Here is a 115,343-nt window from a genome sequence, read left to right on the forward strand (position 1 = left end):
TGTGTTATCCAGTTTTGTAGGTTAGTCAACCAACTCTGTGCAGACAACCGAAAGGGAGGAACTGTGAACAGAGACAAGGAAGGAGCAAACAGACAAGATGAGGTCGTATGAAATCTCCTTTGTACACTGGACGAAGATCCGCTGTAAGCTTAAGAACAAAGACCCGCTGAACGCTGTGAAGAGCCGTCCTTAGTCCTTCGTCCCAGATCATGAACCCGTCCTTGGGAAGAGCCTGAGGTCAGAGGCAAGAGGTCGGAAGAGCAAAAATGTCACAACGCGTCATCTGAACTTGATTCAGAGTCTTACCCTTCTTTTTTCGTCTCATGTAGCTTTTCTGGTTTGACCAAGAACGAAGAACAGATCCTCGCTCTGGAACGAAGCACTGGTTTTTCCCTCGGCTAAAGGAGAACCGTTTAACGGCCAACTGATATCGCTTTGCTCTTTCCAATCCCTACCGCAACCCCCGACCCGGGCCTTTTGCTTTTTCTTACTATGCAGGATCTGCTTTCTCTCCTTGCTCTTAATACTCTCGAATATGGTTTTTCTAGAAGCAAAGCTCTCGGTTGGTCTCTCTCGTTTCTTTTCATTTGATCGTCATCAGTTAGTCTTTTCTCTTTCGTACTTGACGATTATCTCTTCAAGCACTTTCGCGGCCATTCTTACGGTTGGCTCACATCCGATAACTTCATCCCTGTACTTTTCTTTAAGTACTTTGCAATCAAGATGACCGTATCTCTTCTCGAATTCCTCAAGGAATTCTTCGGCGATACGTTTCATTTTCTCTTGTTTCTCGAATTCTTCACTGTTGAAAAGAATGCCAATCACCGCGAGGGAACCCATTACTGCACCGCAAACGCTTCCAACTCTCATTCCTCCCCCGAAGGCACCCATGGTGTCGAACGCTTCTTTGGGAAGATTTAGATTGAATTCCTCGTTTGCTCCGTAAACCATCGCCTCTGCACAGTTTCTCTCTAGATCGTTTCTTGAATACTCCCTTCCTACAGCATCTTCAAGCATAATATACTCCTTCCTGACAGTCGGCTCCAGAACAAGATGGCATATCGATAAGTGTGCATTACGTATCACTTCTGATAGAATCTAAATATACTACTGAACTAAGGAGGTCTTTCATGTCAATACTACTAAAGAATGGTACAGTTTACCCTATCACATCCGATCCATTCAAAGGCGATGTCCTGATCGGTAATGGAAAGATTGAGCGGATAGGCCAGGGAATAGAGGAACCTGATGCAGAGGTAATTGATGCTTCGGGAAAGTATATTTTCCCCGGTTTCATTGATGCCCACTCTCATATTGGAATCTATGAAGAGGGTGTAGGCGGCTATTACGGAGATGGAAACGAAGCGACAGATCCTCTTACTCCCGATGTTTCAGTCGTTGACGCGTTTAATCCTCAGGATGCCGCAATAAAGCGCGCGTTATCAGGAGGAGTCACTACTGTCATGGTTGTTCCCGGTAGTGCAAACCCGGTCGGGGGTCAGGGCGCTATCTTCAAGTTCAAGAAAACCCTGATAGTCGACGACATGGTTGTTCGCGCTCCAGCAGGTTTGAAGATGGCGACAGGAGAGAACCCCAAGAGAGTCTACGGAGAAGGTTTCAAGAAAACGCCTTCCACTAGACTGGGAACGGCAGCTGTTATCCGTGGTTACTTCACAAAAGTCAGGGCCTACATTGAGAAGAAGAAGGCTGCTGAGAAAGAGGGGAAGCCCTTCACGGATATAGACCCGAAACTTGAGGTAGGAGAAAAAGTGCTCAAGAAGGAAATTCCCGCAAGAATTCACGCTCACAGACAGGATGATATTCTGACTGCAGTAAGGCTATCAAAGGAGTTTGATTTTGATCTTGTTGTGGAGCACGCAACTGAAGGCTACAAGATAGTAGATTTTCTCAAGAGTAACAATGTTCCGGTTGTTCTTGGACCTATTTTCGGTTTTCGAACGAAACTCGAGCTTAAGGACATGAGTTACGATGCGCCAAGAATACTCAACGAAAAAGGCGTCCTGGCAGCTTTCATGTGTGATCATCCAGTCATTCCTCTCGAAAATACGAACGTTCAACTCGGTGTGGCTTTACGTTACGGCTCCAAAGAGGACGATCTATTCAAGATGGTGACGATAAATGCTGCGAAGATTTTGAAGATAGATGAGAGAGTTGGATCACTTGAAGTTGGAAAAGACGCAGATATTGCTATCTGGACTGATCATCCATTTAACCTTTCGGCGAAGACAGAGAGAGTATTCATTGAAGGTGAAGAAGTATATAGCGATCTTTGATAAACGCTTTCTGTAAATATATCGAATTATTTGATGCGATTTAGGATCAAGCTTTGCCCGCGCTCTTCGTTGCGAGAGAAGAGTTCGTGGATTTAATTTGAGTGGAGACCTTTTCAGGGGATAGGCTTCTCGTTTGAACCGGGAGCGCGAATCCAAGAAACTCAATGTAAGTGAAGCATTTGCCGAGAATTTCGCGAGGCGGGAATGGTCTGATGCACCATTTAAGAAACAAAAACTAGGCAATTGGACAAGCCTCTCTTGACAATTCGGCTTTGTGCGAGGTCTTGGAAAACCGAAACCTTTAAGTCTCTTGTAGCCAGGTTGGGTGACTCTCACGAAATAGTAAGGGGTGGGTTCTATGAGTCGTTCTTGTTGAACAGAGAGAGATGCCGAGATAAACTGGTCCTTATTGATTGCGCAATTCTCGCCGTCATGCAGCAGCTCCTGAGGATTTTAACCATTCGACCAGGACGATGTCAAAGAAGCCGCATCTCGTCATGACCCAAGGATTCTCGTCATGAATTCGCTGAGATCAAAGTGCTTCATGTCTGCTCGCGAGTTCTCTTGACTAGCCTGCGTGATAAAATTGATATTACAGCGGGATAAGTAATCGAGTCCATGTTTTCAATGAGAATACTCTTTCGTTATAACAACTACGGCAAAGTGGCTTAGACCGACAGCTGAACAAATGATGCCAAATCAACTCTAGGTAATGTCACGGCAGTTTTCGCAGTCTCTTATCCCGCAGATTGAACTGTTTCGCGCGAACGTTCTATTACGGAAACAGAGTCATGGGTATCTTAAGAAAAAAGGAAGTGAGATCTTGAGAGTTCTGTTGGTTTACCCTGAATACCCGGAGACATTCTGGAGTTTCAAGCATGCTTTGAAGTTTGTTTCTAAAAAAGCGGCGTATCCCCCACTTGGTCTCATGACCGTTGCTGCCATGTTGCCCGAAGAATGGGAGAAGAAGCTCATCGATATGAACACGGACACTCTGCGTGATGAAGATATCACAGAATCCGACTACGTAATGATTAGCTCGATGGACATTCAGCTTGACTCGGCAAAGAAGGTCATTCAAAGGTGCAGAGAGCTTGGTGTCAAAACTGTAGCGGGCGGGCCGCTTTTCACAACCAGACCCGAGGAGTTCAGTGAAGTCGATCATCTTGTTCTTGGCGAGGCAGAAATGACTCTGGCGCCGTTTCTTCATGATTTAGAGAAAGGCCAGGCTAAGCACATTTACAGATCTGACGGCTTTCCAGATATCGGAACCAGCCCCATTCCAAACTGGGCGCTTCTTGACATGAGAAAGTACTCTTCAATGAACATTCAATATTCCAGAGGTTGTCCTTATAATTGTGAGTTCTGTGACATTGTTCTGCTAAACGGACGAATTCCCAGGACGAAGAGCGCGGAAAAACTCACTGCCGAAATGGAAGCATTATATGAGGCTGGTTGGCGCGGGGGAGTCTTCATTGTGGACGACAATTTCATCGGCAACAAGACGAAGCTGAAGAGAGAGATTCTTCCGGCAGTAGCCGAATGGATGAAAGAGAGGAATTATCCTTTTGTACTGAATACAGAAGTCTCAATTGATCTTTCGGATGACGATGAACTCATGAAACTCATGGTCGACGCAAATTTCGGAACCGTCTTCGTCGGCATAGAGACTACCGAGGAGGAAAGCCTTCTTGAATGCGGTAAGTATCAGAATCGAAACAGAGATTTACTCTCATCTGTAAAGAAGATGCAGCAGTTTGGGCTGCAGGTTCAGGGCGGATTCATTGTGGGCTTCGATCACGATAAGCCTTCGGTATTCAGAAACATGATCGATTTCATTCAGAAGAGCGGTATAGTGACGGCAATGGTTGGTGTCCTCACTGCGCCTACAGGTACAAGACTCTTCATGAGGTTGAAAGAAGAGAACAGGATCGCATCGGAGTTCTCTGGAAATAACACAAGCATTCTGACTAACATAGTTCCTAAGATGGGACTCAAGAACCTTGAAGACGGTTACTATGAGATACTTAAGAGCATCTACGCTCCTAAACCTTACCGTCAGAGAGTCATTACCTTTCTTAAGAACTATAAACCTAATACACCTAGACATGTAAGACCCCTTTCCGATAGTCTTAAGGCTTTTCTGAAGTCCCTATGGGTACTTGGAATCCGTGAAAGAGGCAGAATACACTACTGGCTACTGTTACTGTGGACGGCCTTCTTTAAGCCGTCGCTTTTCCCACTGTCGGTGGAATTTGCGATATACGGCTATCACTTTCGGAAATCCCTTTCCTTTGCCCTGTTTGGAGAGAGCGGGTCAATATCGCCCAGTCATGCAGAAAGAGATTCAGAGTGATCAAGCATATCGCGGGCGCGAAGTAGCTGACCGGTGAACTATCAGACTCTTTGTTCGTAAGAGGTTATAATTGAGTTCAGTCAAATATCCCGACTCAAAGGGACAATGGGTTGATAACAGCAATTCATTGTGGCAGGAGCGAGAGTATAGTAGATGTCGCGAAAGAGTGTGAAATTCGGAAGCTTTCTAAGAAATTACATAGATGATACCGAAAAGTTCAAGAAATGGCTTCAGTTAGGCATGGAATTTGAGAACCTCAGAAGAAGGCATTTTCCAGACAGGGGTCGACCTCGATTTGTCAATACGGTCAATCATCTAGCGCTTGAGGAAGTCTATTTTGCAATAAAGGGTATCAGTACCGTGTGGGTGAATCTCATGGCCCCTTCTGAGCTTCTTCTTTCTGCGGGTCTTAACCCCGTCTCTGCCGAAGGCATTTCTGGAGCGCTTTCGTCGATGCATCTTGAGGACACGGCGATAGCATATTCTTCACAGGCGGGAATAAGCGACTCCCTCTGTACGTTTCATAGAGCTTCTGTTGGAGTATCTATGAGAAAGCTTCTCCCCCCGCCAAAGTTGGTGATGACGACAAGCATTCTCTGCGATGGAAATCTTCCAACCTTCAAAAGAATAGCCAAGGAATACGATGTTCCTTTCATTTTGATAGATGTGCCAAGAGGTCGAAAGAGTGAGGCTGTAGGATACGTTCTCTCGCAACTGAAAGAAGTTGTCGGTACGATCGAAGAAATCACAGGGGCCCCCTTCAAAATGGATGAGTTGTCGTTGAGATTGTCTTATGAAAGAGAACTCATGGAAAACCTCGAGGAGTCGAAAGCCAGAACGGAAGACTCGTATCTGCCTCAGCACTTGTATGAACACATGAACTCGTTGTATGTACTTCATACTCTGGCCGGGGATGGGAGAATTGCGGCGGCCTCCAGAGGTATCCACGAAAGGCTTGAAGCGATTCCCGAAAACGCGAGGAAGATCCTCTGGCTTCACATTCCTCCCTATTACGATAATGAGCTTTTCAATCTCTTCGTTCCGGGATCGAAAAACCTCGTGGTTGCCAGTGAGCTCATGTGGGACTGGATGTATCCGGTTGATCCACAGCGACCACTTGAGAGTCTCGCAGAGAAACTTGTCTATAATCCTCTTTGTGGAAGCGTGGTCGATCGTGGAAACTTCTGCCTGGATCTTGCACGCAGCTTTAGGGTAGATGGAGTGATCCACTTTTCTCACTGGGGATGCAGACAGTCGGCCGGAGGAGTGAGTTACTTGAAGAGTATATTCGAAGAGGAGAGAATTTCCTTTCTTGAGTTGACGGGTGACTGTGTTGACCATTCATCTCAGGGAGCCGGGCAGCTGCGGACTAGGACAGAAGCATTCCTGGAAATTGTGGAGAAGAGAAGATGATCTATTATTCATGCAGCTACATACCAATGGAAGTGATGCTCGGAAGCGCCTGTGAATTCCACAGAATCACCTCCTCTGCTCCGACCTCTTGCCACGAACTTGGATGCAATTTGTGCGGTTATGCAAAGACCGTCTACAAAAAAGGGATGGAACTGAATTCAGATGATTGTCTCTTGATAGCCGACTCTTGTGATGCTATGCGCAGAGTCGGAGATCTTCTCTCAGAGCTTTCGTCAGCCAAGGTTTTCATCCTCAGACTTCCGTGGAAGAGAGACGCTGACGCGGTGAAATTCCTTTGCCGCGAGCTTGTTGCTCTGACAGCTTTCCTCCAGAGCTCCGGTATTACAGTTGACCTGCATACTGGAATAAACCGATTCAACGATATTGTGGAGTATGTGCAGGCAAATGAAATGCTGGTTGAAGGGACGGAGTTATCAAGGCTTTATCTTTCGGCGCTAGATGGCAGGAAAGCCGAAGTAAGCTCTTCTAATGCCAAGAGCGATGGATCGGGAAAACGGATTGCACTTAGCGGCGGAGTGACTGATCTGAAAAGCTTCGATAATGCAGTGGAGAAGGCCGGCGCAATAACAGTATCAAATGAGACCTGCCTGGGAAGAAGACCGTTTTCTAGCAAGACTGCCGATAACATCGAACCACTTGTTGCGATTGCCGAACGTCTGCTGAGGTGGAGATCTCCTTGTGGTCGCTTCTCCGAGCCATTTCCAGCTTCAGATGACAGAGCAGATGCGACTGTCTTTGTGGTTCCTAAGTTTTGCGACTTCTTCGACTTTGTTCGTGCCGGCGACAACGGAAAGAGTTACAGAGTTGAACTCGATTTTCCTCTAAATTCAGATGGACAACTGACCACAAGAATCGGGGCTTTGATGGAGAAGAGCGACTTCAGATCAGTATCGCATGCTGAGGAGGGAAGTACGGTGATTTACGCAGGAGTTGATTCAGGTTCTACGACTACCAATGGCGTTCTGGTTGACGGGAACGGCAGGATACTCTTCTCGAAGACTTTGAAAACGGGAATTAGGGCCTCGAATACAGCAGAAGTTCTTATACAGGAGATGACCGAATTCTCCCGCAAGAATGGAAATCAAATTGGAAAGTGCATTTCTACGGGCTATGGAAGGCTGCTCGTATCATCTGCAAGTGATAAGATCACAGAAATCTCATGTCACGCCAGAGGCGTTTTCGAACTCTACCCCGAAGCCCGAGGAATCATCGACATAGGCGGTCAGGATAGCAAAGTTATCCGATTGAATTCCGGGGGAAGTGTAGAAGACTTTGCAATGAATGATAAGTGCGCCGCCGGAACGGGAAGGTTTCTTGAAGTGATGGCTTCTGCTCTTGAGCTTGGCACCGAAGAGATGTCGTCGCTTGCCCGAAAATCAAAGAAGGACATTTCGATCAGTTCGGTTTGCACTGTATTTGCCGAGTCTGAAGTTGTTTCGCTGATAGGATTGGGAGAAAGAATTGAGGATATTTCGGCCGGTCTATTCAAGGCGATAGCAAGAAGAGTGGGAGCGATGTATTCAAGATTGGGATCTCCAGAACCTCTTGTCTTCACCGGAGGGGTTGCGAGAAACCCCGGGGTAGTGGAGGCTTTGAATAAGTTGTTTGGAACGGAGATCCTCATCCCCGAAATACCCGATATAATGGGAGCTTACGGCGCCGCTTTGTTCGCAAGAGAGTCGAGTTCCGAGAGTGACATTGGATGAGCTTTTGAACTTCGCGGTTCTATGATTTGTCAGTGATGTGTAGGAGGTGCATTTCATGGATCACCATGAAGAACTACGCAAGATTCCGAGTATTAGTGAAGAGATTATTGAAAACATCTACCATGTGAGACCCCACGAAGGATCCTGGATAGTCGATCACGAAAGTGAAGAGAGAATCATTCATCGGTTTGACGAAAAGGACGATACAATTACCGCTGCTTCGGAGTTAGCCGGCAGCAGTCCTGAAGGCAAGTTAGTGATTCATGATTCCAAGGGAAATGTCGATAGAGACGAGACCGTAAGAATTAGGTAAGTCACTTCAGGAAAAATTCGGAGGCACGCGAGTTTTCATTCCAGTCGCAGTCCACACTCGTTTAAGCAGACACTGAAAATGAAGAGTCGTTGACCGTCCAAAAGCAAGGACGCGTTTACCGATAAGATCGAGAGGAGACGAGAGAAATCCTTTCGAGAAGTTCGCTTCGCCCACGGGACGGCCAGAATATTGAAGTCAGCCACTATTGAAACAAAACGAATTGCACTGACTAGTATATTTGTGTGCAATGCTGTCGGGCAAAGCCCGACTGGTCTGCATAAGCAGAGTCGTGCGCCCCGATCCTTCAGATCCGATCTTCATAACTCGTTCCTGGTGACGCAAAGTCGAAACCCTTCCCTAACCTCATCCCGTTATTCTGACATGCTGGTCAGAATCTCGATTCTTGGATCGTTCTCAAGACCAGATCCCGTGCAAATTCATCACGGGATGACAAAGGAAGGAGCTTGTATGAGTAACTTGGGATGACAGCCATGATTATTTTACATGAATCTACTTTCCTCGTAATCCTCGTGCTCCTGGTAAGGATCTCCACGTTACTGAGTTATGGTTTTGACCAAGAACGAAGAACAAATCCTAGCTCTGGAGCGAAGAACAAATCTTCCTCTTACTACACCCGATCTTCATAACCCGGTTTTGATAACCCGCTCTTAGCAACCCGAATTTCTTAACCCGCCCCTATCAACCCGATCTCTTGGCAAGCGACCAGCGGGTCTAAGGGCGCCAGCGCAGGCTCAACGGCTCTTCTCGGTGGACGGCGGCCCGTTGACGGAGAACGTTGTTTTGAGCAGCGATCAGCGGGTCCTCGCTCTTAAGCGCACAGCGGATCTTCGGTGGACGGTGGACCGTTGACGGTTGACCTGAGAGGCTTCCTTCGCAGCAGCATCACTTCCCGACGAAGTCGGCCTCGCCTCCTGCCGAAGGCAGCCTTGCGTCCCCGGATGCTCTTCCGGGCATAGCGACCTGGCAAGATCTTCGCCAGCCTTGCGTCCCGCCGAAGGCGGCATTGCGTCTTACTTCAGCAGTGACTGGCTTTTCTCTCGCCTTCTCGTCAGCATAGCGAACGTCTCGACAACGCCCTTTCTCGGTTGATCTCATCGGTGAACGGGTCCATGCTTTTGGACAGCTGAAGGAGGACGATTGATCAGCAAGATCACTTCTTATCAATCTTGAAGACCCACTGCGAATAGGTCCCGGATTCGACGATTAGCGAGTGGCCTACCCCGGTAGGAATCAGCAGTGAATCTCCTATTTGGAGAATGTGTTCTTCTTCGACAATCATTTCTTCACTCCTGAACTCGCCATCGGAGATTTCTTTTATGTCACCGTTGAGCACTCCAGTTTTGACCTTCGCAGTTCCCGAAATCACTACATATAGGTCATGCTGATACTTGTGAGCCTCGGGTCTTCCTGAGAACGGGGAGTTGATCTCTACTGCCTTCGCAGAGAATCCCGCTATTCCCGGTGCGAAGTCTATGCCTTTTGCCGAATATTTTACCGCTTTGTCTGCCATTCCGATTCCTCCTATTTTGAATTTCTCTAATGACTGAATAATGATTTCATCTTATAAGAGATAGGAGATCTCTATAAGCCGGGCGCTTTTCATAAGGCGCCATTGATTCCTTGAGATCTATCACATTGGCTCACTGAGCAATCAGCCCTCTAGATCGCCCTTCAGGAAACTTTGGAGCTTAAGTACTTGCTCATGCCCTCCGAGGACCATAAGGCTGTCACCGGGCTTAACTACTGTCGAAGCACTTGGATTGAACTTGCTAACTCCGCCCGTAACTGTTGCAATTATAATCAAGCCTATCTTCTGTGGTATTCTAAGCGCTTCCAATGTCTGCCCTTTTTCGGGGAAGCTTTCCGGCACTCTGACTTCTTCAAAACGCAACTGCAGTGAACCTGATTGCGAGATACTATCCAGAAAGCCAGTGATCGTTGGGTTTAGCATCATTGCGACCATTCTGTGCGCTCCAATCTCCTGGATGGGAATTACTTTGTCTGCTCCCGCATAACTCAACTTGTTGATGTTCTCACCATGGGTTACCTTGGAAATTATCTTCATGTTTTTGTTCATTCCTCTAGCCGTTAGAACTACGAAGATGTTGTCTACGTCGTCCGGAAGACATGCGAGCAAACCTTGTGCCTTGTCAACGCCTGCGCTTTTCAAGGTCTCTTCCTCTGTGGCATCTCCGGAGATGAATATTAGCTTTCCTCCCTCTTTCTTAGTCAGATCACGGAGCCTTTCTTCTCTCTTCTCAACAATCACCACGTCATAGTTTCTCTTAGATATCTCATTTGCAATTGTTGATCCCAGGTCGCCAGCTCCGATTACAATAAAATGGTTTTCCAGTTTTTGTATTGTTTTCAATATCCTTCTCCTCCTGATAAGCTTATTGACTCTTCCTTCTACAAGAAAAGCCGTTATGTTTGAAACTGCGTAAACAACGATGGTGATGCTCGCAAGTATAATTATACTGGTGAACACCTTCCCGGCTTCAGTCAGGTCAGTAGGGGTGCTGTAACCAACTGTTGAGATCGTGATCATTACCATGAAAAAGGAATCGATAGGATGGTATCCTTCGATTATTGAGTATCCAAAGATTCCTATCAGAAACACACAGAGCAACAGCAAGAGAGAGACAACTATCTGCTTCATTCCACCGCTTTCTTCATTCATTGTTACCTCCAGGGTATCGAAAGAGTCTCAGTGAAGCGATTTCATCGTTATGGTAAAATCTTAGCAGAAGGGGGCCGCTGTGGTCGATGAAGAAATATACTCTCAAAAGTTCAGAGATTCCCGAATTTCTTAGCGAAGGACTAGACGAGGAACAGCTGAAAGCTGTCGTCCAATCAAACGGCCGTTCACTGATAGTGGCGGGGCCGGGTTCAGGAAAGACCCGTGTGATTACGTATAAGATCGCGCATCTAGTATCGAATTCGGTGAGCCCGCAGAATATTCTTCTCGTCACATTCACAAGGGCCGCTTCCAGAGAGATGATCGATAGGGCCAGGCGAACCAGCGGATCAAGCCTCCAGGGAATGCTTTCAGGAACATTCCACCACGTGTGCAATTACTTCTTGAGAAAATACTCGAAGGCAGCCGAGTTGAAAGAGAATTTCACTATCCTTGACAGAGAGGATTCGAAAGATCTCATTAAGCATTGTAGGGCGGAGTTGCTTGAAGAAAGAGAAGGTATCAACAGTTCGACTCTACCTTCAGCAGGAGTTCTTCAAAGCATCTATTCTTATTCGGTAAACGTACTTTCATCTTTGAGAGAGTCGATTGCGAGGCAGAATCGGAAGTTTCTCGGTTCATATGACGAGATTGAAGAGATCTGGAAGAGGTATGCTCAAGAAAAGGCACTTCAGAACTGTGTTGACTATGACGATCTGCTGTTGAAGGCTCTCAAGATGTTCAATGAGAATCCCGTGATTCTTCGAAAAGAGGCCGAGCGCTTCAGATGGGTTCTTGTTGACGAGTTTCAGGATACCAATGTTTTGCAGTTCAGGCTCGTCGAAATGTTGTCTTCCATTCACGGAAACCTGATAGTTGTCGGAGACGATGCCCAGTCGATATATTCATTCAGGGGAGCAAGGTTCGAAAACGTCTATGATTTTCTTGCTACCAAAGATGCAAAGATCTTTAAGATTCAGACTAATTACCGATCAACCCCACAGATTGTCGATTTAGTTAACTCCATTGTTCCCGAAGACTCCATTGAAAAGCAACTTCGGGCGGTTAGAATGAACGGACCGATTCCGGTCGTTGCAGAGACCTGGGACAATCTGGAAGAAGCTTCTTTTGTCGCTCAGAAGATCCAGGAACACGTAGACGATGGTATAAACCCCGATAAGATAGCCGTTCTATACCGTTCACACTATCATTCTCTCGAGCTCCAGATGGAGATGGACAAGAGAAAGATGAATTTCACCCTTTACTCGGGTCCCAGATTCACCGAAACCGCTCACGTTAAAGATATACTTGCAATACTGAAGGTTATCGAAAACCCGCTGGATCAAATATCCTGGGGAAGAACTTTGAGGCTGTTTCCCGGTGTAGGAAGCGCAACGTCTCTTAGAATAATTCAGGGAATAACCGCAGCAGTTAATGACGGTCACAAACCGGTTGATGTAATTGGGTCGCATGTAAGCAACAGGGTGAAACTTGACAAGTTGGCTGCCCTTTTCAGTGATCTCGATGAAAAAGAACCTCCTTCGGAGATTGTAAGGCGTTTTTATGAGGTTTTCTACGGTGCCTATCTAGATGACAAATTCCCGGACGCGAGAGAAAGAAGGATGGATGTTGAGAGGCTTATTGAGATTGCCGGTCGCTACAGGTCGATTTCCGATCTTCTTGAGGATCTTGCCGTTAGCGAGAAGATCGATATTGAACGGGAGTCTGCTGAAAAACAACCGGCGGTTGTGCTTTCAACTGTGCATCAGGCGAAGGGGTTGGAGTGGGACGTAGTTTTCATTTTGGCCGTGAATCCGGGTGATCTGCCGAATTCAATGGCGATACTAGAAGGTTCTCTGAGCGAAGAAGAAAGAATTTTTTATGTGGCCGTTACAAGAGCAAAGGATTACCTTTACATTCTCAAACAGAAGGGTGGTAGATCAAGGCCTATGATAGGAAACAGATACGTCTTCAGAAGCGGACATGATTTCGTGGAAAAGTTGCCTAAAGACTGTTTCGAGCGTTGGGATGTAAGTTGGGATTTCTAAGTCAAATGTGTTCCAATAAAGTAGCAACTAGGAGGGAGAACGAATGAACTCATTGTACTTTCCACTTGTAGCAGGGATTATCTCAACCGTTTTTGCCTTCATTATGTTGCGAAAGACTCTGAGCTTTTCGCAAGGTAATGATAGGATGAAAGAGCTTTCTAAGTATGTTCAGGAAGGTGCCTCTGCATTCCTTGAAGAAGAAGCAAGAAAGATATTCCTTGTGGCTATTGTACTGGCCGCAGTTCTAGGGATTATCTTCCAGTCGTTCAAGTATCCAGTTGTGCTGCTCTTTGGCGCGCTCGTCTCTGAGCTGGCCGGAGTTATTGGGATGTACGCTGCAACAAGAGCAAATGCGAGAGTTGCAGCGGGAGCGGAGCATGGTCTAGCGAACGCTTTCAAAGTTGCCTTCTCAAGCGGGTCTGTTATGGGGCTTGCTGTGGCCGGTTTCTCACTTACCGGTCTGGCACTTGTTATGCTTGTTTTCAAGAGCTCGTTTGTTTTTGAGAACATCACGGATATCTCCAGAGCTTTCGGCAGGATATCCTATATTGATGGAATCATGATCATTAGCTCTTACTCTCTAGGAGCCAGTCTCATAGCTTTGTTCGATAGGGTCGGCGGAGGAATGTATACGAAAGCCGCCGACATGAGTGCCGATCTCGTGGGGAAAATCGAAGAGCAGATAGAAGAAGACGATCCAAGAAATCCGGCTACCATTGCCGATAACGTTGGAGACAACGTGGGAGATGTCGCCGGTCTCGGTGCGGATATTCTTGAGTCCTATGTTGCTTCGATAGTCTCAGCGATCGTTCTGGCGATCTTCATGAAGTTCGCGGATCACGGGACGATGACCGAAGCACAGTATTACGGCCTGATAATCTTGCCTGTTCTAATAGCCGCCGCGGGCGTACTATCCTCTTTGATAGGCGTGCTTGTGGTCGCGAATATGAAGACCAAAGATGCTCAGAAGAGCTTGAGCTTTGGAAACCTCTTTACAGGGGCTCTTGTTCTGGGCTCCGTGGCCATAGTGATTGGAGTAGCGGCGCCGGACTATGCCTTTAAGGACAGCTTCATCATCAATCCTGAGTTTGTTTCCAGATGGAGACTCTTTTTTGCAATAGCAGCCGGACTCATCGCGGGAATAATCATTTCGAAGCTGAGTGAATACTATACATCGGATGAATATAAGCCGACTAGAAAGCTTGCAAAGGATACCCAGAGCGGAGTGGCCATAAATATCACTGGCGGTCTTGCTCTTGGAATGGGAAGTACCATTTGGCCGGTAATAACACTTGCAATTGCAATTCTTGCCGCTTACTGGTCTGCAGGAGTTTACGGAATAGCTATCGCAGCCCTTGGGATGCTTTCTTTTGTTGGATACATCGTCTCTGTCGACTCTTATGGTCCTGTTGCAGACAACGCAGGTGGAATAGCTCAGATGGCCAAACTCGATCCTAAGGTAAGAAAGCTCACCGACAGGCTCGACTCTGTCGGAAATACGACAGCGGCAATCGGAAAGGGATTCGCCATTGGTTCAGCGGCTTTTGCCGCCCTTGCCCTCATAGTCTCGTATATTTGGGGTACGGCGGGAACTGCCGACGAGATTGTGAACAATCCGGTGATCAACCTGGTTGAGCCATACACTCTAATTGGGATTTTGATTGGAGGTATGTTGCCCTTCTTCTTCACATCTCTATTGATCAAGGGTGTGGCCGATACCGCAAACCTTATGATTGTTGAGATCAGGAGACAGTTCAAAGAAATTCCTGGCATCAGAACGGGCGAGGCGGTGCCTGACTATAAGAGATGCATTGAGATAACAACCAAAGGTGCCGTAAGCAGAATGCTTACCCCAGGAATAGTTGCAATCGCTTCTCCATTCATTGTCGGCTTTCTCTTTGGCCGATCTGCCGTGGCAGGGCTGTTGATGGGAGGACTGTCAAGCGCTATCATGATCGCAATATTTAGCGCAAACGCCGGCGGAGCCTGGGACAACGCAAAGAAGTACATTGAAACGGGAGAGTTCGGCGGAAAAGGTACTCCAACACACGAAGCGGCTGTCGTTGGCGATACGGTGGGAGATCCTCTCAAGGATACAGTTGGCCCGTCGATGGATATTCTTATCAAGCTGATGTCTGTTGTTTCTCTGGTGTTTGGTTCACTCTTCCCGGTAACTCCGTTCTTCATGTGAAGAAAAAACCTCAAAAGCGCAGCTTACGGGCTGCGCTTTTTTTGAGTTTCCCTTTAGTTCAAACAATCCGTTCATCGTGATAGAATTCTCTCATGGACACGAAGAAAGCTTTCAGCCTTATTTCGTCATGTGGTTTTTTTCTCTTTGGATTTACATCGATAATACTGGGTAGTGCGCTGCCGGCAATCGAGAAGAGTTTTGGGATTGATCATCAGATAGCAGGAGTACTTCTTTCACTTCCTACTCTTGCTTTCATGTTGTCGGCGGTATTTGTGAGCGCTTTTTCGAACAAGTTCGGTCCATTCAAGTTGCTTGCCGGCGGGATAGTAATCATTACAGGTGGCTTGACAGTTCTCTCGATCGGGAGGTCATTCTGGCTGCTGCTTCTGGGGAGTATGGCTCTAAGCTTCGGAACAGGAACGATGGAGACGTCGATTGGAATTGGCGTTTCCGGAATGAACTACAGAAAACCGGGCGGAGCATTGAATCTGATGCACTCGCTATTTGCGCTAGGTTCGATCATATCGCCATTGATTGTTGCAGCTTTTCTTGTTGATTATAATTCTTGGTGGAAGCCATTCTTCGTTGCTCTTTTCGGTGGCGCATTTCTTGTAGCTTTTGCTCCGTTACTCTTCAGAATTCCTTTTGTCGGCAGTAATCAGAAGGCAACCCACTTCAAGAAGGAAGTGTTCTCCAAGAAGGTCTTCTGGCTAATACTCGCCGGAGTGCTCCTGTATGTAGGTTATGAAATTGGTTTTACGTCGTGGCTTTCAAGTTTTGTTTTTGAGACGAAGGGCATTGAGATGAGATATGCCAGTGTCTTTCCCGCACTGCTCTGGACGGGGATATTCATTGGTAGATTGCTTGCAGGCTTTTTCGTTGATCGACTGGGTTACGAGTTATCGCTCTTGTTTATGGTGAGCATTGCATTTGTCTCCTTTGGAGCAGCATTACTGCTTAGTTCTCCAGTTACCATCGGTATTGCCGTGGTCTTCGCCGGGTTTGGTTTTTCGGGAACATTCCCTACGCTTCAGGCGATTCTCATATCCACCATGAAAGACGGGATAGGTTTTGCCATTGGGATGTTTACTGTTGCAGCTTCAATAGGTGGAGCTATCTCCAATTTCTTCGTCGGTTTTCTCGGGCATCAATTCGGCATGATGGCAGGCGTTCTCTTCATCATGTTTCTAATCTTCCTCGAGATCGTTGTGGTGCTACTCATCATTAGACTCAAGGCGGTGGTAAAGGATGCATAGCAAGGTTGTTGTCATTGGAGCTGGTCCTGCGGGCTTGGCCGCATCAAGAGTTTTGCTGAGAGAGGGCGTTGATTTCGTCCTTGTGGACTCCCGGACTTTTCCGAGGGAAAAGGGTTGTGGTGGCGGGCTGACGCCAAGAGCACTAAAAATCCTTAGGCAGGTATTTCCGGATGTGGAGATCCAGGGTTTTGAAACCCGCGAGTTATCGGTCAATGCTCTGTCGGAAGGAAGTTTCAAATACATAGTGTCCTTGGTTTCGAAGAGGCCTATCTTTAATAAGGTCGATAGGAAGGAGTTTGACCAGTCCCTTCTAAAATCTATTCTAGAGAGAGACGGACGGCTCGTTGTCTCGAGAGTGCTAGAAGTCAAGAGAGTCAAAGAAGCCTTTGCGATAATGACAGACGGCAGAGAGTTGAGTTCGGATTACGTGATAATCTCCGCAGGTGTTTTCGGGGCAAAGTTAGTCGGTCAGGAACCTCCTTGTTACAGTGTCATATATCACGGATACAGCTCTCCAACGGGTAATGCCTCCATAACGTTTGTCCCCAACGGTTATCTTTGGAGTTTTCCTGGCGAGTCGTATGATTCAGTAGGCGGGGGAATTTATCCTGATTGTGAAAATGTCTCTTCCTATGAAGAAATGAGCACACTGATTAAGAGAGTCTTTGATGAGGAAATTGAACTTTCGGGAACTCCTATTCCTACATTCGACAGTGAGGTAGTGCTGAAACTGAACAACCTGGAAAGAGGTCTGTTATTTGCGGGCGATAGCGCAGGCCTTATCGATAACTGGATAGGTGCCGGGATTGACTTTGCACTTGATTCAGGAAGGCAGGCGGCCCTATCTATTGTTGAAGATGGTTACAAGGGAAAGACCGCAAACGAAAGATACCTGGAAAGGCTTTTCCCTATCGCGAGGCATCTGCAGATCGCAGACGCCTTCAGGAAGAGGTTCAACGCGAATCTTGATGAGAAACTAGATCTTCTTAAGGGAAAAACGGCTGGTAAACTGTTGATCAATTATTTGAGCGGTTATGTGAAAGGTCCGTACTGGCTCACCTTGAAGAGTCTCTTCACAGGTGGAGTCGAGAGCCGCTCAACACATAACTGAAGTCGCTCTGGACATTATCTCTCTTATTCCATCGTTTGCAACTTCACCATCGATCAATCTCATCAACCTTTCTCCGTAAGAGTTGGCGATTTCCATGTTGTGAGTTATCATGATTATAGTTATGTCGTACTCTCTGTTGATTCTGGCTGTCAGTTCCATTACTCTTGAGGCGCTATCTGGATCAAGCGCAGCCGTGTGTTCGTCAAGAAGCAGCAGCCTGGGCTTCGACAAGATGGCCATTACCATAGCCAGAGACTGTTTTTGCCCTCCGGAGAGCTCTCCCGCTTTCGTTCTCATCCTGTCTTCCAGTCCAAGCCCGAGATCCCTAAGAAGAGTTATCGCCTCTTCTTTGACAGAACTGAACCTGAAGGGCCTGTTGCCTTTCTTCGATGCAATTATCAGGTTCTCGGCTATTGTAAGAGCCGGAAATATTCCCGTATTTGGGTCTTGATAGACTCTTCCGATGAACTCAGCAAGTCTGTGAGGCTTCATGCAATTCATCGTCTTATCGTCGATTATATATAAACCCGATGTGGGCTGAACTTCACCAAGAATTACTTTGAGAAGTGTTGACTTGCCTGCTCCATTGGGTCCGACTATGGTGACAAATTGCCCTTCGGGGATTGTCAGACTCACATTTCTTAGGGCAACTCTTTCGTTTTCCATCCCCTGATTGTATACGACCGTCAGATCTTTGAATTCGACCATAACCTCTTCACCTCCTGTTTAACCTTTCGTTTTCCTCCGCTCGAGGAGAGCTGTCGTAATCCAATTACCGTGATAATAAAGACTGCTGTGAGTAGTTTCATGTCGCTTGCAAGAAAACCGATTCTGTACCCATACCTCATTGCCAGAGAGAGAAGCGTCTGATAAATAACACCTCCCACTATCGGTGAGAGAAGACCATAGAAGAGCTTAACTCTTCCCAGAAGTATCTCGCCCATTATTACCGATGCCAGTCCTGTTACGACCATTCCTTGACCGATTGTGGCATCAGAGAAACCGCTGTAAAGCGCGAATAGACCGCCGCTCAGCCCAATAATGCAGTTCGCAACGGTAAGCCCCGCAATAGCGAGAAGATTCTGAGAGATACCGAAAGAAACCACCCCCGAGGGATTACTTCCAAAAGCTCTTAGTGTCATCCCAGGATCAGATTTCAGCACAATCGAAAGAACTACAACCACAGCAGAAATTATGAGAACTATGAGCAATAAGTCGGATCCGTCGAGATCGTTGTTGAAGATGTTCTTTGCAACAACAGTAGTCTTTGTTGTGCGTTTTTCAGTATTGATCTCGAGCTCTCCAAAAAGGCCATCAAGACCAGTTCCGCCGCTCATCTCTTCAAAACTTTGAGTGCTCCTTTCAGGAACGACTCGAGGAACAGGGAGATTCGGCCCGCCCATTACCCTGAGATTTACTGAGTAAAGCATTGTCATGACTAAAATTCCGGCTAATAGAACGTTGATCTTGAGCTTTCTATGGATTGTTCCAGTTATGCTGCCAGCAAGAGCACCCGTGGCGGCCGCAAGCATTATCGCCAACCAGGCAGGAAATCCGGAAACCAGAGCCCTTACCGCAACCGCTGCTCCCAGGGCAAAGGATCCATCTGTCGTAAGGTCAGGAAGATCAACTATTCTGAAAGATATATAAACTCCCAGGGCCATTAGGCCTATTATCAATCCCTGTTCCAGAATCGCCATAGACTTACCTTTCCGTCTCTACACCATTAGTTACAACGATGTTTGCGAGATCAAGAACAGACTGTGGTATCTCAATACCGATTTCTTCTGCAATGTCAGTGTTTACGAAAAGAATCAGGGAATCCTGTCCAAGTATCTTTGTCTCAAGTTCCGATGGAGGAGTACCCTTAAGAATCTCAACGACAAGCTCTCCAGTAGCTCTACCGACCTGATAGTAGTTGAATCCAAAGCCGATGAGGCCGCCCGATCTTGCGATGTCAATGTCAGCCGCGACTATCGCTATCTTCTCTCTTAGAGCGACTTTGGAAATCGACTGGATGCTCGAGGCTGCGGTGTTGTCGGTACCGATGTAGATAGCATCAACATCTTTGATCTGAGCGTTAAGAGAGGTGACCATTTCAACTGTTGTGGAACCGGTAATATCGACTAACCTCATTCCCAGAGCGTCACAAGCCTCTTTGGCAAACTCCCTTATCGTTACAGAGTTTGCCTCTCCTGAATTGTAGATAATCCCTACCGTCTCAACTTGTGGCAGAGTCAGTTTGAGAAGCTGGAGCTGAGTCTTGACTGGCGTCATATCGCTGATTCCAACTACATTTCCCGGGTTTTTGCCAAATGAAGGAACTAGACTGGCACTAACTGGGTCGGTGACGGCACTGAAGACTATTGGAATTGTCTTCGAGGCGTTCACCAGCGCCTGTGCCGAAGGAGTGGCAATTCCAATCATCACTGCAGGGTTCAGAGAAACGAACTGTTTTGCTATTGTTACTGCGGTTGATACCGATCCCTGGGCGTTCTGAAAATCGATTACGATATTCTCTCCATCCTTGAAACCATTCTCTTCAAGTACATCGATAATTCCGTCTCTAACTGCATCTAGCGCTGGGTGTTCGACGATCGAAGTAATTCCGACTGTCTGCGTTGAGAAACCAAGAACTCCAATAAGTAGTAATACACATACAAGAACCCGCTTCATTCTACATCCCTCCTAAAATAAAAAGAGAGGACGCTTCTCAACGTCCTCTCTTTTTATACTCTCTAGTGTATTTTAACTCAAGCACACACCGGAGGAGTCCGAAGAAAGGACGTTCCTCCTAAACCAATAAGCGTATGCAAAACTTATGAATGCTGCTCGAGTCATCACTTTGAACCTCCGAATATCTTTGATAGGAAATTTATACCACAAAACAATGTTACGGATCAACAGTAAAAACGAACGTATTGTTTCCTTTAGGTTCTCTCTTCTCTTGAATATGGTACTCCCAGTGATGTCGGCGCACCTACCTTTCTCTTCAGCGTATCTGTCGAAGTGAAAAAGAGAACGACAATTGTGAGCAAATATGGAAGCATCTTGAGAAAGTCGGGTGAGACGTGAGCTCCTACTGCTTGTAATCTCAATCCAAGGGCAGTTATTCCTCCGAAGAGATATGCACCTATCAAGGCCTTCACAGGATCCCAGGTTGCGAATAGCACAAGAGCTATGGCTATCCACCCCCTGCCGGCCGTCATGTTTTCGATCCACATCGAGTTATAGGCCAACGAGAGATAAGCTCCGCCTATTGCTGTAATTGAACCTCCCAGAATAGTGTAGATGTATCTGACTGCGAATACATTTATACCCTTAGCATCTGCGGCATCGGGAGATTCGCCTACTGCTCTTAGGGTCAGTCCGGGTCGTGTCTTGTAAATGAAGAACCACATGACGGGAACAAGCAGAAAACTTATGTAGACGAGAAGGTCGTGACTGAAAAGAATCTGACCCAAATATGGAATATCCGATAATACAGGAATTCTTATAGGCTGAAAACGCTTTGCGATTACCCCGATGTAGTCTCTTCCCCACAAACCGCTTAGACCGGTTCCGAGCATAGTTATGGCGAGCCCGCTGACGATCTGGTTCACTCTGAGAGTTACTGTGAAGAAGGCATGAACAAGGCCGAGAACGGCTCCTGCAAGCATTGCGACGAGTATAGCAAGTAGAAGGTTTGAAGTCTGATATGAGGCGACGAAGCCTCCAATAGCTCCGACCAGCATGAGACCCTCTAATCCGAGATTCATCACTCCCGATCTTTCAGTGAAGATCGTGCCGAGAACCGCGAACAGCAGAGGAGTTCCCGCTCTGACTGTAGCGCTGAGTGTCGAGAGAATGAAAGACTCGATATTATTCATTCGTGACTGCCTCCTCTCTCGATACCCTCAATCTATATTTGGCAATAGCCTCTCCTCCGAGAAGGCTGAAAAGTACCAGCCCCTGAAATACAGATATCAGAGCCATCGGCAGCTTATAGAACATCTGAAGCTGATCATTTCCTACGAGTAGTCCTCCGAAGAGAAATGCGACAAGCAGAATTGCAATCGGGTTCAGCTTGGCCAGCCAGGCTACAATGATCGCAGTGTATCCGTATCCTGGAGAGAAGCCGTGTTGCAGTCTGTGTTGCACTCCCATCATTTGTACGGCCCCTCCCAAGCCCGCTATTGCTCCGCTAACAACGAGCGCAATGATCGTGTACTTTATTATGCTGATTCCCGAGTATCTGGCTGCTTGCGCATTGTCCCCTACGATTCTCGAGTTCATTCCCCACCTTGTCCTTCTGTACACATAGAAGAGAATGAACGCCAACACGACTGCCAGGAAAAAGCCAATGTGAAATTCGCCTCCGAAGAGAGTCGGAAATCTTGCCTGCTGAGGAAAAGGCGCGGTCCCCGGGAATCCATAACCTTTCGGGTCTTTCCACGGTCCGTATACAAGATAATCTACCCAGAATATTGCGACATAGTTGAGCATAAGAGTTACCACTATCTCGTCGGTCTTTGCAAATGCCTTCATTAATGCAGGAATTAAGGCCCAAATGCCACCCGCTGCCGCTCCTAGAACTGAAATTAGGAGAATCATAAGTACTGGCGAAGTGACATCTTTGAATAAGTAAAGAGCTCCCCAGGTAGCGGCCAATGCTCCCATATAGAGCTGGCCTTCACCTCCTATGTTCCATATCTTCATTCTGTATGCAAATGAAAGGCCGAGCCCAACGAAAGCCAGCGGGACCATCCTCATTAGTGTACTGAATATCCCGTATCTGTTCGCAAAGGGCCAAGTCAACATTTCCTTGTATGCTTCAAACGTCTCTTTGAATGCAAGAGACAGGGTTCCAAGTCGGCCGTAGAAGAAGATCAACAGAATGATTCCCATCAGCAGCAACGCAGCGGCCACTGAGAGTATCGGTACAAGGATAGAGGAGTATCTGGGGACGGCTAGCCTCTTTTCTATTCTCAACTTCACGCGATCTCCTCCTGTTTTGAACCGGCCATCATGAAACCAATTTCCTCTGTATACTTTGGATCAGGAGGTGTGTACCCCATTATCTGACCCTCATACATCACAGCAACCCTATCTGAAAGCCTGAATATCTCGTAGAGTTCCCCGGCTAGAAGCAGGATAGCCGCTCCTCGATCCTTATGAGCAAGAAGGGATTTATAGACAAACTCCATTGCTCCCACGTCTAAACCTCTTGTAGGATGCTCTGCAATGATTACAGTTGGCTTAGTTGACAGCTCTCTCGCGAGTACGAGTTTTTGAAGATTTCCTCCGGAAAGAAATCTTGCCTGAGTCTTGGTCGACGGAGTTGAAATCGAATACTCGCTGACGAGTCGCTCCGTGGCCTTCTGCATTGCACGAAAATCTACGTTGAACGGAGACTGAGGAATGTACTTCGTGTGGGCGTTCTTCATAAACATGTTCTCAGTAATTGACAGCGAGGGACATGTAGCCAGAGCTCTCCTGTCCTGGGGAACAAATGCCACGCCTGCCCGAATTCTTTGAGCGACATCCGTGTGACGAAGAGTCTTGCTGTTCAAGCGAATCGTACCGTGAACAGGTTTTCTAAGGCCATAAATGGCTTCTGCAAGCTCTCTTTGCCCATTACCCGCGACCCCTGCGATGCCTAGTATTTCACCAGAGCGGATGTTCAGACTCAAGCTCTTCACCGCTTCAAGATTCTTGTCATTTTTCACGGTCAAGTCTTCAACTTCCAGAACAGTAGTACCAGGTTCCTTTGTTGATTTCTCGAAGTCCAGCAAAACGTCTCTTCCAACCATCATTCTTACGAGAGATCTTCTATCAATTGAACTTCTCTCTTCAGTTCCAACAAACCTGCCACCTCTCAATACCGTAACCCTGTCGCTTATTTGGAGCACCTCGTCAAGTTTGTGACTTATGAAGATCACTGAAGAGCCTTCACTCACGAGCTTTCTTATTGCTCTGAACAAGACTTCAGTCTCTTGAGGAGTAAGGACTGCCGTTGGCTCGTCAAGAATGATGACTTTCGCGCCGGTATAAAGCAACTTTAGAATCTCGATTCGCTGTTTCTCTCCGACCGAGAGAGTCCAGACCCTTGCCTTCGGATTCACGGGTAGGCCATAGCTTTCTCCCAGATTCTTTATGCTCGATTCAACTGATTTTGTGTTTACAAAGAAGCCCATGTCTTTCAAGCCGAGAACAACATTCTCGGCAACCGTGAAGGAGGGAACTACAGTAAAATGCTGCTGCACCATTCCTATTCCCCGCTTCAGCGCATTATGAGGTGAAGAGATCGACACCCTGTCTCCCTCAATGAGAATCTCTCCACCATCGGGCTTGTAAATTCCGAAAAGGATATTCATTAAGGTCGTCTTGCCTGCTCCATTTTCTCCAAGTAGAGCGTGCACTTCTCCCTTTCGGAGATCGAACGAAATGTTATCATTTGCAAGAATTCCTGGAAAGGCTTTAGTGATGTTTCTCATTTCGAGAACTGAAAGATCAGCCAAGAAATATCACTCCAAAGAAAGAAATTGAGGGGCCAGAAGGCCCCTCAGTGTTTTCACTGTATTTTACCTACAACGTTATTGATGAACCAGTCCATACTGAGAAGATCACTATCCGATGGCCTCTCGCCTTTGCCGTATCTCAGTGTTCCAGACTGGTCATACACCGGTCCGTCAAACGGGTGCATAATACCCTCGATTATCGCCTCTCTCATCGACATCACAAGCTTTGCCACTCCTTGGGGTACTAGGTCGCCAACGAAGATATCGACTACTCCGTCCTTAATACCGCCCCAATACTGCTCATTGGTCCAGGTACCGTCCATAACTCTTCTCACTACGTACTCGTAGAAAGGACCCCAGTTCCATACAGGGGCTGCGAGGAATGCGTTTGGAGCGAAGGCGGTCATGTCGCTGTTGTATCCTATTGAAAGCGCGCCTCGGTCTTCTGCAGCCTGCTGTGGGGCAGGAGAGTCTTGATGCTGTGTTATGACATCTGCACCGATATCGAGTAGGGACTCCGCAGCTTCCTTCTCTCTTGCTGGGTCAAACCAAGTATTCGACCAGACCACATGAACCTTTGCATCCGGATTCACGTACTGAACGCCCATTGCAAAAGCGTTGATTCCTCGAATAACCTCCGGAATCGGGTAGGCAGCAACATAGCCAATGATGTTGCTCTTGGTCATTGCTCCTGCGATTAGACCGCTAAGGAACCTCGGTTCGTACATCCTTCCGAAATATGTACCGAGATTGTCAGTGGTCATATAACCCGAACAGTGCATGAAGGTTGAGTTGGGGAAAGACTGAGATACTTTTACCATAGGGTCCATGTAGCCAAAACTGGTTCCGAAGATCAAATCATAACCTCTTTGAGCATATCCTCTGAACACAATTTCGGCTTCTCCACCTTCGGGAACGCTTTCAATAAAATCAGTTACTATCTGATCCCCGAAAACTCTCTCGAGATGAAGCCTACCTTCATTGTGCATGGTGCTCCAGCCACCATCGCCGACCGGTGCTACGTAGACAAAAGCAACTTTCAGTGGTGCCGCCATCAGCGCCGCTGCAATCAGCAGCACTGAGAAAAACAAGAAGATCTTCCTCATTGTTATTACCCCCCTTTGTTGAGAAATTGGCCGTCCTTATGTAGAGATTATACATTTATGAGATTGACATTCCAAATCGAAAGGCAGCAAATAACTAAGAATAGGTTGCTTCGTATAAGTCTATTAGAACAGCTCAGAGAGTGAACTGCTGGTTCCAACTCGTTAAGATACTTTGAGAGTTCTCTTCGCGGTGGTAAAATATCATGAAGGAACTGTTGACGCTTAAACCGAATGGAGAAGGAGGCTAACTATGATAACTGCAAGAATGGAAAAGGAGATCAACGCTCAAATAAAGGCTGAATTCGAGTCTGCTTTTATCTACATGGGAATGGCCGCGTGGGCACACAAGAACGGATACTTCGGTACGGAGAACTTCATGTGGAAGCAGGCCAAAGAGGAAGAAGAACACGCAATGAAGTTCATTGATTACCTTAAGGACGTAGATGCAACCGTTGATATTCCAGGCATTGAGAAACCGACCATTAACTACAAGTCGATTTTAGATGTGTTCGAAAAAGGACTCGAACATGAGAAATACATCACTTCAAGGATCAACAATCTCGTCACGATTTCCGATGAAGAAGGGGATTACGCAACGAATGATTTTCTTCAGTGGTATGTCACTGAACAGGTTGAAGAGGAAAAGACCTTCAGGGATGTCGTGAAGAGGCTGAGGATGGTCGGCGATAACATCAACGGAATCTTCTCAATTGACTCTAAGTTAGCAGCAAGATGAATCTCTGCGGGATGCCTGTCATCCCGCTTTCTTTTCTCGCTGCACAATTTGAGGTGTGAGGCTAAAGGAGGGGTTTAGGTGCGAAGGCTCCTTACTTCGTTTTTCATTATCTCTTCTCTTGTACTTTCATTTGCTTCGGATTTTCATCTTACAATTCTCCATACAAGCGACATACATGGGAGCGTTTTTCCTGTCGACTATGTGACGGGAAATTCTTCGGACGTAGGTCTGGCAAAGATCTCTTCTTTCGTCAGTCAAATTAGACATACCAATCCACACACACTTGTTATAGATACAGGTGATCTGATCCAGGGAACGCCGTTTTCGTATTTCTTTGCGAAGATCGACAACTCAGGCATCAATCCTGTTATAAGGGCTATGAACTTGATCGATTTGACATCCTCTACGATAGGAAATTGCGAATTCAGCTACGGCCCACGTAATCTTGAGGACGCGATGGTCTCGGCAGAGTTTCCCTTTCTCTCAGCGAACATTGTCTTCGATGACTCTGCTGAACATGTGTTTCAGCCGTATTCGATAATAACTCTTGAAGAAGAAGGCGAGAACGTAAGAATTGCGATTCTCGGCCTAACCACGAACCTTATCCCAAGATGGGAGGATCCAGAACATATCGCCGGGCTTGCATTTCTTAACCCTGTGAACGTTGCAGAGAAACTTGTTCCTAAACTCAAAGATGAAGTCGATGTGCTTATAGTTGCTTATCACGGAGGCTTTGAAAGAGATCTCACTACGGGAGAACCAACCGAGGAGCTTACGGACGAGAATGTAGGTTTTGAACTTGTAAAGACAATCGAGGGTATTGATGTGCTTCTTACGGGGCATCAACATAGGACTATCGCCGAGATAATAGACGGAGTAGTTGTCTCTCAACCGTCCAGTCTCGGAAGGTTTGTCGGCAAGGTTGACTTGAAGCTGGAGAGAATAGAAGACGGCTGGCAGATCGTTGAAAAGTCGGTCGAGCAGGTGTCTATGGCTTCATATGATCCTGACGACTATGTCGTTGGAGCTTTGAAGGACTTCGAAACAAGAGTCCAGAAATGGCTTGAAAGACCGGTCGGGTTTTCTATTGGAGATTTCTTCATAGAAGATCCGCTTGAAGCTAAGATGAAGGATAATCCTCTTGCTCAGTTCATAAACAGAGTTCAGATGGAAGCGACCGGTGCAACGATCTCGTGTGCCGCCATTTGTACAGACGAAATTACAGGCTGGAAGACAGGGCCAATAACAATTCGGGATCTTATCTCGATCTACCCCATGTCAAGCACTTTGAAGGTTATTCAGGTATCCGGTTCAGACATCAAAGCCGCCCTGGAAAGGAGCGCAGAATACTTCACTTGTACTGACAACAAGATATCCATCTCAGAAAGTTGGTTGACTCCAAAGCTAACGAGTCGAGATTATGATATGTGGGAAGGAATAGAATACATAATTGCTGTGGATAGACCGGTTGGTGAGAGAGTACTTAGTATCAGGTATCAGGGAAAGCCTGTCGATATGGATGAAAAGTACGAAGTAGTTATGAGCAGCTATCGGGCCGGCGGTGGCGGTGGGTACAGCATGTTTGAGAGAAGGCCGGTGGTTAGGGATGTCATGCTCGAGGTTTCCGAAGTGATCATCGATCATGTGCTTGGAAGATTTGTAGTTAGCGCATCCGTAGATAACAACTGGTCGGTGGGGACGGGCTTTATCCATACTATAGGGTGGAACGAAACGCTGAGGTCGATATCCGAAATGTACCGTATCGATACCTCTGAGATTATGAAATACAACCCCGATCTGATTAGGGTTGACCGTATTCCTGCAGGTTCGGAACTGATCATATACAGGCCTGCTGTTCAGAAGGAATAAGTCTGTGCTGAACGCGGTGATCTCTCGGAAGAATCACTGAGTTGAGATACCGTTTTCCCCTTGATCAGTTCTCGATACGATCAAGAAAGCTGCGTACTTCTTGAATGTATTTTACTGTCTTTTCGAGATGATGCTCGTGAGAAGCATCTTCGAATACCCTCACTGTTGCGTTTCGAAATTTGCTTGCGTAAAAGGATGTTGTTTCTGGTGTCGCCTCGTCGTATTCTCCGCAGGGCAGCAAAACAGGAATCTCTATTTCACTAAGGCGAGGGCTCAGATCGTAACCCTTCAGTGTACCAGTCACAGTGAACTCGCTCGGACCGTACATATAATTGTATACTTCCCACTTATCCCTGCTACACCATCGTTCATGCATTCGGGCCAGGTTTCCATTCTACATACGTACTTGCTGTAGAACTCCGATATCGCATCCTGATAGCCAGGTTTTCCGAAGTCACCGCTTTTTTCCGCCTCAAGTATCGCAGCTCTTGATTCATCGGATAATGTTACCATGAGTCACCTTGCGTCCTCCTCAAACCTCGAAATGCTCATCGCGGGTCCTGATAGAACCAGTCCCTTAACGCGATCAGGATGTTTCAAAGAGTACTCGCAGGCAAGGACCGTTCCGCAGGATTGGCCTAAAAGAAAAGGTTTAGGAAAGCCGAGATCGGCAACTAGACACTCGATTTCCTTCACAAACCTATCGATTCTCCAAAGAGTCCTTTCCTCAGGTCTATTGGATTCTCCACACCCCAGTTGATCATAGAAAACCACCGGTCGTTCGTCGGCCAGTAACTCGATTGTCTTCAGATAATTGTGTGGAACACCGGGACCGCCATGAATAGCAATCAGAGGAGTCTTTTCCTGATCCTTGCCTTTGACTTCATACCAGATCTTTCCGTCAGGTACGCTCAGTCTTCCCTCCATAAACTTCCTCCATTGATACGTGTTCCACCAAACTCAAAGAAACACGGCGATTTTCCAGAACAAACCTTTCCGAGCGCAGCGCCAAGCTACTCTTAATCGCTCTTGAATCAACGATGGCAAAGAGACAAAGTCTGAGTACTCTCTTCCTCAAGTAAAACATGGAAAGCGCATCATTGCCCGGAGAATCAAGAGTTGATAACAGAGATCCTAAGAATTCATTCGCAAAAAAACTTGCTCTTCAATGTAAAGCCTCATTCTCGGTGGCGGATGGTTGATGCCGCCCTTATGCTACACTTCTTCACAAAGAGTTCATTTGCATGGAAAACGAGAATAGTTTATAATATACCCGGGAGGGGTAATATGAATGAATTGACTTCTGTAGCAACCGGAACAATCGGCCTTTCACCATTGATTAGTCCCATTGTAACAACCAGCGTGACATACGGCAGCGCCTTCTTAGGGGGATTGCTTTCTTTTTTCTCTCCATGTATTCTTCCGCTTATTCCAGTCTTCTTTGGAGTTCTTATGGGTGGAGCAAATGATGCAAAGGCGCGCTTCATAAGAGGAGCGTTTTTTACACTGGGTATGTCTATCTTCTTCTTCATTCTTGGTATCGGTGCAACAGGTCTTGGCACGTTCATAAGGCAGAATGAAGTCCTGATGAATGTTATTTCTGGAAGCCTCTTCATTCTCTTTGGCTTCCTCTATCTCTTCGAGATAGGAATTAGGGGAGTAAACCTTAACGTTTGGAAGTTCGGAGGATCTGCTGTTAGTGGCTTTGTGCTCGGAGCCGTTCTCGGTCTGGTGTGGGTACCTTGTGCGGGACCGATTCTTGGTTCGATTCTTGTCTTGGCTGCAAACCAGTCTGCGATAGCGGAGGGTGGCATGATGCTTCTGGTTTATTCATTAGGTCTGAGTATCCCATTCCTTACCCTCAGTGGAGTTGTAGCGAAGCTTACCTCCAAGCTCTCGTTTAGTGGCGAGAGTAAGTGGAGAATGGTTATTAGGATATCGGTCTTCGTAGTGCTATTGGCTGCCGGACTTATTACGATGACAGGCAATCTGAATTTATTACAGTTCGTAACGGGAGGTTGATTTTATGAGAAAGATGCTGATTGTGATTGCTCTGATTCTACCTGTGATGATCTTATCTTATGTCGGAATGCTAGATGATTTTGACAAGACACTGCGACTGGCAGAGATCCAGGAGAAGGAAGCTATAGTAATGTTTTCAGATAACACCTGTGGGTATTGCGTGAGATTTATTAAGGAGACGCTTGCTGATGAGACTGTTGAGGAACTGCTTCGAGCAGGCTTCATTTTCTCTCAGATCTACAAGAGTAATCCCGGAACGGCTTCTTACATAGTTGGAGAAGAAGTCAGGGAGATGACCTATGGTGATCTATACGCCCACTTCCAAATACGGGGAACGCCTACTTTCTGGTTCTTCACAAGTGATGGTGGGTTATTGACTCAGCTGCCCGGCTATGTGCCTGCAAACGATTTCGTACCGATACTTCGTTATATTGGCAGCAAATCGTACGAAGGGATGACCATCGATGATTATCGAAGTAAGCCGTCAGATTACTTTGGAACGCCCAAGATAGTTAGGGTTAACGAAGAAGACTACAACTACGTGCTTGAAAACGACCCTATCGCTTCAGAGTATGCCGGTCAGGATGTTGACGTTTTCACTGTATGGCTGACGAAGGATGAGGAAACCGCTGAAAGTCTTCTCGAAGAAGGAGTTTACAGAGTTATCCTTCTGAACTGAAGTAGTCTAGAGCGATATTGAGGAACTCGTCGTAGGCCTTCTTGTCCATCAAGCACATCTTTATCAGTTTCAACGATGATGACTTGTTTGATAGATGATCTACAACCGCTTTCAGAAACTGATCTGCACAAATAGATACCGGAACTCCGAATATGCCCGTGGAGACTGCCGGAGTGGCGAGCGTAACAGCTCCCATTTCGGCAGCCTTGTTAAGAACATTAGTGAACGAATTGTAGAGTTTGTTTTCCAAGTCAAGTTCTCCATACTGTGGACCAAAGACGTGTATAATATTCTTTGCTAGCAGGTTGCCGGCTCCGGTTACGGCTACTTCGGAGATCCCTAAAGGTCCATTCTGCCTAACATATGCGTCACTTTCAAGCTGAATCTCCTTTCCGCCTGCTCTCACCAAAGCTCCTGCCACTCCACCTCCGTGCCTCATGTAGCCATTGGCTGCATTGACAATAACGTCAACTTCCTGTTGGGTTATGTCGGAGATTTCGAGCTGAATGATCTTTTCATCCTCTAGAATGAAGCTTTTCATTTTTCGTCCGGGTAGAGCTTCATACCCTTCCATAGTGACCTAAGTCTCTCAAGAACGTATCGTTCCTTTCCGTTAGTTCCGGGAACATAGAAGACTTCCTCCTTTATGGATTCTGGGAGATAATACTCACGTGAAAACCCTCCAGTTGTGTGTGGATAGTTGTATCCCTTACCATATCCCAGTTCTTTCATCATCTTCGTCACGGCATTGCGCAGCTTAAGAGGTACGTCCAGATTAGGTGTAGCCTTGACCATCTCCCTTGCCTTCATCATGGCGCTGCAGGTTCTATTGCTCTTGGTCGCGACTGCGAGATAGATTGCGGCCTCGGAGAGATTCAGAACGCACTCAGGGAGTCCTACATTGCTGACGGCCTGAAAGGTGGCATTGGCAATAACGAGCGCCATGGGATCGGAGAGGCCGATATCTTCCGAAGAAAAGATTACCATTCTCCTGGCAATAAACTTCGGGTCTTCACCTCCCTCTAGCATTCGCAGCATATAGTAAAGAGCTGCGTCTGGATCGCTTCCTCTCATGCTCTTAATGAAAGCGGAGATCAGATCGTAATGTTCCTCGCCCTTCTTGGTATACCTTCCCGAAGGAAGTACAGAAAGCTCGTTCATAACCTGAAGATCAAGAGAGGTTCTGTCAAGAGCCGCAGCGCTCTCCACAAGAGTATCGAGAAGGTTCAAAGCAATCCGGGCATCTCCACCGCTGCTCTGAGAAATCACTTCGATTACTTCATCGCAGACGGTCACTCCCGAACTCTTGAGAACCCTGTCCTTCTCAAGGGCCTTCTTCAGAAGATTGTCAATATCGCTTTCGTTGAGACCCTTGAGAATTACGAGACGACAGCGGGAGAGAAGCGCAGGATTGACTTCGAAACTGGGATTCTCCGTTGTCGCCCCGATCAGTATTATCAAGCCCTTTTCCGTAACAGGAAGAAATACGTCCTGCTGGCTCTTATTCAATCTGTGGATCTCATCCACGAAGAGCACAAGTTGCTGACCTACTTTCTTCAGTCTCTCGGCGTGCTCAAAGTGCTTCTTGAGATCAGCCGTTCCTTGGAGACTCGCGCTAAAGAACTCGAAGTGATATCGGTTTCCCAGCTTTGATCTGATGATTTCTCCGATAGTTGTCTTTCCGGTTCCAGGTGGGCCGTAAAGTATCATTGAAAAGAGTTTGCCGCTCTCGACGGCACCTCGAATTATTCCCTTCTTTCCTGTAAGATGTTCCTGTCCTACTACATCGTCGAACTCTCGCGGTCGTAATCTCTCACTAAGAGGAGACCAGTTCATTTCTGAAATACTCAATTGTACTCTCAAGCCCCTTTTCAAGCTTCACTTCAGGCTCCCATCCTAGTAGGTTTCTAGCCTTATTCGCATCTAGAATCGATTTCTTCAGGTCGCCCGGACGCGGTTCTTTGTGAATGGCTTCTCTTGCATAGCCAGTGATTCTCTTCATTTGTGTGAATAGCTCGTTGACTGAGGTTCCCTTTCCGGTTCCTATGTTCATTATGCAATCTTCACTTTTTTCGAGTGCCAGAAGATTCGCCTTTGCAACATCAGAGACGAAAACGTAGTCCCTTACACATTCTCCGTTACCGAAAATGACGACCTCCTGATTTCGGAGCATTCTCTCGGAGAAAATCGCGACGACTCCAGCTTCTCCGTATGGGTCCTGCCTGGGCCCATAAACATTCGCGTATCTCAGAGCCACATAATTCATGCCAAGCTCATTGGAGAAGAACCTCAGATAGTTCTCGGTTGAGAACTTCGCAATGCCATATGGAGAAAGCGGTTTCGGAAGCTCTTCCTCATCTGTAGGTATCTTCTTGACCTCATCACCATAGATCGCTCCTCCCGTCGATGAGAAGACGACTTTCTTGACTCCGTATTTTGCAGCGATCTTCAGAAGTCGCAGGGTTCCTATTATGTTGATCATCGCGTCTTCTTCGGGTTCTCTTACCGATCTAGAAACGCTTATTTGGGCTGCCAGATGGAAGAGAGCGACAGGTCTGTGAAGCATGAAGACCTTTTCCATCATCTCTTGGTCTGTGATGTCTTGCTCATAGAACAGTGCTCTTGGATCCAGGTTCTCAATCTTCCCACTCGAAAGATTGTCAACAACGATTGGAATCTTACCGGCGGCTATAAGCTCATCCACAACATGTGAACCTATGAATCCCGCTCCTCCTGTCACCAAATAGTTTTCGGCCATGCTTTCCTCCTATATGTCAATTTCCTCTCCAGCCAGTAGTTGATCGTACATCTTTCTGACTTTCTGGATATCCTCCCAAGTAAGACTCTTTGGTGAACCTGGGGCTCTTGATGCGTTTCTAAGCAGATAACTTGGATGGAACATGACGAATACTTTTATACCTCCAATCCAATCGAAGAGCTGCCCCCTCACCTTCGTTATCTGGAGTCCATCTCTTTCAACGAAATACGAAAGTGCAGTGGCGCCCAGAGCAACAATCAATTTAGGTTTTATTATAGCCAGTTGTGAGAGAAGATATGGGGAGCAAGCTCTCTGTTCTTCTGCAGACGGAACTCTATTCTTTGGGGGTCTGCACTTAACGATATTTGTGATGAAGACGTCCTGCCTTGAAAGCTTCACTGAGTCCAGTATTTTAGTGAGAAGCTCGCCTGCCTTGCCCACGAATGGTCTACCAGAAGCATCTTCATCGGCACCTGGCCCTTCACCGACAAATACAACGGGTGTCTCGATTGAGCCTTCACCGGGTACTGTGTTTGTCCTCGAAGAGCTAAGCGGGCAAAGAGAGCAATCACTTATACTTGAATTGAGCTCCAGAAGCAATTCCTTTCTTTTGACGTAATCGGTCAACAATTCTCACCTCAGAATCTGAACCTGAAGTATGGATCACCCTTGTGAAGTCCAATCACAAGATACCTATCCTTCAGTTCCTTTATATAGAATTTTAGTGCAATTGTCTCAAGGGAGTCCTGGAACGTGTTGATTTCGCTCCCGAAGCCCAACCTCAATACAAGCTCCAGAGCCATACAGTGCAGATCGAAGTACATCGGTGAAATCTTCGTTATCGATTCATCCCAGAGTGAGACATCTCCTGCATAGGTTCCAATCTCTACGAAGCTCCTCTTACCGCTTCCGTCTATTCCCAGAGAGAGCCTGTTGAGAACTCCTGGAGTATCAGAGAGCGTGCCCATAGGGAAGAAAAGCTCGTTGATGTGCATAGTGAAGTAGTAATCCTCTGCTTTACGGAGCTCCATCGAGAGTCCAAACTCCTCGAATTTCGCCGTTCTTCCCCCAAGGATAGTCTTGTTATCGAGTTTGACATTGGAGACTCCAAACGAGTATGCTGAATACCCTGTTTCAGACGCTGTAGAGGTCGCGATAAAATACTCGCTGACCGAGAAAGTTGAAATAGTCAGCCTTGTTGACTGCCATATCAGGAATCTAGCCTGAGACTCTGATTTAGTGAAATACTTTTCGGGATACTTGTACTTTGAATCGAACTTCGTGAAATCCGTCGTGAAGTCCAGTGAAGCTGCCCTCCAGGAGACTTCTCCCACCGAGAGGTCATTCACCTCAAACTTCAATCTGTCGTACATCTTTCTTGAGCCTGAGAGATAAGGATATCTGAACTTCACTCCAAATGAGGCGAAATCTTTGATCTTGATAGAGGAACCAAAGACCAGATCCTTCAGCATTCTTTCATCTTCAGCAACATTTGGCGAGGCATCGAAAGTCCAGTCGAGAGTGAATTCAAGTTTTGTTTCGGTAGCGATTTCGAGGGTCAATCTCTCCTTGTTGACGAAGTCGTCAAACATGTCTTCACTCTGCCAGAATACTTTGCTCTCGGTCTTATGTGAGAAGACCTTCGAATCGAAAGTGAAGGAGTAGGCAGTCTCTGAGGCTTTGGAAGTAACAGGCATGAAAATTGTTTCTGTCTTCTGACCGAACTTCAGACCCCAGAACTCAACTTCTCCTTCGGTCTTAAGAAGGCCCTTTCCCAGCCAATTCATTTCGGTAGGACTGGCCACCAGTTCTTCATAGTCCAATTCAAGAACATAATCGGCCTTGAGGACCTCCGTCTCAATTCCAGTCAGCAGCTTTCCCGGGTGGTCGAGGCGCCATTCCTCTTTCAGGAAGTCATAGGTTAGCACTGGATTGTACTGCACACTGACGTAGTACCAGTCAAATGGTCTATAGGTAAGCTCGTTCTTGAGCGTTACAGGTATCTCGTTCTTAGTGAGTTTCCATCCTTCATCTGAATCATAGTAGAAGCCCACTTCATACGCGGGCTCCAGGACCACTCCAACCGAAAGCGGTCCCCATTCACCTTTGTACAGTTCAATGTCTTTGTATACACGTAACTTCTTCCCTTCAAACTTGAAAGAGCCGTCGTATCGCGATTCAAAATAGAACTTCAGTTCAAGAGAGATGAAGCCATCATATACAATGTCAAAGGGATCTATCCAGAACAATCTATCCTTATTCTTTTCATGAATAGAATTGTAGTCCAGGGCGTATCTTCCGTTGATTTTCAATTTACCGTCTTCTGATGCAAAGGTCAGATAGTTGCGGCCGATACCCTTGTTATCTGCCGGCATAGTAATGTTAAGCTCAGTAGTAGAAGCGTCGAAAGTGCTCTTCACGTCGCCGCCGATCTTTAGATTCCCAGCAGCGAAGAGATACTTATTTACCTCAAGCACGAAATCTTCCATATTGGAGGGACTGAAAAGTTCTGTAAGAGTAGCGGCGTTTGATGCTAGTTTGAAATTCAAAGACTGAACGGAAAAATCTGCACCGAACAGCGCTCCCTCAGTCTTGACTGCGGAAGCGTTGGCTCTCAGAGAATACAGGATATTCTTGTTTATGTATCGCTGGCCGAAAAGACCGCTGACTCTGAACTCCGAGGTACTGAGCTTAAAGAAACCAGCATCGATAATCTCATCCGAAGGAATCGTTAGATTCTGAACGTTGACCATCCAGAGATTCTTATCGTCATATCTTGCGAAAGCTCCGATAACATCTAGCTTCAACTCCCAATCTTCGGGGGAGAGTATTTGAACATAAGCGAGCTGCATTTCGGTCGCGCCCATCGTCTCTTTCACGGCGAAAGGATCAAGCTGAGTTACTTTGTTCTTGACAATGCTTTCTCCCAAGTTAATGCCTGTGAAGGGGGTCTGAAGTTCCTTTAACGGAGGCCCGCTAATGTATAGAGCGCCTCCCTGCATTCTTATTTGATCAAAAGAAGGTTTTAGCAAGACATAAGCGCCGTAGCTTGTCTCTTTCTGCTGGCCGAATTGACCGAAGAATTCTATTTCACCTATAGGTGTATAGAGTACAGACTTTGCTGTGAAGGCGTCTTCGGTAGACATCCAATCTCTGTACCACGTTCCTTGAAGAAGAAGCCAGTCGACTTCCAGGTAACGAACGGTTATCCGTGTCTGAGCATCTGCAATTCCGCTAAGATCGACATCGAAGGGACGTCTGTCCGGGTCGTCTAGCGGGAAGTAGTAGTACGGCAGATAGAATACCGGGATATTGCCGATGTACAGCAGCATGTTCTGCACCGACATCCCCTTTCCAGGCGTCACAACTGCCGATGAGACCCTGAATCTGTAATGGGGGTGAGATTTATCGCAAGTGGTTATGTAGCCGTCCGTTATGTTCAGGGTAGGTGATGCTTCCATAGTCGATTGAACATAATCGCCGTAAACATAGAACGGGACTTTCGAAGCTGTCTTGGATGTATCGCCTCTGGACGCTGGCACTTCAATCTCAGTGCGCGAGAACACCTGCATACTTTCGACTCTCTCGTTCGTTAGATCAAGAATCAATCTATCTGAGACTATAGTTGTCTCGTCACTTACCATCTTCACGTTACCCCAGAATGAGATCGATTCCGGTGTGGAGTCGATATTCAGTATAGAGGCATTCGACGCATCTATAGTTGCCGTCATAGTCTCACTGAAGTACTCTACTCTCACGCCGTCTCCAATGAGTATCTCTCTGCCGTCTTTCGTTCCAGCGATCGTTCCCCCCACGATCCTCACATTTGATCCTTCGAGTAAGCCTGGAACAAGCAGGATTATAACAATGGCGGAACCCTTCAGGATTCTCGTGAAGAATTCCGAAAGCCGGTAACTGGCTTTCGTATCTATGAGCGAGTAGATTACGACACCAAGGATAGAAAAGACGATATTCGGAATCCACGGGGCAAGAGAGGGGTTAATCAGATTCTCCTTCCCCATACCGCTAAGCCATGCACCCGATCCTTGATATATGACAACGAGCAAGAAGGTCAGAATAACCGACCAAGACTTCGATTGAAGATTGAACATAAGCGAAACCGGAACACCGAGCAAGACAATAACGAGAGGAGCGATCGACATCGAATACTTTTCCTGCAGAGCGACTTCGAGCGAAGAAGTATTTATGCCGGTGTTCTTGAACGCCTTTATGTCTTCTCTCAGCTCGGCACTAGTTTTCTCCTTCGGAGATTTGAAGCTCGCCAGGTATCGTTCAATGTCGTCATCAATTTCAAATTCTGCAGTACCGAAATGCATCTCAACTCCCAGAAAGCCTGACTCATCTGTCTGGTAAATCTTGGCATCACTCAATATCCATTTATTTGGAACAATGATGGCACTCTCAGCAGTCGTCAACGTAACCTGACCTCTGTAGACCTCATAAATCGAGACATTCTTAAGCTCTTTTGTTTTCTGATCTATTCTTCTTACGTATATCATTCTCCCCTGACCGTCCTGCATGAAAACATTTTCTCTCAGCGTGACTTCAGGTTGTCTGTAAACAAATCTTGCCATTGCCTCACTTGCCTTTGTTGAGGCCGTGGGGACAAGATAGTCGTTAAGCAGATAAGCAAAGCCGCTGAAAAGAACCCCAATAAGCAGGAAGGGAATTACGAGCCGTTTGAGAGATATTCCGTGCGTCTGCAGGGCAATCAGTTCGTTGTCCGATCTCATTCTCGAGAGTACCCAGAAGATAGCCAGGAGTATTCCCACCGGTATTCCAAGAACAATGAACTCGGGAAGATTGTAATAAATGAGCAAGAAGAGCTTATCTATGCCCACCTTGTATCTTATTATCATGTCAGACAAGTAGTAGAGTAACTCTAAGCTCACGAAAATTATGAACCCAACCAGACCAATAAAAATCGAACCTAATGCTTGAGCTCCTATGTACTTTATAAGAGTCTTCAAGAAGAATCACCCCTTGTTGTTCTGGGCATTGAAATCAATGGGTTGGAAACCGTCATTAACACATCTATAGTATTTGCCGGTTTCAATATACACTGCTGCTTCCATAAGTTCAGTCGAATGATCTGCTATCTCTTCCAGAGCTCCGAAAACCATCATTAAGTCTAGTGCTCTGCTGATTATTGATGGCGATTCTTCGCAGTAGCGAACGAGATCGGTCTTTACCTCTTCCTGAATTCGATCAACGAAATCGTCATTCTTACACAATCTTACAGCTTCAGAAAGAGAGGGGTCAACCAAATTGTCTATTGCGCCTTTTGTCATTACGGAGACAGATTCGAACATCGTCTTCAGTTTTTCATGATAGCCTATCGGCGGACGCTTTGAAAGTGACAATCCCCTCTCACATATAAACACACACTTGTCGCCTATACTTTCAAGAGTGCTGACGATATTCATCGAGAGAGTCAAGAGTCTTAATTCTTTTCCTGTTGGCGTCAGTATTCCGGTTAGGCCGATTATCATTGCTTGTAGTTCCACCTGATGATAATCTATCACAGAGTCGGAATAAATCACATCTCTTGCCTGGTGTTCATTTCTCTCTAGAACAGCAACAGATGTCTTGTTAAATATGCTCTGGACATATCGCGCCATTCTGAGAATCTCAATTCTCAGGTTTCCTATTCTTTCGAGACCAACTTTAGATATCATCTTTCAGTCGACCTCCAAAGGCCAGCTTCTTCTTGAGAAGAGCAACAAAATCGAAGCTTCCTTCTCTGAGGAGAGACACTATCTTTTCTGAAAGACCGACGTTGATCTTGTCTCCCGTCCTGATATTCGAAACAAATGTTCCGTCAACGTAGACCTCAATAGGATAGCCCTTGTCTTGCCTCACTTCCATTAGAACTCTTCTCGAAGCGGCGAGAACGACCGATCCGACGAAGGGGTTATGAGGACATATGGGAGTAACCTGAAAGCAGCCGGCATCTGGATCTACCAGAGCACCCCCGGCGGCCATCGAGTATGCAGTTGAACCAGTGTTTGTCGCGAAGACAATACCGTCACCAACAACGGGATAACTGCTCTGCCCACACACATTCACACTGAAAGAAACGGTCCTGCTTGGTGAAGAACGTTCTACAACGCAGTCGTTAAGAGCATATCTGATAGAGTCTCCGATTTCTATCTCCATTACATGTCTTGTGACGCTCTCAAGTTTTCCGAGGAGAAGTAGATCAAGTGCAGTGTGGAGCATACTGAGTTCAAAGGCTGCGAGAAAGCCTACACTACCAACTCTGAAGCTCATTATCGGCAGATCGTTCATTACTGCCAGAGGCACTGCCTTGAGAACAGTCCCGTCGCCACCGAAGGTAAGAATTACTTCTGTTCTTGCCGGTAAGCACGAAGTACCATCCTCACAAAACGAAGTAGCGATTCCGTGAGATTCAATTTCCCTTGAAAGCCAGTTCAGTGTTTCAGAGGAGATTCTCGTTCTGTTATAGAACACCGCTGCCTTCACAACTCTCACCCCACAACAAAGAAAAACGACTACCAGATTCGTAAAACGACTACAAAGAATACATTGAATTGGAAAACTGTGATCAGCCCGAAGAGAAATCTAAATCAGCACAACAGATTGAGCGATCAAGCCCGAATGTCATATTAGTCTTCATCCCCTTCTCTCTGATCAATGTAGTTCCAAAGAGGTGAATTACGTGATTCAAATGGGAATCCCAAATGGCGATAAGCCTTTTCCGTAACCATTCTTCCTCGGTTTGTCCTTACCAGGAAGCCGTTCTGCAGCAAGAACGGCTCGTAGACTTCGCTGATTGTCTCCGGTTCTATCCCGATTGATGCCGCGATTGCCTTGACGCCCGCAGGCCCACCATTATAACTCTCAATCAAGACAGATAAGAGGCGCTTGTCCATCGAATCTAGTCCCTCCTCGTCAATAGAAAGGAGCGTCATTGCCGACTGAACAGTATCAACTGTAATCTCCTTTCCCCCTTCAACTGTGGAGATATCCCTGACTCTTCTCAGGAGCCTGTTTGCAATTCTAGGCGTTCCACGCGACCTTCGGGCAAGAAGGATTGCCGCGTCTTCTCTTATCGATGTTCCGAGAAGCGCTGCCGATCTAATAATGATCTGTTTCAGATCCTTATCGGGATAGAACTCCATCTCTAGAATCATTCCAAATCTGTTTCTCAAAGGCGCACCTATGAAACCACTGCGCGTCGTAGCTCCGACAAGGGTGAACGGGTTCAGATCAAGACGAATCGATCGGGCACTGGGACCCTTGCCGATCATAATATCTAGCTGGAAATCCTCCATAGCAGAGTAAAGAATCTCTTCAACGGTTCTATTCAGCCGGTGAATCTCGTCTATGAAAAGAACATCGTTCCGCTCCAGCCCGGTCAAGATAGCGGCCAAATCGCCCTGTTTCTCAATAACCGGTCCAGATGTGACATAGATCTCCGAGCCCAGCTCGTTCGCAATGATATGTGCGAGGGTGGTCTTGCCCAAACCCGGAGGGCCTGCAAGCAGAACATGGTCAAGGGCCTCTTGACGTACCTTGGCTGCTTCAATTGCTATGCTAAGTCTTCGCCTGATTTTCGATTGGCCGATATACTCCCCAAGGTTTTTCGGCCTGAGGCTCTTTATTGAACTATCCTCTTGGACCTTACCTGGAGTAAGAAAACGTTCTTCTTCCATAGTGCCTCCTACGGATGAATTCTGTAAAGGGTTCTGGCGAAGGGTATCGCTTCTCTGATGTGCTCAAGTCCTGCTATCCAGGCAACGATACGCTCTATACCCATCCCAAAACCGCTGTGAGGGACCGTTCCATAATCGCGCAAATCAAGATACCAGTCATAAGAAGAAACGTCTAGACCATACTCGTTAATCCTCTCAATAAGCAAGTCTCGGTCATATATTCTCTCAGATGCCCCAATTATCTCTCCATAGCCCTCAGGAGCGAGCATGTCATCGCAGAGTACTACTTCAGGTCTCTCTGGATCAGGCTGCATGTAGAAGGCCTTCATCATTCTCGGATAACGCTCCACAACGATCGGCTTGTCGAATTCATTTGCAATCGCCGTTTCTTCATCACCCCCAATATCGTCGCCCCAATTAATCTCGAATCCCTTGTTTTGTAGAAGTCTCACTGCTTCGTCATAAGTTATTCTTGGGAATGGAGTCTCGATCTTCTCCAGTTTCGATGTATCTCTTCCGATTGATTTAAGATCTTCTCCGGCGCGTTCCAGAGTGCTCTTCACTACATAAGTTACTAGCTCTTCCTGCAGCTTAATATTGTCATCGTGACCATAATAGGCGACTTCAGCTTCGTTCATCCAGAACTCAATAAGGTGTCTGCGGGTCTTCGATTTCTCCGCCCTGAAAGTGGGGCCAAGGTTGTAGACCTTTCCGAGAGCCATGGCTGCTGCTTCAAGATAAAGTTGCCCCGTCTGAGCGAGGTAAGCCTTCCCGTAATCGAAGTAGTCTATCTCGAATGTATTGCCTGCGCTCTCGCCAATCGAGCCGGTGAAGATAGGCGTATCGATAAGCACAAAACCTCGATCGTTATAGAACTCCCTTACGGCACGGATTATCTCGTGACGAATCTTCAGCACATGGGTCTGACGCTGAGTTCTTAGCCACAGATGCCTGTTGTCCATCAGAAAATCGATTGAATGATCCGGTTTGTTTATCGGGAAGTCTTTCTCGGGAATCTGGATTATCTGAAGATCCTCCACGAAAAGTTCGACTCCGCCTGGAGCTCTTTCTTCTGCCTTCACAAGTCCCGAAACAATCACGCTTGACTCCATCTTAAGTGAAGCCGCTACCTGGAATACGCTTTCTGGGACGCTTGACTTCTCGACGATGCCCTGAATGAAGCCCGAGCCGTCCCTCAAGAAGAGGAACTGAATCTTCCCGCTCGATCTCCTTCTTCTAAGCCAGCCCCTTATCTGTACGTGTTCGTTTATATGTTTACTAAGTGAAGAAATCTCTGCGACTCTCATCAAGCACCTCCAGCAACAACTCGTCAGCTTCAATTATAGCAAAAACCCGGGGCTAAACCCCGGGTCAATCATTACGATAGCTCTTCTACTATATTATGCCTGAGGCAATAAGAACCCAGATGGATATTCCTAGAGCTGCCAGAGAACTCACAGTAGAAAGAATCAACCAAGGAGAAGTCTTCTTCTGAAGAGCCTCTACATCCTGCTTTGTGGCTGCATCAATCGTTGCGCTGTTGATTTCGGCTACTCTCTCAGAGAGGTTTACGATTACTGGCTGGGTCTCCAGATCGCTTATTTTTACATATCTCTCGAGGTTCACCACAGTTGCATTCAGTCTTGATTCCAATGAGTCTGTTCTGGTCTTGAGAGCCTTGATTTCGCTCTCATTCTTTCCAAGCTGAGTATTGATAGTATCCATGCTGAGAGAAATCTTTGACAGGTTTGCATCTACCGAGACGTTCAGCATATCCATTGCTTCATTCATCCTAGCCTCTAGTTCAGCAACACTCGCCTGACTTGCAGCGAAGTTCTTGGACTGTTGATCGGTAAGGGCGTTGAACTTCGTATTCAGTGCATTCAAGTCGCTTCTCAGAGAGGATACTGTGCTGACAGAAGACTTCAGTCCAGCCAGTTCATTCTCGTGAATAGTGACGATTTCATTTATCGCGTTTATGCTTCTCTGAAGATTGCCGATATCGCCTTTGATGATTCCGGTTTCCGAAGTGAAGTCCTTTCTCAAAGTCTCGATATCCTTGGTAAGCAATTCGTTCGAATTCTTTACCTTGGCAAGCTCGTCAACACCTGCGTAGAGATTCAAATTCGCCTTTAGGTCGGTCTTCGTCACATAGTTCTGCAAATCACCGATCTTCGCGTAGTCAGAGGAAATCGCATTGATTCTCGCAGAAAGCTCATCGAGTTTGCTTACAGCATCGGCGGGAAGCCTCACATTTGCGATCTGATTCTCAAGCGAAGAAATCTTGTTCTGAAGATCCCTAACAGTCGCCACATTTGCAGTCACTGTCGCCATTGATTCTTTTAGAGATGCGATCTCAATAGCGTTTGCAGAAGCTCTGTTTGTAATCGTACTGAGCTTCGCATCGTAGTCGCTTAGTGAAGACGAGAGAGATCGAACAGCAGAGTCTAGAGTGGATATAGATCTTTCGTTTGAAGAAAGCGAACTCTGGATTGTGCTGATGTTTCCGCTAAGAGTATCAACTCTTCTCACAGCATCGTTGACTCTCGATTCCATGACGGCAAGATTTGACATGGAGTTCTGAACGTTTTGAACGTCAACGGCCAGAGTATCGAGCTTCTTCGTAGTCAGAGAAAGGTCCTCGACGAACTTCATGATCTGCTGCCTCAAGGATTCAACGGTGCTCTGAGATACGCTCCCGTTGGTGGAGATTCCAAGAGAAGTGATTCTGTTCTCCAAAGCAGTGATCCGTAACTGAAGATCCATGGTATCGATTAGCCTTCCGCTAGAATCGGTAAGGGCAAGCTCGAGAGCTTCAAGACGGGACATGATAGTTCCATCGACAGTACCTGACTGCTGAACAGTGCCATGCTTTGCGAAATTCAGCTCAACATAATCGAGTGTCTTCTTCAGCATTACCGCTGTCTGATATCTTGTGAGTGGATCGTTTCCATTGAAGTAAGTCCTGCCATCGGCTTGAACAATACCTGTCAGAATGCCTAGGTCAGAAAGTCTCATCACCGCATCGTATGCCCAGTGATTTGAACTGACGTCTACATAATTGACGGCAGCGAAAGCTGAAGTGAATGCCAGACCGAAAATAAGCAGTGAGGCAAGTAAAAGTTTCATTTTCAATTTCTACACCTCCCCGAAGGAAATATTCTAAATGATTCTACCACAAATCGAGATTCCATCCTAGAAAGTGGCATGGTAATATTAACTCTGTGGGAGGTGTTGGTGTTGAAGAAAAGGACGCACACCTGTGGCGAATTGACGGCATCCGACACGGGAAAAGCAGTAACACTCAACGGCTGGGTCGATCGTATCAGGGATCTTGGGGGTATCAAGTTCGTTCAAGTTAGGGACAGGTATGGCTTGACGCAAGTTGTCTTCGATCCTCAGAATGTTAACCTCTATAGCCAGGCCTTAAAGCTGGGAAACGAGTTCTGCATTTCGGTAACTGGATCTGTGAGAAAGAGGCCTGAGGATGCTGTAAATAAGAAGCTCCCCACAGGAGAAATCGAAGTGTTTGCCTCCGAATTGGAACTCTTTTCAGATGCAGAAGTACCGCCTATTTATATAAACATAGACGAAGAGTCCTCAGAAGAGATGCATCTCAGGTATAGATACCTCGATCTAAGACGCCCGAAGATGCAGCGCAATGTATTGACCAGGCATCGTTTTGTGCAGGCGGCAAGGGAGTATCTAAACAGAAATGGATTTGTGGATGTGGAGACTCCTATTCTCGGGAAATCTACGCCTGAGGGGGCCAGGGACTTTCTCGTACCCTCGCGGTTGAAACCCGGGAAGTTCTACGCTTTGCCCCAGTCTCCTCAAATCTTCAAGCAGTTGCTGATGGTTTCTGGTTTCGACAGGTACTACCAGATCGCAAAGTGCTTCAGAGACGAAGACTTTCGGGCCGACAGGCAACCTGAGTTCACGCAGATAGACGTTGAGATGTCTTTTGCAGATGAAGAGGATGTCTTCTCTATGGCCGAGGGTTTGATGAAGCATGCATTTGCAGAGGCTGTCTCGGCAGATATTCCGACTCCATTCCGGAGATTCACCTATCAAGAGGTTGTCGACCTGTATGGCAGCGATAAGCCAGACACCAGATATGGGATGGAGATAAGAGACATCACGGAGGTTTTTGCTGGAACTGAGTTCAGAGTCATAAATGAAGCGATAAATAGAGGCGAACGTGTAAAGGGATTGCTTGTCAAAGGTAAGGCAGACCATTTCTCGAGGAAGAAACTGGACGAGTATACCGCCTTGGCAAGAGATAGTTCCCTGGGGGGTCTGATGTGGGCAAAGGTAGAGGGTGACGGTTTGAAATCCTCTATCCTGAAGCATTGTCCCGATGAACTCGAGAAAGTGATTTCCTTCTTCAAAGCGGAAAGAGGAGATCTAGTGCTCTTCTCTATTGGCGAGAGTCTTGCACTTTCCAAAGCTCTTGGGCAGATAAGAGGAAAGGTTATTAAGGAAGAGGAGTTTTCGGTAGAGGGGTTTGACTTCCTCTGGGTTACTGATTTTCCGATGTTCTCCTACAACTCGGAGGAAGGACGGATTGAGGCCGAACACCACCCCTTTACTATGCCTGATTTAGAAGACCTCGAAAAGTACGCCGAAACCGATCCGCTAAGAGTTAGATCCAAGGCTTATGATCTGGTTCTCAACGGATACGAAGTTGCCAGTGGATCTGTGAGAATACACAGAAGAGACATTCAGAGCAGGGTCTTCGATCTCATAGGTCTTTCGCGTGAAGAGGCGGAGGAGAAGTTCGGCTACCTGCTTGATGCCTTCAAGTACGGTCCGCCTCCGCATGCGGGAATCGCACCTGGACTAGACAGAATAGTTGCTATAATCGTCGGAGCTCAATCTATAAGAGAGGTTATTGCCTTTCCGAAGGTAGCTAGCGGTGCCGATTTAATGACATCTGCTCCATCCGAGGTGTCCCGCAATCAACTGGATCTTCTGAAGCTTCAGGTAAGGGACGCGGGGGACTAGATTTGAGGATTGCGATCGACGGTCCCGCCGGATCAGGAAAATCGACTGTAGCTAGACTTGTAGCATCAAGACTGAATTTCACTTACATAGACACCGGTGCGATGTACAGAGCGCTTGCCCTCAAGGCAAGAGAGGCCGGTGTATGTTTCTCCGATCTCGCATCGATGACGGAGTTGATGAGTCATACATATTTTTCGCTCTCTGATTCAGGCATAACGTTAGACGGCACTCCGGTCGGCGATGAAATAAGAACGAGAGAGGTATCTCTTCTATCTTCGGACATTGCTAGGTACTCGTATGTCAGGGACTTCCTTACGGAGCAACAAAGAAGTCTTTCAAGACAAGGCAACGTAGTCATGGAAGGCCGTGACATAGGAACAGTGGTTATTCCCGAAGCGGAGTTGAAGATTTTTCTTACAGCCTCGGTGATCGAGAGGGCAAGGAGAAGGCTGGAACAACTCAGATCGAGCGGAATTGCCGCTGATTTAGAGGAGATACTAGCCGAAATCGAAAGTAGAGACCACAATGACTCAACTAGATCAGTTGCGCCGCTAAAGCCTGCTACGGATGCCATTACGTTAGATACGACGAAGATGGGTATCGAGGAAGTAGTTTCTACCATAGTGACCCTTGCAGAGAAGAGGCAGAAAGTGCACCTTGCGAAATCTGTAGGGTTTTGCTACGGAGTCGACAGGGCAGTCAGAGAAACGATTAAGCTTCTAAAATCAGGAAAAAAAGTTTTCGCGACGGGAGAGATCGTTCACAATGAGAAGGTGATGAACGATCTCAGGGAGCTGGGTCTTGAAGTAATCGAAGACAGACTGTTGAATGAAAAACATGATGGCGTTGCAGTAATAAGGGCTCATGGAGTAGATCCGGCTTCGGAGGAGAAATTACGACACGTTTTCGATGAAGTAATAGACCTTACTTGTCCTATAGTGTACAATGTATTTAGCCTGGCGGTCGATCTCGAGCAGCAAGGCAACTTTGTTGTGGTGTATGGCAAGAAGAACCACCCGGAAGTTACGGCTCTTTCGGGTAGGCTTGACAAGTATCTCATTGTGGAACCGGGAGATGACTATAACGAAGTATTGAAAGAGCTTGAAGGCCTTGAACGTGTTGCGATCGTTTCGCAGACTACGATGAGCAACAGCGATTTCGAGGAGTTCGCAGAGTTTGTTAAGGAAAAGCTTCGGGGTCGTGTAACCGTTCATAACACTATTTGCAAGGTCACAATTCAGAGAGAATCTGAGGCAGAACGACTTGCAAGCGTAGTTGATACGGTTATTGTGATAGGTGGAAAGAACAGTTCAAATACAAAGAAGCTTGTAAGAATAGTAGAGAGACTCGGTAAAAAGGCGCTTCATGCAACAGATCTATCGGATCTTCCTCAAGGTGATATGGGGAAGGTTGCTCTGATTAGCGGTACATCAACTCCGTACGAACAAATCCAGAAGATACTGGATTACATAGACAAAATGAGGGAGGTAACCAACAATGGAAGAGAAAATGAAACAGCAAGATGAAAACCTGAGCATGGAGGAAATATTTGAACAGATGGATGTTTCCTCGGCAAGGAAAGGAAATAGAAAGGATGCAGAGGTTTTCTCCGTCCAGCCTGATGGACTGATGGTGATTATGGACGGGAAGCTCGATGGGTTCGTTCCTGCGGACCAGTTAGTGAATGATCTAGAAGAGTACAACGTTGGAGATAAGATAGAAGTCATGGTCATCAAGACCAACGAAGAGGAAGGAAGAAGCACTGTTTCTGAAAAGAGAGTCCATGCCAGGCAAGCGGTCAGCAAGGTTGAGAAGGCTTACAGAGAAGGCAAAGCCATTGACGGAAAGATAGTTTCGGAGACGAACGCCGGGTACAATGTGCGGCTTTTGAAGACGGTGCCCGCATTTCTTCCAGGCTCAGAGTCGGGAATCCGAAAGGGAGATCCGGCTCCAGAAGGAACAATGAAGTTCAAGGTCATAAGATTTAAGAGACAACGAAATGGAATAAACGTAGTAGTTTCGCTAAAAGCATTTCAGGAAGAGGCAATAAATGCCTACTTCAAGACAATCGAAGTCGGCCAGGAACTGGAAGGCAAAGTCGAGTCAATAAAGAATTTCGGCGCCTTCGTGAAGCTAAACGACAATGTAACTGCGCTTATTCCGGCATCTGAAATGAGCTGGGATCCAAGTGTGAGGATAAGCGATCTACTGAAGCCCGGCGAGACGGTCAGGACAAAGGTAATTGGAATCGATGAAAAAGAGAAGAAGATATCTCTCTCGCTTAAGCAGATGACGGAAGACCCTTGGTCGACCTTGAAGGAAAAATACGAAGTCGGTTCTACGGTCGTTGGAACGGTAAAAAACATCACCCCGTTCGGTTTCTTCGTATCGCTTGAGCCCGGAGTGGAAGGATTAGTACACATTTCAGAAGTATTCTGGGGAAACATCAAGAAGGATCTCAAGAGCGTTGTAGAAGTTGGAGACGAGGTCAAAGTGAACATCAAGGAGATAAACGAAGAAAAGCGGACCCTTTCACTCTCTTACAGGGAAGCCCTGGGCGACCCGTGGGAAAACATCGGCGACAAGTACAAAGAGGGAGACGTTCTAAAGGCTAAGACTGCAAAGGTATTGCCTACCGGGGTAATTCTCGAGCTTGAAGAGTACGTATCTGGATTTGTTCCGGTATCTGAGGTCTCTTGGAACTTCGTCGATAGAATCGAGGATGTTGTTAAAGAAGGAGAAGAAATAGAGGTAAAGATGCTTTCTATAGATACAGTTAACAGGAGGATGAGGCTGAGCATAAAACAGGCAACTCCCGATCCCTGGGAAAAGGTTTCCGAAGAGCTTTCTGTAGGAGATCAAGTTAGTGGGACCGTGACAAGACTCACGAAGTCTGGAGCAATAATCATGGTCGACTCATACGGTGTTGAGGCCTTCTTGCCCGTTTCGCAGGTATCTCTTGAGCGGACAGAGAATATCGAGGACTCGGTTGAAGTCGGTAAGCATGATCAATTCAAGATAATCCGTTTGGTTTACGACCCGGATAACGACACTCGAAACATGGTTGTGTCGATAAGGCAGCTCATAAAAGATAAAGAAGCGGCCGAGACCGAGAAAGTTCTCAAGGATTTCAACGATAATGGAACCGTCAGTTCCAACAGCCTTGGAGAAATGATTAAGAATCAGCTTGAGGAAGAAGGAGAAAGCCTCTAGTGGCCACCGTCCTGATAATCGGACGACCAAATGTTGGAAAGTCGACTCTATTCAATAGACTTGTTGGTGGTAGGAGAGCTATAGTTGATGACATTCCAGGGGTTACCCGTGACTTCACGGTAGGGAGAGTTAACTGGCAACAGAGAACCTTTCAGCTTGTAGACACATGTGGACTATTTGAGAATCCAGAAAACATCGTTGAAGAAAAGATGAAAGAGGTCACCCTTGAGCTTCTGAGTGAGGGAGACCTCATTCTTTTTGTTGTCGATGGAAGAAGCGGGCTTACAAGTGCCGATATCGAACTCGCAGATTACTTGAGAAAGCAGAGACTTGAAGTGATCTTCGTTGCCAACAAGGTTGAGAACCCCGATAACTTTTATTCAAGTATGGGAAACGAGATCTTTTCACTTGGTTTTGGAGATCCCATAAAGGTATCCTCGGCCCACGGTCTTAACATCGATTTGCTTTTCGACGAGATCTTCGATCGATTGACCTCGCTGGGACACTCGATACAAGCGGAAAGTGGCGAAGAAAGCGATCTGAAAATAGCAATTGTCGGTAAGCCAAACGCGGGAAAGTCCTCTATCTTCAACTGGATAGTCGGCAGTCCAAGAAGCCTTGTAACTGAAGTCTCGGGGACAACCCGAGATACAGTCGATGAGACTGTCGTTGTAGACGGTATACCAATGACCTTCATTGACACTGCAGGAATGAGGAAGAAGTCTAAGGTGAAGGTAATGAATGTTGAATACTACAGCGTAATGAGAGCAATTGACGCTCTGGAGAGATCCGATATCATACTAATGGTAATTGACTCGGCTGACGGAGTTGGCAATCAAGACCAGCGCATCGCTGGACTCGCTGAAAAGAACGGTAAGGCGACCATTGCTGTCTTCAGCAAATCGGACCTTGCTGATGATAGACGCAGGAAGGCGTTGCTGCGAACCTTCAAACAGGACCTATACTTCATAGACTACAGTCCCGTTCTCTTCACCTCAACCGAGACCGGTGAAGGTATGGACGATCTTATCGACAACATTAGGCTTGTAAGTAAGAAGATAGACCTAAGAATTCCGACCGGCCTTCTTAACACTCTCATTCAGAGATACTCGGAGGGAACGCCGGCACCCGGCAAGGGGAAGAAGCGAGGCAAGATATATTACGGTTCCCAGATCTCAAGCAGGCCGCCGATAATAATGCTGAATGTAAACGACCCTACGCTCTTTACCGAGCCTTATCTTAGAGGGATTAGAAACACGATTCGGCTTAATTTCGATCCATTCGACGGAACTCCAATCTTCTTGAAGCTCAGGAGGAAGAGATGAGGTACGTAGTATTTGCTCTTGTTGGATATATTATGGGTTCCATCCCCTTCAGTTTCATTGTGCCACTTGTTAAGGGCGTGAATATTACCAGGGTGGGCAGTGGAAACGTAGGTGGAACAAACGTTCTTAGAAGCATGGGGGGCTATGCTGGTGCCGTCGCCATGATTCTGGATGGGGTGAAGGCCTTCATTCCCGTGATAATCGCTAGAGCTGTCTTTGGAGTCTCATTGCCCGAAGGTATGATGATCGGTTTCTTTGCAGCAGTGGGCCACAGCTATTCGATTTTCCTCAGATTCAGAGGTGGCAAAGCCGTTGCCTGCACGGTGGGGACGCTTTCAGGGACATTACCGTGGTATGTTGCGGTCTTCTTTGGGATATGGATACCGATCGTTCTGCTCACTAAATACGTTTCCCTTGGTTCAGTTCTTGCTCTGGCGATTTTATCTAGCATCCTCTTCCTGACTGAAGGCTACTCCGTAGGTCTTTGGATGCTCGCCTTCTTCGGGCTGTCTCTGTTCAGACACCGGAAGAATGTCGCCGCTCTTCTCAGAGGCGAAGAGAGAAAAACGGATTTGATAGAAGCATTCAAGAGAAAACGCAATTAAATGAAAGATCGATAGACCTCTTCAAAAGTAGGAAGTGATGCCTTTCCGGGCATAGCGATCCGGTGAGGCGGGCCTTGCGTTCTGCAAAAGGCGGCACTACGTCTCTTTTCAGCAGTGACTGGCTTTTCTCTCGCCTTCTCGTGAACGCAGCGAACGTCTCGACAGTGCTCTTTGCTTAAGAAAAAGGTTCTCGGGTTTGATTTCAACAAAGTCGGCTCTACACAGCGTTCAGCGGGGCCTTGATCTTAAGCGTATAGCGGCTGTTCACAGCGTTCAGCGGTCTCGGTCTTCTCGGAGGACGGCGGACCGTCAACGGTTAACGTGTCAATTGGAGCCTTCTAATGAGCGCAGCGAACGTCTCGACAACGCAGTTCCTCGATTGATCTTATCGTAGGACGGGTCCATGATCTGGGACGAGTCACGAAGGACGGTTCTCCACAGCGTTCAGCGGGTCCTTGTTCTTAAGCGTACAGCGGCTCTTCAAAGCGATCAGCGGGTTCTCCGCTCTTAAGCGCAAAGCGGTTCTTTCCAGCGTCCAGCGGCTCTTTTGCCCGCGAAGCGGAACTTGCCTTTGCGAAGCAAAGACTGGCCTGCCTAAGCAGACTGGCTTCTTCAAAGTCTTGCAACTTGCAACAGGGAACTTGCAACTGATGCTCTTCTCGGAGGACGGCTCTTCAAGAGGAGCAGCTATTCCCCAGACCCCACTCTGATTCTAAGCATATGTCTTTGCAGTTTGGCCTCGTTTCTAGCCCTTTCGCGCCTGGATTTACTTACTTCCAGCAATTCCTCTGCTCTCTTTAGCCGCTGCTTTGCTCTTTCTACGCTAATCTCCTCAGGAGTTTCGGCGGCATCGGTCACAATAGTCAAGCTGTCTCTCTCCTGGAGAACGTATCCTCCGTGAACGGCAAACCGCAAAGTCTTAGAACCTGACGTTATCTCCATTACGTCAACGGTCAACTTCATAAGAGCTGGAGCTCTTTCAGGCAGGTAGCCTATCTCCCCTTCGGTCGAGCGGAAGGAGATGTAATCTGCTTCTCCCTCCCACTCGATCTCATAAGGCGTGATTATCGTGGTCTTCAATGCCAAGTCATTCACCCTTCGTAAGCTTCTTGCCCTTCTCAACGGCTTCATCAATCGTGCCAACCATCATGAAGGACTGTTCAGGAAGAGAGTCGTGTTTGCCCTCGAGTATCTCTTTGAACCCACGTATCGTTTCGGAAATGGGGACGTATTTCCCATCCATGTTACTGAATTTCTCAGCGACAAAGAACGGCTGCGTCAAGAACCTTTGGATCTTTCTCGCTCTCTGAACGGCTAGCTGATCCTCTTCAGACAGCTCTTCCATACCCAGAATCGCAATGATGTCCTGAAGGTCCTTGTATCTCTGAAGAACTTCCTGGACGCTTCTTGCGACCTGGTAGTGTTCCTGGCCCACAACTACGGGATCAAGATTTTTCGACGTCGAATCCAACGGATCAACGGCCGGGTACAGCCCCTGCTCGGCTATTGAACGCGAAAGGTTAACGGTCGCATCGAGATGGCTGAAGGTAGTAGCAGGCGCCGGATCAGTGAAATCGTCCGCAGGAACGTATATTGCCTGGACGGAAGTAATAGAACCAGATCTCGTCGAGGTGATCCTCTCCTGCAGGTTTCCCATTTCAGTCCCCAATGTCGGTTGGTAACCAACCGCTGAAGGCATTCTTCCAAGGAGAGCCGAAACCTCTGAACCGGCCTGAACAAATCTGAAGATGTTGTCAATGAATACGAGAACGTCCTTCTTCTGAACATCTCTGAAGTATTCAGCCATGGTTATAGCAGAGAGACCGATTCTGAATCTTGCTCCAGGAGGTTCGTTCATCTGCCCAAAAACGAGAGCGGTATTTTCAATGACACCGGCCTCCTGCATATCGAGCCAAAGATCATTTCCCTCTCTAGTTCTCTCACCGACTCCGGCAAAGACAGAAAGCCCCTTCTGCTCGATTGCGAAGTTTCTTATGAGTTCCATAACGAGAACCGTCTTTCCGACTCCGGCACCACCGGAGAAGCCAATCTTTCCGCCCTTGCTGAATGGCGCAAGAAGATCGATGACCTTTATTCCCGTTTCAAGTATCTCGACTTCGGTCTGCTGATCGGTGACTGAAGGAGACGCTCTGTGTATCTCCCAGTGATCGGCAAACTTTACCTCTCCAAGTTCGTCGATCGGTTCGCCGAGAAGATTGAACATTCTTCCGAGAATCTCTTCTCCGACAGGTACGGTGATCTGCTTTTCAGTATCAAGTACTTCCTGGCCCCTTACGAGTCCGTCTGTACTGTCCATGGCAATCGCCCTGACGCTGTTATCTCCGATCAGCTGGGCAACTTCGAGTACTATCTCTTTATCTAAGAATTCGTTCTTTACTTTCAGCGCATTCAGAATGTCGGGAAGCCTCGCTCCTTCGAATGATACGTCTACAACCGGACCGGTTATCGCGATTATTTTCCCAATATTTTGTTCCTTTTTGTCGGGCACACTCACACCTCCAAAATCAATTAACCATTAAGCGCTTCAGCGCCGTTTACGACTTCGATTATTTCCTGTGTGATATTCGACTGGCGCAGTTTATTCCTAACCAGAGTCAGTTGCTCTATCATGTTCTTTGCATTCTCGGTTGCGTTCTTCATTGCAGCTTGCCTGGAGAAGAGTTCCCCGACCTTCGTTTCATATAAGCCCTGAAGAACTTTGGCAACAAGCCACGAATTGAGCACATCTTCGTACAGAACCTCGATTTCAGGTTCGAAATCAAATAAGTCGTTGTCTGGCTTCTCAAAATCTTCAACGGGAAGAAGCTTGACAGTCTTCGGTATCTGAGCGAGCGGATTCTTGAAACTGCTGAAAACCATTTTCAAGCTGGACGCGTTCTTGCTATCCATGATTTCTTCAATATCATCAACGATTATTGCCGCCTCGTCAAGATCGGGAGTATCGAAGAAATGACTGAAAGGAGTAATAGGTACGCCGCTCTTCTTGAAATAACTTTCGGCCTTGATTCCTACCGTAACGATGTGTATGACGTTTGACTTTGCAACTTCGCGCTCAGCTGCCTTCATTATCTCTGCATTGAAGGCTCCCGCAAGTCCCATATCTGAGCTGACTACGAGAAGAATCTCTCCTTCACCCCCGGAGTCGGGATGGTTCGAATCTCCAAAATAAGCTCTGATGAGAGCCCGCTCCATAGCTCTTTCGTATAGCCTGACGAACTTCAGTCCCTTTTGAACTTTGTTGATTTTAGCCCGCGCGACCATCTCCATGGCGCGGGTAATCTGCATCGTCGAGTTCGTTGACTCGATGCGTTTCTTAATCGTACGCAGTTTACCCTTGCTCACCGTCAATCAACCTCGCTCTTCAAGATGCTTCTTGGTATCTTCTATAGCTTGCTTAAGACGGGTCTCTATACCTTCCTCTATGACCTTCTTCTCTCTTATTGAAGTTAGTACATCACTGTAAGAGCTGCGAAGCGTCTTGAGTAGAGAGGCTTCGAATTTCGAAATCTTCGAAGTTTCCATTTCGTCAAGATAACCCTTTGTTCCAGTGTAAAGAACAGCGACCTGTTCTTCAACCGGCATTGGGACGTACTGATCCTGCTTGAGAAGTTCCGTAAGCTTCTCTCCCCTTGTCAGTTGGTCGCGAGTGGCCTTGTCGAGTTCGGTCGCAAACTGAGCAAAAGAGAGCAAATCTCTGTACTGAGCAAGCTCGATTCTCAGACTTCCTGCAATCTTCTTCATAGCCTTAATCTGCGCAGCCCCTCCAACCCTCGAAACCGAGAGGCCAACATTGATTGCAGGTCGATTTCCCGCATAGAAGAGGTTGGGATCCAAATAAATCTGTCCGTCCGTTATGGATATTACGTTAGTCGGTATGAATGCCGATACATCGTTTGCCTGCGTCTCGATGATCGGTAAGGCGGTGAGAGAGCCTCCACCGAAACTCTCGTTAAGCCTTGCCGCCCGCTCTAGCAATCTGGAATGCAGATAGAAGACATCTCCGGGATAAGCCTCCCTTCCAGGCGGCCTTCTCAGCAACAATGAAAGCTCTCTGTAAGCGGATGCATGCTTGGAAAGATCATCGTAGATGACAAGAGAGTCCTGGCCCTCAAACATGAAGTGCTCGCCCATTGCAGCTCCCGCATACGGAGCGAGATAGGAGAGAGATGCCGTATCTGAAGCCGAAGCAAAGACAATCGTCGTATACTCCATTGCCCCGAACTGATTCAGCTTATCGATGATCCTGGCAAGGGCGGCCGTCTTCTGACCAATTGCAACGTAGATGCACTTCACACCCTGTCCCTTCTGGTTTATTATCGCATCGATCGCTAGGGCCGTCTTCCCGGTCTGCCTGTCCCCAATTATCAACTCTCTCTGTCCTCTTCCAATGGGGATCGTCGCATCTATTGCCTTTATTCCCGTCTGTAGAGGAGTGTCGACCGGTTTTCTCATTACAACTCCAGTCGCCTTCACTTCAACTGGCCTGAATTTCTTTGTTTGAACAGGCCCCTTTCCATCTAGTGGAATTCCGAGAGGATTTACGACTCTTCCCAGGAGCTCAGGTCCTGTTGGGACCTCCATGATCCTGCCGGTCCTTCTGACGAGGTCGCCTTCTTTTATCTCCTTGTATTCCCCTAGAATAACTATACCTACATTATCCTCTTCAAGGTTCAATGCAAGACCGAAGACGTTATTCTCGAATTTCACGAGCTCATTTGCCATTACACCTTTGAGGCCGTATGCCCTCGCAATGCCGTCACCTATTTGTATTACCTTTCCCGCTTCGAAATAATCAAACTCTATGTCAGTCTTCTCTAGCTGATTCTGTATGACTTTCGTAATCTCAGATGGACTGATTTTCACTCAATCACCTCCCGAGGGCCCGAGCCAAGCTCCTGGCTCACTCTCTTTAAACGACCGCTGAGACTTGTGTCTATTACTTCGTCTCTGAACTTAATTACATATCCTGCAATAAGAGATGGATTAATATTGACCTTCATGACCCCCTCCATTCCAGTCTTTTCTCTCACTTTCTTGAGAATGGCAACTCTCTCTTCAGAACTGAGAGCTAATGCCGAATCGACTTCAACATCAATCCTGTTGCTTTCAAGCAAAAGCCTTGCACCAAAGGAGATCACGATATCTTCCAGCAATTCAAGCCTCTTCATAGAGACCAGAAGCGAAATCAACCTTTCAATCTGCTCCAGGGGTTTTTCAACGAAGCTAAGGAAGATCCTTACCTTTCTCTCTGCATCGAGAGTTGGGTCGAATAGGAATTTCGAAAGGTCGATGTTAGAAACACTTTTAGAAAGCTCATGGAGCTGTTTCAGCCCTTGCTCTCTAGCCTCTTCGGGAAGGCTTAAGAAGAGAGCGTTGGCGTATTTTGCCGAAAGTGAAAGAATTCTCTTCACTCCTTATCACCCATGCTCTCCAAAATCCTCTTTGCATATTGCTTCCTTGCGTTTTCATCCATTTCCTTTTGAAGAAACCTTCCTACTATGGCTACTGCGGCAGTTACTATCGCTCCTTTTACCTCATCGGCAGCTTCTTCCCGCTCACGCTGAATCTGAAGCTCGGCGGACTTATACATTCTCTGTATCTCGTCCTGTGCATCTTCTCTTGCCTGTCTTACGATCTCTTCCGCTAGCTTTTCAGCCTGTGCTACGATTTCGTCTGAAGCAGAGCGCGCCTCTTCCATTTTTGCCTGGTATTCTCTTCTGAGTTCGTTAGCTTCAGTCCGCATTTTCTCGGCCTCGGCTATCTCATTGCTGATCTTTTCTCTTCGCTGTCTTAGGATGTCAAAGAATTTGTCAAATAGCAACTTCTTCAGAACAAAGAAGAGCAGCAAGAAGTTCAGTATCGACAATATGGCCGTCAGATTAAGTTCAATCAAGGTATCACCCCTCCTCTATTCAGGGGAAGATATTTAGACTACGAGAAGAATCATGAACGCTATAACAAGCGAATAGATTCCAGTTGTTTCAGCGATAGCGTCTGCGAGAATCATCCTCGTGGTCAAAGTACCGATCATTTCCGGTTGTCTTGCCATTGCCTCCATAGCACTTGCACCGATTCTACCTTCACCGATACCGGCACCGATAGCACCTATTCCCATTGCCAGTCCGGCACCAATGAACTTTCCCATCAGCATTAAGCCTTCTCCAATATCCACTGTGAAAACCTCCTTACTCTATTAATGAGCTAATATATGCAATTGCGAGTATTGTGAAGATAAGCGCCTGGATCGCCCCGAAGAAGAGCCCGAAAATACCCCACAGAGCTGCAGGCAAAACAAAGTACTTCACAAGATAGCCAAGAATCAGTATCAGTATCGATCCGCCCATGATGTTTCCGAAAAGCCTCAAAGCATGTGATAATGGTTTTGCGATTTCTCCGATGATGTTAATGGGAAACATCCACCATATTGGTTCAAAGAAACTCTTTCCCCAACTCTTCCACCCTTTCACTTTTATCGCGTAGACGTGACTCATGACAAAAACGAAGAAGGCGAGCATAAGATTCATGTTCAGATCCGAGGTAGGAGCGTACCAGCTGTCTGAAAGAATTGTGAACTTCACTCCTCCACTTTCGAGAGGAATGGCGTTTATTCCAGGGAAGCTTCCGATGAAGTTTGAGACGATTACGAACAGAAACAGAGAGGCTGCAATATCAAATATCGGCCTCACAAACTCCTTTCTCGAAACTGAATCCTTCACGAGATCGTAGATATAGTCGAGCAACGCCTCCAGAAGACTTTGCTTTTTGCCGGGCACGAGCTTGAAAACCCTCACCCTAGTTGCCATGAAGATCACTATCCCCATTACCACCCACGTCATAATTATCGTTAGTGGATTGATCCTGCTGAGCGGCCCTTCTCCAAACGGCAGTTGATAGATCCATCGCTGCCCAACGCCTTCAAGCTGGAACTTGTAGCCTGTGGCAACTATATAGATAATCACTGCAAGATATCCGCCAAAAACAACCCCGAGGAAGATCTTGTCGGATTTAGTGAGATTAAGCTTCACAGAGCCACCTCCCAAAAGCAATTGCGGCGATTTTCAGATTCATCACTCCGAGAAAACTTCCAAGAAAAAACTCGAGGGAGATGGTGGCTGCAGTTGCAAAACAGATACCGTACAGCACGTATCTTGCAATAAAGCCAGCGGGAACCCTCTTCTTTTCCCTGATTAGAGTGTGTGCATCATAGTTTAGCAGGAGCAAACCGATCATGGCAAACAATGTTCCGTAGAAGACACCCAGTTCTGACCCGCCCAGAGGTGTTAATGCAAGGACGGCGCTTTCAACCATTGCCAGGACTGCCAGTATTATCGATGCCTTGATCATCATTGTCCTTGTCTCTGTCATATCTCTCTGCCTCTTTCATCAAATATCTAATCCCATTATATATGCCTGAAAAAGCTCCAAAAAGCATGAAGAATGAAATCCAGAGTCTATTCATTCCGACGTACTTATGAAGGAGGTAACCAATACCTCCTGAGACCATTATATTAGCAATTACAATAACTGCAAACTGATAGAGCGATGAGAGAGCCGTCCAGTCGATCTTACTTCTCTTATCCTTCAACTGTGTTGGCTCTCCTTATCAACACCAGTAGTCACCTACAGAGATTTCGATATCCAGAGGAACACTCAAAGTTACAACTTCTGACATTCCCTCCTTCAAGATCTCTTTGAGTCTATCAAGCTCACTTTCGGGAGCTTCATAAACCATCTCATCGTGTACCTGAAGAATGGCAAAGCTCTCCATACTGTTTTCGTTGAGAAGCTTATAGATCTTTATCATAGCCATCTTCATTATATCTGCAGCTGTTCCTTGAATAGGAGTGTTAATGGCAATTCTCTCGCCTTCCTGAATGACGTTTCGATTCCTAGTCTTAAACTGCGGTATCTCTCGCCTTCTTCCAAACATAGTTCTGACAAAGCCCTTCTCTTTGGCCTCAGAGATGGTATTGGAAATGAAGGACCTTACCTGTGGATAGGCTTTGAAGTAATTGGAAATCATTTCCTCGGCGACATTGGAAGGGATCTTCAGCCTATTTGCAAGTCCGTAAGAAGAGATGCCGTAAATTATCGAGAAGTTCACCATTTTTCCTATTCTCCTCTGCTCTTCTGTTACATCGCTTCCCTTGACTCCATAAAGATTTGAAGCAGTGAGGCTGTGAACATCTCTCTCGTTCTTGAAGGCATCTAGCAATTGCTCATCCTGGCTAAGATGAGCGAGAATTCTGAGCTCAATCTGAGAATAGTCTGCGCTGACTATTTTCCAGCCTTTCTTCTGGGGAACAACGCACTTTCTTATTTCCTTTCCCTCGTCATCTCTTATTGGGAGATTCTGCATATTTGGATTACTGCTTGAAAGCCTTCCCGTTCCCGTTCCCGTCTGATGGTAACTTGTGTGTATTCTTCCCGTCACGCTGTTCACAAGAGCAGGAAGCGAATCGAGATATGTTCCCTTCAGCTTCTGGTACTTCCTGTAGTCAAGAAGCTTCTGAACGGCCGGGTGTTCCCCTGCGAGCTCTTCAAGAGCGTCCGCGCTTGTTGAATAAGAGCCGCTCTTGGTCTTCTTCGAAGGAGCGAGTCCCAGTCTGTCGAAAAGGACACGACCCACTTGAGAAGGAGAGTTAGGATTGAACTGCTCCCCGGTCAAAGTGAAGAGATCTTCAAGAATCTTGTCAAGAATCTTTCCGTACTTCTTTGACAGGCCGTTGAGCGAGGGAATGTCGAAGTACACTCCATTCAATTCCAGATCGGCAAGCACAGGAATCAAAGCCAACTCTATGTCTCTGAGAATCTTCTCGAGCTCCTGTTCGTATATCTTCTTTCTCAAAACACCCGAAAGCCTCAGAGAGATGTCTGCATCTTCAACAGAATAACGTGCCGCCTCTTCCAGCGGCACTTTTGAAAAATCAGTGCCCAACTGGTTCCTCTTCATAAGGTCTTCGAATTTGATCGTCTTGTATCCAAGAAACTTCAGCGCCAGTTCGTCAAGATTAAAGCGTTTTGTATCCGGAGAGAGAAGATAAGCTGCAATCATAGTATCAAACTCAGGGTCGACCGGATGAATGCCGTTTACCGACAGTACCGAATAGTCGAACTTCAGATTTTGACCGATCACTTTCGTCGCTTCGTCTTCGAGCAGCTCTTTTAGTCTCTCGAGAACCCTATCTTTGTCAGCCTGCCATTCATCTGACTTGTGAGCGATTGGTATATAGTACCCGGCCCCTTCCTCAAAAGAGACAGAAATGCCTACTATCTCGGCTGAATGAGGATCCAGCGAGGAAGTCTCGAGGTCAATCGCGAACAGAGGATTTTCGCGCATCCTGGCAAACAGCTTTTCGAGCTCCTTTTCGCTCTTCAAGAGTCTGTATCCGTCTATATCCGAAAGCGAGTCATCTGCTTCATCGATCAGACTGTACTCATTGATCATCGAGGAGAACTCCAACTTGAGCAGAACCTTACGAAGATCACTTTTTCTGTAGCCCTCGTATTTTATATCATCCAGAGTGATCTTCAAGTCTTCATCATCTAAGAGTCTGACAAGTTCCATCGACAATTCCAGCGAGTTTCGCCCGTCAATTAGCTTCTTCCTCAGTCCCGGACTTAACTGTCTTATGTTCTCGTAAATGCCGTCGATATCGCCATACTCCTTCAGGAGCTTCTGAGCAGTCTTTATTCCGATTCCCGGAACCCCGGGGATGTTGTCGGATGAATCCCCTGCAAGAGATAGAAGGGCGTGAAGCCTCTCTGGCTCGAGTTCGAACTTCGACAGCACTCTCTTCTTGTCATAAAGCTCGAGATCGGTAAGGCCTGTAACGAAACGCAAAATGCGTATCTTATCATCTACAAGCTGAAGAAGATCCTTGTCTCCCGTAATGACCAGCACTTCGTCGACGTCGTTTCTATAACGTCTTGCCGCTGTTGCAACTATATCATCGGCTTCAAGCCCGGCAATCGAAAGGAACTTGATTCCGAACGCTTCGACGAGCTCGGGAATATCCCTCAACTGTGCAACAAGAGCATCGGGCATCGCTTCTCTTGTAGCTTTGTAGGCCTCGTATGCCTTGTGACGCTTCGTCTCTTCTTTTCTGTCAAAGGCGAAGATTGCGTAGTCACCTTCCTCCATTCTCTCTTTCGTGAATTTCGAAAGCATCCTGGCCGTTCCGAAGAGAGCATTGGTCGGCTCTCCCTTCGAATTAGTGAGGGTGACATCAATTCCGTAATAACCGCGGTAGAAAATCGCGGTTCCATCGAATAAGAAAAGTCTTCCGGGCATTACTCTGCCTCCAGTTCGTCTAGCAGCTCAACTGCCCTGCGAAAATGTGGAATGACAATTGAACCTCCGACTACTAGTGCGACATTGAGCGCCTCCATAATCTCTTCACGACTTGAACCGGTTGCTTTACACTGGATTATATGATACGCAATGCAGTCATCGCACCTGAGTACTGCAGAAGCGACCAATCCCATAAGTTCTTTCGTCTTCGAATCGAGAGCCCCGTCTTTGTAAATGGCTCCATCGAGCGAGAAAAAACGCTTCGTCTCAATATTACCAGTTTCTAGAATTCTGTTATTCATTTTCTCTCGGAAACGCCTGAACTCTTCGAGTCTTCCCATAGTACCTCCCTATGATTTTAGTGAGAAAAGCTCGAGAGCGTTCTCGAAAAGCTTTACGGAACAGTCTACGGCCGGAATATTCTTCTGAGCGGCTATCTCTTCGATAACATACCCCACGTAGTATGGCTCATTCCGCTTTCCTCTTAAGGGAACCGGTGGAAGATACGGACAGTCTGTCTCGCAGAGAAGCCTCTCAAGGGGAATCTCTCTCGCAACTCTTCTTAGTTCATCGTTCTTCTTATACGTCACGGGTCCACCTATTCCCAAGAACAGGCCTAGATCGACAAACTTCCTGGCAAACTCGAGATCACCTGAAAAGGCATGAATTACTCCGTTGAAGTATCCTGTTGACTTTATTATCTCGTAGGCTTCGTTGTATGCATTGCGCACGTGAATAATTACGGGCTTTCCCAGTTTCGATGCAAGCTCTAGCTGTATTTCGAAGGCGTTGATCTGCGCATCGACTGGAGACAGGTTTCTGAAGTAGTCGAGGCCCATTTCTCCTAGAGCGATGGCCTTAGGATGAGAGAGGAGTTTTTCAAGTGTTAGCACTCCCTGTTCATCGAGTTCGCTGCTGTCGTGGGGATGGACCCCGGCGGAGAAAAAAGCGTTCTTTAAACTGCACACGGTGTCGGACGCCCTTCGAGAGTCCTCGACATTGGTTCCAACCTCTATGAGAAGAGAGATGGTGTCCTCTTCTATCTGGCCGATTATCCTTCCTCTGTCATGGTCGAACTGAGAAAAGGAAATGTGAGCGTGAGTATCTACAAGCTTCAGAGAGGTGAAATCAGGCATTGGCCAGGACATGGAAGATGTCACCATCCTTGACTATCTCCTCTTTTCCAACAACCTTAACCATGCCCCTGGACTTCGCTTCCTGCATACTCCTCACTGTCATGAAATCCTCGTATGGTATCACTTCCGCCCTTATGAAGCTTCTTTCGAGATCTGTGTGTATCTTTCCAGCCGCAGCTTTTGCAGGGGTGTTCTTCTTTATGGTCCAGGCTCTTACCTCGTCTTCGCCGACGGTCAAGAAGGAAATAAGTCCCATGTGTCGATACACGACTCTCGAAAGCCTTTCTATACCACTTTCGGAGATTCCGAGTTCCTCCATGAACATCTCCCTGTCCTCATCTGAAAGTTCCACAAGTTCTGCTTCAATCTTTCCAGAGAGTTCTATGTGCGCGAATCCACTCTCGTCTATTCTCGAGAGCAGCAAATCTCTCTCTGGATATTCACCCGAGGAGAACTGATTTTCATCGAGATTTATTGCAACGATGATAGGCTTGGCTGTGAAGAGGGCGAGCGAACCGAGCAACTTCAGGTCTTCCTCTGCAAAATCGATTTGGGAGGCAAAGCTGTTGTCTTCAAAGCCCTTTTCGATCAGGTGAAGAAGTTCTATCTCTCTTTCCTCTTCTGTTGAAAGTTTTCGTTTCTTTTTCGCTTCTTCAAGCCTTGCGAGCCGGTTTTCAACTACCTCCATATCACGAACCAGAAGCTCTGTCTCTATGGTCTCCAGCTGCTTGACAGGTGTGTAGGCTTCGGTTGGCCAGGGAACTGAGGCGTCCTTGAACGCCCTTACTACCGCGAGAACCGCTTCAGAGTTCTGTATGAACTGGAGAATTCGATTCTTTTCCTTCTGGTTGGAGGAAAGGTCGTATCCAGGAATGTCCGTAAATGAAACGGTTGCATATACAGTCTTCTTCGGATTGAAGATCTTCGAAAGCTCGTCTACTCTCCTATCGTGGACTTTAGCAACAGCTGTATGGGCCTCGTTTTTGTGACTTGAATGGGGTTCAACACCGGTTAGGAGGGTGAACAGTGTACTCTTTCCACTCAATGGCAGACCAAAAATCCCTATTTCCATAACACCGCCTCCTCTTGACATATCAATACTATCAGAATGAAATCATGTTAGAAACATCGATCGACCTGAAGGAAACTCTAGCCCCAGAACGCTGCGAGTTAGATCTGCGATCCTAAAAACGCGGAAAGAGCATAACTGATACTGCTTCAACCGCTTGGTAAATCGAACAGCTCCTCAAACAGCGCCCGTGATTCTCTTCAGAGCTTCTCTATCCAATATCTTGATCAGTTTGCCTTCCTGTCTGATTATATTCTCTCCGACAAAACCGGCGAATACTCTCGAAAGAGATGGGCGGGCAACTCCCAGAGCATCGGCAAGCTCTTCTTTAGTACTCTTCAGCTCAAACTCGTTACCCAGGTCTTCGCTTTGTCTCAGAAGGAAGTTCGCGAGCCGTTGGTTAAGCGTGTTGAGAGACAGCATCCAGATTTTCTCAGCCAGTGTGGTGAGTCTGTCCCCCATGTCTCTCAGCAGGTTTCTCAGAAAAACCTCATACTCTCTACAGAGCCAGATTATTCCATCCCTTTCAATGTACAGAACGGCGCTCTTGTCGGTTGAGACTATGTCGACCGGTATTACGTTCTTTGTGGCGAAGAGAAAGCCAGATGCAAGAATTGAGGGTGCTTCCATCGTTTCTATGGTTATTGCTTTCCCTGAGAAATCCTGCATTTGAGCTTTGGTACTACCCTGAAGAAGTATCAACATTTCATCGCAGAGAGCATTCTGTTCTTCGATCAACTCCCCTTGAAGGAAGAAGGTTACTCTGTGTCTCACACAACCAAATATCCTCTCAAGCTGTCCCACCGTTATCCCATCAAAGAGACCGCATCGACCGAGGTTGTAGATTAAAGGGTTCAAGAAACACCTCCATGAAATGTTGATTCATCTTGATTATAACCAAAGCCCTTTGCTTTTTGCGCCCTTCTCCAGTCGCCATCGACGCGAAAACTTGATTTCTTGTCCCTCAAAATAGTATTATATTAGAGTACACTTTTAAAGTACACTTTGGTATCTTCTTTTTTAGGGTTGTTACGAATGGGAGTTATAGCCATTTTCTACTGTTAATATCCATTCGTTGTACTCTTGTAAAGACATTACCGGGAGGTCGTCTTGAAGCTTTTTGTTTTCGATGTGGGAGGAGTAATAGCCGATAATACCAGCGTAGTTCCAGCTATTAGAAACTTCTTGGAGATTTCTGAACACGATTTCGTCGAAATTGCCGAGACGGAAAACCTTACTGCCTTGCAGACCGGAAGGATAACTGTTGGGGAGTTTGTTTTTTTCCTCTCCAGAAAGCTGGGCAGACCGGTTCCGGGGAATATCTGGGAGATGTTCTTCAAGCCCACCCCAATTGAAGAGACCATAGAAATAATTAAGCAGTTGCGTAAGAGATATAGAGTGATTGCCGGAACAAACACAATTGAACCACATTACGAGGTACATAGGTCAAGAGGCGATTACAACATCTTTGACAGGGTCTACGCCTCGCACATTATTGGGTTTGCGAAACCCGATAGACGATTCTATAGTCATATTCTTCATGAAGAGGATTGCGGGCCTGAGGAGGTTTTCTTCACAGATGATACGGCAAGAAATGTGAAAGCGGCGGCAGATATGGGAATTATCGCTTTTCAATTCACAGATCCATCGAGTCTACGAGAAAGACTCAAGGAGTACCTTTGAGTTAACTTCACATCGAAAGGGGTGTTTTTATGAAAAGGCTTAGCGTTATTCTTCTTGTATTGTTGATGCTCGCTGTTCCAATTTCTGCGCTCGGGAAGATCACAATCACCTGGTGGATCAACCCGTGGAGAATTGCACCTCCAGGCTTCCCGGCAGATAAGGCTCCGACGGAAGAGGACTTCCCGAAGTGGGCTGCCGAGGAGTTCATGAGACTTCATCCGGACGTTGAGGTCAAGTACGTAGTTGTCGGAAACACGGAGTATTCACAGAAAATGGCTGCGGCCATTGCGACCGGAACTCAGCCCGACATCTTCAAAGGCCCCGTTTGGGACAACAGATGGGTAGGAGCGGGACTGCTCGAGCCGATCGATGATTACATCTCTCCGGAAGACCTTGAAGACTTCTACGATCTTGCTCTCGAGACAGGTTATGTCGACGGTAAGCACTACATCTGGCCATGGAATCTCGGGACGAATGGCATGGGAACCAGCATGCTCCTCTACACTCCCGATTTCGAGAAGGCCGGCGTCGACTGGCGAAAGATAGTAGAAGAGGGCTGGACAATGGAAGAGTTTGTCGAAATCGCCAAGAAGCTTACATGGGATTCCGACGGCGACGGCAAGATTGACCATTATGCAATCAGCTTTGGCGCTAAGGACACACACAACCTTTTGAATTTCATCTATGCACATGGAGCGAAACTGACCAATGAAGATGAGACTAAGGTTACTTTCAATACTCCTGAGGCAGTTGCAGGTCTTCAGTTCCTTCTCGATCTAGTTGAAGTACACAAGGTCGCTCCCAGTGGCGTTGAAGCGATGGGAGTATATGATGTTATAGGTAACTTCCATTCTCACAGAACGAGCATCGGATTTGGCGGTCCTTACGAGATAGGCAGAATCACGCGCTACGTGAAATCCGGTCAGCTCACAGAGGCATTCTATCCGGTAATTGCCCCATTCCCTCATGTTGAAGGAAAGAAGGGTGTGTCATACGCTTCTGCCAGCGGATTTGTCGTCTTTAAGCAGAACGACAAAGCAAAGAGGGACGCCGTAATGGAGTTTGCGAAATTCCTTACAAACAAAGAGAACACAGCGCTTCTGGAAAGCCTTATGTACCTAACTGCCAGAAAGTCGGTTAATGAGATCCTTTTCCAGAACGATGATTACTTGAATGAGCAGGCCCAGACATTCGCTAGGATTATGGATGAGACCGGAATGGAGTTCTTTGGGTCTCAGAGTTTCCCGTGGTCGGAAGTCTCCAAGTTCTTCACAAGCGCCATGGAGGGAGCCTTTGGTAAGACAAAGACCGCTCAGGAGGCCCTCGATAGTTTTGTGACCGAGGCGAACCGGGCGCTCTCTTACTATTTTTGAGCAGATGAGTTGAAGGGAACAGCCCCCGCCCCTCTGAGGGCACGGGGCTGTTCCCGTTTAATGGGGTGATGGATTTGGAGCAGATTCCAGTTAAACCAATAAGACGGAAAACTACCTTGAACGACGTGTGGAAGGGTAGATCGGGATATCTCTTCATTCTTCCACATTTTGCCCTGTTTGCAGTATTCTTTCTAGTACCGGTTGGCTGGGGCATGTACCTCAGTATGTTCAATTACAACGTCTTCTCACAGACATTTATCTGGTTCGACAACTATAAACGCATTCTGAGCGATTGGCTCTTTCTGAAGTCTCTTAGAAACACTTTTGTCTACACTTTTGGTGTAGTTCCGCTATGGCTTGGAAAGGCATTGCTTGTCACAGTACTCATCTACCCGTTCAGAAAAGGCATAAGAACTTTTTTCAAAGCGGCCTTCTATCTGCCGCATGTTACTTCTGCCGTCATCATTTCAATGATCTGGCTATGGGTTTTCAATCCGAACTTCGGACTTCTGAACTATTTTATGACCGTTCTCGGGCTGGAACCTGTGGTATGGCTTGGAAGATCCTTGACGGCAATGCCATCGCTCATAGTGATGCAGGTAATAATGGGGGGAGGTTCGACTATAGTTCTTCTTTCGGCAGCGATGGCATCGATCCCCGAATACTACTTTGAGGCTGCCACACTGGAAGGCGCAGGCTCATGGACGGTCTTCAGAAAGATCACGGTGCCATTGTTGAAGCCAACTATCCTCTATGCTCTCGTTATGGGAACGATCGCGAACTTTCAGACCTTTTCGAATATCTACATCATGACAAGCGGTGGTCCAGAGTTCTCAACAACGACAATTGCCTATTTGATTTATGAGACTGCCTTCAAGAATTACAACCTGGGTCTTGCTTCAGCCATGTCAATGGTGATGTTCGCAATCCTGGTTGTACTTGGAATAATCCAGTTCAAGTGGCTGGGATCCAATGTGGAGTATTGAGGTGATCGGTTATGAAAGCAAAGACCAAGACTAATATAAAAAAGGCGATTTCTTTGGTGATTCTCGGAGTACTCGCTTCCCTCGCCTTCATTCCACTATACTGGATGGTGGCCACTGCCTTTACTCAGCCCTCTTTGACCATGAAGTTCCCTCCGGATATCATACCAAAGAATCCTACTCTCCAGAACTTCAAGGACCTTTTCGAAAGGAAGATAATATTCAGATGGACTCTGAACAGCTTCATAGTTGCGGGTACGGTAACACTTGCACAGATATTCGTCTGCGCTATGGCAGGTTATGCTCTGGCAAAGAAGAAATTCCCAGGAAGCAAAGTGATCTTCTCTATATACATTGCATCGATGATGATACCTACGCAGGTAACCCTTGTTCCTCTATACATCCTAATCTCGAAAATGGGTATGGTAGACACATATCAGGCGCTGATCTTGCCTGCGATTGCAGCTCCTTTTGGTGTTTTCCTGATGAGACAGTTTATGGTCTCTGTTCCAACCGAGATCATCGAGGCGGCGAGAATCGATGGTGCAAGCGAATTCAGGACATTCACGAAGATAATCGTGCCTATTTCAAAGCCTGCAATGGCGGTGCTGGGGATTTTCACTTTCATGGGGCAGTGGAACAGTTTCCTCTGGCCGCTGATTGTTACTAACACTTCGGAGATGAGAACTCTTCAGGCAGGGCTCTCGCTTCTTCAGGAACAGGTGCCGATGCAGTACTCCTATCTGATGGCAAGTGCTACGTACTCGGCAATTCCTATGATCATTGTCTTCCTTGCCTTCCAGAGGTACTTCCTGCAAGGTATTACAGTCGGAGCAATCAAATAGGCAGCTGGATGGGGTGTTTTCGAGGATGAAGAAGGCTTCTGAGCGGTACATGGTCTTTCCGGAGAACGTTTCAAAAGAGATGCAGCAATCGAACTTCTGGTGCGAGAAGATGACTGATCCAGATGAAGAGTGGCTGAGTGAGGATGAGATTCTTGCCTTCAACGGATCGGTTATCTCACGCGCTGAAGGTTCTGGTCGCGCTGCATTTGCCAGTAAGCTCGAAAACTTTCCTTCGAGATTTGAGTTCGATGAAGTAAGAGCGATGATCAACGATTCATTTCCCGAGCACTTCATGCAAACTCCTCTTTTTAGCAATGAAGGAGAGGATGTCCCTTCGGGAATTCGCAGAGACATCGTTGACAATGCTACTTCCATCCTTAATCAGGATATTGCTGAGAAGTTTGGCATCGTGACTCGGAGGACTCATCTGAGAGCGCTGCCCACAGATTTCATTTCCTGCGACGAGTATATCGACAATGACCGCCTCCAGTTGACTTCTGTAAGCCTTGGGACACCATTTGTAGTTCTTGCGCGCAGCAGGGATACTTCGTGGCTTTTCGTTCAAACCCCAGGTTACAGAGGCTGGCTGAAGGCAAATGATTCTGCCGTTACGGAAAGCAGACTCTCTGTACAGAACTTCTACCGGTCGAGTAACTTCCTCCTTGCAACTGGCAGCAGAGTAGAGATCGAGCCTGACCCCTTTGAACTAAATTCTTCGGGTTTGTTTCTGCAAATGGGAGACAAACTCCCTCTTGAGGATCCCGAAGAAAGCGAGAATCTCCATGCGCAAGGACCATTTGGTTGTTTCACAGTCAAGATTCCTGCAAGAGAGAGGTTGGGCTCGCTGGGTTTTCGAAAAGGCCTTGTGAGAATGAGCGAAGATGTAAGAATCGGCAACTTGAAGCTAACCGGCAGGGAGATATTAAATCAAGCCTTCAAGATGCTCGGCGAGCGTTACGGCTGGGGAGGCCTCTACAACAGGAGGGACTGTTCGAGATTCGTTCAGGATATCTTCGCCTGTTTTGGCCTCGTACTTCCCAGAGATGCTTGGGCTCAGGAAATGCTGGGATCGAAGAACAAAATTCTCTTCGAAGGCAATTCGGAAGAAAGAAAGGTTCAGTTGCGGTCCCTAAGACCCGGAAATCCACTGTATATGCCGGGCCATACGCTGATCTATCTCGGCCAGGACAACGGGAGATTCTTCGCTATTCATGATGGAGCTGGCTACAAAGATTCAAAGGGAAAGAAGATTTCAGTGCATGGAGTTTTCGTCGTGGATCTGTCCCTCCGTACAATGAACAGCGATAAGAGCTATCTGGAACTGCTTACTTCTGCACTTCAAATAGATAAGGGCTAGGGCTCTAGTAGATCAGTTTCAGGAGCATCTCGAATTTATCTATCTGTTTTTTGCTAATCAGTGGCAAACTCATAGGAAAGATGTCTTCAATGTCGTGAACAACCACTGCGAGAGATCTAGCTGTGTAATAAGGTTCTTCGGTGACTTCTCTAAACCCTTCTTGCGGCTGCATCCAGTATTCCCATGGATCGGGAAGTCTCACAAATGGACTGGACGTTTCAACTTCAAAAACATACCCTATCTGGGGAAGAAGATACCAGTCAATTACACCCTCAACTTGCATGCGAGCAAAAATATGCCTCGATTTAATAACTGCCCTGGATGTCTTGAGTTGTTCAGCTATCTCGGTGATCTTCGCAGGATCTAGATACTTTTCTTCCTCTTCCCTAATGAGACCGCTCCCAGATTTCACGGTCTCAAGTAGAGAAATCTCAGATTCATCAACTCCGAGTCTTATTCTCCGCCTATCGGGATGCTCTAGATACCACTGAATAATCAACTGGTGTCTTTCTGCCTCTTCGATAATTTCTACTGGCAAATCTTTTCCAAAGAGGAACTTTCTCTCGATTTCAAGCACTGCCTTCACACTCCAGATACAGTGTATACGATTATTCATCGGTCATCAAGTTGCGTCTTCAACGTTACTATGTTAGTATGAATCGAATCGCGAAATAATGGAGGTTTATGATGGAAGAAAGAGAAGAACTTGAAATGCATGACTGCGACGAATGTACAGATCCTGACTGTGATCATGATCATGGAGAGGATGCTGAGTTTGACAGATTTACGGTCACAGATGAAGAAGGAGTAGAACATCATTTCGACGTAATTGCCGAGCTTGAGAGCGATGGAAAGCTTTACTGGGTCGTCGAGGAGTTCTATGAAGAAGGACAGGATGTCTCGCTGGCCGGAGAAGAAGATGGGTACATTGTTTTTAGAGTTGAATACGATGACGATGAGAATCCCTACCTATATTCCGTTGAAGATGAGGAGTTCGAAGAGGTAAACAAATCCTGGGCTGAACTCGTGAAAGAGATATCGGCCGAGGACGACGAAGAAGAATAGGGGACCGGAGGTCCCCTTTTTGTTATAATCCTCTATGGAGGTGTTGACATGATTCTTGCTCTCGGCGTCTTTCTTCCAGAAGTAAGACCTGTGATGGACAGTATGCTTGTCCTCGAATCGGGCGAGATTCTTGGAAGGCACTACTGCAGAGGAGTAATAGGCAATAACGAAGTCGTGGCCTGCGGAGGGTTTGTGGGCAAAGTCGAGGCCTCAATGATCACACAAAGGATGATAGATCGATTCAGCCCAAGACTGGCAGTCCTTACTTCGGGTGCGGCTGGAATAGATGAGTCCGTAGAAATAGGTGACGTTGTAGTCGGCACTGAATTCGAGGAGTACGATACAATCTTTCCTCTCAGCGAAGGCAAGATGGTTATGAAGGCATCGGACAGTCTTCTTATGAGGTTTCTCAGAGTATATTTCAAGGCAGGAAAGTTTGGGAAGATTCTATCCGGCGATGCAGTAGTTGCAAACTCATCTATCAGAGATGAAGTACACTCCTCATATGGAGGACTTGCACTTGACATGGATTCGGCACCATTCGCAAAAGTTGCTTACGAGAACGGTTGCGGATTCATCGTCCTGAAGACTATTCTCGACAGAGCTGACGAACAGTCCAATAGAGACTTCGACAGGAACTTCGCGAATCTTTCGGGAAGGTCCGCGGATCTACTTGTAGAGATAATGAAGAATCACTATATTGATAGGGAGTGAGATCATTGGACTGCATCTTCTGCAAAATCGCCAACGGAGAAATCAAGAGCAGTTACATTGCAGAGAACGAAACTTTCGTGGCATTTGACGACATCAATCCTTTGGCTCCGGCCCATATTCTAATCGTTCCAAGAAGGCATATCGCGAAACTCGAAGAGCTTGCAGAATGTGACGGAGTAGCCGTCAAGAGTCTGTTCTCACTGGTGAATGAGATCGTCGAGTCAAAAGGAATAAAAAACAGCGGATACAGGCTCATAGTCAATCAAGGCAGCGATTCCGGTCAGGAAGTTGAGCATCTCCACTTCCATATACTCGGAGGAAGAAAGCTGGGCAGACTTGGATGAGAGGAGACTTTCGGCACTATTATACGGACCAGACGGAAGCTCCGGAAAGAGTTAAAACCGCCACCTTCAGGCTGAAGAACGGTCATTCGTATTCCTTTAAGAGTCCGGATGGTGTCTTTGCCTTCGGAAAAGCCGATAGGGCTTCTCTTATACTGATTGAAAACTGCGTTTTGGACGGCCAAGAGAATCTTCTGGATTTGGGCTGTGGCTACGGGCCAATAGGAATAACCCTAAAACTTGAAAACCCCGACGTAAAGCTTTTCATGAGTGACACTAATACCAGGGCGGTGACTTTTTCGAAGATCAATGCGAGGGACTTCAATCTGCTGGCTGACATCCGCAAAGGCGATCTCTATGATCCATGGGAGGGTTTTCGATTCGATTCGATTCTCTCTAATCCACCCATGGCTGCGGGCAAAGCGGTTTGGGAAAAGTTGATTTGTGAAGCGCCGAAATTCTTAACCGAAAATGGAAGACTTCAGATAGTCGCCTATCATAATAAGGGCGGGTCGAGACTTGAAGGGATAATGAAAACGACTTTCGGAAATGTTATTACTACGACGAAATCAGGCGGTATAAGAGTCTATGTCTCGAGAAAGCTGTGATATTCTTCTGTCTCTTGAAGCTGTAACCGTGCATGCCGATGGAAGAAAGATCCTGGAAAGCTTTTCTCTCGATGTTTCAAAGGCAGAAAGCGTAGCGCTTCTTGGACGAAATGGTTCGGGGAAGACAACCCTTCTTAGAACGATTGCCGGCCTGAAAAGATTCAGTTCTGGGGAGATTACTCTAGATGGCGGAATCGGAATGGTCTTTCAGAATCCCGAGTCTGCACTTTTTGGCGCGACCGTGGAAGAGAATCTTGCCTTTCCGCTTCAATCTCTGCAACTGGACAGGAACAGAATTTTCGAAAGAATCCAGCAATCTGCCAGGAAATTCGGCTTAACGGAGATTTTGGATCGAGACATTCTTACGCTTTCGGGTGGGCAGCGTCAGCTCGTATCCATTGCTGCCGCCTTGATTTCGGAACCATCTATTCTGCTGCTTGATGAACCTCTTTCTATGATGGATAGGCAAGATAGAGAGAGTATACTACAAACGGTTTCGGAAATTGTCGGTTCCGAGACTTCTGTACTATTCGCAACTAATAGGTTCTCTGAAGTAGTGGGCTTTGATCGCTTCGTGATAATCGGAAACAGGAGAAAGCTCTTCGACGGGGGTATTGAAGAACTCAAGAGGACTCCTTCGGTATTCTATGAAGCCGGGATGTCGGTTCCTTTTGAGATAGTCCAGTCATGCTGAAGGTTCGTAAAGCATCATTCGCCTATAGGGGACCGGGCAAGGACGCGAGGATTCCGGCTCTTGAGAAGATTTCGTTTGATTTGAAGCGGGGAGACTTCGTGATACTTACTGGAAGGACCGGTGCCGGTAAGACTACACTTCTCCAGCTTCTCTGCGGTCTCATCGAACCCGATGAAGGAACAATTGATTGCGAATCCCGCGACCTCTCTTCGATCTCCTCGATGATCTTCCAGTATCCCGAGGATTGTTTTTTCAACGCCACGGTGAAAGAGGAGATAGAGTTCGGTATCAGGAGATCGGGAAGAAATGCTTCCAGACGTCTGGAAGAAATAGTCGAATCGATAGGATTTGATCTTGCCGAGTTCGGAACGAGGAGACCTCTATCTCTTTCCGGCGGCGAACAGAGACTTGTCGCAATCGCCTCGATAATCGCGCTCGATCGAGAGATCATCTTGTTGGATGAACCGACATCCGGCCTAGATGAAAAGGCGGTCGCAACCGTACGGCAGATTTTGAACGTAGAAAAGAGTGAAAACAAGACGGTCGTAGTGGCGACCCACTGGCCGGCAGAGTTTATGGACTTAGCGACACATGTTATGAATCTCAAAGATGGAAGAATTGACTTTTTTGTTACTGTTGCTGACTATGTTGACCTTAATCTTCATCGGGAGCGACTTGAAGAGAAGGAGCGGTATCTGCTAAACTACTACAAACTTTTCCGCCGCTTCCCTCAAAGCGAAGAAGAGTTGATTCTATTCATTAGGAGAGATAAGAGATGTTGAATATTTCTGTCATTGTCAATACCGTCGCTGTAATCATCGGATCATTGTTAGGACTCTTCGGTGGAAAACTTCTGAAGGAGCGCTATAGAAAGGTCTTTTTTCAAGTAATAGGACTCCTGACAATGGGTCTGGGAATTAGCATGTTTCTCGATACCAACAGCGTCCTCGTCGTGCTCGGTAGTCTTATTGTCGGAGGGGCTATAGGAGAATTCTTTGATATTGAGGAGAAGATAGGGAGACTTGTGGGCAAGAGAAGCGAAGATGCAAACTTCGTCAAGGGATTCATAACTGCTTCGGTTCTCTTCGTTGCAGGCCCGGTGACGGTTATCGGATCGCTACGTGCAGGTCTCTCGGGAGAGAATGAGCTTATTTACATCAAATCCCTTATGGACGGAATATCATCTGTAATGCTTGCCGCGACTCTCGGGAAGGGTGTGCTCCTCTCTGCAGCAGCAGTATACCTTGTACAGGGAGGGCTAGTATCTCTTGCAGGTGTTCTTTCCTTTCTACAGACCCCTCAATACATGGGAGATTTCTCCGGTGTTGGGGGACTAATGCTTCTCGGGCTGGGAATCAGACTGCTTGAAATAAAAGAAATCAAGGTCGGAAACTTTCTTCCGGCCCTGATTCTGTCACCGATATTTACTTGGGTCTCTATGCTCTTTACCTGAAGGCTTCCATCTCAGCAGAAATATCAATCTGCTTTCTCTCATTTGCCAGAACGATCTTCTTTTTGAGAACAGGATGGAGTTCGTGGTACGTCTCCTTTTCGTTCAAGTACAAAACTCCCATAGGAATCTTCTCGCCCCATTCTAGGGCCTTCTTTAAGGCGTTTGGCTTATCGGTCGGATCGTAGTTGCCGTTCTCTTCACTCACGTCGTAAAGCCTTTCCTTGTAAAACTTGAGCGTATTCACTTTGTTGAAAGTCACACAGGGCTGCATTATATCGACCACGGAAAAACCTTTGTGATTGATCGCAGCAGAAACGACCTTGAAGAAGTGTTCCTTGTCACCAGTAAAAGTTCTGCCTACGAAGGCGGCGTCCATCGTTATCGCCAGCGCGAGAGGATTCAACGGCTCGTTTATAACACCCTGCAGCTGAGAACTTGTCTTCTGGCCTTTACCGGTAGTCGGAGATCCCTGTCCCTTTGTGAGGCCATAAATCTGGTTGTCATGGATCAGAACAGTAACGTCGAAATTCCTTCGAATTCCATGAATGAAATGATTCCCGCCCTCACCGTACATGTCTCCGTCTCCAGACTCGGCAATAACTGTGAGTTCCGGATTCACTGCCTTTATTGCAAAGGCAACTGGAAGGCTTCTTCCATGCAGTCCGTTGAAGAAACTAATATCCAAATAGTGAGGCATCTTGGCGGCTTGCCCTATTCCGGTTACCATCACAAAATGAGACTTATCTACTCCCATCTCCTCGAGAGTGCTCGCGAGATTCATTCTGAGGGGGAAGTTCCCGCATCCGGGACACCATGCCGGGTCAACTTCTCTCAAAAAACTCATATTATCCCCTCCTCTTTGAGCGTCTTCTCTATCCAGTTTGCGCTGATCGGACGGCCGTCGTATCTACCTATGTGCTCAATAGGGAGACCGGTCTTCGACCTCAGTAAACTGGCAAACTGCCCATTGAAGTTCCCTTCGACGGAAACAAGTCTCTTCCCTTCCAGTTCTTCCTTAATCTCGGGATCGATTGGAAAGACTTCGGTGTAGTGGACGTAACCAATATCCTTTCTGCCAACAGCAAACTCGTCGATAGCTCCCCAGCTATCGCCCCAACTTATTAGAATCAAGGGGGCATCGAGATTGAACTTGGCGGGAGCAGCAAGTTCACCGAGCAGAGCATCAATCTTTCTCATTCTCTTCTCAACCATCTTCTTCCTTATATTGAGGTCCTCGGTTATGAATCCATATTCATCATGTTCATCGGAGTCTACCCTAACCAAAGCCTTACCTCCGGGGACTGCTCTTGGAGAGATGCCGTCATCGGTAATCTGAAATCTTCGGTATCCTTCGTCTCCTTCAACAATGAACCTCTCGAGCAACTCGTCTTTGTGTATAGGTGCTTCTACAGTTGCCGAGGAGTCTACGAGCGATTCGGTTAGTAGAATGATCGCAGGAATCTGATATTTGTCGGCAATGAAGAACGCCTTTTCAGTTAACTCGAAGGCGTCTTTGGGGGTTCTTGGTGCGACAACGTACTTCGGAAATTCGCCATGTCCGGCGTTTACGACAAAGAGGAGGTCTTCTTGAGCCGTTCTCGTCGGCAGACCAGTTGCCGGAGCCGGACGCTGAGCATCGACTATGACCAGAGGAGTCTCAGTCATCGCGGCAAGTGAGACACCTTCTTGCATGAGCGCAAAACCGCCTCCTGAAGTCGTGACAAGAGAACGAGCTCCCGCGAATGCGCCACCGATAACCATATTCACTGCAGCAATCTCATCTTCGGCCTGTTCAACAACAATTCCGTGCTTCTCAGCGTTTGCGGCAAGGAATGTCATGACTCCCGTACCTGGTGTCATGGGATATGCAGCGAGGAATCTGCAGCCGGCAGCTATCGCTCCCAAACCTGTGCCTTCAGTTCCGTTCATCAGAAAGTAGTCGTGCTTCTGGACGTCAAAATCGGGTACCTCTATCGACAGAGGAAGATCGTAACCTTTCTTCAACGCTTCGAGATTTGGTTTGATTACCTCTTCCTTTCCGGAGAAGACCTCTTCGATGAGTCGAGAAGAAATCTCCTTTTTTACTTTGAATAGGCTGAGGATAGCACCCAGCGCAACAACATTCTGAGCTCTTGGTTCCCCGGCCTCTTTGGCGATCGATTTGAAGGGAAAGTCTTTCACATTGAGCCTGAAATCGACATCCTCCTGAGTTACACGATCTGAGTCGGAATCGAACACAAGAGTTGTCCCATCGTGGAAGTACTCGAGCTGTGAAAGCGTAGTATTCTTGCTAAGAGAAACTATTAGATCGAACTCCTGCCGCATCGAGTGAAGAGGAGACTCCGAGATCCGAATTCTGTAGACGTACTCTCCGCCCCTTATTCTTGAGTGGTAACTTTTGTCTGTGAAGATGCAGTAGCCATTTCTGAAGAGACTTAGTGCAAGCATATCGCCAATTGTATTCAACCCCTGCCCGGCTTCGCCGGAAAGGGCTATCACATAATCTTTCACAATAACACCCCCGTTGAGGTAAAGAAAAGCGGGAGTGATTCTCCCGCCTCATCTCAGTCGACTGGTTCGAAGTCGTCTTTGCTAGCTCCGCAAAGCGGACAAACCCAATCCTCTGGAACATCCTCAAAAGTGGTCCCGGGATCTACGCCGTTATCGGGGTCTCCAATTTCGGGATCGTAAATATAACCGCAGATAGTGCATCTGTACTTCATCGTGCCAACCTCCTTAATCAGAAATCAACTCTCTTACTGCTCTCCCAGAGACCATGTATATTGCAGTAAGAGGTGGCGATTAGAGAACCTGACTTCTCCAGTTTCACATTGAAAACTGCCTTGGGCTGTGTTGTTACAGGAGTGAACTCGATGTGACCCAGATGAATCAGAAACTGGCCATCATCATAGATTGCGTACAGATCGAACCATTTGATGTGATGCTCGATAGTGTTTGGGTGAGAAATCTCTTTGCCCACCGTGATCTCTACATTGAATGCTTCACCCGGCTTAATAGCTTCAGGAATGTCAATAACCGGCACGTGTTTTTCGCTTTTCCAGTCGGCGCTTTTAACATACTCACCAATTTGCATTTTATCCCCTCCTCGCATGATAATCTATATAAGGAATCGATAGCAATCATTGCAGAACTGCTCTATACAACAACTATAGAAATCACAGCAATTATACCATATCACTAAGAACGGAAGTCTATTTTGAATGCTTACAAATTCCGCCGGAACAAGGAACCGAAGTATGAAAGTCTATCAGTGCATATTCGCTGAATATTTTTCGTCCCCTCTGATAGAATAGGTTTAAAGTGAGCTGGAGGGGTGTGTTTGACTAGACACGAAGTTGTCAGAGAATACATCGGGGAAGCTTCCGTAGAAGCAGTCCTCTTGACAAGAAACTCGAATATTCAGTGGTTCTTCAAAGGCGAGGTTGATCCGAGAATAGACACCTCTTCTGACTTCGGAGCCTTCTGGCTTTTAGTCACGGAATCGATGGTAGTTGCACTTAGTCCAAGTTACGATGCTGAAAGAATCAAGGACGAGATTCTTCCGGCGGGGATTGAGATACTTGCTATCGACGAATATAAAAACTACAGGGAGACAATAAGCAAAATATGTGAAAAGTTCAGAAAGACTGCAGTAGATTGCGAACTTTTCCTCTCCTGTTCAAACTATGTTCCTTTGGACAAATCCTTCTATGAGAAAATGCAGATTCTCGACGATCGAGAGATATTGCGTCTGAGAGTAGTTGGAAAACTTACTGAGAATATCTTGTGCGAGTTTGCACCTGAACTGCAGCCCGGTATGGCGGAGCTGGAAATCGAAAAAGTATTGAGGGCTATCTTTATCGAGTCAGGACTTGAAGCTCCAACTCTGTGCGTAGCTTCCGATGAGAGAATTGCAAAGTCTCCTTATCCGGTTTCAACAGCAAAAAAGATAGACCGCTATTTGATGCTCAGGGCGACAATAAGGAAGCAAGGACTTTCCGTTTCTCTCAGCAGATACTTCCACTTTGGAGCCGTTCCTCACGCAATTGAAGAAAAGCACGAGAGAGCCTCCGGCGTTGCCGCCAAGGCTGCTGTTGCGATAATGAGGGCAAAGAGCATGGGCGAAGTATACGAAGAGATTAGAAACGCATATATTGCTCTTAATGCGGTAGATGAGATAACACACTTCAGCCCCGGGGGAAGCATAGGTTACATTCAGAAAAGATTTTCATTTGCTCCGAACTCATCTATTGAGATGAGATCTCCTGCCAGCTATGTCCTTTGTCCAAGGATAGGCGGTCTGTTCAGTGAAGACACCGTACTTCTTAATCCTGACGGCACGGCCGAGTTTGTAACACTCGGAGAAGACTTCCCGAAGGTAAAAGTCAGGTTCGAAAGCTTCCGGGTTCATAGACCGTGGGTAATGATCATATAATTCATCGCATGAGTCAACCTATCCCCAAACCCTCTGTGTAAGATTGCCCGCCAAAGAAGCTTATGAGCTGGAAGAACCGCTTTTCGCTTTTAAGAGCCGCTATACGCTTAAGATCAAGGACCCGCTGAACGCTGTTCAAAACAACGTTGTCCGTCAACGGTCCGCCGTTTTCCGACCAAGAAGAGCATTTCAAGAGACTTATAGAGTTTATTGGCTCTTGTTCTTATAACTCACAACTTGCATCTTGGAACTTGCAACTGTTTCAAAGATCGAGATCCTGGCCTGAACATTGCCAGGATGACCTGAAGCAAGAAAGGACAGTCATCCCGTGATGCACCTGCACGGGATCTCGCCCTGAAGATCCGCTATACGCTTAAAAACGGTGAACCCGCTGAACGCTGTGAAGAGCCGCTATACGCTTAAGATCAAGGACCCGCTGAATGCTGTTCAAAACAACGTTGTCCGTCAACGGTCCGCCGTCCTCCGACCAAGAAGAGCATTTCAAGAGACTTATAGAGTTTATTGGCTCTTGTTCTTATAACTCACAACTTGCATCTTGGAACTTGCAACTGTTTCAAAGATCGAGATCCTGGCCTGAACATTGCCAGGATGACCTGAAGCAAGAAAGGACAGTCATCCCGTAGAGCCTGCCCTGATGTGCACCTGTTCAGGGTACCTGCACGGGATCTCGCCCTGAAGATCCGCTATACGCTTAAAAACAACGTTGTCCGTCAACGGTCTGCCGTCCTCCGAGAAGACCAAGTCCGCTGAACGCTTAAAAGCGGTGAACCCGCTGAACGCTGTGAAGAGCCGCTATACGCTTAAGATCAAGGACCCGCTGAACGTTGTTCAAAACAACGTTGTCTGTCAACGGTCAACCGTCCTCCGAGAAGACCAAGACCGCTGAACGCTGCGAAGAGCCGCTATACGCTTAAGATCAAGGACCCGCTGAACGCTGTTTAGAGCCGACTTTGTTGAAATCAAACCAGAGAACCTTTTTCTTAAGGAAAGAGCACTGTCGAGACGTTCGCTGCGCTCACGAGAAGGCGAGAACTCCCTCTCTCCTGTTTCTCGTCCTCTCTCCTCATCTCGTGCTCTCCAAGCTCTTCTTTGAAACAGACACCCTCCGCCACTTCGTGGTTCTCCTCCCTCAAGGGAGGACCTAAGATCATCATCCAAAGAGCTTGATAGGTCTTGAAGCTCTGCTCGGAGAACGGTGAACCGATAACGGATAACCTTTCTTATTCAACTTGCATCATGGAACTTGCAACTGATGCGTTTCTCGGAGGACGGTGGACCGTTGACGGTTGACCTGAGAGGCCTGCTGCGAAGCGTCATCACTTCCCCGGACGTTTCTCCGGGCATCACTTCCTCGCGCTAGCGAGCCTCACTTCCGGCGATGCTCTTCGCCGCATCACTTCCCCGGATGTTCTTTCGGGCCTCGCCTCCTGCCGAAGGCAGCAATGCGACCCGGTGTGATCTTCGCCAGCCTTGTGTGCGTCGATGTTCCTCGGCGCCTTGCATCCCTTTACTATCTGTGTACAGAAAATGAAACGAAAGAGTTTGGGATAGTGCCACATACGCGGTGCTTTCAATGATAAACTCTCAAGTGAATCAGCTGATTTTGATCTGGCGGGAGAGTCAATGGACGACTACCTGGGTTATAACAAACCGGAATACAGAAGAACTAGAAGACGTGCGATCTTCGAGGGGTCGTTCTTCAACATGGCCTTTCTGGTTACTCAAGGCTTCATAGTAACCGGTCTAGCTCTTGAATACGGCGCTTCTGAGATGCTAATCGCCATAATTGGAGTTCTCCCTACGCTTGCTCAACTAGTTCAGCTGCTTGCGCCATTCGTGATGAAGTTTTTCAAGGACAGGAAAAAGGCGATGCTTTTCAGCGCACTTATCGGGAGGATACCACTTGCCTTTATTCCCGTTACACTTGCCCTGGGGATCAAATCGCAATCGCTGCTGCTGATTCTCCTTTCTTCAGTTGCGTTTGGTAACTCTCTTGTGGGCACTTTCTGGGCTTCGATAATGGGAGACGTCATCGATCCCGAAAAGACAGGCAAATATTTTGGTAGACGTAATCTGATTCTCTCTCTGGGCACAATGCTTATCACTCCATTGTACTCGTTTATACTGGACCGTTATACGGGTTCTTTGGGATTTGTCATTGTAACTTCTATGGCAAGTGTATTTGCAGTAATAACGATTGTTCTTCTCAAGAGCTACTATGCTCCTCCAGTGAAGACGTTTGGCCAGGGAAGAGTATTCAAGGAAGTTTTTGCCAATCTCAAATTCAGGCAGTACTTGAAGTTTGCTGTAGTATGGAATTTTGCTATTACTATCTCCGGACCTTTCTACGCCTACCACCAGCTTGTGAACCTCGAGATCAGCTACTCGTATCTGAGTGTTATGAGTATAGTCGCCTCACTTGCCTCCATGATGATGTACGTTGTTTGGGGCAAGATATCCGACCAGATAGGACACCAGTCGGTTGCGGAGTTTGGAGTACTTGGAGCAACGATTCTCGCTCTTATGTGGATTTTTGTCACCCCTCAGACGGCTGCTATACTAATACCTGTCGATGCCGTAGTAACGGGAGTTGTTTGGAGTGCAATTAACCTGTGTGTCTTCACCATGATGATGGGGATGATCAGGGGTCACTCGGTGGAATCCTATGTGGCCGTTCAGGCATTCTTGAATGGTCTGGGTGCTTTGGCCGGCTCTCTCCTAGGAGGTTTTGTCGCTTCGTACTTGAAGGGAAAGAGTATGACGATACTGGGAGTAGACTTCTACGGCATTCAGGTGATCTTCCTGCTGGGCTCCTTCTTCAGGTTCATGGCGTTTCTTCTTCTCAAGAGAGTGCAGACGACAAAGATTAAGACTGTACCTCAGGTCTTCTTCAACGTCATGTCTACTGTGGGAAGAAGAATGGCTACGAGACCATATGAATTCCCCATGCTTCAACTCAGGCCTAAAAAGAGAAGACCTGAGGACGAGCCTTTGAAGCTCGACCTGCCTGCCTCTCTGGAGGATACAAGCGACATCGAAGAGAACACTTCCGAAGAACCCAAAGACGGCGCTGACCAGGAAAAGAGATCAGACTCCTAAGCGATATCTCCAAGCTCGTACTGCAGTCTGTGGAGATCCGAGTATATTCCTCCCTTTGAGAGGAGCTCATCGTGAGTTCCCGACTCTACAAGCATACCTTTATGAATCACCATTATTCTGTCTGCATTTCTTATGGTGGAGAGCCTGTGAGCGATCGTGATCATTGTCTTCTCTTTTGAAATTCTCTCCATAGCCTTCTGAATTAGAGCCTCTGTCTCTGTGTCGACATTCGCAGTCGCCTCGTCGAGAACAAGAATATCCGTATTGAAGGCAACGGCCCTGGCAAGCGCAATCAGCTGTCGCTCTCCGGCAGACAATGTGCCCCCTCTTTCAAGGATTACTGAATCGTATTTATCTGGAAGGCGATCAATGAAGTGATGAGCATAGACGTACTTTGCAGCCTCTATAGCCTTCTCCCTCGAAATCGTCTCGTCGAAGAGACGAATATTATCGAGAATACTTCCTGAGAAGAGGAAGACATCCTGTAGTACAACTCCAACCTTCTTACGTAAACTCTGGAGATTGTAGTCGTAGATGTTCTTGCCATCTATCCTTATCTGGCCGGCCTGAATCTTATACAGTCCGGTGAGAATGCTGATGATCGAGGTCTTGCCGGCTCCAGTTTCGCCGACGAAGGCGATCTTCTCCTTCGGTTTCACCCCAAAGCTGATGTCCTTCAACACTTTGTGCTCACCGTCATACGCGAAGGTCACATTTTCAAACTCAACGCTTCCTTCGAGCGCCTTCGTGGCAGCCTTATCGGGATTGTATGTCTCTTCGTTCTCGTCCATCAGCTTAAAGATCTTCTCGGCCGAGGCAAGCGCATTCTGTACAATGTCGTACTTTTCTGCGATGTCATGCAGCGGTCGGAAGAACATATCGATGTACGAAATGAAGGCAACAAGCACTCCGAAGGCCAGCGTGTTTCCCAGAATGCTTTTTACGCCAAACCAGATAACGATAGCTATGGTCACATAATAAAGAAGATCCAACAGCGGTCTGAAAATGGCAAATACCCAGAGCTGTTCCATAAGGCTCTTTAGGTGGCTCTTGTTAACCGAATCGAACTCGCTCTTCTTCCTAACTTCCTGATTGAAGACCTGGGTGATAGACATGCCGGAGATATGCTCGGCAAGGAAGGCGTTGATTATCGCAAGGCGCGTTCTCACCTTTCTATAGGCTATCCTGTCGAAGTAACGGAAAACGAAGATCGCTCCCGCAATGATCGGAAGAATGGCCACTGTGATCAATCCCAGGTAAGTAGATAGGTTAAGCATTATTATGATGATTCCTCCCAGCAGGAGGACGTCTTTCACCATCGACGTAATGACGCTTGTAAAGAACTCGGCAAGATTCTGCGTGTCGTTAGCAACCCTAGTCGCCAATCTTCCGCTGGGATTCGTGTCAAAAAACCTCATCGGCACTCTCAGAAGATGCCGGAAGAGGTCCACCCTGATACCATGAGTTATCTTCTGTCCCATGTAGGATGTTGCATAGACCTGCCCGTAATTGACGAAGAAAAGCGAAACGAGGATCAGGATCATGAAGATTGCTATCTGACCTATCCCGTTAAGGTCTTGCACCCTCAAGTCTCTGAGTTGTTCTTCGGTTATCGGATAACTTGTCGTACCGTCGGTCACACTGTAGAGACCCGACTCATCCTGTTGGAGATAGAAAACTCCTTCATCGGATTCAGCGAAGCTAAAGGAACCGTTTTCTTCAACCACGACCAGCGAATACTGATTGTCCATGTAGTTGTCTATTGCTCTTCTCATCAGGAGTGGTGGAAGGAGATCAAGCACCGAAGAGGCTCCGATCAAAATCAAACTGAGAATCAGAATAGCGACATAGGGCTTCGTATACTTCCACAGCCTGAAGACGACTCGCCAGTCTTCAACCTTAAGTTTCTCTTCTACTTCGCTGTATACGTTTTCGGCCATGCTATTCCTCCTCGAGCTTTTCTTCTAACATCTGTCTCTCGTACATCCTCTGGTAAAGGCCTCCGCCCTGAACTAGATCGGAGTGTACGCCCCTCTCGACTACCTTGCCTTCATGGAGCACATAAATCTCGTCGGAATCCACCACGGCCTTTAACCTGTGAGAGATGACGATTATCGATCTGGTGTCCTCGGAGTCCTTCAAGGATTTTAGAATCTCCGTTTCAGTCTCGGTATCGACGGCCGAAAGGCAATCATCGAGCACAACGAGCGGTGCCTCCTTTATGAGTGCCCTCGCTATAGAAATCCTCTGTTTCTGACCTCCCGAAAGGGTCACGCCTCTCTCACCCACAATGGTTTTGTACCCATTGCTGAAGCCTTCGATATCCTCATGAATCGAGGCGATGCTCGCGTACTTTTTAACTTCTTCGTCGGATATTCCCATGTCTCCGAAACGAATGTTGTTTCCAACGGTCTCGGAGAAGAGAAAGGTCTCCTGCGGAACGTAAGCAACATTTTCTCTTATCGCCTTAGGTTCCAGTTTATTTATATCCACTCCATCTATGAACAGCATCCCTTCGTCAACGGGGTACAGCCTGGCGATCAATTTTGCAATCGTCGACTTTCCCGAGCCAGTGGTTCCGACGATGGCTATCTTAGAGCCGGGTCTGACTTCGAAATCAATGTTTTCAAGGGCAGGTCTGCTTCCGGTCGGGTAGGTGAAGGTGAGGTTCTTCATGACTATATGACCTTCAAATTCGTCGATTTTTACAGGGTCATCGGTAGTTATGTTGTTATCTTCTTCAAGGACTTCCATAAGCCTTCTGTAAGAGGCGCGTCCTCTCTGGATGATGTTGATCACCCAGCCAAAGGCCGTCATCGGCCAGATCAGCATTCCCAGGTACGAAGTGAACGTGATGTACTCTCCTAGAGTTATCTGACCCAGTATTACCATGCGTCCTCCAAACAATGTCGCCAGCACAGTACCAAGCATAGAGAGAGTTTGAATCAACGGGAAGAACATTCCCCAGACCCTTACAAGAGCCATGTTCTTCTCTACATACATATCTGACTTATCGGAGAGTGTTCCATTTCTAAGGTCCTCGATTCCGTAACTCTTTATAAGCCGGACTCCTGAGATGGACTCTTCAATTGTATCTGTAAGATCGGAAAAGGATGCCTGGACCATTTTGAATCTCTTGTGAATCATCTTTCCAAAGAAGGTTGAAACGATAGCCAGCGCCGGAAGCGGAGCGATTGAGATCCATGTCAGATTCCAGTTCGTGAAAAGCCCCATTGCAAAGATCGTTACAGTTACGAGAAAGACGGCATCTATGATCATGACAATCGCAGGACCCATAGCCATTCTTACGGCATTCACGTCGTTCGTAAATCTGGCCATAAGATCGCCGACCCTCGTCCTGTCATAGAAGGTTGGTGGAAGCGTCAGAAGCTTCTCGAAGAGAGTCTTTCGAGTGTAGTACTCGAATTTTCTTGCCGCCCCCATTATGAAGACCCGCCAGAACAATCTCGTTATAAAAAGTCCGAAGGCAACCCCGATAACGGCAAATATAAGCAGTCTGACAAAACCTAGGTCCTGGGCACCACCTCTGATTTCATCTACTATCAATCCAATCACTCTTGGAGTAATCAACATTAGTAAATCGACAAGAATAAGAAAAATAGCGCCATAAAGGTACCTTGGCCAGTTGTGTTTCAGGAAGTCTCTTATCAAAACAATCGCCTCACTAGTCCGGTAAACTAACTTAATATGATACACCATTTCGAGAGAGAACTCGTGATTGGTTCATTAAATATGGATTCTGAGTCTCTTCCTTTCCAATGTATAATAATATCATCAAATTCTTCATACAACTTTGGAGAAATCTGGGGGAAGAGAAATGAGGAGAGCGCTTCTAGTTTTCTCGGTAGTTCTACTTGCGGTCACTGCTGTCTCGGTCGCTGTGGTTTTTTCTGGCGGTGGAGGTAGAGGTGCTTACGAAATCGGTGTTTACGGAGCCATGCTTGATCTCGGTTTGGAAATCGATGCCATTTACGGCTCCTCTGTCGGAGCAATCAACGCGGCCGGTCTTATCAGTGAGGGCTTTGAGGCTGCGAGAGATGTGTGGTGCAGCATAGATTACCAAGAGCTTATGAATGCCTCTCCTCATTTGTACGAACTGATCCAGGGAAATCTCCTGGGCCTCGATGCGATGGAGCTAGCTTCGGCAATGAGAACTCTCACCTCCGAAAATGGAATAGACATAGAACCCATGAGAACCAAGATGAAAGAAATGATCGTTGAGGAAAAGGTGAGAGCAAGCAATATAGAACTTGGAATCGTTCTCTACTCTCTCAGTGGCTTGCGACCTTACGCAATGTACAAAGACCTCATCCCGGAGGGAAAACTGGTCGATTTTGTTCTGGCAAGCGCGAACTTTCCCGCCTTCGCGCGTGAAGAGATAAACGGAGAGGTTTTCATAGACGGAGGCGTCTATTCTAACTTACCTCTTTTCATGGCAAAGGAGAGAGGCCACGAAGAGGTTGTCGCAGTCGACCTTATTGGAATCTACTTTGGAGAAGCTCTCGCTTTTATAAACATCTTCACCGATGGAATGAAGGTCACGTTGATAGAACCTTCAGAGCAATTTGGGACAGTAATGACCTTTGATCCTGAGGTCTCGAAGAAGTATCTTATTTGCGGTTATCTCGATACAATGAAGAAGTTCGGTGTTCTGCGGGGTGATAGCTATTTCATTCTAGGAGATGAGGATCCCTTGAGAGCCCATTTTCTTTCACTAGAAGAAGAATCGAGAATTGAGGCGCTAAGACTTCTGGGGCTTGTAGGTGTCGAAGGCGAGACGGCAGAATACCACTACTACCGGGAATTCATTCCCTGGCTGGAAAGCATTGTGAAGCAGCCCTACTCGAGAACCTGTCATCTCGTTACCGGAATGCTCGAAGAGATGGCTGCCTTTCTCCAGATCGATAGACTGGCTCCCTACTCGCCATCAACTCTAATGTACGAAGTCATTACGGCGTTCAGCGCAGATAACTTTCAGAGCGAAAGGGATCTCACGTACCTGACCAGATACAAGAAACTCTTTGTTTTTCTCGAATTCATAGACGATCGGAAGCCCTGCACATCGGAACTTTCCAACGAGTTTAGATCCTTTGCAGAAGAGTTTCAGGAGTCTGTTGGACTTTTGGAACAAACTTGCTCGCAGCAATCCCGTATATCTCACTGAGTGAAAGCGGTCTCTTCAGCAGACTCTTTCCGTAGACTATGTAATGTTTGTACTCCTGGCCTCCGGCGCGCCGGGCATTTGCGATCATCCTGGCGTTCATTGAGCTGATGGATGATCCTTCGATCTCTTTGAAACCCATATTCTGGATATTTCTGTACGCTCTCAAGAACATGGCCGAAGGCACGCCCTTGTTTCTGAAATCGGGAACGACAAAGAGTATCGCCGCCCTCACCCGTTCAAGAGACTTTCTCTTACTAAGCAGCTTGTACCACCCAAAGGGAAATAGCTTGCCGTCAATCTCGCGAATGAGCGGGCTGAAATCCGGCAGCGCAACAAAGTACCCTATTGGCCTTTCTCCTGATCTCGCGATGATTACCATTCTCTGATCGGCTACCGTCCTGAGTGTCTTGGCCATATCACACAGTTCTTCATATGTGGGAGGAAGAACATCCTCTTCCCACTTCGGAATAGCTTCTTCCATGATCTTCTGAAGATCCGCGGCGACATCCTTTAGCCGCTTGAAATTGGCCTCTTCAACGCGGAACCCGTAGCGATCCATTGCGATCTCGGTAAACTTTATCTCGCGCTCGGATATGACTTGCTCAAGATCGTATCTGAAGGCAAGATATTTCAAGTAAATATCGAAGTCTTCAAAAAAGTCAACATAGTAGGGGGGATTGTAAGGCATCATAACGGCGGGCGGATCTTCGAAGTTATCTATCAGTAGCCCTCTATAATCGTCGCCGTTAGTAGGGGAAACAGGTCCCTTCAGATACTTCATGCCCTTGCTCTTTGCCCAGCTTTCGGCAGTCCTAAGCAAGGCGTCGGCAACGGCCCTATCGTTTACCGACTCAAAGAGCGTGAAGTATGCATGCTCGACAGATTTCGCACTATTCATTACCTCTTCGATGCCCACTGCGATCCTTCCTTTAACGATATTTCCTTCTTTGGCAAGGAAGAAATCGTGTGGACCGTTGGCAAGGAGCTGTGAGCTTTTGCTCTTCAATACCGCCTTAATCTCGTGGCTTAGGGGAGGGACCCACAACGGGAAATCAAAATAAAACTTCTTGGCAAGATCTATGAATTCTTTCCTGTCCCGCTGACTCCTGACTTTGACTATCTTCAACATAAGGCAACTCCTCAAAAAAACGTATGGACAATTGTAGCACGATTAAAGATAGCTCTCTAGTGGACAGTGGAGTTGCCTTCCAAAGACCTCACATCCGAAATGTAATTCTTGAGATTCGAGTCGGCGATACTTCCCCCACTCCCGTCTACTGTCACGTAGTACTCAGATGTGATCAATAAATTCTTTCCCTTGAAACCGGGTTTGATCCGCGTATAGTCTCCCACAAAGACGTTACTCAGTTCAACGCCGCTGTGGATTTTGCAGTTGGATCCAATCATTACCGGCCCTTCAAGCTTCACGTTCTTCTCTACGAGAGATCCCGCACCTATAAACACGGGCGTAATTATCTTCGTAGACTTCTCCAGAACCGAACCCGTTCCTATCCACAAACCTTCGGTAACTTGCTTTCCAGAAGGCTCAAAACCTCTTATTTGACCTCTTAGAGCCATCCCAAGGATTTCAAGATAGTCCGAATTCCGCCCTATATCGTACCATTCGATCTTCGTGTCCAGAGAGAAGACCCGCTCCTTCTTCTGAACAAGCAATGGCAAGAGTTCTCCCCCGATGTCGAAAAACTGTTTGCTTGGGATGTAATCGAAGACTTCAGGCTCAAAGATATATATACCTGTGTTTGCCAGATTAGACCTTGCTTTGTCAATCGGTGGCTTTTCCTGGAAGGACTCAACCCTTCCCGAAGAATCGCTAACGATAATTCCGTAATTCGAGACCTTCTTCGTCTCGACTTCCTTTGAGATTATTGTTGCCATAGAATTGCTCGCTTTATGAAACTCGTATGCTTTCGCGATATCGAAATCGACAATAGCATCTCCGCATAGCACAATAAAAGTCTCATCGAAGAATCCAGACTTTTCCTGAATCTTCTTCAGTCCGCCTGCCGAACCTACGGGCTCCGGAACGAGCTGGCCATTCTCAAAGTGACCTTCGAAGGAGTAACCTATTCTCACACCGAATCTGTAGCCGCTTCTCATATAGCTCTGAAGGACTCCGGCAAGGTGTGAGACGTTAACCATTATCTCCTTCACATCATACTTTGCAAGTAGTTCGACAATGAATTCGATTACAGGCTTTTCAATAATGGGAAGCATCGGTTTTGGCAGCCTGCTTGTTAGCGGTTTAAGTCTCGTCCCCGCGCCAGCTGCTAAAATCATGGCTTTCATCCAGACTCCTCCTATCTCTTAACAGATCTCAGATTTTTGTAGACTACCAACCCTCCAACTGCAAGCAGCGAGATTCCTATGAAAATCCCAAGCACTTTCGGCGCCAGTGCTATGAGCAGAAAGAGCATGGAGATTGCCGATAAGAACGATGCTGCAACCAGAACGCCATTATCCTTTTCAACTCCGGCAAAATACGACTGAAAGAGGCCAACAGCAGGAGCGGCTATGAATAGCGCCCAGCCGCCTCTCATTATGAAGCCCGGGAAAATAACATTAAAAGTCAGGATTACAGCGACCGTTAGCAAAATGCCTGCAGGCACAAAGAGATTCTTGTCCCGTCCAGTGAATGCTCTGTATTCCATGAAAATCCCAGGAATCCAGATAAACAATAGCCAGAGATTGAAAGTGAACGATCTGACAAAAATGATTAGGATCCCAAGCAGAATCATTATGGCTCCAATTATAGTTCTCATAAGAGCGTTCCTGTTCATCAACCATCGCCTCCAGTTAGTTCATTCATCGGAATTATAACAAGAAGAGATGCCTTTACGTATTCAAATCAAATACCTGAACCTTTAGATAGGCTTCCGATGAATGGACAGAATACTTAATACGGGCAAACCCGATCAATCCATTTTACTGAGCAAGAAAAACCAGAGAACGACTGCGAACTACTTTATCGATGATTTTCCTGTCAAATGAAGGATATCGATACGGATAACACAGGTGGCCTTCAAGGCGTTTTTAATCTCCTCTACTCCATCCTCAACGTAATCTGCCGCATACTTTGAAAGGAGCTTCATTAAGGCCTCTGTCTTCTCCCCATCGTCTTCCAGTATCGAGGCCCTTCCAAAGGCGATGGCGCTTCTAAAGATCGTAGAAAAAGACTCCGGAATCACTTTAGAGGACTCAACAACACAGAAAGAAACATTGGGGTTTTGAGAAAGGTTGTCAAGCTTGTGACCGGTGGTGGCGCAGTGAAAGAAAATGCAATTGTTTTCGTACGTGTAGTTCACGGGGATCCCGTAGGGCATCCCGTCTATACCTACAGTAGATAATACCCCATAGGAAGCGTTTTTCAGAATTTCACTAGCTTCGTTCAGCGACAGCTCCTTATCCGATCTCCTCATCTTCCTGAACTGCAAAGTTTTCACCCCCCCGAATGTCTCCTTTGTATTGTACCTTACAAGGCAAAGACAAAAGGCGATATTGGTCCATCGTTGACGTTACATCGTATCGTCGTCTGGAAAGCCCCGCCGATCGCTGGAATAATCGCTTTTCGCTGGTCGCTGAGTGCTGTTTAGAGCCGACTTTGTTGAAAGCAAACCCGAGAACCTTTTTCTTAAGGAAAGAGCACTGTCGAGACGTTCGCTGCGCTCACGAGAAGGCGAGAACTCCCTCTCTCCTGTTTCTCGTACTCTCTCCTCCTCTTGTGCTCTCCATGCTCTTCTTTGAAACAGACACCCTCCGCCACTTCGTGACACTACTCCCTCAAGGGAGGACTTAAGATCATCATCCAAAGAGCTTGATAGGTCTTGAAGCTCTGCTCGGAGAACGGTGAACCGATAACGGATAACCTTTCTTATTCAACTTGCAACTCGCCACTTGCAACTGTTTCAAAGATCGAGATCCTGGCCAAGAAGCACGAGGATGACGAAGTGAGCTGGTTCTGATAAACTGGATTTCGTCATTCTTTGCGTGATAGGGGTTCTAGCTCTTTGATCTTGACCAACCACCAACCACGTACGACCAACAACTGCTCTTAGCCCAGCCTTGCGTCCCGAGACGGTTTTCTGGGCTTGGGCTCTTTACAGCGTACAGCGGGTCTCCGTTCTTAAGCGATCGGCGGCTCTTTGCTTGCGTCAGCAGACTGGCTCATTCCATTTTTTCTAGGTACGATAGTGTAAAATGCAATAAGGGGGGAGGTGGCAGTAAGTGAAGAAGATAGTCGTCAGAGTCATTGCTGGAATTGTTCTGGGCCTGATTAGCTGGGGAGTAGCAGTGTTCATCTTCAGCGATGGAATTGGAGAGTCTTTCTCAGCAATAACGTCGGTAGAAAAAGTAAATGTCTTGATGGAGATTGACCAGAACGGCCTGCTTACGGTAACGGAGACCATAGACTACGTGTTCAACAAAGCTTATAGAGGAGTGTATAGAGAGCTTCCTGCAGACAGAGCCGGAAGTCTGTATAGCTCAATTGAGGTAACAGCTGTTGGCAAAGAGATCAAGTATATTGAGTCTATGGGCAGCGAGTCGTCACGATCAGTTAGGGTATGGTTCGTTCCTTACAATTCTTCGAGCGTTACCCCAGTCAAGGGAGAAGAGAGAGTAAGCGTCACTTACAAATACACTATTCGAAGAGCCGTGGAGATAGGCACTGACATTGCCCAGATTTTCAGAAAGGTATGGGGTGAAGATACAGCAAGCTGGGTAGGAGAGATTACCGCGAAGATTGTGTTTCCTCAGAATCTAGATATTCTTGACTTTTTCACGCATCCGCCTGTCGAAGTCAATCGTAGTGGAAATACTTTCGATCTGAAAGCAACGAATATACCACCGATGACGTATGTTGAGTTTAGGGCAGTCATTTCAAAGGAACAAGCAAACGCAATGAATATGAGGAATATAGCTCTTGGTGGAGCATTTGATAGGAAATTCATCGATGAAGCAGAAAGGGAAGTTAGTCTAGTTGTCCTCTTTGGAAAGTGGATAATCCCGATTGTAATCGGCTTGCTCACTCCGTTCGTCCTTATTAGGACTCATAGAAAGCATGGGAAGGAAATAGATATCGGCTACTTCGCCGAGTATGAGAGAGAGCTTCCGACGGACGATGCTCCAGACGTAATCAACGCTGCCGTCAAGAACTTAGCCGGGTTTGTCGACAACGACGGAATTGGCTCCACGATTATGGAGCTGTACAGAAAGGAATACATCGATTTTCAGAAGGGGAAGGGAGACAAGGTAGAGGGAATTGTAATAAAGAATCGAGACGACACAAAACTAAGACCGACCGAAGCGGCCTTCCTGAAATTCATTGATAAATACGACAAGGATGATGTTTTCAACTTCAACGATGTTAAAAAAGAAGTGACGAAGAAGCAGTCCAAGGCGCGTGTTTTCACAAGCGAATTCTCAAAATACAAGAGCAAGGTCAACGATACGGTACGTAAAATGCATCTTATAGATTTGAAGGGCAAGTCAATAGTAAACGGATACTCATTCCTGATGCTCGTTGTATGTGTGCTCCTTCTTGTTTTCTATTCAAAACCTGACCTTGCCCCCATGCGTCTCTTTTCACTCGCATTCTACGGAGTGATCTGGACGGTTAGCTGGGTCATCATATTCCTGCCGAAAGACGTTTTCGGAAGATGGACAAAAGAGGGAAGGCTCTTCTATCTCAGATGGTTGGGTCTGAAGAAGTATTTAGAAGACTACTCCCTCCTGAATGAGAAACCACCCGAGTCAATAATCCTCTGGGAGGAGTATCTGGTGTACGCAACCGCACTCGGCATAGCGGACACCGTAAGGAAGAATCTAAACAAGATCGTGCCTGAGGATGTCTGGAGAGAACAGAGCAGACATCCATACATGTACTATCCCGTTACAGCATATGCCGTGAGCTCCTTCACAGGAGTAACAAGGGCGGCCTCTTCTGCTTCAAGCAGTGGTTCCGGCGGAGGAGGTGGATTCAGCGGCGGTGGCTCTGGCGGTGGAGGCGGTGGAGGCGGAACCGGAGGCTTCTAGCAGCCCGAATATCGTCAGCGCTCCTCGGCTACAGTAAGCTGGTGCTAGATGAGGTTCAGTAGCGAAGTTCAATTGAGATGATCAATTAACCTTATGTTTTCAAAGGGCGAGTTGGTCTCGAGAGCACCGTGATATAATCAATCGGAAGTTACCCAGCGGAGGAGCACCCAAGATCAGTAGACGTTCATCAGGGGATTGGAACGGATCGAAAGGCGAGGGTGCCGAAGAAGGCGGAAGCCCCAGCGACCGACTTCTGGGCATACAGGAAAGACCTGTATGACTGTCACGAAGATTGCGTGGAGAGCCGGTGGGTTTGGAATAAGACATTATTTCAAACCATTGAAGTGTTCCCGTTTTCTTCGGGAGCACTTTTTCTTTTTCAGGAGGTGGTTAAGTGCGACTCGCTATAGTAGGCGCTACCGGGGAAGTGGGCCGAATGATGTTGAAGAAACTTGAGGAGGAGGGATTGGCTTCGGCAATGATCGACCTCTTTGCTTCCAGACGCAGCGCCGGAAAGAATCTAGATTTTGCAGGTGCGAGACTTGAGGTCAAAGAGCTTCGCGAAGATTCATTTGACAAAGGATATGATTACGCTCTGTTTTCGGCTGGGGCATCCGTTTCGAAAAGCTTCGCTCCCATTGCCTCAAGAAAGGGAACAGTCGTAATAGACAATTCTTCGGCCTTCAGGGCAAATCAAGAGATTCCGCTTGTTGTACCCGAGATCAATGGGCATCTTATCGAAGGCTACAGGGGAATCATCGCCAATCCAAACTGCTCAACCATTCAGATGGTTATTTCGCTAAGCGGGGTTTATAAGAATTACGGAATTAGGACTATTGTTGTATCCACATATCAGGCGGTTTCGGGGGCGGGGAACAAGGGAATCGCAGAGTTGGAGGATCAGGAACGAGGAGAAGTCACTCCTTCTGTGTTTGTGAGACAGATACACAGAAATGTTGTGCCGGTGATCGGCGATCTGCTCGATTCCCGGTTTTCTTCAGAAGAGGTGAAGATGGTTAATGAAACGAGAAAGATCTTCGGAGACGATTCGATTTCCGTTTGGCCTACAACGGTGAGGGTACCAGTTATTCATGGCCATTCTGAATCAGTTTTCTGCGAGACTATCAGACCATTTTCACTTACAGAACTCCGCGAGACTATCGAGCGTTCTGATCATGTAGTTTACTCCGAGGAGCATATCACTCCGCTCGAAATAGCGGGCTCCGATCTCGTCCATGTTTCGAGACTCAGAAGCTTCGACAGCAATCGTTTCCTACTCTGGAACGTGGCGGACAACATCCGGGTAGGAGCCGCTACGAATGCCGTTAGGATTCTGAAAACCCACATAGGAGGCGCTTGACATGAAAGGGGCATATTACTCGGCAACAGGAAACACCTTTCTCGTAGTCGATTCGAGAAACATAAGTTTAAGTGAAGAGGAAAAGCGTCTGCTCGTTCTCAAGTATGTTGGTGAGAGCGATGGTGCGATCTTCGTGGAAAGCGGCTTCATGGATTACTTCAACCGTGACGGTCTTAGAGCCGCCTTTTGTGGAAATGGAGCAAGAACCTATGTTCATTTCATTCACGAGAAAGAAAACTCTGGGTCAGTTGAATTCTCGTCACATGCAGGGGTCATTTCAGGGCTGGTGGAAGACGTGGTCTCAGTGAAGATGCCCCCACCCCGCTTTCTTGGTTCCTTTGAAGAGGAGAAGTATCGCGGGGAGATATTAGTTGTGGGCGTTCCTCATCTCGTAATGGAAGGCAGCACAGAAGCCATTGATTGGGGTGCTCTTCTTCCACTCAGACATCTGTATGATGCAAATGTCAACATATATAGCGTTATCGAGGCCGGAAATCTAAGAGTTCGCACTTTTGAACGAGGTGTCGAAAGAGAGACGAGTGCCTGCGGAAGCGGGGCTACTTCAGTTGCGTGGGTATACTCGAGAAAGACAGGCCATAACAAGGTCGCTTTGCAGGCCAACGGAGGACTTCTCACTGTAACCTTCAGAGACGGTGCCGCATATCTGGGAGGAGGTGTAGAGAAATGTTCAGAGGAACTGGAACTGCAGTTATAACGCCCTTTAAGAACGGTAACGTAGATTACGAGGCCTTCAGAAGATTTCTTCAATTCCAAATGGAAAACGAGGTAGATGCGCTTGTAGTACTTGGCACAACCGGTGAATCTCCGACGATAGGTGATTCCGAACGCTCTCAGCTGATAAAGATAGCGGTGCAGGAAGCGAATGGGCTTATACCTGTTATCGTAGGAACCGGAACGAATTCGACTACGAAGAGTATCGAACTGTCGATGAAGGCGTTCGACGATGGTGCCGATGGTGTGCTCGTTGTTGTTCCCTACTACAACAAGCCCACTCAGGAAGGTCTTTACAGGCATTACGGAGAGATCGCCACGCGCGTGCAGGGGCCGATAATCATCTACAACGTTCCCGGAAGAACCGGAGCCAGCATGCTTCCGGATACTATCTTGAGGTGCCTCGAGTTCGCTAATATAGTTGGAGTAAAGGAAGCAAGCGGAGATCAGTATCAGGTGGATTATCTTATCTCAAGTCTCAAGGAAAGGGAGTCCACGTTCAAAGTTTTGTCGGGAAATGATGATCAGGCCTTTCACCTCTGTTGCAGCGGTGGAGACGGTGTAATATCGGTAATCTCCAACATCGCACCCTGGAAGACTTCAACGATGATTCGATCCATTCTACTTGAAGACCTAAAGACTGCCAAAGACTTACATCTCGAGCTACTTCCGATCATGAAGGCATTGTTTGTGGAGTCGAACCCCATACCCGTCAAATATGCGCTAAGCCTAATGGGTTATTGCGCAAACGAACTTCGCCTTCCTCTCAATGAGTTGTCCGACACGAATCGAAAGGTTGTGGAACGTGCTATGAAAGAGAGTGGTGTGCTGTGAGATATGGACTAATCGGCTCTTCTGGAAGAATGGGAAAGGAGATCATTGAAACTTTCAAAGGACATGACCTCGCTCTTGAGGTTAGTGACACCGGTATATTCAGGCACGGGGAACCCGAAATCATAATAGATTTTTCGAATCGCGAAGCTTTGAAGACCGCAATTGAGATGGCTTATCAATTCGGTGCAGGAATCGTTACAGGAACGACTGCTCTAAACCAGTCAGACATTGTCGATCTTAGAAGGCTCGCAGAAAAGGTCCCGGTAGTTCAGAGTTTCAATTTCTCCACCGGTATAAACCTACTGAGAATGATCTTGAAAGAGTATTCATCTCTGCTGGAGGAATTTGAAGCAGAGATAATTGAAGTCCATCACAGCGCGAAGAAAGACGCTCCTTCCGGTACCGCTATCATGCTTAAGGAATCCGTAGGGAGGGATCTGCCTATCCATTCTGTACGGACGGGAGGCATCCCCGGAGACCACACAGTGTTTTTTGCCAACGAGGGAGAGGTTATAGAGATAAGCCACAGGGTCATCTCTCGCAAAGTCTTCGCTATAGGTGCACTGAAGGCTGCAATGTTCTGCGCTGAGAGGGAAAACGGTTTCTACTCCTATGAGGAGGTTGTCAGATGGATGCAGAAACGATAATAAAAATGATAAAAGACTCCAAGAAGAAGACGCCTTCTGTTTGCTACCTTTGCGGTGATCTCGAAGGTTTCAGATCTGGAAACACCACGTTCATTGGAGGAAGGCATTTCGGCATCATCTTTGGTGACCTGAAAGAGATAAGAGAAATACTTGAAACGAACTCCGAAAAGATAACCTCTCACTATCTCGAGGTGAGGGCAAGAAACTCTGCTCTTCCACTGGCTGAACTCGAAAATTATCGTGCAAGGATAGAACCAGGTGCAATAATCCGAGAAACGGTCGAGATCGGAGACAACGCAGTGATAATGATGGGAGCCGTAATTAACGTTGGAGCTGTCATCGGTCGTGAAACAATGATAGACATGAACGTAGTTGTCGGAGGTCGTGCGATAATCGGTGCCAACTGTCATATAGGAGCCGGTGCCGTAATTGCCGGAATTGTCGAGCCACCAAGCGCTACGCCTGTAATCATAGAAGATAACGTACTGGTCGGAGCAAATGCGGTCGTTCTAGAAGGCATAAGGATAGGAGAGCACTCGGTGATTGCAGCGGGAGCGGTTGTGACTAAAGATGTACCCCCGCGTTCGGTTGTGGCCGGAATGCCGGCGAGGGTGATAAAGCAGTTCGACGAGAAAACTGCGAGTAAAACCAGCCTCGTCAAAGAGCTGCGCGAGATTCGGGAGAGCTAGATGATTGTCCAGAAGTATGGAGGCTCTTCTGTCGCCAATGCAGAGAGAATAATGAACGTTGCAACAAGAATAAAGAAACGAGTAGATGACGGCGAAAAGATGATCGTTGTTGTTTCGGCTATGGGAAAGACAACCAATGATCTGATTTCCATAGCCGAAAGCCTGACTCCTGTCCCTGATGAGAGGGAGCTTGCGATGCTTCTTGCGACAGGAGAACAGGTTTCGGCGGCGCTTCTTTCTATAGCTCTTCTTAGTATGGGTGTCCGTTCGATCTCGCACAACGCAATGCAGCTTGATATAAGCACCGTTGGAGATTTCAGCAACGCAAGAATCGCAGATCTTAACCTCGAAAAGATGTATGCAGAACTTGAGAACTATGATGTGATAGTCGTTACAGGTTTTCAAGGTGTCGATCGCGATGGGAATCTTACTACCCTCGGGCGGGGAGGATCGGATACTTCTGCTGTCGCGATTGCTGCAAAGGCTGGGGTCTCATGTGAGATATTCAGCGATGTCGCCGGAGTCTATACCTGCGATCCCAAGGTTCACAAAGATGCGAGAAAGCTCCAATTCATTACATATGACGAAATGCTGGAAATGGCGGCTCTAGGGGCAAGAGTCCTTCACTCGAGATCGGTGGAGATAGCAAAGAAGTACAACGTTGAGATCCTTTGCCTGTCGTCATTCAACGAAGAAGGAGGAACCAGAGTAGTGAGCAGGCTTCCCGAATGGCTGGAACAGCCTGTCGTAACGGGTGCTACGATAGACACAAACCAGCTGAAGATAACGATAAACAAATTGCCCGGAAATACGGATGTTGTCAGCAAGATCTTTCAGGCCGTTGCAGGTTCGAATTTCAACGTTGACATGATATCTATTGTGAATGACAACGAACATATACACCTTGTATTTACTGTTCTCTCGGCCAGTCCGGCGGCGATAAAGAGGACTATAGAAAACGTCCTTGTAGATATCGACAACTGGGAACTCGCAATAGATGAAGATGTTGCGAAGATATCTACGGTTGGCGTCGGCATGAAATCGAGCGCAGGGGTAGCCGCCCGTTTCTTCCTTGCACTCCAGAAGGCTGGGGTCAGGATAATCGCGACTACTACGTCTGAAATAAAGATCTCCGTTCTCGTACCGAAATTACAGGCAAGCACAGCCCTGAAGGCGTTGCTTGACGAGTTCGAATTGTGAGCTGAGTACAATGCTTTCAAACGTATACTCACCATTTCCTCTCGAGATAAAGAGTGCACACGGAATAAGAATCAATACTGACAGGGGCGAGTTCATCGACACATTTGCAGGAATAGGAGTACTCGCTTTCGGTCATACGGATGAAGCAACGATTGAAGCAGTCTCCAGGAAGATGGGAAGGTATTCTCACACATCAAACTACTTTCTCGACGATGATGCCGAAAAGCTTAGTGAGAGTCTCCTGAAATTTGTCAACTCCAGCGGCGAGGTGTATTTTTCAAACTCCGGCACCGAGGCCACAGAAGCTGCGATCAAAGCTGTAAGGAAGTTGAGAAAGGGGAAAATGATTTCCTTTGAAGGTAACTTTCATGGGCGAACCATCGGCGCTCTCTCTTTGACACATAGTGAAATACTGCGAAGGCCTTTCGAACCGCTTCTCCCCGACGTCCTCTTTCTTCCCAAGAATGCGGAGGCATTTTCTGAATCGGTCAAGGAAAATGAAATCGCCGCCGTCTTTGTAGAATCGATACAGGGAAACAGCGGAGTCTACTTGTATCCTTCCGAACTGATCGAAACGATTGAAGTACTCAGGAAGGAGAAGGGCTTTCTAGTGGTCGCCGATGAGATTCAGTCAGGCCTTTGTAGAACAGGCGAATACTTTGGCTATCGGAATTACGGATTGGAACCGGATATTGTAATACTGGGAAAAGCCGTTGGAGGCGGCCTGCCTCTTGGCGCAACTGTCTTCAGAAAGCTATCACCGTTTTCTCTCGGAGATCACGGCTCAACATTTGCTCCGAACCCTCTCAGCCTTGCAGCAGGGCTCTCAGTTGTGTCTAGAATGAATTCAGCCCTTCTCGAAAGTGTTAGAATAAATGGAGCGCGTCTTATGCAAAACCTCAAGAGTCTTCCTTGGGCCAGGGGAGTTCGAGGTAAGGGTCTAATGATAGGAGTCACGACCGAAAACCCTAACGGGGTGAAAGGCCTTGCCTTTGAAAGAAAGGTCTTGCTCAATGTAACTGGAGGGAGCGTAAGGTTTTTGCCAGCGCTTAATATCAGGTCTGAAGAGATTGATGAGATAACGGAAAGGCTGAATTTTGGAGGTTGAGATGATTGATTTTCAGAAGCTTGCTGGTGAATTCGGTACGCCGCTATATGTATACGATGCAGAAAAGATAAGAAAGAGAATCGACAAAGCAAAGAGGGTTTTCGAGGGGCTGGATGCAGAGATAGTCTTTGCGTTGAAGGCAAACAGCAATCCCGCTCTTCTAAAGATAATGGCAGAAGAAGGCATTGGTGCGGATGTTGTTTCAAGAGGTGAGCTCCTCGCATCGAAAATGGCCGGCATGAAGCGAATTCTCTGGAATGGTAACGGAAAGACCCATGGAGATATTGTGCATTTCACAAATCAGGGTGTTGACACTGTCTGCGTCGACTCGCTGCAGGAACTGCCTCTATGGGATGGGATAGATGTCGTGAAGCTTCTAAGAGTCAATCCGGATGTTGACGCGCACACTCACCCACATATCTCGACAGGACTCAAAGCCCACAAATTCGGAGTTCCAATCGAAAAGGTCGAGACGGTGGCCGACAGGATCGATGGCCTACATCTTCACATTGGATCTCAAATCACCGAAGTAGAACCATTTGTTGACGCCTATTCCAAAGTTCTCGAATGTGCTAAGCAATTCGGTTTCAAGCACATCGATCTCGGCGGGGGCTGGGGTATTAACTATGAAGGCGAAGAGCTTGATATAGAAAAGTTGCGGGCGGCCGTCTCGGGAATGTTCTCTGACTTCAATGGGAAACTGATTTCAGAGCTGGGTAGATTCATCATCGGTCCGGCAGGATACCTCGTGACTTCAGTAGTGAGTGTTAAACCCTCGGAAAAAATCTTTATCGTTACCGATGCAGGGATGAATGCACTGATAAGACCTGCCTTATATGATGCTCATCACGGCGTTATAGTCCTCTCCGGCACCAAGAAGACGGCAACTGCCGATGTTGTCGGTCCTCTTTGCGAAAGCGGCGACATACTTGCAAGAGGCCGGAAGCTCGAAGTGCCTATACCAGGTACGGCAATCGTATTCGAAAACGCCGGTGCCTACGGCTTTTCTATGGCAAACAATTACAATGGTATGCCGCTGCCCGCAGAAGTACTCGTCGATGGTGATTATGTCAAACTTATCCGCAGACGCCAAAGTATAGAAGAACTCTTCACAAATGTGAAGCTGTGAAGAACCGTTCTTCGTGAGCCTTACAAGGGAAATAACATCTGGCGTCCGACGACTCAATTGAGAAAAAACACTTTCGAGACGTTCGCTACGCTCACGGAGAAGGCGAGTGAAAAGTCAGTCACTGCTGGAATTAGACGCAAGGCGCCGAAAGAACATCGGCGGACGCAAGGCTGGCTTCGCCAGGTCGCAATGCCCGGAGAAGCATCCGGGGACGCAAGGCTGCCTTCGGCAGGAGGCGATTTTGAAGCCTGTCTGTTCGCACAGACCAGTTTCGGCTTTGCGAGACCAATAAGAAGCATCGAGAAAGAGCTGGTAGAGACGGTCGCTGCGCTCACGAGAGAACCGAGATCCTGACCGTTATTATGTCAGAATCACATAAAAAACGGCTGTCATCCCGTAGAGCCTGCTCTGACGTGATCCTGTTCAGGGCAACTGATTGGGATCTCGAGTCATAGATCCGCTGAACGATTTGATGAGAAGTCCTCCGTCAGCCGTCCAAGAGCAAGGACCCGTCCTCCGATAAGATCAATCGAGAAAGAGCATTGTCGAGACATTCGCTGCGCTCACAAGAAAGCGAGAGAAAAGCCAGTCTGCTTACGCAAGCCAGTCACCTTCGGTGGCCAGTCAGGCTTCGCCTGGCCAGTCTTTGCTTCGCAAAGGCCAGTTCCGCTTCGCGGGCAAAATAGCCGTTGGACGCTTAAGAATGAGGACCCGCTGAGCGCTGACGAAGACAACGTTGTACGTCAACGGTCTGCCGTCCTCCGAGAAGACCGAGACCGCTGAACGCTTAAAAGCGGTGAACCCGCTGAACGCTGTGAAGAGCCGCTATGCGCTTAAGATCAAGGCCCCGCTGAACGCTGTGAAGAGCCGCTATGCGCTTAAGATCAAGGCCCCGCTGGACGCTGTTTAGAGCCGACTTTGAAAGCAAACCCGAGAACCTTTTTCTTAAGGAAAGAGCACTGTCGAGACGTTCACTGCGCTCACGAGAAGACAAGAACTCTCTCCTGTTTCTCGTACTCTCTCCTCCTCTTGTGCTCTCCATGCTCTTCTTTGAAACAGACACCTCCGCCACTTCGTGGCCCTTCTCCCTCAAGGAGGACCTAAGATCATCATCCAAAGAGCTTGATAGGTCTTGAAGCTCTGCTCGGAGAACGGTGAACCGATAACGGATAACCGTTTCTTATTCAACTCGCAACTTGTCACTTGCAACTGTTTCAAAGATCGAGATCCTGGCCAGGTACACGCCAGCTACTGAAAGTGAGAAATGGCTTTCATCCCCGTAAAGCTGCTCCTAAATCCGCTCGCTTTGGTCATCCCGTAGAGCCCGCCCTGAAAGCCTGCCCCAAAATACTCCTGTTTGGGGTCTCCTGTTCAGTGCAATTGCAAGGGATCTGCTTTCTCTCCTTGTTCTTCGTAGTCTCGAATATGGTCTTTCTCGAAGCGAAGCTTCATCTCAAACTCAAAGCGTCTTCTCGCTTTCTAGGTTCGCTTTCGCTCCGTTGGAGAATGGCTAAGCGATTACGGATAACCGTTCATTCTTTTCAGTTGCATCTTGTAGTACTTGCAGCTGCTAGAAAATCGACGAGCCCTTCGGCTCGACTTCTACAAGTTCGATGATTAGTCCTTCTTCTACAACTATTCTTCTGTATGCCAGTTTGCCGTCAGTTTCCACTGCCCTCTTCGTGGTGAGTGAAAGAGTGTTAAGTGAATAATCGATCGCATCGCTATGTCTATGACCAAAAAGAGCCAATGCTACGTTGCTCCTAGTGAAGAGATCAAGCAGCTCTCGTCTCTGTTCAGTCTCCTCAAAAAAGATCCATCTGTCATCGTAGAAGTTGTGATGGCCAAAGAGTATGATTTTCTCGCTTCCTATTCTCTTCAATTCTTCTGTTATCCATTCCATTTGTTCTTCAGACACTACTCCGCTCACAAATCCATACTCTGAATCGGCCGTATTTAGGCCCAAGAAGTGCCATGAACCCCACTCGAAGCTGTAGTAACAAGGCCCAAATAACTCTTCCCACAATTCCATCCCATTTATCCTGCCTGATCTTTGTGTATCGTGATTACCCGGAACAATAAACACGGGAAAATCACAATATTCAATGGTCTTCTCCTTTATGAATTCCCAGTCAGTTGTGTAAGCAAGGGCGGAACTGGAAAGATCGCCTGTTATCAGCATGAGATCGGGGCTCTCTGCCCTGATCTCGTTCAGCAGTCTCTCGAACAGGAGCATATTCTCCGGCTTGCTTAGCAGGTCGAGATGTGGATCGGTAAGATGGACGATGGTAAAGGATTCATCAAGAGACCCTACTCTGACAGCATTTTCTTCCAGCTGCCTGTAAACTACCCCGGAACTCGCTGCAAGAACCTCGAGGGAATAAAGACCTTCAGTAATTCGATCTGGAATTACGTACGTGTGTTCAGCGATCTGCGATAATTCATATGCGTTTCCCGTTCTGCCCATTAGTCTTGCTCTTTGCTGTGAATAACCTTCCTTTGTTATTACCTCAAGAATGCGATTATCACTGAGATATGGGAAAGCGAATCGCGGAGAAACGATGAATTTCTCTTCAGCAGAAATGCTCTCAGATGAAGGCTTTTCCTTCAGCGAGGTGCTTGTCTTAACGATATTCCATCCGAGATTTGTCTTCATTGTGAAACCCAGTGTACTTTCATCGAGCCAGAATGGATTCGTGGTCAAGAAAATGTCCTTCGTTGCTGCAGTAATCGTATAGTCGAAGAGATCCATGATGAAGACTTCGACTTCTCCTCTGTAATCGGCAACAAATGAAAGCTTTGTACCATGGGGTGACCATACCGGAGAGAATTCGTTGAATGAACTGCTGAGAATTCCAGTTGTCTTACCGGTTCTCATATTGAAAGCCACTATGTCCCAGTCTTTTCCGTTCCAGTGCTGGAAGGCAAGATCGTTACCTGTAGGGGATAATGTAGGTGACCTCGCATTCTCAGCGACAGTCGTCCTCTCACTGGACGACAAATCCTGTTTCACAACAAACCATTTGCCATCTCTTCTTTCCGAGTAAAGCAAGAAGTCCTTCTTGGGAGAGATTACGGGTTCAATCTGGTCATATGACTCCGATGTCAGAGTCCTGATTTCTTTGGTTGCTGCGTCATATGAATATATCTTCCAGTCAGCGTTTTGATCATCAGGCAAGATTCTTCCTGCAAAGAGCAGCACATTGTCCTTGAGGTAAGGGAATTCGGCTTCCCCCGGGAAGGGTATCTTGCTTGACACGTTTCCCTGAACGAGTTCATAGATTGCAGGCGGATAGTTTTTGGTTCTTGTTCCCTTTTCCTTGTATAGGCTAGCAAAAACCTGTTTTCCATTTGACGCCCCAGCAATGTTAGAAGAAAAGAAATCATTATCGGACGATGACAGCTGAGTTATGGCTTCCACGTTCTCAGGAAGTACGAGATCTCTCGTCTCTTCTTTCTTTGTGGTTTCAGGTTCTTCCTCTGTCGGAGTGAGTAGGTCCTTTCTTGTAATTGTAGTTAAGAACAAGATCCTGTTTTCTGTCTGTTCACGAATATCTTCGTCAATGGTGGGTCTGACATAGAACTCCCCTTCATTATCCTGGATCAGGACTCCCTGTACTGCAACGAAGCTTCCATCGCCAAGAGCAGATATGTCTATGCCGGCATAGTCATAGAACTTCACTCTCATTCCAGAAGATACGCTGTCGAAATCACGGTCTGACGGTCCAGTCAACCAGAATCCCCTGGTGATTGTTTCATTGTCGTAGGCGCTTATCTTCCCGAAAATCATCACCAACGAACCTTCGAGATTTCTAAGCTGGCTCTTTGCAGAATCTGTAAATATGATCGCAGGATCCGGCAATGTCTCTCCTTTTCTGATTATCTCAATATCATCAGGAGAGGCTGGTCTTATGACAAGGCTGTTTACATCTGTTGTATAGCCGACCGTGGTGAGTGTTCCCTTTACTCGTACAAGATCACCTTTTTCTACGAGCGGCTCCTTGAAACCTTGAGCATAGATGAGGATACCGGCGCTCTTGTCCGTCAGAGCGAAGTAATTAGCCGAGTCGTGCCAGAGGCCTGAACTAACCATTGCTATCCCTTCAACCTCAACGATGTTGTCTAGAAACAAGTACCTACCTTCGGATCTCTGTCGAATATCATTGATAGTAACGGTTATCGGGTCTGTGCTTTCGGCAATAGCTTCTTTTTTCACTTGCCTTTCTTGAGGAGATAATAATGTGAAGATGTCGTAGCTGCCCGCACCATCAGGTCTGTTCAATCCCGAAAAATACAGTATCTGTCCATCGGTCCACAGACTTCTTTCGTCGAGAAATGTATTCATTTGCTCTCTAGGATGCTCTATACTCCTGGTGTAAGGGTCCCAGCGATAAATATCGTAGCCTCCGATTGAGTCATCCCTTGCCGAATCAAACCATATAGAACCGTCAGGAGCAAGGAATACCGACCATTCATCGCCGCCGGTGTTAAGAAAGCTGAGATTCTCTGGCGATGACCATTTCCCGTCGATTGATTCAGATCTCCAAATATCTCTTCCTCCGATAGGCTCCTTTCCGTTGAAGGTGCCTCCCGACGTGAAATATGCGATAGTCTCGTCTGAGTTCACCCATATATCCCATTCCTTCTTATCCGTGCTGAGTTCAGCAACTAGAGTTCCTTCTTCCCAGCCACCCTTTTCTTCATCAAATACCGATCTGTAGAAATCATAGTCAGTATCGGCCGAGTATCTACCAAAATACATAACCAACACTCCGTCATTTTCTATCACACAGGGGTTAATCTCGTACTCCGATGTATTGATATCGCCCGGAAGCCACTGTGGTTCAGCCCATTCTCCGTTTTCAAGCGTTGTGTAGTAGATATCGTAGTTTGTCCCGGCGAAGTAAAGAATGTCGTCGTGAAGCCACGGCATCCTCTCTATTCCACTCGAGCAAAATGGCAACATCTGCACTTTTATCTGACCAAAAGTCATGATGCTCATGAGTGCGATTGCCAAAACGAGCAATGTTCGTTTACCTTTCAAAGTTTTCACCACCTTTAGTCGTCTTTCATAATGGGGTGCTGCTAATGATTAACTTGAATAGGTTCATGTGTTCTTCCGCTTTCATATGCTGCTAGAGCCACTCTTAGAGCTTCAAGCCCATCTTCTCCTGAGGTCAAAGGCTCTCTTTTCTCGACTACAGAATCAACGAATTCCTTAACCAGCGCTCTGTCGAAACTGTCTCCGAAATTCTCCCAGAAGACTCCTCTCTTGTTTGAGAAGACTCTCAGCTTCGCATCAAAGGCGCTTATCTTGAGCGAACCGTCTGTACCGACAAGATTGAGAGTGACATCTCCCCAGTAAGGATAGGCTTCAGGTCTTGACCAGCTGCAGTCGAGACTCATGAAGGAATCGTTAGAAAGACCTAGCAGGAGGAGGCCACAGTCTTCAACTGGGATGTCGTAGATGAGTCTGGCGTATTCGGCCGATACCTCTTCAATCTCAACATCTAGTAGCCAGCGGATAATATCCACAACGTGAACGGTATGATCCATAACCGCCCCTCCGCCGGAAAGCTTCTCATCCACGAACCATCCTCCGGGCATTCTTCCATGATTTGTAGCCGAGACCGAGAGGATTCTGCCGAGCCTGCCGGTTTCTATTTCCTTCTTTGCCTGCTGAATCGACGGAGCGTATCTAACGGGGAAGGCCATCTGAAGGACGACGTTGTTTTCTCTCGCCGTCTGCAGCATCGATCTCGCGTCTTCTTCAGTTGTGGCAATGGGTTTTTCACACAGCACGTGTTTGCCATTAATCATTGCAAGCTCCGCATATTGCTTATGGAATGAGTTTTCGGAAGTAACTACGACCCCATCCGAGTTTTCAATTAGCTTCAGAGGATCGTCAAAGCGTTCTATGCCGAAGAGATTCGAGGTCTTTGCGCTTCTAGAAGAATCTTGATCAAATACACCCGTAATGCTTGTTTCTGAGAGAGACTGAATCTGCCTTATATAGCTGTATCCGTGCGTGTGGGCTATTCCAAGAACCCCAATCCTGAACACCTACACCACCTCCAGGAGCTTCACAGGTCTCCCGCTTTCTGCAGATCGGTTGGCGGCCAGCGAGATCTTCAACGCCTCAATAGCCTCATTACCATCAACGGGAACCTTTCTTTCTTCTTTCACCGCTTCTATGAACTTCTGTATGTGTAATCCATAAGGATCATTGGCTGTGGGGGTGCTCTTTGAGAAAGACGGGAGATCCTTAGACGCAGTCTGCACCCTAATAGTGAAATCCTCATCGCTGTCGTAGGTTATCATTCCATCTCTACCCACGAATTCGAAAGAAGTTGTGAATTTCGAAGGAGCGTTTTCCGGCTCTGCCCAGCTGCCCTCGACATGTGCCAGCGAACCGTTTGCGAATTTGACGACAGCTATGGCATGGTCTCTGTTTCTGCCTGGATGAGAAGGAGTGTTTTTCACGCTTCTTGCGGTTATGGACTCTACTTTTCCCAGGACCGTTCTCAAGAAGTCGAAGTCGTGAATGGAAAGATCAAGAAGAACTCCGCCGCTTCTAGCGAGTTCGTCGAACCAATTGTTCCAGCCGTGCTTTGGAAAGACACCACCGCGATACATCCTTGCCATGACCACCGTGCCTATCGCTCCGTCTTCCATAAGGCTCTTTGCCCTAGAGTAAGAGTCAAAGAATCTCACTACATGATTCACACCCAGCAGAACGCTGTTTTGCTTGCAAACCTCAACCATTTCTAGAGCGTCTTTGAGAGTACGAGCTATTGGTTTTTCGCAGAAAACATGCTTCCTGTTTCTTGCTGCTTCCACCACAAGATCCCTGTGTGTATCCGTAGGTGTACAGATACTGACTACCTCTATTTCGTCATCGGTGAGTATCTCCTCCACAGTGGATGCTTTTGAAGAGGTGAGTCTTGCACATTCCAGAGTCTGTTCCCTTGAGAGACTCGCTACTGCTTTCACATTGACGTCTTGCAGGCTGCTGTACGCAATGGAATGAACCTTTCCCATCATTCCACAACCGATAATCCCAACGTTTGTCATACAAGTTCCTCCCGAAATACTCTATATTTTCAAGTTAATCGTCTCGATATCGAGAAAATCACTTTCCTTCAGATCGAGTTCCTGGATGACTCTTTTCAGATAGCTCCTCTTGGAAACCTGCTCAGGTATGTGGGAATCTGTTCCGTAGGAGAAAGCAACTCCCGATCGTTTCATAATATCCAGAACTTCTAATCGCGGCGTTTTTGATGGCTCATGTATTTCGAGTGCAATATCGTTTGCCTCGAGATCCTTTGCCAATCGCGAGTACCAGTCAAACGTGAAGTACTTGTGAATGATCTGCCGTTCAATCTCCCTCTTCTTGTCGAATCCCGGATCGTGATCAAGAAGAGGTAGAAGCGGGAGATAGCCCTCGACGTGCCCAAGAATCTGAAAGCCTCCTCTTCGTGCATTTTCGGCAATGATACCTTTGTAAGCTTGCCAGTAATCTTCACTGTTTGTTCCCTCTAGCGGAACTCTGTGAAGACTCGCAATGATGTACTCTATTTCGCCCATCATAAAAGGGAGTAGTATGCCGCTCTTCCCGAGCCCGGTTTCCACGCCGAGATGAGCGGAGATGCCGAGCCTCCTGGCGCTTTCTTTGAATGCTCCGAAGGCCTCAAGATAGTCTTTTGTGAATTCTATGCTGGATGGATGGTTTAACTCAAAGTGATCAGTCACGCCACATACACTTACATTGCCTTCCAAAGCTTCAAGAAGCCGGGAAAAAGTCATCTCTCCGTCTGAATAGCTTGTGTGCAGATGATAATCAAGTTTTGTCAGATTCAATTTTCAAACCTCATTTCTTCAGTGAAATTCCATCGAAATCGACAGATGATTTTATGTTAAGTAAATCGAGGGTTGTTGGCGTAATGTCGACTAGAGTACCTCTCTCTACACAGTTCTTTGTCTTGTGAATATCTCTAAACATGAACACGGAGGGCTCCTCGTGGAAAGTTCCGTGATATCCGAAAAAAGACCCGGGCCTTCTCGACTTCAATGAGTTTGAATATCCTCTTTTCAAACAGAAGGCGATGTCAGCATACTCGGGGTTGTGCAACTTCTTCATTTCTTCTTTTGTATAGACTCTATCTGTTACGCTGATTTTCCTCAGAGCATCCACGAGCAGAGCTGTCCTATTCATTGCTTTTTCCGTCAGAGTGTAGATGTTTACGGTTGGGTATTTGAGCATAAGAATGTCAGTCTCTTTAGAAACCCTCTTTCCTTCCTTACCAAGTTCGGCTTCGAGACCGATCCTGGCAATAACTTCACCTAGATCAAGATCCGTAGGATTTTCGGCCAATGACATGGAGTGATCGGAACTAATGACTATAACGAATTCTCCAAATGTCTCTTCAAGAAAGTCGGCTAAAAGCTTCAACTCGCCATCTATCTCTTCCAATTCTCTTATCGTCTTGTGGTGAAGAGGTCCGTATCTATGCCCCGCACTATCCAGAGACTGATAGAGGCAGAAGATAGCGTCATACTTCTTTTCTTTACTCTCCTTTGTTAGCGCCTTCCGTATTGCATTGCTTCTGTTTCCGTCAACCTGGACATGCTTCACTCCCTTTCTTCCCTGAAGCATGAAATGCTGTATCGAGAGGATGGTGTAGTTGTTTTCGTATAAACAGTCGGTTATTGGCGCTCTTTTGAGATCTCTGAGTCTACCCTCCACTCTCATCTCTTCTCTGTTCAGGATAGTGTTGGAGTATATGCCGTGTTTTTCGGGATATACACCCGTCAATATGGTGCTCATCATGGGTGTGGTAAGTGTAGGAAAACACGATCTCATATTCCTCACCACGGAACCAGTCTTGGCAACACTATCCAGGAAAGGAGTCCTGGCCTTCTTCAACACCTCCGGACCAAGCGAATCGATAGTAACGAAGAGGAGAGGGATATTCTTCATTTCAGGACCAGCCTCGAAACGACGGGCAGATGATCCGAAGCGTATGAAGCTACAGTGAACGCATCGACGATCTCGAAATAGTGATTCACGAAGATATAATCAATCTGCCGGCCCGGTCTATCTGCCGGTATCGTATGAAGACTCTTGTCAAGCGCATGATTCACCGAATTGAAGTGGTTAAAAAACTCGGGGACACCGTACTGCAGATCATACCACTCGGCGTTGAGATCGCCGGCAATAATCGCCGGAATCTCTTCGTGCTCAAGATACACCTCGAGAATCTTTCTGAGTTCCGTCTGGATTTCCATGATCCCGCCGAGACCGAGATGCGTGCCCATCACCAGGACTTCCCGGCCCTCGATCTCTGTGACGATTGCGGAACAACCTCTATCCACGGCAAGCATCCATTCTGGTCTCGGGAGCACAAAACCAAATTCGGCCGTTATCGGGAATTTACTGAGAACAGCGTTGCCGTAGTTGCTCCTGCCCTCCGCCAGACTGAAGAAGTAGCTCATGTTGAGTTCCTTGGCAATAATCTCTGCCTGTCTCAGTCCTGCGCTCCTCGGATTTTCCTGATCGACTTCATTGAGAATAAGAATATCTGGATCTACTTCCCTTATGGTCTCGACAACTCTGGAAAAATCCAGGACACCGTCTATTCCCAATCCGTGCCTTATGTTGTAGGTCATGACAGTCAGAGATGTTCCCATCAGAGTCCCTCCAAGGAATATTGAAAACATAAAGCAAAAAACTATTCTGCGCATATAATCACATCCAATAGTCCGCAGATCTTTCGAGGAATCTCCTTCAAATGGTAAAATCCCGTGAAGACATGCGATCCTTTGCCGTAGGCAATTATAGGCACATAGGCAGCAGTGTGGTCGTTACTCGACCAGCTCAAGGAAAAGTCACCATCGGGTTTGCCATAAGGCACCGCGACTCCTCCGGTCTCGTGGTCTGAAAGCACGATCAATAGATCGCTTTCCAAAGAGAGCTGTGAAAGCAAATAAGAGAGTACGTCCCTGAAGGCAGCCAGTTCGGCCAGCACGGCCTCTGAATCGTTGACATGAGAAGCATCGTCAATTCTGCCGGCCTCAATGACGAGTAGCTTGTTTCTCTCTTCCTGCATGAATACAGCTAAAGCCCTTTCGACCATTTCCAAGAGAGTGGGCTCACCGGGAATCAATTCATTCTCAAAGCTTTTGTCTCCCATGGTTACAAGGGCAACGGTTCCCTTCAGCATTTCGGAATCCGGAGATCCAATCTCCTCGAAATTCAGTCCAAGAACCCTGTAGCCGCTGTCTATGAGTTCGTGTATTCTGCTTCTTGGCGTCGGTTTCTGAGTAAAGGGATTGATTCCCAGCTCTTCAAGACCACCGGCAAAGAACAAATCGAGGGGACTTTCCATTAGAAAGTCTGTAATTACATCCGTTTCCTTCCTTTGCGCATGAGCGTAAAGGGCTGCCGGAGTGGCGTCGTAGTAACGTGTGTTTGTAACCAGGCCGAGCCACCAACCCTTGTCTTTCAGGATATCCGCCAGCGTCTTCACTTCTTCTCCTAATGCATTCATGCCAAGATACCCCGTCAGTGTCTTCACACCGGAAAAAAACGCGGTTGCGGCGGCAGCCGAGTCGGTTACAAGATTATCTAGAGCCTCATTTCTGCCGATACCGACTACGGGACTGTGGCTTCCCATGACTTCTCCAGTTACCAGTTCCGATATGTATAGATGGTTAAAACCCATCCCGTCACAAATCAGGATGACGATATTCTCAGGTCTACTGCTTTCCAGCGAGAGAAAAACAGAAGAAAAGAATACTAAAAGCATAAAGAGAGTCGAGAGCTTTTTCATATTACCACCCCTACTAGCCCTTCAAACCGGTCATCGTAATACCCTCGATGAATTGCTTCTGCAATTTGAGATACAGCACCACTATCGGTATAACGGCCATTGCGGCGGCCGTGATCTGAAGGTGCATCAAATCCCCGTAACGCTGGGTGAAATACTGTACTCCGAGTTGAACAGTCCTGTGTTCATCGTTGTTAACAACCAGAAGAGGCCACAGGAAAGCGTTCCAGGTCGCCATAAAAGAGAAGATCGCCAGCGCAGACAGTGGTGCTCTTATGTTTGGAATCACGATGATTCTAAAGATCTGAAACTCGGAGCATCCGTCTATCCTGGCCGCATCTATCAAGTCGTCGGGAATAGTGACAATGAATTGCCTCATGAGAAATACGCCGAAGATGCTTACTGAACCCGTTATAATCAGAGCCAAGTAGGTGTCTACGAGCCCCAGATTGTAGATCATGATATACAGCGGGATTATGGTAACAGGAAAAGGAATCATCATCGCGCCGAGCAGAGTCTTGAAAATCGAGTTTCTTCCTCTGAACCTGTATTTTGCAAAGGCAAAGCCGGCGAGGCTGGATGTGAGCAATGTGAGAGTGACCGCAACGGTAGTTATTAGAATGCTGTTCAAGTAATACCTCAAAAAAGGAACGGAACTGAATACTTCGGCGTAATTCTTTAGGGTGAATCTGTCAGGCAGGAACTTAGGGGGGAATCTCATAAGCTCACTTTGATCTTTGAATGTAGACAAGATCATCCATACAAAGGGCATAATCATTATTATTGAAAATGCTATCAAGAGAGTATATGAAATAGAATATACAATTATGTTGCTCTTCCTCTTCGATCTCAAGGTCACTCCTCCTTGAAAATCTTTGTGACCCTCATCTGAACAAGAGTAATCACCAGTATTATTGCAAACAGAACGATTGACATTGAACTAGCATAGCCCATCTGTAGCTTATTGAATCCCGTCTGCCAGATGTAGAAGACAGCCGTTTTCGTATCTGCATTTCCTCCCGTCATCATGTATATCTCCGTGAAAACCTGAATCGCGCCGATCGTCGAAGTTATGAACACAAAAACAAGAGAGGGCTTCATGAGCGGGATTATGATGTTCTTGACCTTCTGCCAACGCGTTGCTCCGTCGATATCCGAGGCTTCCAGAATGATACTAGGTATGTTGTTCAGCCCGGCCAGGAAGATTATTATGCTGTATCCAACGGACCTCCAGACTGAAACAAACACAACTGACCAGATGGCTATTTCGGGATTGCCCAGCCAGTTTATCGGCTCCGCCCCGAAGAGTCCTATGAGATAATTCGCTACTCCGTAATACGGATGATATATCCATGTCCAGATAACGCTTATCGCAACAACCGATGTCACGGCCGGAAGAAAGTATATCACTCTGAATACGCTCTTGAACTTCGGGATAGAGTATATGAGGAGAGCAAAGAAAAAGGAAATTACGATTTTCACGGGTATAACGCCAAGAGCATACTTAAAGCTTATCCAGAGCGATCTCAGAAAATACTCGTCTGTAAAGGCCTTCCTGAAGTTCGCAAGCCCCACGAATGGTTTGTTCGGCACGAGGATATTCCACCTGTGAAACGAGATAAAGAAAGCGAACATTGCCGGGAAGAAAGTAAGAAAGCAGACTCCAAACAGGGACGGCAGAATGAAGAGATACGGAGCCCTCTTCTTATCCGGAATCAGTCTTACGACGGCAACGAGAACCACAACGCTGCCGATCAAAGAGATCCACCATCCGTAACCGGCAATGCCCAGGAAATCGAGGAAGAACTTTGATCTTAGAACCTCCTGCCATTCAGTTCTCATGAAGATGATCGTGATGTTCAGCACCAGCAAAGAGACAGCTGTTCCAAGAAGAAATGAGATCTTCCCTATCGCAAGGAACAGTGCAAAAAGGCAGACCAGGACAATATAGACGGGCAGGAGGTTAAACGCACCCCAAAAAGAGAAGTCAGCAACCCTATACACAACTTCTCCCGATGCGTAGGGCAGGAAGAAAGAGAGAATTATTAGTAACAACCCTGCAGCTATTAAAATTTTACTCAGTGAATTATCTGATAGCTCTACCATTGAAAGACCTCCGAATCAGGCTTGCCGCTAGACCCCGGTTTAGGATCAGAATATTCCAAAGGTCTCTTCGAGATACTGGTTGATTTCGTTTATCGCCTTCTTGAGCGCTTCCTCAGGATCGGCCCCTTTGTTGATTATGCTGTTGTACGCCGTTTCCCTAAGAAGAGCCGCCGGATTTCCCCAACCGGCAGAGAACGTTGGCACAGCATAATTCAGTGAATCCAGAATCGGGCTCAACAAAGGATCATCTGCAAACTCGGGATCATTGATCACGCTATAATAAGAAGGGAGTTCTCCTGTATCTTTGAACCACAGTTTCTGGGCTTCGGGCGAGCTTATAAAAGCAAGCCACTTCGAAGCGATCTCCGGAGTTCTGCAATCGCTCATGAGAACAAGAGCCCAGCTTGTCAAAACCGAGCTTCTGCTTCCTGTCTCGGGGTGCGCCGGAGGGAGTGCGGTTCTGAATTCGAGATCGGGATGCCCGCCGACCTGGAAAGAACCGACCATTGCTCCATGTCCGAACACCATAGCTTCTTTTATCTGTCTGAATCCCGTCCACCTCGAACCAAATTCCGGTACATATACTTCATGTTTCAGCACTGCATCAGTCAAGAATTTCAGGCCTTCAAGCTGAGCATCTTCGTATGCGACTTTCTTTTCTTCATCGCTTGCCCAGAATGTTGCGCCTGCCTGCCTCATGAAACTCTCAATAACCGGTTCGTAGCCTTCAATTCCCAGCCCTGATTGAACCATCTTGTTTCCTTCCCAAATCGTCAGCTGTTTTGCGTACTCAAGGAGTTCGGTCCAGTTTTGAGGAGGGCTATAGGGGTCAAGACCCGCCTGTTCGAAGAGATATGGATTGTAGAAGAGAACAATTGTCTGAACATCTGTCGGAAAGCCGTACAGCTGACCATCGATAATCAGCTTGTCAATAGCCGCTTCTATGCACTTCTCTCTCATCTCTTCCGCCGTGGCGACACTTGCATTTATTGGTTGAATCAATCCATAACCGAAGAACTCCTCCATCGCCGTGGCTGGAATCTGTGCGACATCTGGCCCACTTCCCGCTGCCAGAGCAGCAAGTAGCTTAGTCTTATACTCTGAATATGGTATTGTCTGAACCTTGATTTCTACATCGGGGTTTTCCTTCATGAACTCTGAAGCCATTTCCATGATAATCATCGCTCTGCTCGGTGAATGGTGCATCCAGTGGACGATAGTTGTTTTTGCCATTGCAGAAGTAATCAAGAGCAACGAGGCAACAAAAAGTATCATAACTCTCTTTCTCATAAAACGCACCTCCTAAAAGACTCCCAGTATTCTCCCTACTGAAACAGCGAGGGGTGTTCTCAAAA

Annotated in this window: 103 protein-coding genes and 1 riboswitch (1 of these 104 running past the window's edge); of the genes, 43 read left to right on the forward strand and 60 right to left on the reverse strand. The window is 47.0% G+C overall.

Features of this window, described 5'->3' with window-relative positions:
- Nucleotides 1-597 precede the first annotated feature (597 nt).
- The gene (locus RJ60_RS05020) at nucleotides 598-1,017 is read right to left on the reverse strand and encodes a C-GCAxxG-C-C family (seleno)protein (RefSeq protein ID WP_099830701.1); all 420 of its coding nucleotides are present in this window, start codon (nucleotides 1,015-1,017) and stop codon (nucleotides 598-600) included.
- Nucleotides 1,018-1,130: 113 nt separating this feature from the next.
- Here RJ60_RS05020 and RJ60_RS05025 point away from each other — a divergent pair, with 113 nt between their 5' ends.
- The 5 genes from RJ60_RS05025 (at nucleotide 1,131) to RJ60_RS05045 (ending at nucleotide 8,103) form a co-directional block, all read left to right on the forward strand.
- Nucleotides 1,131-2,294 (forward strand): amidohydrolase, encoded by a 1,164-nt coding sequence (locus tag RJ60_RS05025; protein ID WP_099830702.1) that lies wholly within the window; start codon nucleotides 1,131-1,133, stop codon nucleotides 2,292-2,294.
- 823 nt (nucleotides 2,295-3,117) lie between these two features.
- Nucleotides 3,118-4,650 (forward strand): B12-binding domain-containing radical SAM protein, encoded by a 1,533-nt coding sequence (locus RJ60_RS05030; protein WP_099830703.1) that lies wholly within the window; start codon nucleotides 3,118-3,120, stop codon nucleotides 4,648-4,650.
- Nucleotides 4,651-4,803: 153 nt separating this feature from the next.
- Nucleotides 4,804-6,063 (forward strand): 2-hydroxyacyl-CoA dehydratase subunit D, encoded by a 1,260-nt coding sequence (locus RJ60_RS05035; RefSeq protein WP_103134175.1) that lies wholly within the window; start codon nucleotides 4,804-4,806, stop codon nucleotides 6,061-6,063.
- Entirely contained in the window at nucleotides 6,060-7,790 is a 1,731-nt protein-coding gene (locus RJ60_RS05040; RefSeq protein WP_103134176.1) for an acyl-CoA dehydratase activase, read from the forward strand. The genes RJ60_RS05035 and RJ60_RS05040 overlap by 4 nt, the downstream gene beginning before the upstream one ends.
- Before the next feature lie 55 nt (nucleotides 7,791-7,845).
- On the forward strand, nucleotides 7,846-8,103 hold the full coding sequence (locus RJ60_RS05045; RefSeq protein WP_099830706.1) for a DUF2188 domain-containing protein: 258 nt from the start codon (nucleotides 7,846-7,848) through the stop codon (nucleotides 8,101-8,103).
- A 1,171-nt stretch (nucleotides 8,104-9,274) separates the two neighbouring features.
- Here RJ60_RS05045 and RJ60_RS05055 read toward each other — a convergent pair.
- Both RJ60_RS05055 and RJ60_RS05060 read right to left on the reverse strand, forming a co-directional pair.
- A complete protein-coding gene (locus tag RJ60_RS05055; protein ID WP_099830708.1) occupies nucleotides 9,275-9,634 on the reverse strand; it encodes a hypothetical protein in 360 nt (119 codons plus the stop codon).
- A gap of 141 nt (nucleotides 9,635-9,775) precedes the next feature.
- Complete coding sequence (locus RJ60_RS05060) at nucleotides 9,776-10,804, reverse strand: TrkA family potassium uptake protein (RefSeq protein ID WP_099830709.1); 1,029 nt, start codon at nucleotides 10,802-10,804, stop codon at nucleotides 9,776-9,778.
- Between the two features lie 86 nt (nucleotides 10,805-10,890).
- Here RJ60_RS05060 and RJ60_RS05065 point away from each other — a divergent pair, with 86 nt between their 5' ends.
- The 4 genes from RJ60_RS05065 (at nucleotide 10,891) to RJ60_RS05080 (ending at nucleotide 17,407) form a co-directional block, all read left to right on the forward strand.
- Nucleotides 10,891-12,849, forward strand: a complete 1,959-nt coding sequence (locus RJ60_RS05065) for an ATP-dependent helicase (RefSeq protein ID WP_103134177.1) — start codon at nucleotides 10,891-10,893, stop codon at nucleotides 12,847-12,849.
- 43 nt (nucleotides 12,850-12,892) lie between these two features.
- Nucleotides 12,893-15,040, forward strand: coding sequence for a sodium-translocating pyrophosphatase (locus RJ60_RS05070; protein WP_099830711.1), 2,148 nt, complete (start codon nucleotides 12,893-12,895; stop codon nucleotides 15,038-15,040).
- Between the two features lie 92 nt (nucleotides 15,041-15,132).
- Nucleotides 15,133-16,296, forward strand: a complete 1,164-nt coding sequence (locus RJ60_RS05075; protein ID WP_099830712.1) for a sugar MFS transporter — start codon at nucleotides 15,133-15,135, stop codon at nucleotides 16,294-16,296.
- Nucleotides 16,289-17,407 carry an FAD-dependent monooxygenase gene (locus RJ60_RS05080; protein ID WP_099830713.1) on the forward strand — a complete coding sequence of 373 codons (1,119 nt, stop codon included), beginning with the start codon at nucleotides 16,289-16,291 and terminating at the stop codon, nucleotides 17,405-17,407. The genes RJ60_RS05075 and RJ60_RS05080 overlap by 8 nt, the downstream gene beginning before the upstream one ends.
- On the opposite strand, the gene RJ60_RS05085 is transcribed toward RJ60_RS05080, so the two are convergent.
- From RJ60_RS05085 to RJ60_RS05115, 7 genes are all read right to left on the reverse strand, one after another.
- Nucleotides 17,393-18,115, reverse strand: a complete 723-nt coding sequence (locus RJ60_RS05085) for an ABC transporter ATP-binding protein (protein WP_099830714.1) — start codon at nucleotides 18,113-18,115, stop codon at nucleotides 17,393-17,395. The two genes, RJ60_RS05080 and RJ60_RS05085, sit on opposite strands and share 15 nt — an antisense overlap.
- Complete coding sequence (locus RJ60_RS05090) at nucleotides 18,094-19,107, reverse strand: ABC transporter permease (protein ID WP_099830715.1); 1,014 nt, start codon at nucleotides 19,105-19,107, stop codon at nucleotides 18,094-18,096. The genes RJ60_RS05085 and RJ60_RS05090 overlap by 22 nt, the downstream gene beginning before the upstream one ends.
- A 4-nt stretch (nucleotides 19,108-19,111) precedes the next feature.
- A complete protein-coding gene (locus tag RJ60_RS05095) occupies nucleotides 19,112-20,083 on the reverse strand; it encodes an ABC transporter substrate-binding protein (RefSeq protein ID WP_099830716.1) in 972 nt (323 codons plus the stop codon).
- Between the two features lie 254 nt (nucleotides 20,084-20,337).
- Entirely contained in the window at nucleotides 20,338-21,276 is a 939-nt protein-coding gene (locus RJ60_RS05100) for an ABC transporter permease (RefSeq protein WP_099830717.1), read from the reverse strand.
- Nucleotides 21,269-22,384 carry an ABC transporter permease gene (locus RJ60_RS05105; protein WP_099830718.1) on the reverse strand — a complete coding sequence of 372 codons (1,116 nt, stop codon included), beginning with the start codon at nucleotides 22,382-22,384 and terminating at the stop codon, nucleotides 21,269-21,271. The genes RJ60_RS05100 and RJ60_RS05105 overlap by 8 nt, the downstream gene beginning before the upstream one ends.
- Nucleotides 22,381-23,907: an ABC transporter ATP-binding protein gene (locus tag RJ60_RS05110; protein WP_099830719.1), complete on the reverse strand. Its 1,527-nt coding sequence runs from the start codon at nucleotides 23,905-23,907 to the stop codon at nucleotides 22,381-22,383. The genes RJ60_RS05105 and RJ60_RS05110 overlap by 4 nt, the downstream gene beginning before the upstream one ends.
- Nucleotides 23,908-23,960: 53 nt before the next feature.
- Nucleotides 23,961-25,013, reverse strand: a complete 1,053-nt coding sequence (locus tag RJ60_RS05115) for a BMP family ABC transporter substrate-binding protein (protein ID WP_099830720.1) — start codon at nucleotides 25,011-25,013, stop codon at nucleotides 23,961-23,963.
- A 250-nt stretch (nucleotides 25,014-25,263) separates the two neighbouring features.
- Between RJ60_RS05115 and RJ60_RS05120 the strand changes: the two genes are divergently transcribed.
- Both RJ60_RS05120 and RJ60_RS05125 read left to right on the forward strand, forming a co-directional pair.
- Nucleotides 25,264-25,749 carry a ferritin gene (locus tag RJ60_RS05120; protein WP_099830721.1) on the forward strand — a complete coding sequence of 162 codons (486 nt, stop codon included), beginning with the start codon at nucleotides 25,264-25,266 and terminating at the stop codon, nucleotides 25,747-25,749.
- Nucleotides 25,750-25,827: 78 nt separating this feature from the next.
- The gene (locus tag RJ60_RS05125) at nucleotides 25,828-27,618 is read left to right on the forward strand and encodes a 5'-nucleotidase C-terminal domain-containing protein (protein WP_099830722.1); all 1,791 of its coding nucleotides are present in this window, start codon (nucleotides 25,828-25,830) and stop codon (nucleotides 27,616-27,618) included.
- Between the two features lie 64 nt (nucleotides 27,619-27,682).
- On the opposite strand, the gene RJ60_RS15995 is transcribed toward RJ60_RS05125, so the two are convergent.
- Genes RJ60_RS15995 through RJ60_RS16005 form a run of 3 tightly spaced genes read right to left on the reverse strand, consistent with a single transcriptional unit; the run spans nucleotide 27,683 to nucleotide 28,545 of the window.
- Nucleotides 27,683-27,922 carry an alpha/beta fold hydrolase gene (locus RJ60_RS15995; RefSeq protein WP_258006185.1) on the reverse strand — a complete coding sequence of 80 codons (240 nt, stop codon included), beginning with the start codon at nucleotides 27,920-27,922 and terminating at the stop codon, nucleotides 27,683-27,685.
- Entirely contained in the window at nucleotides 27,919-28,131 is a 213-nt protein-coding gene (locus RJ60_RS16000; RefSeq protein WP_243392419.1) for a hypothetical protein, read from the reverse strand. The genes RJ60_RS15995 and RJ60_RS16000 overlap by 4 nt, the downstream gene beginning before the upstream one ends.
- 3 nt (nucleotides 28,132-28,134) lie before the next feature.
- Nucleotides 28,135-28,545, reverse strand: coding sequence for an alpha/beta fold hydrolase (locus RJ60_RS16005; protein WP_243392420.1), 411 nt, complete (start codon nucleotides 28,543-28,545; stop codon nucleotides 28,135-28,137).
- A 360-nt stretch (nucleotides 28,546-28,905) separates the two neighbouring features.
- Here RJ60_RS16005 and RJ60_RS05135 point away from each other — a divergent pair, with 360 nt between their 5' ends.
- Together RJ60_RS05135 and RJ60_RS05140 are read left to right on the forward strand one after the other, a co-directional pair.
- The gene (locus RJ60_RS05135) at nucleotides 28,906-29,640 is read left to right on the forward strand and encodes a cytochrome c biogenesis CcdA family protein (protein ID WP_099830723.1); all 735 of its coding nucleotides are present in this window, start codon (nucleotides 28,906-28,908) and stop codon (nucleotides 29,638-29,640) included.
- 4 nt (nucleotides 29,641-29,644) lie between these two features.
- Entirely contained in the window at nucleotides 29,645-30,319 is a 675-nt protein-coding gene (locus RJ60_RS05140) for a thioredoxin fold domain-containing protein (RefSeq protein WP_099830724.1), read from the forward strand.
- On the opposite strand, the gene RJ60_RS05145 is transcribed toward RJ60_RS05140, so the two are convergent.
- From RJ60_RS05145 to RJ60_RS05190, 10 genes are all read right to left on the reverse strand, one after another.
- A complete protein-coding gene (locus tag RJ60_RS05145) occupies nucleotides 30,303-30,860 on the reverse strand; it encodes a macro domain-containing protein (protein ID WP_099830725.1) in 558 nt (185 codons plus the stop codon). The genes RJ60_RS05140 and RJ60_RS05145 overlap by 17 nt on opposite strands.
- A complete protein-coding gene (locus RJ60_RS05150; protein WP_099830726.1) occupies nucleotides 30,857-32,170 on the reverse strand; it encodes a replication-associated recombination protein A in 1,314 nt (437 codons plus the stop codon). Before RJ60_RS05150 ends, RJ60_RS05145 begins: the two co-directional genes overlap by 4 nt.
- Nucleotides 32,136-33,077, reverse strand: a complete 942-nt coding sequence (locus RJ60_RS05155; RefSeq protein ID WP_099830727.1) for an NAD-dependent epimerase/dehydratase family protein — start codon at nucleotides 33,075-33,077, stop codon at nucleotides 32,136-32,138. Before RJ60_RS05155 ends, RJ60_RS05150 begins: the two co-directional genes overlap by 35 nt.
- A 9-nt stretch (nucleotides 33,078-33,086) precedes the next feature.
- Nucleotides 33,087-33,704 carry a uracil-DNA glycosylase family protein gene (locus tag RJ60_RS05160; protein WP_099830775.1) on the reverse strand — a complete coding sequence of 206 codons (618 nt, stop codon included), beginning with the start codon at nucleotides 33,702-33,704 and terminating at the stop codon, nucleotides 33,087-33,089.
- Between the two features lie 11 nt (nucleotides 33,705-33,715).
- Complete coding sequence (locus tag RJ60_RS05165; RefSeq protein WP_099830728.1) at nucleotides 33,716-38,068, reverse strand: LptF/LptG family permease; 4,353 nt, start codon at nucleotides 38,066-38,068, stop codon at nucleotides 33,716-33,718.
- Nucleotides 38,069-38,074: 6 nt separating this feature from the next.
- A complete protein-coding gene (locus RJ60_RS05170) occupies nucleotides 38,075-38,776 on the reverse strand; it encodes a phosphate uptake regulator PhoU (protein ID WP_099830729.1) in 702 nt (233 codons plus the stop codon).
- Nucleotides 38,766-39,584 (reverse strand): NAD(+)/NADH kinase, encoded by an 819-nt coding sequence (locus RJ60_RS05175; protein ID WP_243392422.1) that lies wholly within the window; start codon nucleotides 39,582-39,584, stop codon nucleotides 38,766-38,768. The genes RJ60_RS05170 and RJ60_RS05175 overlap by 11 nt, the downstream gene beginning before the upstream one ends.
- Nucleotides 39,585-39,727: 143 nt before the next feature.
- Entirely contained in the window at nucleotides 39,728-40,777 is a 1,050-nt protein-coding gene (gene ruvB, locus RJ60_RS05180; protein ID WP_099830731.1) for a Holliday junction branch migration DNA helicase RuvB, read from the reverse strand.
- A gap of 8 nt (nucleotides 40,778-40,785) precedes the next feature.
- Nucleotides 40,786-42,084: an asparagine--tRNA ligase gene (gene asnS, locus RJ60_RS05185; protein WP_099830732.1), complete on the reverse strand. Its 1,299-nt coding sequence runs from the start codon at nucleotides 42,082-42,084 to the stop codon at nucleotides 40,786-40,788.
- An 88-nt stretch (nucleotides 42,085-42,172) separates the two neighbouring features.
- The gene (locus tag RJ60_RS05190) at nucleotides 42,173-43,906 is read right to left on the reverse strand and encodes an S-layer homology domain-containing protein (RefSeq protein ID WP_243392431.1); all 1,734 of its coding nucleotides are present in this window, start codon (nucleotides 43,904-43,906) and stop codon (nucleotides 42,173-42,175) included.
- Between the two features lie 78 nt (nucleotides 43,907-43,984).
- Here RJ60_RS05190 and aspS point away from each other — a divergent pair, with 78 nt between their 5' ends.
- Genes aspS through plsY form a run of 5 tightly spaced genes read left to right on the forward strand, consistent with a single transcriptional unit; the run spans nucleotide 43,985 to nucleotide 50,927 of the window.
- A complete protein-coding gene (gene aspS / locus RJ60_RS05195; protein ID WP_180977952.1) occupies nucleotides 43,985-45,784 on the forward strand; it encodes an aspartate--tRNA ligase in 1,800 nt (599 codons plus the stop codon).
- A 2-nt stretch (nucleotides 45,785-45,786) separates the two neighbouring features.
- Nucleotides 45,787-47,310 (forward strand): (d)CMP kinase, encoded by a 1,524-nt coding sequence (gene cmk, locus RJ60_RS05200; protein WP_099830735.1) that lies wholly within the window; start codon nucleotides 45,787-45,789, stop codon nucleotides 47,308-47,310.
- Complete coding sequence (locus RJ60_RS05205) at nucleotides 47,282-48,997, forward strand: S1 RNA-binding domain-containing protein (RefSeq protein ID WP_103134178.1); 1,716 nt, start codon at nucleotides 47,282-47,284, stop codon at nucleotides 48,995-48,997. Before cmk ends, RJ60_RS05205 begins: the two co-directional genes overlap by 29 nt.
- The gene (gene der / locus RJ60_RS05210; protein ID WP_099830737.1) at nucleotides 48,997-50,322 is read left to right on the forward strand and encodes a ribosome biogenesis GTPase Der; all 1,326 of its coding nucleotides are present in this window, start codon (nucleotides 48,997-48,999) and stop codon (nucleotides 50,320-50,322) included. Before RJ60_RS05205 ends, der begins: the two co-directional genes overlap by 1 nt.
- Nucleotides 50,319-50,927 (forward strand): glycerol-3-phosphate 1-O-acyltransferase PlsY, encoded by a 609-nt coding sequence (gene plsY / locus RJ60_RS05215; protein WP_103134179.1) that lies wholly within the window; start codon nucleotides 50,319-50,321, stop codon nucleotides 50,925-50,927. The genes der and plsY overlap by 4 nt, the downstream gene beginning before the upstream one ends.
- Before the next feature lie 687 nt (nucleotides 50,928-51,614).
- On the opposite strand, the gene RJ60_RS05225 is transcribed toward plsY, so the two are convergent.
- The 15 genes from RJ60_RS05225 to RJ60_RS05295 form a co-directional block, all read right to left on the reverse strand.
- On the reverse strand, nucleotides 51,615-52,022 hold the full coding sequence (locus RJ60_RS05225; protein ID WP_243392424.1) for a F0F1 ATP synthase subunit epsilon: 408 nt from the start codon (nucleotides 52,020-52,022) through the stop codon (nucleotides 51,615-51,617).
- The gene (atpD, locus tag RJ60_RS05230; protein WP_103134181.1) at nucleotides 52,015-53,436 is read right to left on the reverse strand and encodes a F0F1 ATP synthase subunit beta; all 1,422 of its coding nucleotides are present in this window, start codon (nucleotides 53,434-53,436) and stop codon (nucleotides 52,015-52,017) included. The genes RJ60_RS05225 and atpD overlap by 8 nt, the downstream gene beginning before the upstream one ends.
- 20 nt (nucleotides 53,437-53,456) lie before the next feature.
- Complete coding sequence (atpG, locus tag RJ60_RS05235; RefSeq protein ID WP_103134217.1) at nucleotides 53,457-54,290, reverse strand: ATP synthase F1 subunit gamma; 834 nt, start codon at nucleotides 54,288-54,290, stop codon at nucleotides 53,457-53,459.
- A 6-nt stretch (nucleotides 54,291-54,296) separates the two neighbouring features.
- The gene (gene atpA, locus RJ60_RS05240) at nucleotides 54,297-55,811 is read right to left on the reverse strand and encodes a F0F1 ATP synthase subunit alpha (protein WP_103134182.1); all 1,515 of its coding nucleotides are present in this window, start codon (nucleotides 55,809-55,811) and stop codon (nucleotides 54,297-54,299) included.
- The gene (gene atpH / locus RJ60_RS05245) at nucleotides 55,808-56,359 is read right to left on the reverse strand and encodes an ATP synthase F1 subunit delta (RefSeq protein ID WP_103134183.1); all 552 of its coding nucleotides are present in this window, start codon (nucleotides 56,357-56,359) and stop codon (nucleotides 55,808-55,810) included. The genes atpA and atpH overlap by 4 nt, the downstream gene beginning before the upstream one ends.
- Complete coding sequence (gene atpF, locus RJ60_RS05250) at nucleotides 56,356-56,841, reverse strand: F0F1 ATP synthase subunit B (RefSeq protein WP_103134184.1); 486 nt, start codon at nucleotides 56,839-56,841, stop codon at nucleotides 56,356-56,358. The genes atpH and atpF overlap by 4 nt, the downstream gene beginning before the upstream one ends.
- Before the next feature lie 33 nt (nucleotides 56,842-56,874).
- Complete coding sequence (locus RJ60_RS05255; RefSeq protein WP_099772236.1) at nucleotides 56,875-57,120, reverse strand: F0F1 ATP synthase subunit C; 246 nt, start codon at nucleotides 57,118-57,120, stop codon at nucleotides 56,875-56,877.
- A gap of 13 nt (nucleotides 57,121-57,133) precedes the next feature.
- A complete protein-coding gene (atpB, locus tag RJ60_RS05260) occupies nucleotides 57,134-57,973 on the reverse strand; it encodes a F0F1 ATP synthase subunit A (RefSeq protein ID WP_103134185.1) in 840 nt (279 codons plus the stop codon).
- Nucleotides 57,963-58,313, reverse strand: a complete 351-nt coding sequence (locus RJ60_RS05265; protein ID WP_103134186.1) for a hypothetical protein — start codon at nucleotides 58,311-58,313, stop codon at nucleotides 57,963-57,965. Before RJ60_RS05265 ends, atpB begins: the two co-directional genes overlap by 11 nt.
- Nucleotides 58,249-58,533, reverse strand: a complete 285-nt coding sequence (locus RJ60_RS05270; RefSeq protein WP_258006186.1) for an AtpZ/AtpI family protein — start codon at nucleotides 58,531-58,533, stop codon at nucleotides 58,249-58,251. The genes RJ60_RS05265 and RJ60_RS05270 overlap by 65 nt, the downstream gene beginning before the upstream one ends.
- A gap of 18 nt (nucleotides 58,534-58,551) precedes the next feature.
- Complete coding sequence (gene polA, locus RJ60_RS05275) at nucleotides 58,552-61,242, reverse strand: DNA polymerase I (RefSeq protein ID WP_103134187.1); 2,691 nt, start codon at nucleotides 61,240-61,242, stop codon at nucleotides 58,552-58,554.
- Complete coding sequence (locus tag RJ60_RS05280; RefSeq protein ID WP_103134188.1) at nucleotides 61,242-61,583, reverse strand: carboxymuconolactone decarboxylase family protein; 342 nt, start codon at nucleotides 61,581-61,583, stop codon at nucleotides 61,242-61,244. The genes polA and RJ60_RS05280 overlap by 1 nt, the downstream gene beginning before the upstream one ends.
- Nucleotides 61,584-61,592: 9 nt before the next feature.
- On the reverse strand, nucleotides 61,593-62,405 hold the full coding sequence (locus tag RJ60_RS05285; RefSeq protein ID WP_258006187.1) for a TatD family hydrolase: 813 nt from the start codon (nucleotides 62,403-62,405) through the stop codon (nucleotides 61,593-61,595).
- Complete coding sequence (locus RJ60_RS05290) at nucleotides 62,371-63,450, reverse strand: DUF933 domain-containing protein (RefSeq protein WP_103134189.1); 1,080 nt, start codon at nucleotides 63,448-63,450, stop codon at nucleotides 62,371-62,373. Before RJ60_RS05290 ends, RJ60_RS05285 begins: the two co-directional genes overlap by 35 nt.
- Before the next feature lie 174 nt (nucleotides 63,451-63,624).
- Nucleotides 63,625-64,305 (reverse strand): Crp/Fnr family transcriptional regulator, encoded by a 681-nt coding sequence (locus RJ60_RS05295; protein WP_103134190.1) that lies wholly within the window; start codon nucleotides 64,303-64,305, stop codon nucleotides 63,625-63,627.
- Nucleotides 64,306-64,557: 252 nt separating this feature from the next.
- Here RJ60_RS05295 and RJ60_RS05300 point away from each other — a divergent pair, with 252 nt between their 5' ends.
- The 5 genes from RJ60_RS05300 (at nucleotide 64,558) to RJ60_RS05320 (ending at nucleotide 69,688) form a co-directional block, all read left to right on the forward strand.
- Nucleotides 64,558-65,130, forward strand: coding sequence for an HAD family phosphatase (locus RJ60_RS05300; protein WP_103134191.1), 573 nt, complete (start codon nucleotides 64,558-64,560; stop codon nucleotides 65,128-65,130).
- Between the two features lie 29 nt (nucleotides 65,131-65,159).
- Complete coding sequence (locus RJ60_RS05305) at nucleotides 65,160-66,503, forward strand: sugar ABC transporter substrate-binding protein (RefSeq protein WP_103134192.1); 1,344 nt, start codon at nucleotides 65,160-65,162, stop codon at nucleotides 66,501-66,503.
- A 68-nt stretch (nucleotides 66,504-66,571) separates the two neighbouring features.
- Complete coding sequence (locus RJ60_RS05310; protein WP_258006188.1) at nucleotides 66,572-67,489, forward strand: carbohydrate ABC transporter permease; 918 nt, start codon at nucleotides 66,572-66,574, stop codon at nucleotides 67,487-67,489.
- 11 nt (nucleotides 67,490-67,500) lie between these two features.
- Nucleotides 67,501-68,331: a carbohydrate ABC transporter permease gene (locus RJ60_RS05315; RefSeq protein WP_099830753.1), complete on the forward strand. Its 831-nt coding sequence runs from the start codon at nucleotides 67,501-67,503 to the stop codon at nucleotides 68,329-68,331.
- 25 nt (nucleotides 68,332-68,356) lie between these two features.
- Nucleotides 68,357-69,688, forward strand: coding sequence for an SH3 domain-containing protein (locus RJ60_RS05320; protein ID WP_103134194.1), 1,332 nt, complete (start codon nucleotides 68,357-68,359; stop codon nucleotides 69,686-69,688).
- A gap of 4 nt (nucleotides 69,689-69,692) precedes the next feature.
- Here RJ60_RS05320 and RJ60_RS05325 read toward each other — a convergent pair whose 3' ends face one another.
- On the reverse strand, nucleotides 69,693-70,265 hold the full coding sequence (locus tag RJ60_RS05325) for a hypothetical protein (RefSeq protein WP_103134195.1): 573 nt from the start codon (nucleotides 70,263-70,265) through the stop codon (nucleotides 69,693-69,695).
- Between the two features lie 107 nt (nucleotides 70,266-70,372).
- On the opposite strand from RJ60_RS05325, the gene RJ60_RS05330 reads away from it, so the two are divergent.
- From RJ60_RS05330 to RJ60_RS05360, 7 genes are read left to right on the forward strand one after another with little or no spacing between them, the layout of a single operon-like run.
- Nucleotides 70,373-70,753 (forward strand): DUF1292 domain-containing protein, encoded by a 381-nt coding sequence (locus RJ60_RS05330; protein ID WP_258006189.1) that lies wholly within the window; start codon nucleotides 70,373-70,375, stop codon nucleotides 70,751-70,753.
- 48 nt (nucleotides 70,754-70,801) lie between these two features.
- Nucleotides 70,802-71,467, forward strand: coding sequence for a 5'-methylthioadenosine/S-adenosylhomocysteine nucleosidase (locus RJ60_RS05335; protein ID WP_103134197.1), 666 nt, complete (start codon nucleotides 70,802-70,804; stop codon nucleotides 71,465-71,467).
- Nucleotides 71,464-71,811, forward strand: coding sequence for a histidine triad nucleotide-binding protein (locus RJ60_RS05340; protein ID WP_258006190.1), 348 nt, complete (start codon nucleotides 71,464-71,466; stop codon nucleotides 71,809-71,811). Before RJ60_RS05335 ends, RJ60_RS05340 begins: the two co-directional genes overlap by 4 nt.
- Nucleotides 71,808-72,416 (forward strand): class I SAM-dependent methyltransferase, encoded by a 609-nt coding sequence (locus RJ60_RS05345; protein ID WP_103134199.1) that lies wholly within the window; start codon nucleotides 71,808-71,810, stop codon nucleotides 72,414-72,416. Before RJ60_RS05340 ends, RJ60_RS05345 begins: the two co-directional genes overlap by 4 nt.
- Complete coding sequence (locus tag RJ60_RS05350; RefSeq protein ID WP_103134200.1) at nucleotides 72,397-73,110, forward strand: energy-coupling factor ABC transporter ATP-binding protein; 714 nt, start codon at nucleotides 72,397-72,399, stop codon at nucleotides 73,108-73,110. The genes RJ60_RS05345 and RJ60_RS05350 overlap by 20 nt, the downstream gene beginning before the upstream one ends.
- Nucleotides 73,104-73,892 carry an energy-coupling factor ABC transporter ATP-binding protein gene (locus RJ60_RS05355; RefSeq protein WP_103134201.1) on the forward strand — a complete coding sequence of 263 codons (789 nt, stop codon included), beginning with the start codon at nucleotides 73,104-73,106 and terminating at the stop codon, nucleotides 73,890-73,892. Before RJ60_RS05350 ends, RJ60_RS05355 begins: the two co-directional genes overlap by 7 nt.
- Entirely contained in the window at nucleotides 73,886-74,563 is a 678-nt protein-coding gene (locus RJ60_RS05360) for a DUF554 domain-containing protein (protein WP_103134202.1), read from the forward strand. Before RJ60_RS05355 ends, RJ60_RS05360 begins: the two co-directional genes overlap by 7 nt.
- Here RJ60_RS05360 and RJ60_RS05365 read toward each other — a convergent pair.
- From RJ60_RS05365 to RJ60_RS05380, 4 genes are read right to left on the reverse strand one after another with little or no spacing between them, the layout of a single operon-like run.
- Nucleotides 74,556-75,407 carry a thiamine pyrophosphate-dependent enzyme gene (locus RJ60_RS05365; protein WP_103134203.1) on the reverse strand — a complete coding sequence of 284 codons (852 nt, stop codon included), beginning with the start codon at nucleotides 75,405-75,407 and terminating at the stop codon, nucleotides 74,556-74,558. The genes RJ60_RS05360 and RJ60_RS05365 overlap by 8 nt on opposite strands.
- A complete protein-coding gene (locus RJ60_RS05370) occupies nucleotides 75,404-77,074 on the reverse strand; it encodes a 2-oxoacid:acceptor oxidoreductase subunit alpha (RefSeq protein ID WP_103134204.1) in 1,671 nt (556 codons plus the stop codon). Before RJ60_RS05370 ends, RJ60_RS05365 begins: the two co-directional genes overlap by 4 nt.
- A 53-nt stretch (nucleotides 77,075-77,127) precedes the next feature.
- Entirely contained in the window at nucleotides 77,128-77,286 is a 159-nt protein-coding gene (rd, locus tag RJ60_RS05375) for a rubredoxin (protein ID WP_099830765.1), read from the reverse strand.
- Nucleotides 77,287-77,303: 17 nt separating this feature from the next.
- Nucleotides 77,304-77,657, reverse strand: a complete 354-nt coding sequence (locus RJ60_RS05380) for a class II SORL domain-containing protein (RefSeq protein WP_103134205.1) — start codon at nucleotides 77,655-77,657, stop codon at nucleotides 77,304-77,306.
- Nucleotides 77,658-77,897: 240 nt separating this feature from the next.
- On the opposite strand from RJ60_RS05380, the gene RJ60_RS05385 reads away from it, so the two are divergent.
- Nucleotides 77,898-78,998: a Xaa-Pro peptidase family protein gene (locus RJ60_RS05385; RefSeq protein WP_258006191.1), complete on the forward strand. Its 1,101-nt coding sequence runs from the start codon at nucleotides 77,898-77,900 to the stop codon at nucleotides 78,996-78,998.
- A 1,644-nt stretch (nucleotides 78,999-80,642) separates the two neighbouring features.
- On the forward strand, nucleotides 80,643-82,118 hold the full coding sequence (locus RJ60_RS05400; protein WP_103134209.1) for an MFS transporter: 1,476 nt from the start codon (nucleotides 80,643-80,645) through the stop codon (nucleotides 82,116-82,118).
- Here RJ60_RS05400 and RJ60_RS05405 read toward each other — a convergent pair.
- Both RJ60_RS05405 and RJ60_RS05410 read right to left on the reverse strand, forming a co-directional pair.
- Nucleotides 82,115-84,058, reverse strand: coding sequence for an ABC transporter ATP-binding protein (locus RJ60_RS05405; RefSeq protein WP_099830769.1), 1,944 nt, complete (start codon nucleotides 84,056-84,058; stop codon nucleotides 82,115-82,117). The genes RJ60_RS05400 and RJ60_RS05405 overlap by 4 nt on opposite strands.
- 1 nt (nucleotide 84,059) lies before the next feature.
- Nucleotides 84,060-85,790, reverse strand: coding sequence for an ABC transporter ATP-binding protein (locus RJ60_RS05410; protein ID WP_103134210.1), 1,731 nt, complete (start codon nucleotides 85,788-85,790; stop codon nucleotides 84,060-84,062).
- 166 nt (nucleotides 85,791-85,956) lie between these two features.
- Between RJ60_RS05410 and RJ60_RS05415 the strand changes: the two genes are divergently transcribed.
- Nucleotides 85,957-87,303, forward strand: coding sequence for a patatin-like phospholipase family protein (locus RJ60_RS05415; RefSeq protein WP_099830771.1), 1,347 nt, complete (start codon nucleotides 85,957-85,959; stop codon nucleotides 87,301-87,303).
- Here the strand turns inward: RJ60_RS05415 and RJ60_RS05420 are convergent.
- From RJ60_RS05420 to RJ60_RS05435, 4 genes are all read right to left on the reverse strand, one after another.
- A complete protein-coding gene (locus RJ60_RS05420; RefSeq protein ID WP_103134211.1) occupies nucleotides 87,221-88,432 on the reverse strand; it encodes a hypothetical protein in 1,212 nt (403 codons plus the stop codon). The genes RJ60_RS05415 and RJ60_RS05420 overlap by 83 nt on opposite strands.
- Before the next feature lie 56 nt (nucleotides 88,433-88,488).
- Nucleotides 88,489-89,610 carry a sugar phosphate nucleotidyltransferase gene (locus RJ60_RS05425; protein WP_099830773.1) on the reverse strand — a complete coding sequence of 374 codons (1,122 nt, stop codon included), beginning with the start codon at nucleotides 89,608-89,610 and terminating at the stop codon, nucleotides 88,489-88,491.
- A gap of 11 nt (nucleotides 89,611-89,621) precedes the next feature.
- The gene (locus RJ60_RS05430) at nucleotides 89,622-90,101 is read right to left on the reverse strand and encodes a hypothetical protein (protein WP_258006192.1); all 480 of its coding nucleotides are present in this window, start codon (nucleotides 90,099-90,101) and stop codon (nucleotides 89,622-89,624) included.
- A 180-nt stretch (nucleotides 90,102-90,281) separates the two neighbouring features.
- Nucleotides 90,282-90,755: a pyridoxamine 5'-phosphate oxidase family protein gene (locus RJ60_RS05435; protein WP_207759768.1), complete on the reverse strand. Its 474-nt coding sequence runs from the start codon at nucleotides 90,753-90,755 to the stop codon at nucleotides 90,282-90,284.
- A 790-nt stretch (nucleotides 90,756-91,545) separates the two neighbouring features.
- Here RJ60_RS05435 and RJ60_RS05440 point away from each other — a divergent pair.
- From RJ60_RS05440 to RJ60_RS15515, 10 genes are all read left to right on the forward strand, one after another.
- Nucleotides 91,546-93,354, forward strand: coding sequence for a DUF2207 domain-containing protein (locus RJ60_RS05440; RefSeq protein ID WP_103134213.1), 1,809 nt, complete (start codon nucleotides 91,546-91,548; stop codon nucleotides 93,352-93,354).
- 148 nt (nucleotides 93,355-93,502) lie between these two features.
- Nucleotides 93,503-93,669, forward strand: a riboswitch (Lysine riboswitch).
- 79 nt (nucleotides 93,670-93,748) lie between these two features.
- Entirely contained in the window at nucleotides 93,749-94,714 is a 966-nt protein-coding gene (locus RJ60_RS05445) for an aspartate-semialdehyde dehydrogenase (RefSeq protein ID WP_099830043.1), read from the forward strand.
- Nucleotide 94,715: 1 nt separating this feature from the next.
- Entirely contained in the window at nucleotides 94,716-95,429 is a 714-nt protein-coding gene (gene dapF, locus RJ60_RS05450) for a diaminopimelate epimerase (RefSeq protein WP_103134214.1), read from the forward strand.
- Complete coding sequence (dapA, locus tag RJ60_RS05455; protein WP_099830041.1) at nucleotides 95,399-96,280, forward strand: 4-hydroxy-tetrahydrodipicolinate synthase; 882 nt, start codon at nucleotides 95,399-95,401, stop codon at nucleotides 96,278-96,280. The genes dapF and dapA overlap by 31 nt, the downstream gene beginning before the upstream one ends.
- On the forward strand, nucleotides 96,277-96,927 hold the full coding sequence (locus RJ60_RS05460) for a 4-hydroxy-tetrahydrodipicolinate reductase (RefSeq protein WP_099830040.1): 651 nt from the start codon (nucleotides 96,277-96,279) through the stop codon (nucleotides 96,925-96,927). Before dapA ends, RJ60_RS05460 begins: the two co-directional genes overlap by 4 nt.
- On the forward strand, nucleotides 96,909-97,616 hold the full coding sequence (dapD, locus tag RJ60_RS05465; protein ID WP_102819347.1) for a 2,3,4,5-tetrahydropyridine-2,6-dicarboxylate N-acetyltransferase: 708 nt from the start codon (nucleotides 96,909-96,911) through the stop codon (nucleotides 97,614-97,616). The genes RJ60_RS05460 and dapD overlap by 19 nt, the downstream gene beginning before the upstream one ends.
- Entirely contained in the window at nucleotides 97,617-98,816 is a 1,200-nt protein-coding gene (locus RJ60_RS05470) for an aspartate kinase (RefSeq protein ID WP_103134215.1), read from the forward strand.
- 10 nt (nucleotides 98,817-98,826) lie between these two features.
- Entirely contained in the window at nucleotides 98,827-99,924 is a 1,098-nt protein-coding gene (locus RJ60_RS05475) for an aspartate aminotransferase family protein (RefSeq protein WP_099830039.1), read from the forward strand.
- A gap of 1 nt (nucleotide 99,925) precedes the next feature.
- Nucleotides 99,926-101,053 (forward strand): diaminopimelate decarboxylase, encoded by a 1,128-nt coding sequence (gene lysA, locus RJ60_RS05480; protein ID WP_099830038.1) that lies wholly within the window; start codon nucleotides 99,926-99,928, stop codon nucleotides 101,051-101,053.
- A 189-nt stretch (nucleotides 101,054-101,242) separates the two neighbouring features.
- Entirely contained in the window at nucleotides 101,243-101,407 is a 165-nt protein-coding gene (locus tag RJ60_RS15515; protein ID WP_165775367.1) for a hypothetical protein, read from the forward strand.
- A 1,216-nt stretch (nucleotides 101,408-102,623) separates the two neighbouring features.
- On the opposite strand, the gene RJ60_RS16495 is transcribed toward RJ60_RS15515, so the two are convergent.
- From RJ60_RS16495 to RJ60_RS05545, 11 genes are all read right to left on the reverse strand, one after another.
- Complete coding sequence (locus tag RJ60_RS16495) at nucleotides 102,624-103,484, reverse strand: metallophosphoesterase (RefSeq protein WP_374704105.1); 861 nt, start codon at nucleotides 103,482-103,484, stop codon at nucleotides 102,624-102,626.
- Between the two features lie 2,654 nt (nucleotides 103,485-106,138).
- Nucleotides 106,139-107,116, reverse strand: coding sequence for a Gfo/Idh/MocA family protein (locus RJ60_RS05500; RefSeq protein ID WP_099830034.1), 978 nt, complete (start codon nucleotides 107,114-107,116; stop codon nucleotides 106,139-106,141).
- Nucleotides 107,117-108,127: a Gfo/Idh/MocA family protein gene (locus RJ60_RS05505; protein ID WP_099830033.1), complete on the reverse strand. Its 1,011-nt coding sequence runs from the start codon at nucleotides 108,125-108,127 to the stop codon at nucleotides 107,117-107,119.
- A gap of 21 nt (nucleotides 108,128-108,148) precedes the next feature.
- Nucleotides 108,149-108,913 (reverse strand): PHP domain-containing protein, encoded by a 765-nt coding sequence (locus RJ60_RS05510; RefSeq protein WP_099830032.1) that lies wholly within the window; start codon nucleotides 108,911-108,913, stop codon nucleotides 108,149-108,151.
- Nucleotides 108,914-108,923: 10 nt separating this feature from the next.
- Nucleotides 108,924-110,033, reverse strand: a complete 1,110-nt coding sequence (locus RJ60_RS05515; protein ID WP_099830031.1) for an alkaline phosphatase family protein — start codon at nucleotides 110,031-110,033, stop codon at nucleotides 108,924-108,926.
- Nucleotides 110,030-110,743 carry an endonuclease/exonuclease/phosphatase family protein gene (locus tag RJ60_RS05520; RefSeq protein WP_165775366.1) on the reverse strand — a complete coding sequence of 238 codons (714 nt, stop codon included), beginning with the start codon at nucleotides 110,741-110,743 and terminating at the stop codon, nucleotides 110,030-110,032. Before RJ60_RS05520 ends, RJ60_RS05515 begins: the two co-directional genes overlap by 4 nt.
- Before the next feature lie 41 nt (nucleotides 110,744-110,784).
- The gene (locus RJ60_RS05525) at nucleotides 110,785-111,885 is read right to left on the reverse strand and encodes an alkaline phosphatase (RefSeq protein ID WP_099830029.1); all 1,101 of its coding nucleotides are present in this window, start codon (nucleotides 111,883-111,885) and stop codon (nucleotides 110,785-110,787) included.
- A gap of 13 nt (nucleotides 111,886-111,898) precedes the next feature.
- Nucleotides 111,899-112,735, reverse strand: a complete 837-nt coding sequence (locus tag RJ60_RS05530; protein WP_207759748.1) for a carbohydrate ABC transporter permease — start codon at nucleotides 112,733-112,735, stop codon at nucleotides 111,899-111,901.
- A 2-nt stretch (nucleotides 112,736-112,737) separates the two neighbouring features.
- On the reverse strand, nucleotides 112,738-113,988 hold the full coding sequence (locus RJ60_RS05535) for a carbohydrate ABC transporter permease (RefSeq protein WP_099830028.1): 1,251 nt from the start codon (nucleotides 113,986-113,988) through the stop codon (nucleotides 112,738-112,740).
- A 45-nt stretch (nucleotides 113,989-114,033) separates the two neighbouring features.
- Complete coding sequence (locus tag RJ60_RS05540) at nucleotides 114,034-115,278, reverse strand: ABC transporter substrate-binding protein (protein WP_099830027.1); 1,245 nt, start codon at nucleotides 115,276-115,278, stop codon at nucleotides 114,034-114,036.
- Between the two features lie 12 nt (nucleotides 115,279-115,290).
- Nucleotides 115,291-115,343, reverse strand: partial view of an ROK family transcriptional regulator gene (locus RJ60_RS05545; protein WP_099830026.1) — the end only. 1,093 nt of this gene lie beyond the right edge of the window; 53 of the gene's 1,146 nt are visible here — the last part of the coding sequence; its start codon lies off the right edge, out of view; it ends in the stop codon at nucleotides 115,291-115,293.

Source organism: Mesotoga sp. B105.6.4 (assembly GCF_002896535.1).
Taxonomy (GTDB): Bacteria; Thermotogota; Thermotogae; order Petrotogales; family Kosmotogaceae; genus Mesotoga.

What these genes read in the sequence shown, in the direction of transcription:
- RJ60_RS05430 (WP_258006192.1), bottom strand. Translation starts at nt 90,101, where the DNA reads ATGAACAGGAACGCTCTTATGAGAACTATAATTGGAGCCATAATGATT.
- RJ60_RS05315 (WP_099830753.1), top strand. Translation starts at nt 67,501, where the DNA reads ATGAAAGCAAAGACCAAGACTAATATAAAAAAGGCGATTTCTTTGGTG.
- RJ60_RS05040 (WP_103134176.1), top strand. Translation starts at nt 6,060, where the DNA reads ATGATCTATTATTCATGCAGCTACATACCAATGGAAGTGATGCTCGGA.
- RJ60_RS05535 (WP_099830028.1), bottom strand. Translation starts at nt 113,988, where the DNA reads ATGGTAGAGCTATCAGATAATTCACTGAGTAAAATTTTAATAGCTGCA.
- RJ60_RS05265 (WP_103134186.1), bottom strand. Translation starts at nt 58,313, where the DNA reads ATGACAGAGACAAGGACAATGATGATCAAGGCATCGATAATACTGGCA.
- RJ60_RS05085 (WP_099830714.1), bottom strand. Translation starts at nt 18,115, where the DNA reads ATGGTCGAATTCAAAGATCTGACGGTCGTATACAATCAGGGGATGGAA.
- RJ60_RS05540 (WP_099830027.1), bottom strand. Translation starts at nt 115,278, where the DNA reads ATGAGAAAGAGAGTTATGATACTTTTTGTTGCCTCGTTGCTCTTGATT.
- RJ60_RS05065 (WP_103134177.1), top strand. Translation starts at nt 10,891, where the DNA reads ATGAAGAAATATACTCTCAAAAGTTCAGAGATTCCCGAATTTCTTAGC.
- lysA (WP_099830038.1), top strand. Translation starts at nt 99,926, where the DNA reads ATGATTGATTTTCAGAAGCTTGCTGGTGAATTCGGTACGCCGCTATAT.
- RJ60_RS16000 (WP_243392419.1), bottom strand. Translation starts at nt 28,131, where the DNA reads ATGGTAACATTATCCGATGAATCAAGAGCTGCGATACTTGAGGCGGAA.
- RJ60_RS05505 (WP_099830033.1), bottom strand. Translation starts at nt 108,127, where the DNA reads ATGACAAACGTTGGGATTATCGGTTGTGGAATGATGGGAAAGGTTCAT.
- plsY (WP_103134179.1), top strand. Translation starts at nt 50,319, where the DNA reads ATGAGGTACGTAGTATTTGCTCTTGTTGGATATATTATGGGTTCCATC.
- RJ60_RS05205 (WP_103134178.1), top strand. Translation starts at nt 47,282, where the DNA reads ATGGAAGAGAAAATGAAACAGCAAGATGAAAACCTGAGCATGGAGGAA.
- asnS (WP_099830732.1), bottom strand. Translation starts at nt 42,084, where the DNA reads ATGAGAGTCGCAGAGATTTCTTCACTTAGTAAACATATAAACGAACAC.
- RJ60_RS05190 (WP_243392431.1), bottom strand. Translation starts at nt 43,906, where the DNA reads ATGAAACTTTTACTTGCCTCACTGCTTATTTTCGGTCTGGCATTCACT.
- RJ60_RS05045 (WP_099830706.1), top strand. Translation starts at nt 7,846, where the DNA reads ATGGATCACCATGAAGAACTACGCAAGATTCCGAGTATTAGTGAAGAG.
- ruvB (WP_099830731.1), bottom strand. Translation starts at nt 40,777, where the DNA reads ATGGAAGAAGAACGTTTTCTTACTCCAGGTAAGGTCCAAGAGGATAGT.
- RJ60_RS05305 (WP_103134192.1), top strand. Translation starts at nt 65,160, where the DNA reads ATGAAAAGGCTTAGCGTTATTCTTCTTGTATTGTTGATGCTCGCTGTT.
- RJ60_RS05170 (WP_099830729.1), bottom strand. Translation starts at nt 38,776, where the DNA reads ATGATATCTAAAGTTGGTCTCGAAAGAATAGGAAACCTGAGAATTGAG.
- RJ60_RS05290 (WP_103134189.1), bottom strand. Translation starts at nt 63,450, where the DNA reads ATGGAAATAGGGATTTTTGGTCTGCCATTGAGTGGAAAGAGTACACTG.
- RJ60_RS05360 (WP_103134202.1), top strand. Translation starts at nt 73,886, where the DNA reads ATGTTGAATATTTCTGTCATTGTCAATACCGTCGCTGTAATCATCGGA.
- RJ60_RS05415 (WP_099830771.1), top strand. Translation starts at nt 85,957, where the DNA reads ATGAGGAGAGCGCTTCTAGTTTTCTCGGTAGTTCTACTTGCGGTCACT.
- RJ60_RS05425 (WP_099830773.1), bottom strand. Translation starts at nt 89,610, where the DNA reads ATGAAAGCCATGATTTTAGCAGCTGGCGCGGGGACGAGACTTAAACCG.
- RJ60_RS05355 (WP_103134201.1), top strand. Translation starts at nt 73,104, where the DNA reads ATGCTGAAGGTTCGTAAAGCATCATTCGCCTATAGGGGACCGGGCAAG.
- RJ60_RS05420 (WP_103134211.1), bottom strand. Translation starts at nt 88,432, where the DNA reads ATGTTGAAGATAGTCAAAGTCAGGAGTCAGCGGGACAGGAAAGAATTC.
- dapA (WP_099830041.1), top strand. Translation starts at nt 95,399, where the DNA reads ATGTTCAGAGGAACTGGAACTGCAGTTATAACGCCCTTTAAGAACGGT.
- RJ60_RS05350 (WP_103134200.1), top strand. Translation starts at nt 72,397, where the DNA reads ATGTCTCGAGAAAGCTGTGATATTCTTCTGTCTCTTGAAGCTGTAACC.
- RJ60_RS05330 (WP_258006189.1), top strand. Translation starts at nt 70,373, where the DNA reads ATGATGGAAGAAAGAGAAGAACTTGAAATGCATGACTGCGACGAATGT.
- RJ60_RS05335 (WP_103134197.1), top strand. Translation starts at nt 70,802, where the DNA reads ATGATTCTTGCTCTCGGCGTCTTTCTTCCAGAAGTAAGACCTGTGATG.
- RJ60_RS05135 (WP_099830723.1), top strand. Translation starts at nt 28,906, where the DNA reads ATGAATGAATTGACTTCTGTAGCAACCGGAACAATCGGCCTTTCACCA.
- RJ60_RS05055 (WP_099830708.1), bottom strand. Translation starts at nt 9,634, where the DNA reads ATGGCAGACAAAGCGGTAAAATATTCGGCAAAAGGCATAGACTTCGCA.
- RJ60_RS05095 (WP_099830716.1), bottom strand. Translation starts at nt 20,083, where the DNA reads ATGAAGCGGGTTCTTGTATGTGTATTACTACTTATTGGAGTTCTTGGT.
- RJ60_RS05470 (WP_103134215.1), top strand. Translation starts at nt 97,617, where the DNA reads ATGATTGTCCAGAAGTATGGAGGCTCTTCTGTCGCCAATGCAGAGAGA.
- rd (WP_099830765.1), bottom strand. Translation starts at nt 77,286, where the DNA reads ATGAAGTACAGATGCACTATCTGCGGTTATATTTACGATCCCGAAATT.
- RJ60_RS05520 (WP_165775366.1), bottom strand. Translation starts at nt 110,743, where the DNA reads ATGGGAACATCTCTGACTGTCATGACCTACAACATAAGGCACGGATTG.
- RJ60_RS05310 (WP_258006188.1), top strand. Translation starts at nt 66,572, where the DNA reads ATGGATTTGGAGCAGATTCCAGTTAAACCAATAAGACGGAAAACTACC.
- RJ60_RS05320 (WP_103134194.1), top strand. Translation starts at nt 68,357, where the DNA reads ATGAAGAAGGCTTCTGAGCGGTACATGGTCTTTCCGGAGAACGTTTCA.
- RJ60_RS05280 (WP_103134188.1), bottom strand. Translation starts at nt 61,583, where the DNA reads ATGGGAAGACTCGAAGAGTTCAGGCGTTTCCGAGAGAAAATGAATAAC.
- RJ60_RS16005 (WP_243392420.1), bottom strand. Translation starts at nt 28,545, where the DNA reads ATGGAGGGAAGACTGAGCGTACCTGACGGAAAGATCTGGTATGAAGTC.
- RJ60_RS15515 (WP_165775367.1), top strand. Translation starts at nt 101,243, where the DNA reads ATGCCCGGAGAAGCATCCGGGGACGCAAGGCTGCCTTCGGCAGGAGGC.
- RJ60_RS05020 (WP_099830701.1), bottom strand. Translation starts at nt 1,017, where the DNA reads ATGCTTGAAGATGCTGTAGGAAGGGAGTATTCAAGAAACGATCTAGAG.
- RJ60_RS05345 (WP_103134199.1), top strand. Translation starts at nt 71,808, where the DNA reads ATGAGAGGAGACTTTCGGCACTATTATACGGACCAGACGGAAGCTCCG.
- dapF (WP_103134214.1), top strand. Translation starts at nt 94,716, where the DNA reads ATGAAAGGGGCATATTACTCGGCAACAGGAAACACCTTTCTCGTAGTC.
- RJ60_RS05120 (WP_099830721.1), top strand. Translation starts at nt 25,264, where the DNA reads ATGATAACTGCAAGAATGGAAAAGGAGATCAACGCTCAAATAAAGGCT.
- RJ60_RS05035 (WP_103134175.1), top strand. Translation starts at nt 4,804, where the DNA reads ATGTCGCGAAAGAGTGTGAAATTCGGAAGCTTTCTAAGAAATTACATA.
- polA (WP_103134187.1), bottom strand. Translation starts at nt 61,242, where the DNA reads ATGCCCGGAAGACTTTTCTTATTCGATGGAACCGCGATTTTCTACCGC.
- RJ60_RS05100 (WP_099830717.1), bottom strand. Translation starts at nt 21,276, where the DNA reads ATGAATAATATCGAGTCTTTCATTCTCTCGACACTCAGCGCTACAGTC.
- RJ60_RS05285 (WP_258006187.1), bottom strand. Translation starts at nt 62,405, where the DNA reads ATGGTGACATCTTCCATGTCCTGGCCAATGCCTGATTTCACCTCTCTG.
- RJ60_RS05365 (WP_103134203.1), bottom strand. Translation starts at nt 75,407, where the DNA reads ATGAGTTTTTTGAGAGAAGTTGACCCGGCATGGTGTCCCGGATGCGGG.
- RJ60_RS05060 (WP_099830709.1), bottom strand. Translation starts at nt 10,804, where the DNA reads ATGAATGAAGAAAGCGGTGGAATGAAGCAGATAGTTGTCTCTCTCTTG.
- RJ60_RS05025 (WP_099830702.1), top strand. Translation starts at nt 1,131, where the DNA reads ATGTCAATACTACTAAAGAATGGTACAGTTTACCCTATCACATCCGAT.
- RJ60_RS05115 (WP_099830720.1), bottom strand. Translation starts at nt 25,013, where the DNA reads ATGAGGAAGATCTTCTTGTTTTTCTCAGTGCTGCTGATTGCAGCGGCG.
- aspS (WP_180977952.1), top strand. Translation starts at nt 43,985, where the DNA reads ATGGTAATATTAACTCTGTGGGAGGTGTTGGTGTTGAAGAAAAGGACG.
- RJ60_RS05400 (WP_103134209.1), top strand. Translation starts at nt 80,643, where the DNA reads ATGGACGACTACCTGGGTTATAACAAACCGGAATACAGAAGAACTAGA.
- RJ60_RS05155 (WP_099830727.1), bottom strand. Translation starts at nt 33,077, where the DNA reads ATGGCCGAAAACTATTTGGTGACAGGAGGAGCGGGATTCATAGGTTCA.
- RJ60_RS05145 (WP_099830725.1), bottom strand. Translation starts at nt 30,860, where the DNA reads ATGAAAAGCTTCATTCTAGAGGATGAAAAGATCATTCAGCTCGAAATC.
- RJ60_RS05405 (WP_099830769.1), bottom strand. Translation starts at nt 84,058, where the DNA reads ATGGCCGAAAACGTATACAGCGAAGTAGAAGAGAAACTTAAGGTTGAA.
- RJ60_RS05080 (WP_099830713.1), top strand. Translation starts at nt 16,289, where the DNA reads ATGCATAGCAAGGTTGTTGTCATTGGAGCTGGTCCTGCGGGCTTGGCC.
- RJ60_RS05090 (WP_099830715.1), bottom strand. Translation starts at nt 19,107, where the DNA reads ATGGCGATTCTGGAACAGGGATTGATAATAGGCCTAATGGCCCTGGGA.
- RJ60_RS05525 (WP_099830029.1), bottom strand. Translation starts at nt 111,885, where the DNA reads ATGAAAAAGCTCTCGACTCTCTTTATGCTTTTAGTATTCTTTTCTTCT.
- RJ60_RS05380 (WP_103134205.1), bottom strand. Translation starts at nt 77,657, where the DNA reads ATGCAAATTGGTGAGTATGTTAAAAGCGCCGACTGGAAAAGCGAAAAA.
- dapD (WP_102819347.1), top strand. Translation starts at nt 96,909, where the DNA reads ATGGATGCAGAAACGATAATAAAAATGATAAAAGACTCCAAGAAGAAG.
- RJ60_RS05515 (WP_099830031.1), bottom strand. Translation starts at nt 110,033, where the DNA reads ATGAAGAATATCCCTCTCCTCTTCGTTACTATCGATTCGCTTGGTCCG.
- RJ60_RS05075 (WP_099830712.1), top strand. Translation starts at nt 15,133, where the DNA reads ATGGACACGAAGAAAGCTTTCAGCCTTATTTCGTCATGTGGTTTTTTT.
- RJ60_RS05070 (WP_099830711.1), top strand. Translation starts at nt 12,893, where the DNA reads ATGAACTCATTGTACTTTCCACTTGTAGCAGGGATTATCTCAACCGTT.
- RJ60_RS05475 (WP_099830039.1), top strand. Translation starts at nt 98,827, where the DNA reads ATGCTTTCAAACGTATACTCACCATTTCCTCTCGAGATAAAGAGTGCA.
- RJ60_RS05140 (WP_099830724.1), top strand. Translation starts at nt 29,645, where the DNA reads ATGAGAAAGATGCTGATTGTGATTGCTCTGATTCTACCTGTGATGATC.